The sequence below is a fragment of the Salinisphaera sp. T31B1 genome, from assembly GCF_040361275.1.
In the GTDB taxonomy this organism is placed as follows: Bacteria; Pseudomonadota; Gammaproteobacteria; order Nevskiales; family Salinisphaeraceae; genus Salinisphaera.
The window spans coordinates 165823-280429 of record NZ_APNH01000003.1; the positions used below are offsets into that span (position 1 = coordinate 165823).

Here is a 114607-nt window from a genome sequence, read left to right on the forward strand (position 1 = left end):
GCTCAAGAACGCTGCCCTGCCGGTGATCACGGTCTTCGGCATCGAGATGAGCCGGCTGCTGGGCAGTACGGTCGTCATCGAGCAGCTGTTCTCGTTGCCGGGGATCGGCAAGCTCGCCTACGACGCCGTGTTCAACCGCGACTTCCCGGTCGTCCAGGGCGTGGTGCTGGTCGCGGCGGGCATGGTGATCTTCATCAATATTCTCGTCGATGTCTCGTATGCTTATTTCAATCCGAGGGTCCGCTAGCCATGAACAACGGACAGACGGAATCGATCGCCGATACCGGCGCCTCGAGTGGCACGACGCCGGTGCCCAAATCGCGATCGCGTGAGACGACCCTGCGGCGATTCGTTCGCCGCTTTTGTGCCAACCGGATCGCGCTGGCCGCCCTGGTGGTGCTCGTGGCCCTGATCGGTGCCGCGATCGCAGCCCCCTGGCTGTCGCCCTACAGCCCGGATGCAATCGACGTGGTCAACCGGCTCTCGGGGCCCTCGGCAGCCCATTGGCTGGGCACCGACTCACTGGGCCGCGACACGTTCAGCCGTATCATCTATGCCGGCCGGGCATCGCTGTTCGCCGCGGGCTTCGCGGTCACGGTGGCGGTGATACTGGGCGTGCCGTCCGGGCTTATCGCCGGCTATTTCGGCGGCTGGGTCGACTGGCTGCTCGGACGTACAGCCGATGTGCTGATGACGTTTCCGGCGCTGATCCTGGCGGTGGCCATCATCGCCTCTACCGGTCCGGGCCTGGTCAAGGCCATGAGTGCGATCGGGCTGGTCTATGCCCCAAGGCTGTTCCGCGTCGTACGCAGTGCGGCGCTGTCGGTGCGCGCCGAGACCTATATCGAAGCGTCGGTGAGCATCGGCACGCCCGCCGCCACGATCATCTTCCGCCGCGTGCTGCCCAATATCCTGTCGCCGCTGCTGGTCCAGGTCTCGTTGCTGCTGGCGTCGGCCTTGCTGGCCGAAGCGGCGCTGAGCCTGCTCGGTCTGGGGGTGATTCCGCCGACGCCAAGCTGGGGGAACATGCTGGGCCGCGGCTTTCCCGAGATCCGCTCCACCCCCGGGCTGGTGTTCTGGCCGGGGCTGGCGATCGCCATCGCCACGCTGTCTTTCAATCTGCTCGGCGACGGTCTTCGCGACGCGTTGGGCCGTGAAATACGCAAGGGGGACTGATCATGTCGATTAAGACCGCAACCTGCCCGCGCGCTGGGCACGACAACGCGTCAGAGTCCGCCGATCCGCTGCTGAAGATCGATGGGCTGTCGGTCGACTTCGCCACCGGTCACGGCTGGGCGAACGTGGTCAACGACGTCAGCTTCGATATCGGGCAGCACGAGATCCTGGGTCTGGTAGGCGAGTCCGGCTCAGGCAAGACCGTCACCGGGCTGTCGATCCTGGGCCTGGTGCCGATGCCGCCCGGACGGCTCGCCGGCGGCCATGTCTGGTTCGAGGATCGCGATCTGCTGACCCTGTCGGAGCGCCAGCGGCGGGATATTCGTGGCAACGATATCTCCATGATCTTTCAGGAGCCGATGACCAGCCTCAATCCGGCGTTCACGATCGGCGACCAGATCAGCGAGACGGTACTGCGTCATCGCGGCGGCAGCCGGCGCGCGGCTCGACGGCGGGCGATCGAGGTGCTGGACCTGGTCGGCATTCCCAAAGCCGACAAGCGCATCGCCGATTATCCGCACGAATTTTCCGGGGGCATGCGTCAACGCGCGATGATCGCCATGGCATTGAGCTGCGAGCCCAAGCTGCTGCTGGCCGATGAGCCGACCACCGCGCTCGACGTCACGATCCAGGCACAGATTCTGGAGCTACTGGCCTCGATGCGCGACGAAATCGGCATGTCGATCCTCATGATCACCCACGATCTGGGCGTGGTCGCCGAAATCTGCGATCGGGTAGTGGTGATGTATGCCGGGCAGGTGGTCGAGCGCGCGCCGGCCATTCCGCTGTTCGAAACGCCTGGGATGCCCTACACCGAAGGGTTGCTGCGCTCGATGCCCCAGCTCGGGCCGGCCTCGGGACGACTGGCATCGATCCCGGGCAATACGCCCGAACCCTGGAATATGCCCGCGGGCTGTCGGTTCCACCCGCGCTGCCCCTATGGCCAGCCCGAATGCACCGATCGGCCCATCGAACTGCGCTCGACCGGGCCTGAGCAGGTCAGCCGCTGCATCCGCACCGCCGAACTTCAACTGCGGGGTATCACGTGAAACACGTCGAGCATGATTCGAACGAGGAACCGCAGGCGCCGCTGCTTTCGGTCGAGCGCCTGACAGTCACCTTCCGCAAACACTCGCTGTTTGGCGGCCCTCGCGTGGTGCGGGCCGTGAACGACGTCAGCCTGCAAATCGCGCCCGGCGAGACCCTGGGGCTGGTCGGCGAGTCCGGCTCCGGCAAATCCACGACCGGGCGCGCGATTCTCAAGCTGGTGCCGATCGATTCCGGAACCGTGCGTATGGAAGGCCACGATATCGCGCCGATCCGCGGTCGTGCCCTGCGTCGCGTGCGTGCACAGATGCAGATGGTCTTTCAGGATCCGTATTCGTCGCTCGACCCGTCCTCAACCATTGGCGCAAGCATCGCCGAGCCGTTGCGGGTGCACCGTTCGATGAGCCGGGCAGCGATACGCGAGCGCGTGGAGGAACTGCTGGATCTGGTCGGTCTGCGCGCAAGCCATGCCGATCGTTACCCTTACGAGTTCTCCGGTGGCCAGCGTCAACGTGTAGTGATCGCACGGGCGCTGGCGCTCGACCCACGGCTGATCGTCTGCGACGAGGCGGTGTCCGCGCTGGATGTCTCGACCCAGAACCAGGTGATCAACCTGTTGGCCGACATTCGCGAGAAGCGATCGCTGTCGTATCTGTTCATCGCCCACGATCTGGCGGTCGTGCGCCATATCTCGCATCGCGTGGCGGTGATGTATCTCGGCCATATCGTCGAGTCGGGGCCAACCCAGCGTCTGTATCGCGCGCCGGCCCATCCGTATACCCAGGCGCTGCTCTCGGCCATCCCGGTGCCCGACCCGCGCAAGCGCAATCAACCGCATCGCGTGATTCTCAAGGGGGGCATACCCGACCCGTCCAATCCGCCGCCGGGGTGCCCGTTCCATACCCGATGCCCGTATGTGATGGACGTCTGCCGTGAACGCATGCCGGAAATGACGCCGCTCGACGGTGGCGGCGAGGTGGCCTGTCACCTGCAGACCAGCGGGCCGATGCTGGCCGGGCGTGGGCTGGAGACGCTCGCCGGCGGCGATAAGCCGACGGCGTGCGAATCGACCCCTGCCGCGGTCGGCGACGCGCGCGCCCTGGCTTATTGATCGAATATCCGTTCACCGAGGCGAGCCATGTCCGGACCTTTTGCCGATATTACCGTGGTCGAATTCGGCCAGTTCGTGGTCGCACCGTTCTGTGCCCAGATGCTGGCCGATGCCGGTGCCCGCGTGATCAAGGTCGAGCCGCCGACCGGCGATTCCTATCGATCCCGCGAAGATCCGCTCGCCCCGGGTGAAACGCGTCAATTCATGATCAAGAACCGGGGCAAGCAGAGCATTGCGATCGATCTGGCACATCCCGATGCCCGACCGGTGATCCGAGGCCTGGTCGAGGCCGCAGACGTGGTGCTGGTCAACCTGAGTCCGTCGGCGGTGCAGCGGCGCGGGCTGGATTATGCGTCGCTGGCCGCGCTCAACCCGCGCCTGATCTACGGCGCGGTGACCGCCTACGGCCAGGTCGGCCCCGAAGCCGGCCTGCCGGGCATGGACGTGGTGGTTCAGGCCCGATCGGGGCTGATGAATTCGCTGGCGGCCGAAAAGGAAGGCCTGGCGTTCCATAGCGAGGTGCAGGCCGCCGACTACAGCGCTGCGCTGCTGCTGTTCGGCGGTATCTCGGCGGCGCTGTATGCCCGCGAACGCACCGGCGAAGGTCAGCGGGTCGACACCTCTCTGCTCGGGGGCGCGCTGGCGCTGCAGAACAACGCCCTGGCGCATGCCTACGGCGCCGACGACTGGCGCCGCGAGTTCGTCGAGCAGAGATTGCCGGCGCTGCGTCGCGATCGCGCGTCGCATACGCAGATCGAAGCCGTTCGTCACGGCATGCGCCCGGACCCGCCCACGCATACCGCGCACTATGGCGTGTTCCGAACGGCCGACGGCAGTGTCGCCCTCGGGGCCGGCAGTGCGCCGGCGCGTAAACGACTCGCCGAGGCCACCGGGCTGGACCCGGCGATCGCGGCCACCGATGCCACGCGCTTCGGCGCGGATCTCAAGACACTGATGCCGTCGCGTACCAGCGCAGAATGGGTCGATCTGCTGCGCGCCTGTGACGTACCCGTGGCCGAAGTCCGTCATGTCGACGAAATGTTCTTCGATCCGCATGTCGCCGCCGAAGGGCTGCTCGTGGATTACGAACATGAAACCGCGGGGCGGTATCGGGCACTGGGTGCACCGATCCGTATGAGTGGCACCCCCTTCGATGCCACACGCGCCTCGCCCGGGTTCGGCCAGCACACGGCCGCGATTCTCACCGAACTCGGCTTCGATGCCGACGCGGTGGCCGGTCTGTGCCGGAGCGGCGCCGTGGTGGCGGCCGAGCCGCCGTCGGACCGTCAATGACACCGGCCAGGCCATGTCTGGCGATACCCGCGCGCGGACACAGCCGCGCGGCGGCCCGGAATTTTCACAACGCACATCGGAGCATGTCATGGCCAGTACGCCCAATGGTTTGGCGGTCGAGATCGTCGATCGAATCGCCCACGTCACCCTGGATCGTCCCGAGCGACTCAATGCGCTGAGTACCGGGCTGATCGCCGAGCTGATCGAGGCGTTCGATCGCTTCAGCGCCGATGACGATGTCTGGGCAGTATTGCTGACCGGTCGCGGCGAACGGGCGTTCTCGGCCGGTATCGATCTCAAGGAGATGAACGAGGCCGACCAGTCGCAGCGGGCGCCGACGCTGCCGATGCGCGGCGTCCAGCGAAACGTCTTCGAAGTGATTCTGGAGTGCACCAAGCCGGTGGTGGCCGCGCTTAACGGTGTTGCGGTGGGCGGCGGATGCGAGGTCGCGCTGGCCTGCGATATCCGGTTCGCTGCCGATCATGTCCGTATCGGACTCCCGGAAGCCAAGCGCGGACTGGGCGCGAACTTCGGCTGCCAGCTGCTGCCACGGCTGATTCCGCGCGGAATCGCGTATGAGCTGCTCTATAGCGGCGAACTGATCAGCGCCGAGCAAGCTCAGCGTTGGGGGCTGGTCAACCGGGTGATGCCGGCCGACGTGCTGATGGAACAGGCGACGGATTTCTGTCGCCAGCTGGTCGCCAACGCGCCGCTGACGCTGCGCCGCTACAAGGCCATGATCGGCAAGGGCGCCGAGCTGCCGCTGGCCGCCGCGCTGCGCCTGCACGTGGGGCCCAACCCTTATCACAGCGAAGACCGGGCCGAAGGCGTGGCCGCCTTTCTGGAAAAACGGCCCCCCGTCTGGCAAGCCAGATGAACACCGCCTGCGACACGGCGATGGCCTCCGCGCTGCTGCGCCCCAGTGCGGGCGCGGTGGCGGTGGCCACACTGACCGTGTTGCCCCTGTTCATGGTCGGCGCGCTCGGGCTGCAGCTCAGCGAAGATATCGGCGTGTCGGTCAGTGCGTTGGGCATCGCCTCGGCGGCGTTCTTCGGCGCCGGCGCGCTGGCCTCGTCGCTGGCCGGCCGCGTGGCCGCGACCTGCGGCGTACGCACCACGATGCGCGCGGCCCTGGTGGCGGTGATCGTGGTGCTGCTCTATCTCGCGTTCGGCGTGCAGTCGCTGTTCGGCCTGGTGGTGATACTGGCGATCGGCGGCATCGCCAACGCCCTGGCGCAGCCGTCGGTGAATCTGTACCTGGCCGAACGCATATCGCGCAGCCGCCAGGGCACCGCCTACGGCATCAAGCAGTCGGCGATTCCGGTGGCCGGCATGCTGGCCGGTCTGACCGTGCCGGCGATCGGATTGACCATCGGCTGGCGCTGGGCCTTTGCTCTGTTCATCATTCCGCCGGCCGTGCTGTCGATCTATATGCCCAATGCGCGCGTGATCGTGGACACGGCACATAGTCGGGAAACCGCCACTCAGGCGTCCCGTTCCATGCTGGGCCTGATTGCTCTGGCCGCCGGACTGGGCATGGCTGCGGGCAGTTCGCTGGGGATCTTCATCGTGCCCGGGGCGGTGGCAGCCGGGTGGAGCCCCGGCCAGGCCGGTCTGGTATTCGCCGCGACCAGCGTGATCGGCGTGCTCGGACGGCTCGTGTGCGGTATTCAGGCCGATCGCCGCTGTGGCGGCCACCTGCGTGCTGTCGCCCTCATGGTGCTGGTCGGGTCGTTCGGTTTCGTCGCGCTGGTCTTGTCGAACCCGGTGTCGTTCGTGATCGGCGCATCGATCGCCTTCGGCTTCGGCTGGGGCTGGACCGGCCTGCTGATTCATGCGGTAGTGCGGCTGAGTCCGGCCGCACCCGCGGCATCCACCGGCCTGGTACAGATCGGCTCGTCGTCTGGGGCGGTCGTCGGCCCGCTGTTATTCGGCTACCTCGTCGAACATGGGTCGTATTCCGTGGCGTGGGCGACGGCAGGCGTCGAACTGTTGCTATCGAGCGGCCTGTTCATCGTTGCCGCGGCTCTGACCCGTCAATTACGCCCCATAACGCCCACGATCAACGGCCGGAGGCCCTAATGAGCAGCCACTACGACCAGGTGACCCGTTATTTTCATGCCTGTTCGCACGAGTCGGCCGAGGCGATCGCAGCCTGTTTCTGCCCGGAGGCGGTGGTCTACGACAACAACCATCGGCCGGTTCGCGGCGCCCAGGCAATCGGCGCGTTCTATGTGACGGTCCGTGACCGGTGGCAGGGCGCGAGCTGGCATGTGGACACATTCCTGGATGGGCCCGCCGCCGCGGCCAGCGAATGGACGATGCGCGCGCAGGTCAACGGCACGACAGCGATGGTGCGTGGCTCCGAGCACTATGAATTCGAAGGCGATCTCATTCGCCAGATCCGCCAGTACTGGCGTTTCGATCCCGATACCGTGGCCACCGGGCTGATCGATTACCCCTACGACGCCGACTCTCGGTTCACACGGGAGTAACCGGTATGGACGACCCAGGGGTGAGGGCGTCACGACAAGCCGAATGACGAACGCCGCGAGCGCGGCGCACAGAAAGCGAGCTGGAACGGTTCAGCAAGTGTTTTCGATCACAACAGGAGGAGTCAGCGATGTGGACCAAAAAGAAATCGCGTCTGGGGATATGGGCCGGTGTGTGCTTGTGTGTGGCGAGTGCGACAGCCGGCGCGGCGAGCTGGAACGCCTACAGCTATATCAATACCCCGGTCATGACCGCGGGCACGATGATGCAGCAGATCAGCCAACAGATCACCGAGGGCAGCGACGGCGCGCTGACTGTGCGCATGCATTTCGGCGGCTCGCTGCCGATTCAGGCTACGAACATCACGCAGTCGGTCAGCCAGGGCGGCACCATCAAACTGGCCGACGATGGTTTTCCCTACGGCAACGTCCCGATCGCCGGCATTCTGAACCTGCCGATGCTCCTCACCGATGAAAAGGAGTTCGAAACCGCTGTCGATGTCATGCGCGCTGCGCTGGACGCCGCGTTCGACCAGCGGGGGATCAAGATCCTGGCCATCTACCATTACCCCCAACAGGTGGCCTGGTCGAGCAAGAAGTTGACGTCGTTCGCCGATCTCAAGGGCGCCAAGATGCGGGTGACATCACCCCAGCAGGCGGCTTTCGTTCAGGCTTTCGGCGGCACGCCGGTGACCATCGGTACGCCGGAAGTCGCCCCGGCGCTCCAGCGCGGCGTGGTTGACGGTGTATTCACGGCCAGTTCCGGTGGTGCGCGTACTTGGCAAGACCTGCTCGACTATACCTATCGGCTCGGCCCCAACTATTTCGCCTCCTTCATTCTGGTCAATAAGAGAGCCTTCGCCGGGCTCGATCCGAAGGTGCAGCAGACCGTGACCGACATCGCGCAGAAGAATGCAGTTTGGGCAACCCGGCAAATGAAGGACGAAGAGCAGACGCTCACCGACCAGATGAAAGCCGACGGTATGACGGTGACCACCGCCGACGCGGCGGCGGTCGAGGAGGGCGTGGCGAAGTTGTCCCCCTATTGGGAACAGTGGGCAAGCGAACAAGGCCCGGAAACACAGGCGCTGCTGGCCAAAGTGCGCTCGGCGATCGGCAAGTGAGGTGAACCGTGACTGATACCCAAGGCAGCGACTCCGGTGCAGGCTCGGCCATGGCACGGGCGTGCCGGGCCGGTGAGACGGTCATCGCCGCGGTGTGCGGCGTGGGATGCGCCGCAGCACTGAGTGCGATGGCTCTCGGCATCGTTGCAGAGATTGTTGCCCGTAATCTGTTCGATTACTCGTTCATGAGCGTCGACGAGATCTCGGGTTATCTGCTCGTGGCCGTGATGTTTCTTGGCCTGGTGGTGGCCATCCACGACAACGCGCTGTTCCGGGTCGAACTGGTCACCGACCGGTTATCGGTACGTCATCGATACGTATTCGATCTGGCTCTGTCACTCGTGTTCATTGGTTTTCTGCTGGTGTTGGCCTATCAGTGCTTTTTGCTGGCGAAAGACTCGTTCGATGGCGGATATACCGCGCCCACACTGCTGGCGACCCCGCTGTACCTCCCGCAGATGCTCATTCCGCTCGGTCTGACGGCGTCCGCGGTGCTGCTTGGCCTGCGCGTGCTGCGGTTGTTCGTCGAGCCTGGCGCAGCCAGCGATAAGAAGACACGGCCGTGACGATCGTCGTCGAAGTCTGTTTTCTGTTCGGGGTGTTTCTGTGCCTGTTGTTGCTGGGGGTCTGGGTGCCGCTGGCGATCGGCCTGGCCGGCCTGGCCAATCTGTGGATGACCAGCGGCCTGGACAGCTTCCAGGGGGTGGCGCTCGCCCTTTGGGGTGGGACCAACAGCTTCACCCTGACCGCCATACCGCTGTTCATACTGATGGCGGAGTTCCTGTTGCAGGCGGGGCTGAGTCTGCGGGTCTATCGAGGTCTGGCCCATCTGGTCAAGCGTCTGCCGGGCGGGCTGCTGCAGACCAACATCGCCGGCTGCGCGGTATTTGCCGCGATCACCGGTTCGAGCGTGGCGACCGCGGCCAGTATCGGCACTGTCGGCATTCCGGAACTGCTCAAGCGAGACTACGACCGGCCCCTGTCGGTGGGTACGATCGCCGCCGGGGGCACTCTGGGCATACTGATTCCGCCCAGTATCGCGATGATCATCTACGGCTCGTTCACCAATCTGTCGGTTGCGAAACTGTTCATGGCCGGCCTGATACCGGGGATCGGCCTGGCGATGCTGTTCATGCTCTATGTCGGGGTCCGGGCGGTGCTCAATCCGGCGTTGGCACCGGAGACAAGCGATGCCATCGAGCCTGGCGAGCAAGGCTACGGTGCGCTGGCGCTGGTCAACGATCTGCTGCCTTTTTTCGTGCTCATCAGCGTGGTGCTGGGGTCTTTGTATTTGGGGTATGCCACGCCCACGGAGTCGGCCGCACTGGGTGCTGTGCTGAGTGCGATCATCGCTGTGATCTGGGGACAGATGAGCGGCGCCCGTTTCTATACCGTGTTCCGTCGTACGATCAGCGTCAGCGCCTCGATCCTGGCGATCGTGTTCGCGGCCTATATCTTTTCCTACAGCGTCAGCCTGTCCGGCCTGGGCAGCGATCTCGCGAGCTGGCTCGGTGCACTCGAACTCACGCGCATCGAATTCATTCTGCTGCTGTTCGTGTTCTTCACCATCCTGGGCTGCCTGGTCGACAGCATCAGCATGATCGTGATGACGATCCCTGTCCTCTATCCGGTGCTGGGTGTCTACGGCTTCGACGGCATCTGGTTCGGGGTAATCCTGGTGCTGCTTATCGAACTCGGACAGATCACCCCGCCGATGGGCTTGAACCTGTTCGTCATCCAGGGCGTCTGGGACGGCCGCCTGCAAGAAGTCGTACGTGGTGTCATCCCGTTTTACGGGTTGATCATTCTCATGATTTTTCTCGTCACGCTCGTGCCGTCGCTGGCGCTGTGGTTGCCGTCACAGATGTGACAGGCTCGATCTGCCGTAAGGAGTTGACGATGTTCGCACCGCCGAAAAGAATCGAGACCGACGTGTTCGCCCGCCTGCCGGATCGCTATCGTCGTGGCCAGACGGCCACCGCCTGGGGCACGGCCCAGCGTCCCGGCCATGTGTTCGACAGTTTCCTCGAAGGGCCGTCGTTCGATCGCGCCGGCAATCTGTATGTGGTCGATATTCCGTTCGGACGCGTTTTCCGGATATCCCCCGAGGGCACGTTCGAGCTGGTCACCGAGTATGACGGTGAGCCGAACGGTCTCAAGATTCATTCGGACGGCCGTATCTTCATTGCCGACTATCGCCACGGCATCATGCAGCTGGAGCCCGAGACCGGCACGGTAACCACGCTCATCGATCGTCGTTATGCCGAGCGGTTCAAGGGCGTGAACGATCTCGTACTGGCGGCCAACGGCGATCTGTATTTCACCGATCAGGGCCAGACCGGCCTGCACGACCCGAGCGGCCGTGTCTATCGCCTGACTGCGGCAGGGCGTCTGGAACGCCTGCTGGATAACGTGCCCAGCCCCAACGGTATCGCCCTGTCGCTCGACGAAAAGGTCCTCTACGTGGCCGTGACCCGTGGCAATTGCGTCTGGCGAGTACCGCTGCAACCCGATGGCGGGACGTCGAAGGTGGGTCTGTTCATTCAGCTATCGGGCGGCTGGGGGGGGCCAGACGGCCTGGCACTGGATGCCGACGGCGGCCTGGTCGTCGCGCATGCGGGTCTGGGCTCGGCCTGGCATTTCAGCCCGCTGGGCGAGCCGTTGCATCGAATTGTCAGCTGCGAGGGACTGGCGACGACCAATATCGCGTTCGGCGGGCCCGGCAACCGTCAGTTGTTCATTACCGAGTCCGAAAGCGGGTGCGTGCTCAGGGCGCAACTGCCGGTCGCGGGTCATCCAATGCTTTCACATCGCGGCGCCGAGCGTGACTGACGCCACGTCGGCCGGCCCGGCTCGCTTGAGAAACCGCGATTCCGCATGTATGGGACAAGACGTCGGCGCCCGCCGGCGGCTCTTACGACCGTCGGTACAGTCGTTTCGCGCGCAGTCGCAACAATGCCAGCGCTAGGTAATGACCGCGCCACAACGGATCGCGTAATCGCGCTTGTCATCGGCCCGAGGGGTGCTTGTAATATGCAATCGTAGCTTGGGGCCATGCATATCAGGGAGCATCATGAAATTGGACAAATATTGGCGTGCAAGCGTCATGACGGCGGTGGTGGCCAGCGCCAGCGTGTATGTGCCGTCAGCCTGGGCTCAGCAGCCCAGCAATGCGGAACTGGCCGATCTGGTACGCCAGCAAGCGGCACAGATCCAGCGTCTCGAGCAGCGTATTCAGGCGCTGGAAAGCGACAAGCGGCCGGCCGCCCAAGCCTCGGCCGCCGCAGCGCCGGACCAGCCGAGCCGACCGGCGACCCGCGCGGGCAAATCGGCTCCATCCGAGCCGTCGGTGGCGGCACTGCGAAAGGATGTCGACCAACTCAAGAACAACAGCGTTCAGGTCAACTGGAAGAGCGGTTCGCCGGAGTTTTCCAGCCGCGACGGCGAGTTCACCTTCGCCCCGCTCGGGCGTATCCAGTACGACTATTCGACCACCAGCGGCTCGCGGTTTCCCCAACGCGAGATCGACGGCAGCGAATTTCGCCGTCTGCGCCTGGGTGTCCAGGGGCAGCTCATGGAGCCGATCCTCTACAAGCTGGAGTTCGACTTTGCCGGCAGCGATGTCGCCATCCGGGATGCCTATATCGCAGGCAAGAGGGATTTCGAACTGGGCCAGGGCGTGGTCTATCTGGGTAACAAGTTCAACGATCGCAGTCTCAGTGGCGCGACCTCGTCGAAATACATCTGGTTTCTAGAGCGCAACACGGTCGCGGATGCAGTCATTCCCGAGACTGGTTCCTACTATCTCGGTGGCACCACGGCGTTCTACGGCGAGCAGAACTACCATCTGTCGCTGGCCGTGGCCAAGGGCTCGCTCGACGGCGGCAATACCGATTCAGACAATCTGACCGTGCTTTCGCGCGGTCATTTCAATCCGTGGCTCTCCGACCGCGGCATGCTTCATATCGGTGCCTGGGGTTTCTACGAGGACTTCAGCCGCGGTCGGATCGACTCGCTGACCGACAACTACCGCGTGGCTTCGCATTTCAACGACAACACGCGGATCTATGCCGATACCGTAACGCTGCCCGAGACCAGCACCGGCTACGGCTTCGAGCTGGCAGGGCTGGCCGGACGTTTCGCCGCCGCGGCCGAATACGGTCGGCGCGATATCGACAGTCGCGTAGATGACGATACGCACTACGATGCCTATTCCGGCCAGGTCGGGTTCTCGCTGACCGGCGAGCCGTTCGGTTATTCCGCCAAGAGCGGTGTCTGGAACGCCCCGAAGGTGGATCGTCCCGTCGGCCACGGCGGCTGGGGCGCCTGGCAGGTAATGGCGCGTTACGATGCCCTGGATTACGACAACAGCGGCGCCTATGCCGGCGGTACCGGTTATGCAACGACGCTGGGCATGAGCTGGTGGTTGAACGACTACACGCGCTTCATGCTCAACTATATCGACTGGAACACGAACAACCGGATTCCGATCGCCGGTGCCGCCGATGGTCGTGACTTCACCGGCGCCGATGACGGGCAGACGATCAGTGCCCGTGCCCAGGTGATTTTCTAGACCGGCGTGTCGCGCGGCCTAGAAAAAGCCACCGGCCCGGGCGGGTCGGTGGCTTCAAAAGCGGACGGTCGGCCTGAAGTGCTCGTGCCGACACGCCGTGCTGATCAGCCCTTGTTGTAGGCCTCGATCGATTTGGTGATTTCGGCCTTGGCCTTTTCGGCCCCTTCCCAGCCGGTGATCTTCACCCACTTGCCTTTTTCGTGATCCTTGTAGTGCTCGAAGAAGTGCTGGATCTTGTTCTTCAGGCGCTCGTCGACGTCGTCGAGATCCTTGATGTCCTTATAGTAATCGGTGGCGATCTTGTCGGTCGGTACACACAGGATCTTGGCGTCGAGGCCGGATTCGTCCTCAGTGCCGAGCACGGCCACGGGGCGCGCCTTGATTACACAGCCCGGCACGATCGGCTCGGGGGTGAGCACGAGCACGTCCACGGGATCGCCGTCGTCGTACAGTGTCTGGGGCACGAAGCCATAATTGGCCGGATAGTGCATCGCCACGTTCATGAAGCGATCGACCATCAGACAGTTGGTGTCCTTATCGACTTCATACTTGACCGCGCTCGAGCCTTCTACGATCTCGATGACGACGTTGACTTCCTCGGGCGCCTTCTTGCCCGGTGTGATGGCTTCAAAGCCCATTGCGAAACCCCTTCCAAAGGTGAATGTTCGATATCGCGCGCCAGTGTAACCGATGCGCCGACGCGCTCGCCGCCGGTGGCGGCTAGATCTTGAACGGCGTATCGAGTTTCTTGGCTACCGCCACTTTCTTCAGTCGGGCGTACTGCGGCAGACCGTCGGCGTAGGGCGGGTAGGCCTCACCGGCGATCAGCGGCTTGAGATAACGACGCGCGGCGTCGGTGATATGAAAACCGTCCTCGGTGATGAACTCACGCGGCATCATCTTCTCGACGTTGGCGACCTCGTCCAGAGGCGCTTCGCCGATCGACCATTCATAGGGCTCGTCGGACTCGCGCACGATCGAGACCATGATGCCGGACTTGCCGGCGACCGCGTATTCCACCGCCGCGCGGCCGACCGCATAGGCCTGGTCGACGTCGGTCTGGGAGGCGATATGACGTGCCGCGCGCATCAGATAGTCGGCGATCGCATAGTGGTACTTGTAGCCGAGCTTGCTCTGAATCAGTTCGGCCAGCGTCGGCGCCATGCCGCCGAGCTGCTTGTGTCCGAAGGCGTCTGTATTGCCGGCGTCCGACAGGAATTCGCCGTCGGCGTTGCGTACGCCTTCGGAGGCGACGATCGTGCAGTAGCCATGGCGTTTGACGGTCTCGTCGACTCGGGCCAGGAATTTCTCCTCGTCGAACGTGATCTCGGGGAACAGCAGCACGTGCGGATCCTGGCCCTCGGCTTCGCTGGCCAGCCCGCCCGCGGCCGCGGTCCAGCCGGCATGTCGACCCATGACTTCGAGTATGAAGACCTTGGTCGAGGTCTTGCACATGCTGGCCAGGTCGAAACCGGCCTCGCGGATGGAAACGGCCGTGTACTTGGCCACGCTGCCGAAACCGGGCGAACAGTCGGTATGCGGCAGGTCGTTGTCCATGGTCTTGGGCACGTGGATCGCCTGGATCGGATAGCCCATCTTTTCGGAGAGCTGGCTGATCTTCAGGCAGGTGTCGGCGGAATCGCCGCCGCCGTTGTAGAAGAAATAGCCGATATCGTGGGCCTTGAAGACCTCGATCAGGCGTTCGTACTGTTCGCGGTTGTCTTCGAGGCCTTTGAGCTTGTAGCGCGCGGAGCCGAATGCACCGGCCGGCGTGTGCTTGAGCGCTGCGATTGCCCCTGCGGACTCGGCGGAGGTATCGATGAGGTCCTCGGTCAGCGCGCCGACGATGCCGTCTCGGCCTGCGTAGACGGTGCCGATCTTGTCGGGATGTTCGCGCGCGGCTTCGATCACGCCGGCAGCGGAGGCATTGATGACGGCGGTCACTCCACCGCTCTGGGCATAAAAGGCGTTTTTCTTGCTCATCGAATCACCTGGCGAGACGGGATGACGGCAGAGCATACGTCACACGGCCCGTATTGATAAAATTGACTTGCCTTATGCGAATCATTAACGTCGAGCGTCTGTTTGTGCGCGCCCCGGTGCGGGGTCTGGCGCGCCCTTCCTTTCTATACCAATGCCTTTCGCGGGGAAATCATGCTGAAAATCGTGCTGCTGGGTGCGCCCGGCTCGGGCAAGGGAACGCAGAGTGAAAAGCTGGTGGCCGAATACGGGGTGCCGCAGATATCCACGGGCGACCTGTTGCGTAGCGCGGTGTCAAAACAGACCGAACTGGGTCAGAAGGCCAAGGCGGCGATGGACGCCGGTGAGCTGGTCTCCGATGACATCGTCGTCGGCATGATCCGTGAGCGACTGAATGAGCCGGATGCCGAAAACGGGTTCATCCTGGACGGCTTTCCGCGCAGTCTGTCGCAGGCCGAGGCGCTCGATGGGCTGCTGAACGAACTCGACCGGCCGCTGCAGGGCGTGATTCATATCAAGGTCGATAACGAAGAGATCGTGCAGCGGCTCATGGCCCGCGGCCGAGCCGATGACAACGAGGAAACCATCCGCAACCGGCTCAAGGTGTTCCAGGAACAGACCCAGCCGCTGGTGTCCTATTACGAGGACAAGGGCCTGCTGTCGGCAGTCGCCGGCGTCGGCGATATCGACGAGATCTACGCTCGTATCAAGGCAGCGCTCCCGGCCGGCTGACAGCGCGCCGCAATCGCGCGATTCCGGTCTACGGGTTCGATACGTCGGAGCAGCTTGCTGCTTCGGCGTTTTTTATGGCGTCGAGAACAGCCTCGCCGGCGGCCTGGCGTCGCCAGCCGGTCAGCAAGCGAAGATCGCGTTCGCCGTCGACCATGGCCGCGACCTCCTTGCGGCTGGCGATGGCGGCAGCGGGAATATTCAACGTTTCGGCGCGCTCGGTCAGCCGATCCATCCCTGCCCGAATCCGTTTTTTCTGGGATGCGGTGGGCGGCTGCGGTGTCGCTGCGAGCGGCGTCGTGCCGCGGGCCAGACCGGCCTGCACCCGAACGAGAAGATCGTCGCCGTGACGCGCCGCGGTCTTGGCCGGTAGCGCGTCGATCGTCTCCAGCGCCGCCCGATCGGCCGGGCATGCCCGTGCGATGGCATAGACGGCGTCGTCCGGCAGCACCCACTTTCGCGGGCGGTCCGAGGCCATGGCCTGACGTTCACGCCAGTCCGCCAGTTCCGCCAGTACCTGTTGTCCGGCCGGTGGCAGGCGATGCCACTGCTTGAGCCGCCGCCAGACGCTGCGGGTGTCGACCTCGAAACGCGCGGGATCGGCCAGTGCGGCCAGATCATCGTCCAGCCAGTCGCCTCGGTCGAGTTCGTCCAGCCGCTGGCGGATCACCGTATAGGCCACGACCAGGTAGCGCACATCGTCGGCAGCGTAGTCGAGCGCACCCTCGGGTAGCGGCCGGCGGCTCCAGTCGGTGCGGGTATGTCCCTTGGCCAGGTCGATATCCAGCAGTGCGGAGATCAGTCGGGCATAGCCCATCTGATCGTCCTGGCCAATGAGCGCGGCGGCCAACTGGGTATCGAACAACGGTGCCGGCATTCTGCCGAAGCGCTGGGACAGGACCTCGAGATCCTGTTCGGCCGAATGAAACACCTTGCAGACGCGGTCATCGACGAGCAGTCCGGCCAGCGCCGACAGGTCGTCGATGGCAAGCACGTCGATCAGGCCGATCTCATGGCTGTCGGCGATCTGTACCAGGCAGAGCTTGGGGTAGTACGTCGATTCGCGCAGAAATTCGGTATCCACGGCGATCCAGTCGCAACCGGCCATGCGCGTACAGAACTCGACGAGAGCCGCGCGGTCTGTGATCGTCGCGACGGGCTGGGGCGGCTTCGGTATCATGCCGGCTGTTGTCATGGGCTTGGCCTTCAAGAGGATGCGCTGCTGATGGACTTTGCGCGCCGGGTAATCGAACTGATGCTGTTACGTCGTGGGCCGCAGGATATGCCCGGCGACCAGACGGCGCTTGTCGGCAGCGCCGCGGCCTATTGTATCCTGCTGTTTCTTCAGGTCGGGCTGATCGCGCCGGCGGGGCGCGCTTTGTTCCAGGCGGTCGTGGCGACAGTGCTGCTCGTTTTGTACGTGCACAGTGTGCTGCGCATCCGCAAACTGTCCAATCGGTTTGCCCAGACCGCCACGGCGCTGTTCGCATCCGGCGCGGTGCTAACCCTGGTCATGCTGGCGCCGACCCACGTCATGGCCCCCTATTTGCAGGCGATCAGTCAGGCGAGCGACCCTCAGAGCGTCACGATGCCGCCTGCGCTGGTGACGTTCGCCTACGTGGCAATGGGCTTCTGGGGGCTGGCGATCTATACCCATATCTATCGACATGCATTGAACGCCGGTCTCTGGTTGGGCTTCGGCGCGGCCATGGCCTTCGAAATCCTCCTGTTGTTCGTCTTTTCGATCCTCGGCTGAGGTCGCCGGCGAGACCCGATGCTCGCGCTTTCGCGAGCGCGCGCGGGTCGTGATCCTGCTAGACCGCTGCGGCGGACGAAGCCGACAAACGCATGAGAGTGAATTGATGCACGTACATATTCTCGGTATCGGCGGTACGTTCATGGCCGGCGTTGCCTTGCTGGCGCGTGCCGCTGGCCATCGCGTCACCGGCTCGGATGCGGGCGTCTATCCGCCGATGAGCACCCAGCTCGCCGAGGCCGGTATCGAGGTGATGGAAGGCTATTCCCCCGAGCATCTGGTTCCGGCGCCCGACCAGGTGATCGTCGGCAACGCGATGACACGGGGCAACCCGGCCGTCGAGCATGTCCTGGACACCGGGTTGCACTATGTTTCCGGGCCGCAGTGGCTGGCCGAGCAGGTGCTGGCCGATCGGTGGGTTCTGGCCGTGGCCGGCACGCACGGCAAGACCACCACCTCGAGCATGCTTGCGCATATTCTCAGCCACGCCGGTATGGCGCCGGGTTATCTCATCGGCGGTATCGCCGCGGATCTGGGCCAGTCGGCGTCGCTCGGTGGCAGCGATTTTTTCGTTGTCGAGGCCGACGAATACGACACCGCCTTTTTCGACAAGCGCTCCAAGTTCGTCCATTACCGTCCGCGTACGCTGATTCTCAATAACCTGGAGTTCGATCACGCGGATATCTTCGACGACCTCGAGGCCATCAAGCGTCAGTTTCATCATCTGGTGCGGACGGTTCCGGCAAGCGGCCAGATCGTCTGTCATGCCGACGATGCGGCCCTGAACGATGTGTTGAGACGTGGCTGCTGGACGCCGACGGTATTCTTCGACGGCCCGGCGGCCGCCTGGCAGGCGCGGCCGATCGCCGCCGATTGCAGCCGATTCGACGTACTTCGGGACGGCCAGGTCGTCGGCGAGCTCGCCTGGCGCATGACCGGCCGACACAACCTGGCCAACGCGCTGGCCGCGCTGGCCGCTGCACGTCATGTCGGTATCACCGCCGAGGTCGCGCTGGAAGCGCTGGCCGGTTTCACGGGCGTCAAACGCCGGATGGAGCTGCGCGGCACGCCCGGCGGCGTGTCTGTTTACGACGATTTCGCCCACCACCCAACCGCGATCCACAGTACCCTGGCAGGTCTGAAAGCCGGTGAAGCCGACGCCTCGGGCCGCATTCTGGCGGTATTCGAGCCGCGCTCGAATACCATGCGGCGGGGCGTGCACGCCGACACGCTTGCGGCCAGCTTTGCCGATGCCGACCGGGTTTTTGTCTATGACGCCGAGCTCGACTGGGACGCCGGCGTGGTGTTCTCGGCCTTGGGCGAGCGATGCAGTCGGCATGACGAGCTGGGCGATCTCGTGGCTGCGGTCGCGGCCTTTGCGCGATCCGGCGATCGAATCGTGGTGATGAGCAATGGCGGCTTCGGTGGCGTGCACGAGCGATTGCTCGCAGCACTGTCCGACTAGCCGCGCAGGCTGGCGGGAATTCGCCGTGGGCGAAACGGATCGCCGGCGCCGTCGGCATGTACGGTAAGTCTGGCCTTGCTGGCCCAGGCTCGACCCGGGCATGTCGCCGTGAAACGACAAAAAAAAGACCGCCGTAGCGGTCTTTGAAGGTTCGCACTGACCGGTCCGTACCACGTCGAGGCACGAGGGGGGACCGGGAGACGCCGGGCCGGTCAGGCGAAAACCACGAGTGAATCAACTCGCCGTGAAAATTTCGCTGGAGCCGAGTCGTACCACGCCGAGGCACGAGGGGGGACCGGGGAGACGACGACCCGACCCAGCGAAAGAGTGGACAGCCATGACTGCCGCTTGGAAATTTCGCTCGAATCGAGCCGCACCACGCCGAGGCACGAGGGGGGGACCGGGAGACAACGGCCCGATCGAGCGAAACAGGGTGGCGGGCGGACCCGCCGAATTCGTATCAGATTGTTAGGTGTCCGAATCGCCGGACTGTTCGATCTCCTGTGTCTTCTTCATTGCCTTCATGTAGGCGCCGAACTCCTGCTTTGTCACCTTGCCGTCGCCGTTCGCGTCCATAGCATCGAACTTGTCTTCCCATGGCGTGGCGGCGACCTCTTCCGGTGTGAGTGCACCATCGGCGTTCGCATCCATCGTGGCCCACGACGCCGAGGCCTGGTTGGCGACATCGGTATCGCTGGCGGCGAACGCGCCGCTCATCGGAAGGCTCAGCGCCATGCCTGCGATCACTGCATACCGTCTTCTCATGCGTCGAACGAACCGGCTAAAGCGTATCTTGCGTCGAACTAGAGCAACCCGCGTGCCAGGTTGATAAAAATTATGTAAATCAGCAGGTTAAGAAGATACTAGCAGCGGGTTTGGCATCGCTTGAGACGTTCGGCCCTGAGCAGCCGACGGAAGCGTTGCCTGTAGACGACACATACCGACGACAGCTGCCAAGTGGTTAACGCAACGACAAAAAATATGTCGCCTATCAGCGACACCCGGAGGGTTTGGACGGTCTTCGCACGTCGCCGATGAGCAACACCGACGAATCAGCCCTTGTAGAGCGCGGGGTCGATCTCGTGTCGATTGAGCAGCTTGTAGAACTCGGTGCGATTGCGCTTGGCCAGGCGTGCGCTACGTGCCACGTTGCCATCGGCGATACGCAGCAGCTGGATCAGATAATCGCGCACGAACGCATCCCTGGCTTCGGCCAGCGGCTTGAGGCTCTGGGCACGTTCACGGCGGCCGGCCTGCCCAGCCAAGGCTTTTTCGACTGCCTGCCGGGAAATGATGTGGCCGCGGGTCAGTGCCACGTTCTGTTCGACCACGTTGGATAGCTGGCGAATATTGCCCGGCCAGTCGTGGGCGCACAGCATCTCCATCGCCTCCGGCGCATAGACCTTGGTACGCCGGCCGTTGCGGCGGGCGATGGTCTCCAGGAAGTGGCGCGCCAGCGGTGCGATGTCCTCCGGGCGCTCGCGCAGGCAGGGCAGCCCCAGCGTGACGACAGCCAGCCGGTAGTAGAGATCTTCACGGAACTGTTCGTTCTCGATCGCGGTGCCCAGGTTGCGATGGGTCGCCGAGATGACACGGACATCCACTGGCAACGCCCGGGCCGACCCCACGGGACGAACTTCGCGCTCCTGGAGAACCCGCAGCAGCTTGACCTGGAGTGCCAGCGGCATGTCGCCAATTTCGTCGAGAAAGATCGTGCCGCCTTCGGCGCTGCGGAACAGCCCTTGCTGGGCGTGCTTGGCATCGGTGAATGCGCCTTTCTCGTGGCCGAACAGTTCGGATTCGAGCAGCTGCTCGGGCATGGCACCACAGTTGATGGCCACGAACGGCGCAGCGCGCCGCGGACTGGCGTCATGGAGCGCGCGCGCGAGCACTTCCTTGCCGGTACCGGACTCGCCGGTCACCAGTACGCTGGTATCGCTGTCGGCCACCAGGCGCGCTTCCTCGAGCAGCCGCTGCATGACCGGAGACCGCGTGACGATGCGGTCGTGCCAGACCTCGCGCCAGTGGTTGCCGGCCATGCCGGTCTGGCCTAGCGCCTGGTCGATCCGCTCCAGCAGAACATCCTTGTCGACCGGTTTCGACAGGAAATCCAGCGCACCGCGCTGGGTGGCGGTCACGGCCTCGGGAATCGTGCCGTGGGCGGTCAAAAGGATGACTGGCAGCGTCGGATACTTGTCGGTCAGCCGTTCCAGCAGGGCGATACCGTCCATCCCGTCCATGCGCAGATCGGTAATCACGCAGTCCGCGCTGAATTCGTCGAGCCGGTGCAGGGCGGCCTGACCGCTGTCGGCGGTTTCCACCCGATGGCCGGCGCCCTCGATACGAAGCGCGAGCAGACGGCGCAGACTCGGGTCGTCGTCGACCAGCAGGATATGGCCTATTCGTTTGCTCATGGTCTGACGTCGCCCAGCCGTTCTTCGAGGTTGGCCAGTTCACGCAGCTTGCGGTGCGCTTCGTCGAGTTCGGCCTGCAGCCGTGCGATATGTGCCTGCTGCGCCTCAAGAGACGCCGTGTCGCCCGCGCTGGGCTCGGGCGATGGGTCCATGCCCGGCACGTCGTCCCGGGCCTCGCGTGGTGCGGTGTCGGAAGAAGTATCGGGCTTGGTCAGCTGGGTGTAGAGCCGCGCGTAGTCGGTTAGATACTGGCGTGCGGCCGGGCTCCACCTCGCGTCGTCGGCCTCGAGCGCGCGCTGGGCGTAGCGGGCCGCCTCGTCGGGCGTGTAGCGCCGCTGACCGGGCGTACCGTAGGCCAGCGCGAGATTGGCGTAGCTGTAGGCACCGGGCGTGTCCTGCGCAGCCTTGCGGGCCGCCACGACCGCGTCCGCCCGTTGTTGCGGGGTGGCCGCGTGCAGTTCGTGGGCGAAGTTCAGCAGGGCGACGGCCGGGTCGCTCGGCGCGATGATCTGCGCGGCGACGCCACTCTGGCGCGACGGTGTCTGACGCGGCGTTTCATGCACACAGCCGGCGAGCAGGCACAGACCCAGCCCCAGCAGCCCGATCTGCGACAAAGAGTGTACCGGGACCCTACAGCGCATGACGGTCCGGAATCTGCACGGTGAACAGCGCGCCGCCGCCGGGCGACTCATCGACACGGATGCTGCCGCCGTGGGCTTCCACGCACTCACGCACCACCGACAGCCCGATGCCCGTGCCACGCACGCCGCCGCTGGCCACGCGCTGACTGTCGCGGCTCTGGTAGAAGGCATCGAAGATGGCGGCGCGTTCGTCGGCTGCCACGCCCGGGCCCTGGTCGGCCACGCGCACGCTCGTTGCCTGGTCGAGCCGACTGGCGTCCAGCGTGATGATGCCGCCCGCTGGCGAGAACTTCACCGCGTTGGCAAGCAGATTGTCGATGATCAGATGCATACGGTCCCGATCAGCGGTGATCGCGAATGCCTTGCCGGGCGTCACGATGTTCAGCTGTTTCCCCTCGATCGTCAGGCGCTGGCGTGCCGCGATCGCCTCGAAGAGCGCGGTCAGATCGAAGCGCTCGTACTCCAGTTTAGCGTGATGTTGCTGCCAGGCGGCAAAGTCGAGCAGGTTGTCGATCAGCTCGGCCAGTTCCACGCTGTTCTTCTGCAGGATATCGGCAACCTCCGCCTGGGATTGCGTCAAGGCGCCGACTGTCCCGTCGCGTAACAGCTCGGAGCCCTCCCGAATGCTGGCCAGCGGGGTCTTGAGCTCGTGCGACATGTGGCGAATGAACTGCTGCTTTTCGTTTTCGAGCGTGGCCAGACGGCGCCTCATCCAGTCCAGACGCGCGCCCAGCGTGTCCAGTTCGGCGGCCGGCGCAACGACCCGGATTCGGCGCTCGAAGTCGCCGTCACCCAGGCGGGTCACCGCATCCGCAATCTGGCGCAGCGGGCGTGAAATGACGGTCACGAAGAATGCCGTGAGGATGAGCGCCCCGGGAATGAGGGCGAACACGCACAGCAGCAGGAACGTGCGCGCGTTGGCGGCGGTGGATTGGAGCCGGGCCAGCTCGCGGTCGACGAACAGGTTGCCCTGGTCGGCGATGAGATCGGTTTCTCGTTGCATGGCGCCGAGTTGTTCGATCGCACCGCCGATCTGCTCCGGTTGACGCGCCAGGCGCGACGACAGCGCATCGGTCTGGCGACGCAACGCATCGAGATTCCAGTTGGGCAGGGTATCCAGTTCCAGTGCCGCGAGGGCGTCGAGCATCTGATTGAAATCGCCGGCCTGGCGTTCGAAGCGGGTGATCAGCTCGCCGCTTTCCAGAATCTCGTACTGGCGTGCGCTGCGTTCCATGCCGATCAGCAGGCTGCTCAAGCGCTTGCTGTAGCGCGTGACCTCCACGCCCTGGAGAACAAGGCGTTCGCTCTGATCGGTCAGACGGTCGACATAAATGACGCTGAACACGATCGCCACGATCAACGGCAGAGCGACCACCGCGAAACTGGCAAGCATCAGGCCGGTGATCGAGCGGGGGCGTACGAAAATACGTCGGCGTCGCCGCTCGGCCGGCGCCCGCCCGGGTCGTTCGGTCGTCGAGGATAGAGCGCCGGTGGCCTGTTTCACATTGCTCCAGGCGTCGATATCAGCCGTTAGTGTCCGGTAACCTTTGCTCGGCCGCAATTCGGGCGGGCCGGACGCCGTGCGGTTCGGCGATCTCCGTCGATCGTCGTCGTCGACGCGGCGCGTTGCGCGCTTGGGTCCGGCGGCGCTACCGTTGGCCGGCCATTTGTATCGCCGATTTCTCCATGACCGACCAGCAGCCTGCCAATGCGGGCACCGAACGAACCCTGCCCGACGCCGATCGACTGACCGAGCAGTTGCGCGAGCTGCTGGAGCGCGCGCGCGAGCTGGGGGCGGATCAGGCCGAGGCGGCCCTGTCGGCCTCGCGCGCGCTGTCGGTCACCGCGCGCAGCCGGGCGCGTGAATCGGTGGAGTACGAGGGCGATCGGAGCGCGAGCCTGACCGTCTATCGCAGCCAGCGCAGCGCAAGCGTGAGCACGACCGACCTCAGCCCCGGCGGACTCAACAGCGCGCTCGAGCAGGCGATCACCATGGCAGGGTTCACCGAGGCCGATGTCTATGCCGGTCTGGCCGATGCGGAACTCATGGCCACCGAATGGCCGGACCTGTCGCTCTATCATCCGTGGTCGCTGGATGCCGAACAGGCCCTCGAGGCCGCGCTGGCGCTGGAAGCGGCGGCCCTGGACCACGACCCCCGTATCGTACAGACCGAAGGCGCGACGGTCGCCAGCCAGGAAGCGCTGTCGGTGTATGGCAACAGCCACGGCTTCGTCGCCGCCGAGCGTGCCACCCGTCATGCGCTGTCCTGTCAGCCCATCGCCCGAGGCGAGGCCGGCATGCAGCGCGAGGTGGCTTTTTCCCAGGCGCGTCATCCGCTGGACCTGGAGCGTATCGAAGACATCGGGCGTCTCGGTGCCGAGCGTGCGCTGTCGCGGCTCGGTGCGCGCACGCCGCCGACCACGACCGTGCCGGTCCTGTTCACTCCACGCGTCGCGCGCAGCCTGTGGGGCCACCTGATCGGCGCGATCAGCGGCGGCGCGCTGTATCGAAACAGCAGTTTTCTCAAAGATCGGATCGATACGCGTATCGGCGTGCCTGGGCTGCATCTGACCCAGCATCCGCACCGGCCGCGTGGCTTGTCGAGCACCGGATTCGACAGTGACGGCGTGGCCACGCGAGACCGCGTGCTCGTCGACGATGGCATTCTGACCGGCTATCTGCTCAGCGCGTACAGCGCCCGCCGGTTGGGTCTGACGAGCACTGGCAACGCCGGAGGCGTGTTCAACCTGGACGTCGCGCCGGGCGAGACCGACTACACCGGGTTGGTGGCCGGCCTGTCGCGCGGACTTGTGGTCACCGAGCTGATGGGTCAGGGCGTGAACCCCGTCAACGGCGACTATTCGCGCGGGGCCGCCGGTTTCTGGGTCGAGAACGGCGCCATTGCGTATCCGGTCGAAAACGCCACCATCGCCTCGAATCTGCTCGACATGTACGGCGCGATCGAGGCACTGGGCAGCGATGTTGAATGCGGCAGCCCGCTGCGTACGCCGTCGGTTCTGATCGGCGCGATGACGGTGGCCGGCGGCTGACCGCCAACGGCTGACGCGCCGCTGGATTGCTCAGCGCAACAGAAACAGGGTGCCGAGTCCGAGAAAGGCGCCAAAGCCGATCACGTCGGTGATGGTAGTCAGTACCACCGATCCGGCCAGTGCCGGGTCGATGCCCATCTTCTTCATCGCCAGCGGAATCGCCACGCCGGCGATGGCTGCGCCGATCTGATTGATCACCAGGGCTACCGCGATGATTACACCCAGTGCCGGGTTGCCGAACCAGACCTGGGCGATCACGCCGACGACTGCCCCCCAGAGCAGACCGTTGATCACCGCCACGGCCAACTCCTTGACGAGCAGGGTTCTGGCATTGGCGAAACCGATCTGGCCAAGCGATAGACCGCGAATCATGAGCGTCAGCGTTTGCGAGCCGCCGATGCCGCCCATGCTCGCCACGATCGGCATGAGTACGGCCAGCGCGACCACCTGCGACAACGTCGCCTCGAACAGGCCCACGACCTGGGATGCAAGAAAGGCCGTGAACAGGTTGGCGCCCAGCCAGATCGCGCGACGCCGCGCGCTGCGCGCGATGGGGGCGAATACGTCTTCCTCCTCGTCCAGGCCGGCCATGGTCATGATGCTGTGCTCGGCCTCGTCCCGGATCACATCGACCACGTCGTCGATGGTGATCCGCCCGACCAGGCGTCCCTCGGCTTCGACCACGGGCGCGGAGATCAGGTCGAGATCCTGGAAGCGTTTGGCGACCTGGGCAGCGGACATATCCACGGGCAAGGCTTCCAGATCGGTGTTCATGACCTCGGATACGTCGCGCTCTGGATCAAGCGTGACCAGCTTGGCGAGCGTGAGCATGCCCAGATAGCGGCCGTAGCGCGACACCACGAACAACGACTCGGTGTCCTCCGGCAGGGTGCCACGTTGCTGCAGGTAGCGGCTGACCACGTCCAGCGATACATCCGGCCGGACGGTGATGGTGTCGTTGTTCATCAGGCCGCCGGCCGAATCGGACGGATACGACAGCACGGCCTTGAGCCGTTCGCGGTTGTCGCCGTCCATCGAGCGCAGAACTTCGCGCGTGACCTGTTCGGGCAGGTCCTCGATCAGATCGGCCAGATCGTCGATCGGCATGCCTTCGGTGGCTGCCAGAAGCACGTCGTCGCCGAGCGCGTCGATCAGTTCGGCGCGGACCTCGTCGTTGACATGAAGCAGGGTCTCGCCGTGATCCTCTTCCGGGACCAGCCGCCATACCAGCTCACGCTTGGCACGTGGTATCGACTCCAGCAGCAGGCCGATTTCAGCCGGGTGCAGCGACGACAGCATCGGCTTGAGCCGACGCATGCGCCCGGATTCCAGCGCCTCGTTCAGATCGGCGATGCGGGATTCCATCTGGGCTTCGGTCGTCTTGGCGTCGCTCATCAGGGAATATCCGGCCGGCTGAACCTGGGGCCTATGAAAATAGCAGAAAAATCCGTATTTTCCGGCGCTGTCTTACAACGGGCGAGCCCGTGTATCAGCCGATCAGTTGCTGGCTCAGGCTATCCAGCGCGTCCCGGTAGGCATGGGCATCGGTCAGCGCCATGATCTCGGCCGCGCGGGTCTTCAATGCGCCGACATCCGCGCCCATGATCGCGCGCTTGACCTCGAGAACGCTGGCTGGATGCATCGAGAACTCGGTCAGTCCGAGGCCGAGCAGCAGGGCGGTGTAGCGCTTGTCCGACGCCATCTCACCGCACATCGATACGCTGATGCCGGCCGCCGCTCCGGCCTCGATGGTCATGCGGATCAGCTGCAGCACGGCCGGATGCAGCGGATCGTAGAGGTAATTGATCTCGTCGTCGACGCGGTCCATGGCCAGGGTGTACTGGATGAGATCGTTGGTGCCCAACGAGAAGAAATCGCAGTAGCGGGCCAGCTGTGGAGCCGCGAGTGCCGCGGCGGGCACCTCGATCATCGCGCCTACCGGCAGACGGGCGTCGAAGTCCAGGCCCTCACGGCGCAGGTCGTCCATGAGCTCGCCGATCAGATGCCGTGCCTGACGCATTTCCTGGATATTGGTCACCATCGGCAGCATCACCCGGAGGTCGCCTTCGGCCGAGGCACGCAGCAACGCACGCAGCTGGGTACGGAACAGATCGGTCTCCTTCAGACAGAGCCGAATCGCACGCAGACCCAGGGCGGGGTTGGACGACGTCTTGCCGGTGCCTGCACGGCCGAGGGTCTTGTCGGCGCCCAGATCCAGCGTGCGGATGGTCACCGGGCCGTCCACCGAGCGCAGCACGCGCCGATAGGCGGCCAACTGCTCTTCCTCGCCCGGCATTTCCTCGCGATTCATGTAGAGGAACTCGGTGCGGTAGAGACCGATGCCTTCCGCGCCGACGTCGGCTGCATCCTTGCTGTCGTCCGGCAGCTCGACGTTGGCGAGCATGGCTACCCGCACGCCATCGGTCGAGACCGCCGTTTCATTCTTGAGCATGCCGAGCATGCGGCGATAGCGTTCGTCGCGCTTCTGGCGATGCCGATAGAACTCGAGCGCCGCGCCGTCCGGGCCGGCCAACAGATGGCCGGCTTCGCCGTCCACGATGACGGTCTCGTCGTCGAGCAGCAGGCGCCGTGCCCCGTGCATGCCCACGATCGCCGGAATGCGCAGGCTGCGTGCCAGAATCGCGCTATGCGACAGCGGCCCGCCGTGTTCGGTGACGAACGCGGCTACACCCTGCTGGTGAAGCAGGATGATATCCGCCGGGGTGAGTTCGTCGGCCACGATCACCGGCGGCGGAGCGTCCTCGCCGGCATGGGCCTCGATACTGCGTTCCTGGTTGAGCAGGGTCCGTTGGATACGCGCGGTGACATGCATGACGTCGTCGCGGCGCGTGCGCAGATAGCTGTCGTCCATTTCGTCGAACACCGCGGTCAGATGCTCGGCCTGGCGCTTGAGCGCCCATTCGGCATTGCACCGGTGTTCACGGATGAGTGCGGCCACGGTATCGGTGAGCGCACTGTCCTGCATCATCAGCAGGTGGGTTTCGATGAACGCGCTGATCTCGGGGGGCGCGTTGGCGGGAATCTGCTCACGGACGGCGGCCAGTTGCCCGCGCGCATCGGATAGCGCGCTCTCGAAGCGCTCGATTTCGGCGGGCAGGGAGGCGGCCTCGACGTGGTACTCCGGAATATCCAGATCCGTGGCGTGTACGCGGTGCACGGCGCCGATGGCCACGCCGCGCGATACGCCGATCGCGGACAGCCAGAGGCTCATGCACTCCGCCCGTGATGGTGCCGTGCCTGCGACACGGCTACTGGCCTTCCCCGAAACGGTCGGCCACCAGCGCTTCGAGTGCGTCGAGGGCGGCCTCGGCGTCCTCGCCCTGAGCATGCACGACGATCGTCGAGCCGCGGGCCGCAGCCAGCATCATCACGCCCATGATCGATTTGCCGGAGACTTCGCGGCCGCCTTTTTCGACCTTGATCTCGGCCTGATGCTGGGAGGCCACGGTCACGAACTTGCTGGCGGCGCGCGCGTGCAGGCCGAGCTTGTTGATGATGGGAAATTCACGGGTGGGCATAGTGGATCTTGGTTGTTGTAGGAACGGCGAACCCATTCTCAGGTGGGCTAGGGTCCGGCTGGCGGACAGCGCATCACCCCTGCACGGCCGGCCTCGATGGCCGAATCGGCCAGTTCGTCGAGCCCGAGCTGAGGATAATTGTAGACCCGCACGAGCATCGGCAGGTTGATGCCGGCGACCAGGCGCGTGCGTGCCGGATCGGCGACACGCATGGCGATATTGCTCGGCGTGGATCCGAAGGCGTCGGTGATCACCAGCACGCCATCGCCGGCATCCACACGCGCCAGGGCGCGCGTGGCCATGGCATGGCGTTCGTCCGGATCGTCATGGCGGTGGACTTCGAGGACTTCGGTCGGCCGTGACAGCTCGCCCAGCATGCCGGTGATGGTTTCCACGAAATGTGCACCGAGCCGGCCATGGGTGATCAGCAGCACGCCGATCACGTCGCAGGCCTCGGCCAGCGTAAGTTCATGTCAATGCAGTTCATTGTGTCGCACCAGGGTCTGTGCATATTGTTCGCGCAGCCGGGCAGCCAGCCGTTCAACCAGATAGACCGAGCGATGCTTGCCGCCGGTGCAGCCGATCGCAATCGTGACATAAGCCCGGTTTTCGCGCGCGAATTCGGGCAGCCAACGGCTCAGAAAACCGTGAATATCGTCGAGCATGGCCAAGGTGGCCGGCTGTGCGGCCAGATGTTCGGCCACCGGCGCATCGAGCCCGGTGAACGCCCGCAGTTCGGCGATCCAGTGTGGATTGGGCAGACAGCGGACGTCGAATACGAAATCCACGGCCTGCGGCAGGCCGTACTTGAAACCGAACGACTGAAGCAGGATCGACAGCTCGCCCGAGCGGCTGGCCTCGACCCGGTTGCGGATGATGTCGCGCAGCTGGTGGATATTGGTATGGCTGGTGTCGATGTTCACATCGGCCTTGGCTGCGATCGGGGCCAGCAGGGCCCGGTCGGCACCCACCGCATCGATCAGCGAGGTATCGGCGTCGGTCAACGGATGCTTGCGACGGGTCTCGGAGTAGCGCCGGAGAATGGTTTCGTCGTCGGCATGCAGATAGATGACCTCGATATCGATGCCGCCGGCGCGCAGTTGCTCGACCCGATCGGGAAAGCCGGCGATATCGGCATGGCGCGCGCGTGCGTCGATGCCCACGGCCAGACGATCGAAGTCCAGGCCCTGGCGAGTCAGCGTTTCTGCGGACACCTCGCGCAGCAGGCCCATGGGCAGGTTGTCGATACAGTAATAGCCCAGATCCTCGAGCATGTGCAGCGCGACCGACTTGCCCGCCCCCGCCAGGCCGCTTACCACGATCAGTCGCATGATGCGCTCTCCTGCATGGCTCGCTCCTGGCGGGCGGCGAACTGCTCGTCGCTGTGCTGGCCCTGCATGCGCAGCAGGTGATCGCGACAGGCGGCCTCCACGAGCACGCCCAGGTTGTGGCCGGCGGCCACGGGCAGGGTGATTTCGGGAATGGTCACGCCCAGCAGCTGGCGGGTGGTGCGGGACCCGGTCAACCGGTCGGGCGCGTCGAGCACCCCGTTTTCCGGGCGTACCAGGCGGATGATCAGCCCCAGCTGCTTGCGACGCTTGATCGCGGCTTCGCCGAACATCGCGCGGATATTGAGAATGCCCAGCCCGCGGACCTCCAGGAAGTCCTGCAGGACCGGAGGGCAGCCGCCGTTGAGATCGTCTGGTCCGAGCAGGGCAAACTCGGGCGCATCGTCTGCAACCAGCCGATGGCCGCGGTTGATCAGCTCCAACGCCAGCTCGCTCTTGCCGACGCCGGAATCGCCGGTCAGCAGAAGCCCGATCGACAGGACCTCGAGAAAGACGCCGTGCACGGTCAGCTGGCGGGCCAGCGCACCGCCCAGGAAATGGCGGAGCCGATAGGCCGCCCGGTGACCGCTTGCTGCGGTTTCGAATACGGCGATCCCGCTGCTGTCGAAGGCCCGGCGGATCTCTTCGCGCAGCGACTGGCCGTCGGCCACGACCACGAGTTTCGTGGCCCCGGCAGTCAGGCGCTCGATGATGTGCGCCAGCTGGCCGTCGTCGACGCCGTCGAGATAGGCGATCTCGGGCTCGCCAATGACCTGCACCTGAGGCGGATGAATAAAATTGAGATAGCCCACCATGGGCACCCGCCGTCCCGCCAGCCGGGTCGCCCCAAGGGTGGCTGCGCCGCCGGCGGCCGGCGACCATTGCAGGCCCAGCGACGCCTTGAGCCGCGTATAGACCGATTCCACCGACACGCGTCGGGTAGCCACGGATTCGTCGAACAGATCGTCGCCGGTCGCCGGCATGGTCAGAGGCCTTCTGGTCAGTCGGAGCGATCGCGGGCGATCAGGGCCCGATGCAGTGCTGCGTCGTCGGTGGCGTCGCGTAGCTCGGCCAGCGCCTGGCCCTCCGAAAAGGTCTCGGCCAGCTTGCGTAGCATGTTCAGGTGCGCCTCGGTGGATTTGTCGGGCACGATCAGGCCGAACACTAGGTCCACCGGCTGTTCGTCGTTGGATTCGAAATCAACCGGCTGGGGCAGGCGCATGAAGGCGCCGATGCATTCATCGGCGCCCTTCATGCGTGCATGCGGAATCGCCACGCCGTCGCCGATCCCGGTGCTGCCGAGTTTCTCGCGAGCGATCAGCCCGTTGAAGATCTCACCGGCAGTGAGATAGGGCGTGCCCTGAGTGAGAATTTCGGCGAGTTGCTCGAGCGCACGTTTCTTGCTCTGGACATCCTCGGCCAGCCGTACGCGCTCGGGCGCAACGATATCGGCGATATTCATGACGTTCCTTGATTGACGAGGCGTTGGGCTCAGATCTCCGTATCGATCGGTCGCGGATCGATATGACGGGCCTGACGGTTATGGTGATCCTTCGCCTTCTCCTTATGCTTGAGCGTCTGACGGTCGAGCTTGTCGACCATCGAGTCGATGGCGGCATACATATCTTCCTGGGTCGACTCGGCGTGCAGGGTGGCACCACGGACCTGCATGGTCGCCTCGGCCTTGTGACGGAGCTTTTCGACTTCCAGTACGACCTCCGCGTCGATGACGTGATCGAAATGGCGCTCGATGCGATCCATTTTCGTGGCCACGTACTCGCGCAGCGCTTCGGTCATGTCGACGTGATGCCCGGAGATGTTCAGATTCATCATGTGCTCCTAGTCGGCTCTTGGGAAAACACTCGGATGGCGGGTCGCCTTCAGCTGGCCTGGCGTCGTCGTTCGTGCGAGGGCGCGATCGAAAGCGCTTCGCGGTACTTGGCAACGGTCCGGCGGGCGACCTTGATGCCGTTGTCCAGCAGCAGCTCGGCGAGCTTGCTGTCGGACAGCGGTTTGGCGGCGGACTCCGCGGCGACCATTCGCTTGATCATTGCCTGGATGGCAGTGGCCGAAGCGGCGCCGCCGTCGGTGGTCGATACGTGGCTCGAGAAGAAATACTTGAGCTCGAAGATGCCACGCGGGGTCTGCATATACTTGTTCGCGGTGGCGCGCGAGACCGTGGACTCGTGAATCTCCAGCGCCTCGGCGACATCGCGCAACACCAATGGCTTCATCGCCTCTTCGCCGTATTCGAGAAACGCACGCTGCGCCTCGACGATCGTCTGGGCGACCTGTAGCAACGTGTCGTTACGCGATTTCAAGCTGTTCAGGAAGAATCGTGCCTCCTGCAGATGCGACTTGAGCGTGGTCTGGTCGGCCGATTTGTCGGCGCGCTTGATCAGGGCCAGGTACTGGCTGTTGATCCGCAGCCTCGGTGCGATCTCGGCGTTGAGAGAGACCTGCCAGCGCGAGGCCTGCCGGGTCACAAAGACCTCTGGCACCACATAGTTCGATTCGTGGTCGGAGAAGGCTTCGCCCGGATGGGGCTGAAGCGTCTGGATCAGCGCGATTGCGTTGTCCAGCGTTTCGGGGGTGACGTCCAGCCGGCGCGCCAGTGCCGTGCGGTCGCGCGAGGTCAGGCATTCGAGCGCTTCCTTGTCGACGATCCGCAAGGCCAGTGTCCGGCCCGGCGTGTCGCTGGGCATCTGACGCAGCTGGATACCCAGGCATTCGGCCAGCCCGCGAGCGGCCACCCCGGGGGGGTCGAACTGCTGGATGGCACCGAGTACGGTCTGAATATGCGCCGCGTCGGTGTCGTACTCGGCGGCCAGACGTGTTTCCAGATCCGGCCAGTCATCGAGCAGGCCGTGTTCGTTGATGGCATCGATCAGGTGCGCGGCGATCTCGCGCTCGGCGCTGTTGAACGGATGCATGTCCGCCTGCCAGCTCAGGTGCGCGTGCAGGTCGGGCGTGCTGGTGAGATTGGCCTGGCGATAGTCCCAGTAGTCGTCGTCTTCGCTTGAAGGCGCCGGCGCCGGGGCGGCACTGCCCGAATAGATGTCGTTCCAGTCGGCGTCGACCGGCAGGTTTTCGGGGATCTCGCTGTCGGTACCGGCGGCCGTCTCGGCGGTGCTGCGTTCCAGCGAGGCTTCGCGTTTGTCGGCGGTCTCGACTTCTCCGTGGCCATCGTCGGCTTCGAGCATGACGTTGGACTCGAGCGCCTCCTGAATCTCGGTTTTCAGGTCCAGCGTCGACAGCTGCAGCATGCGGATCGCCTGCTGCAGCGCAGGCGTCATGGTCAGACTCTGCGACAGATTGAGATTCAGCGATTGCTTCATAAGCGGAAATCCTCGCCGAGATAGACTTCGCGCACCTTGCGATCGGCGAGGATCGTCTCGCCGGTGCCTTCGGCAATCACCCGGCCTTCGCTGAGAATATAGGCCCGCTCGCAGATGCCGAGCGTTTCGCGCACGTTGTGATCGGTGATCAGTACGCCGATGCCGCGGTTCTGCAGGTGCCGGATGATGCCGCGGATGTCGCCGATCGAGATTGGATCGATGCCCGCAAAGGGTTCGTCCAGCAGCATGAAGCGCGGCTCGGCGGCCAGCGCGCGGGCAATCTCGACACGACGGCGTTCGCCGCCCGACAGATTCAGGCCCTTGGAATCGGCGATATGGCCGATCGATAGTTCGTCGAGCAGGTTGGTCAGTTCGCGCGCCACGCCGGCCCGGTCGAGATCGCGACGTAGTTGCAGGATCGCGCGAATGTTATCGGCCACCGACAGCTTTCGAAAGACCGAGGCCTCCTGTGGCAGATAGCCGATTCCCAGGCGGGCACGCCGGTGCATGGGCAGGCCGACGAGATTGGACTCGCCCAGCGTGATCCGCCCGTGATCGGGCGTGACCAGTCCGACGATCATGTAGAACGAGGTCGTCTTGCCGGCGCCGTTCGGCCCCAGCAGGCCCACGACTTCGCCCTGGCCGACCGAGACGCTGACATCGGCGACGACATCGCGCCCGCGATAGCGTTTGCTCAGATTCTCGGCGACCAGGCGCTGGCCCGGCGCCGGGCCGGATTGCGGCCGCGCGGTCGCAGTCGCGCTCATGACGGGTTGTCCGACTTCGGCTGGATGGTGATGCGTACCCGGCCGCCATCGCCGCTGCCGCCGCCTTCGGCCTGGGTCCGTTCGGTATCGAGATTGTGACGGATCACCTGACCGTTGACCTCGTCGCCACCGCGTTTGACCACCGCATCGCCGCGCAGAACGACCGTCGACTGGTTGTTGACGTACTCGATCTGGTTGGAATGGCCGGTCACGACATCATTGCCGTCGCGATCGGGCTGCTTGTCCAGATGTGCAGGCGAGCCGGTCAACACCGCCTTGACGTTCCCGCGGTCGTTGATCCGGGTGATGACCAGCCGATCGCCGGTGAGCGTCAGGCCGCCGCGCTTGAGCACGACATTGCCGGTGTAGGTGCTCGTACCGCTCTGCTGTGAGAGATCGGCGTTGTTGGATTCGATCCGAATCGGCAAGGCCTGCTGCTGGGCGAATGCGCCCGTGCAGGCTATCAACAGCGCCAGTCCGCAGCCGAGCGCGCTCAGGCGGCGGGTACGGGCGGCCGGAGACTTAAGGCGTGTAGGTGACTTGTACATTCTCGAGCAATCTCAGCTTGTCGGTTTTCAGATCGACTTCCATGCCGTCGCCCTCGACCCGGCGGCCCGGCTGGACCGCGGTCACGTGTGCCTTGGTATCGATCCGGTCCGCGTCGGGGCGAACCCAGGCGTTATCCGTGTTGATCCTGACGACCGGGCCGTCTGGCCGCGGGTGTCGGCCTTCGACCCCTCCGTACAGGTAGATATCGCGTTTGCCCGGCGGCACTCGGCCCTTGGCTGCGGTCACGTCCCAGTATGTCTGTGTGCCTGCAAGATAGTGTACGTCAATATCCGTCAGCCGAGCCGAGTCGTCCGGGAAGTGCAGGGTCTCGCCGAGGGTCATGCGATAGGCAAGCCCGCCCTGGTCGTCCATCTGGCGAACCACCGCATCGGTCATGTAGTAGTCGCTGTTGTCGGGCGTGACCAGGCGCGGCTGGGCAGGGCTGCCGATCTCGGGCCGGTCGAGGGTCCGAAGGCCCAGCACGAGCCCGGCGATTACCAGAAGGCCAGCGATGACGCGAAGCACGGCCGACCCTAGTGTACGTCGCGTGCGGCGATGATCAGCTCGCAGGCCTCGCGCACGGCCCCTTCGCCACCCTTGTGGCGGCTGACCCAGTGCGCGGCGTCGATCACGTCGTCGACCGCATCGGCCACGCACAGGGCCAGCCCGGCCTGGCGCATGAGGGCCAGGTCGGGCAGATCGTCGCCCATGACGGCGGCCTGTTCTGCGGTGATCTCGAGCTCGGCAAGCAGCGCGTCGAAATCAAGCTGCTTGTCGTGACTGTCGAGATAGACATAGTCCACGCCGAGCTCGTTGAGCCGGGCGGCCACTGCGGGCGACGGACGGCCGCTGATGGCCGCCACGGCCACGCCAGCGGCCTGAAGGCGCTTGATCCCCAGCCCGTCGCGTACGTGCATGGTCTTGATCTCGTCGCCGTGGTTGTAGAGGTAGAGCTTGCCGTCGGTCATCACGCCGTCGACGTCGAACACGGCTACCCGGATCGTGGCGGCTCGGCGGTTGAGCTCAGCGGCAGACAGGGTATGGCTGGGGGAGTCGGTTGGGGTCATATCACACCTGCGCGCAGCAGATCCTGCATGTTGAGAGCGCCCACCGGGCGGCCATCGTGGTCGACCACCATCAGCGCGCCGCCACCGATCCGGTGGGTCTGTAACAGCCGGACCGCCTCGGCGGCGAGCATGTCGGCGGTCACGGTCTTGGGGCCTCGGGTCATGTAATCGGCGATGCCGGCCTGTTTGATATCGATATCGTAATCCAGTGTGCGGCGCAGGTCGCCGTCGGTAAACAGCCCCGCCAGTCGGCCACGCGCGTCGACCACGCCGGTCATGCCCAGCCCCTTGGCGGTCATCTCCAGCAGTGCGTCGCGCAGACCGGCATCGACTGAAACCAGCGGTAGCTGGTCGCCGGTATGCATGACGTCGGCCACGGTCAGCAACAGCCGGCGGCCCAGGCTGCCGCCCGGGTGCGATCGAGCGAAATCCTCGGCGGTGAAGTGGCGAGCTTCCAGCAAGGCAACCGCGAGCGCATCGCCCATGGCCAGCGCGGTGGTGGTTGAGGCAGTGGGCGCCAGTTCCAGCGGGCAGGCCTCGATTTCGACCGAGACATCCAGATGCACGTCGGCGCGGCGTGCCAGCGTCGAAGCCGGGTTGCCGGTCATTGCGACCAGAGGCACACCCATGCGCTTGATCAAAGGCAGGATGGTCAGCACCTCCGCGGTCTCGCCGGAGTAGGACAGGGCGAGCACCACGTCGTCGGCAGTGATCATGCCCAGGTCGCCGTGGCTGGCTTCGCCTGGGTGCACGAAGAAAGCGGGTGTGCCGGTCGAGGCGAGGGTCGCCGCGATCTTGCCGGCGATATGGCCGGATTTGCCCATGCCGGTGACCACCACGCGGGCACGGCAATCCAGTATGCATTCGGCGGCCGCCGAGAATTGACCGTCGATACGATTTTCCAGCGCGGCCACGGCCGCGGCTTCTATAGCGATCACTCGGCGCGCGGCGCCGACCAGTTCTGCGGTATCCATGGGGCCAGTCTAGCGCACGCAGCCACGCCAAGCGGCTGGCGCGACAGCATTTCGCCGCCGTGCATCGCCGTCGAAGTCACTGCCAAATGCATATATTGCGCCAGGTCGTATAATGCGCGCCCTTTCTTCGAGCGGCGGATCTTCCAATGAGCGATATCGCGATCTCGATCGATCATGTCGACAAGCGCTATGCCAGCACGCACGCGCTCAAGGATGTCAGTTTCGATATCCGACGCGGCGAATATTTCGGACTACTCGGGCCCAACGGCGCGGGCAAATCGACGCTGATCTCGATCATCGCCGGGCTGACACATGCCAGCTCCGGTTCGGTGGCCGTACTCGGGCACGACGTACGCGCGGATTTCCGGGCCGCGCGGCGGGCGCTGGGCGTCGTGCCGCAGGAGCTGGTCTATGACCCGTTCTTCCCGGTCCGCGAGATGCTGCGTATTCAGGCCGGCTACTTCGGCTGTGGGCGCGAGGTCTGGCCCTGGATCGACGAACTGCTGGAACGGCTCGATCTGACCGACAAGGCCAATCAATCGATGCGTGCGCTCTCGGGCGGCATGAAACGGCGTGTGCTTATCGCTCAGGCGCTGGTGCACAAGCCCGACGTGGTGATACTCGACGAGCCCACCGCGGGCGTGGATGTCGAACTGCGGCGCACCCTCTGGCATTTCACCCGTGATCTCAACGACGCCGGACATACGATTGTGCTGACGACGCACTATCTGGAAGAAGCTGAAGAGCTGTGCGATCGCATCGCGATTCTCAATCACGGCTCACTGGACGTGCTCGAGGAAAAGCGGGCGTTGCTGGGGCGCCATCCGTATCGCTTTCTGTCGCTGCAGTTGTCCGGCGACGGCGGGCCGCTGCCCGCCGAGATCGAGGCGCTGGTCGAGGATCGCCACGAAGATACGCTCGAACTCAAGCTCGAACAGGGCCGCCACTTCATCGCCGACGTCATGGAGGGCATCCGCGATGCCGGCTATCGCATTCAGGACGTGAAGACCCGCGAACCACATCTGGAGGATATCTTCATGGAGCTGACTTCCGACAAGGGAGCCGCGGCATGAACTGGCAGGGCTGCTTCACGCTGTTCGTCAAGGAAGTCCGGCGCTTCTACAGTGTCATTCTGCAAACGGTGGGGGCGCCGGTGGTCACCGCCTTGCTCTACATGGTGGTGTTCGGCCAGGTGCTGCAGGGCCAGACCATCCAGGGTGTCCCGTCGTCGGCGTTTTTGGTGCCGGGGCTGATGATGATGAGCATCATCCAGAATTCGTTTGCCAACACCTCGTCGTCGATCACCCAATCCAAGGTGATGGGTAATCTGGTGTTCTTACTGATGACGCCGCTGTCCGCGTTCGAGATCTATCTGGCCTATATCGGGGCATCGTTGTTGCGGGCCACGCTCGTGGCCAGCGTGCTCTACGGCGTGACCGCGCTGTTCGTGCACGTGCCGATCCATCATCCGTTGCTGGTGATCGTGATGCTGCTGCTGTCCGGCGGCACGCTCGCCGTACTGGGCATGATCGCCGGCATCGTTGCCAGCAAGTTCGATCATCTGGCGGCGTTCCAGAATTTCTTCATCATGCCGTTGTCGTTTCTCTCCGGCGTGTTCTACTCGATTCATTCACTGCCGGAGTTCTGGCAGAAAGCCTCGCACTTCAACCCCGTGTTCTACATGATCGACGGGTTCCGTCAGGGCTTTTTCGGGGTGGGTGATTCCAATCCGACCATCAGCGTACTGGTCGCTGCGCTCGTATTCGCGCTGGTATCGGCGCTGTGCATCGGCATGTTGTCGCGCGGCTACAAGATACGCGGGTAGCCGGGTGCGCCGGTCGCCGCCCGGCTCGTGCTAGCATTTCGCGCCAGTTTCGAACGAACCGACATCATGTACAGCGCCGACGCCATACGCGAACTCATACAGGACGGACTGCCCGACGCTCGTGTCGAGGTCATGGGCGACGATGGCCAGCACTTTGCTGCCCGCGTGATCAGCGCAAGCTTCGTGGGCAAGGGGATCGTGGAGCAGCACCGCATGGTCTATGCGACGCTGGGCGAACGCATGGGGGGCGAGATCCATGCACTGTCGCTCAAGACAATGACCCCCGAACAGGCCGGCCTGGTCTGATTCTGCCGCCCGAGCGGGCGAGACGACTCGGATTCTCGCCCTCGCGGCGACGCTTTCAAGGATAGACGCGCAATGGATCTGTTACGTATCGAGGGCGGGCCGCCGCTCAACGGCGATGTCCGGGCGTCCGGCGCCAAGAACGCCACGCTGCCGATCATGGCGGCCGCCCTGCTGATCGACGAGACACTGTATGTCGAGAACGTGCCGCATCTGGAGGATGTGACCACTACCAATGTGCTGCTGGCACATATGGGCGTGTCGGTGACCATCGGCGATTACATGGTCGTGGAGGCCGATGCATCGACCCTGACCCAGTGTGTGGCGCCCTATGATCTGGTCAAGACCATGCGCGCCTCCATCCTGGTGCTGGGTCCTTTGCTGGCACGCCACGGCGAGGCCGAGGTCTCGCTGCCCGGCGGTTGCGCGATCGGTGCGCGGCCGGTGGATATCCACCTGCGCGGGCTCGAGGCGATGGGCGCGGAAATCCGTGTCGAGGCCGGCTATGTCAAAGCCCGGGCCTCGCGGCTCAAGGGCGCGCGTATTCCCATGGATACGGTCACGGTGACGGGCACCGAGAATCTCATGATGGCGGCCACGCTGGCCGATGGCGTGACTATTCTGGAAAACGCCGCGCGTGAGCCCGAGGTCGTCGATCTGGCGCGGTGTCTGGCCGCGATGGGTGCCGAGATCGAAGGCGCGGGCACGTCCACGATCACGATCCGCGGCAAGAAATCCCTGCACGGGGCGCGGCATCGCGTGTTGCCCGACCGTATCGAGACCGGCACTTTTCTGGTTGCCGGCGCCGCCAGCCGGGGCCGGGTCAAGGTGACCCAGACCGACCCGTCGCTCGTGGACACGGTTACGGCCAAACTGGCTGAGGCCGGCGGTCGGATCAGCCAGGGCAACGACTGGGTCGAGGTCGACATGCGCGGCCAGCGACCGACTTCGGTAGATCTGCGGACCGCGCCATATCCGGGATTCCCGACCGACATGCAGGCCCAGTTCTGCGTGCTCGACGCGCTGGCCGCCGGCGTGGGCACGGTCACGGAAACGGTGTTCGAGAACCGCTTCATGCATGTCTCCGAGCTCCAGCGCATGGGCGCGAAGATCCGTCAGGAAGGCAACACCGTGATCGTTACCGGCGTCGATCGGCTGACCGGCGCGCCGGTGATGGCGACCGATCTGCGGGCTTCGGCCTCGCTGGTGATCGCCGGGCTGGTGGCCGACGGCACGACCGACGTGCGTCGGATCTACCATATCGATCGCGGCTATGAGTGTATCGAGGAGAAGATGGCCCAGCTGGGCGGTCGGATCCAGCGTCTGCCCGATCGCGCGCCGGTGACCGCCCGCGGCGCGAGCGCGGAGGGCGCGGCATGAGCCGACAGGTTACGCTCGCACTGTCCAAGGGGCGCATTCTCGAAGCCACGCTGCCGTTGCTGGCCGCCGCGGGCATCGAACCGGAGGTCGATCCGGACCGTTCACGCAAGCTCGTGTTCGAAACCAACCATCCCGGTCTGCGGTTGTTGGTCATCCGCGCATCGGACGTGCCGACCTTCGTAGCCTACGGTGCGGCCGATATCGGCGTGGCCGGCAAGGACGTGCTCATCGAGCATGGCGGGGCGGATCTGTACGAGCCGCTGGATCTGGGCATCGCCCGCTGCAAGCTGATGACCGCCGGGCTGCCCGGCGCCATGGATGCGGCCAGCCACCGACCGCTGCGGGTGGCCACGAAATATGTCGAAACCGCCCGTGCGTATTTCGCCCGGCTTGGTCGACAGGTCGAGATCATCAAGCTCTACGGCTCCATGGAGCTGGCGCCCATTGTCGGTCTGGCCGATGTCATCGTTGATCTGGTGGATACCGGCAACACCCTGCGTGCCAACGGTCTGGAAGCCTTCGACGTGATCGAGGACATCAGCGCCCGGCTGGTGGTCAACAAGGCCGCGCAGAAGATGAAGCACGCCGAGCTGTCCGAACTGCTCGGCCTGTTCGCACCTGCGGAGGCCGGGGCATGATCCAGCGTCTGGACAGCCGTGCGGATACGTTCGCCGCGGCCTTCGCCAGGCTGATCGACCGAGACAGCCCGGCCCAGGGCGCTGTCGACGCACGCGTGGCCGAGATCATCGCCGATGTACGCGACCGCGGCGATACCGCGGTACTGGAATATACCCGGACGCTCGACCGGCATCCGGCTACAGATATGGCTTCGCTGGAGATCGGCGCCGACCGGCTTCAGGCCGCCCTCGATGCCATGCCGACCGGCCCGCGGGGCGCGCTGGAAGCCGCGGCCGAGCGGATCATCCGGTTCGCCGAATCGCAGAAGCTCGAATCTCACAGTTTCATCGACGAACACGGTAATCGTCTGGGTCAAGTCGTCAGGCCGATCGAGCGGGCCGGCATCTATGCGCCGGGCGGCAAGGCCGCCTATCCGTCCAGCGTACTAATGAACGCGCTGCCCGCCCGCGTAGCCGGCGTGTCGGAAATCGTCATGGTGTCACCGGCACCCGGTGGCGAACTCAACGATTGGGTGCTGGCGGCGGCGGCGCTGGCCGGGGTACACCGGTTTTTCACCGTCGGCGGCGCCCAGGCCGTGGCCGCGCTGGCCTATGGCACCGAGTGTGTGCCCGAGGTCGACAAGATCGTCGGGCCCGGCAATGCCTATGTGGCTTCGGCCAAGCGCCAGGTGTTCGGTCGCGTCGGAATCGAGTCGGTGGCCGGCCCGTCGGAGGTGCTGATCATTGCCGACGGCCGGGGCAATCCCGACTGGGCCGCCTACGATCTGTTCGCCCAGGCCGAGCACGACGAAATGGCCCGCGCGATCCTCATCTGCCCCGATGCCGACTACCTCGCGGCGGTAGCGGCCGCGGTCGATCGGTTGATCGTCGATCAGCCACGGCGAGCCATCATCGAGGCCGCGCTGCGGGATCATGGCGCGCTGATCGAAGTCGCGAATCTGGCCGAGGCTGTGGCCCTGTCGAATCGTATCGCGCCGGAGCATCTCGAACTGGCGGTCGACGACCCCGACGCACTGCTGGACGACATCCGCCATGCCGGAGCGATCTTTATGGGTCATCGCACACCCGAAGCGTTCGGCGACTATTGTGCGGGGCCCAATCACGTGCTGCCGACCGGGCGCACGGCTCGATTCTCGTCGGCGCTCGGCGTCTACGATTTCCAGAAGCGCCTGTCGATCGTGCAGGCGAGCGCCGAAGGCGCGGCCGTGCTGGCGCCTGTCGCAGCCGAGCTCGCGCGCGGTGAAGGCCTGCATGCGCATGCAGCTTCTGCCGAGGCGCGAGCGCCGGCCACCGACCGTGCCAACGCGTCCAAGCCTTGATAGGGGCTGAACAAAGCTGGCGCTGTGCTATACTTTTTCGATCCTGGCAGCGTCGTCCAACGCCGCCGATCAAGCAGTCCAACGACTAATCGAACCGGCATTTCTGCCCTGCTCGAAGAGGTTTAACGCATGAGCAAAGAGGGGGTCGACGTCGGCAAGCGCCGATTTTTGACCACCGCCACCGCAGCCGTCGGTGGCGTGGGCGCGGCTTTCGTAGCCACTCCGTTCATCAAATCCTGGATGCCCAGTGCGCGTGCGCGCGCCGCCGGTGCCCCGGTCGAGGTGAACATCGCAGCGCTGGAAGAGGGGGCGCTGGTCAGCGTGACCTGGCGCGGCAAGCCGGTCTGGGTCGTCCGGCGGACGCCGGAGATGCTGGAAACCCTGGACGAGGTCGCCGGAGAGCTGGCCGATCCGGATTCCAAGGCCGAGCAGCAGCCGGAGTACTGCCAGAACAAGTACCGCTCGATCAAGGAGCCGGTGCTGGTGATGGTGGGTATCTGTACGCACCTGGGCTGTTCGCCCAAGTATCGTCCCGAGGCTTCGGGCGGACAGCTGGACTATCCCGGTTTCTTCTGCCCGTGCCACGGTTCGCATTATGATATTTCCGGGCGGGTATATGCCTCTCAGCCGGCGCCGCTGAACATGGTCGTGCCGCCGCATCGCTATGAAAGCGACGATCTCATCGTCGTGGGCGAGGATCCGGGTCAGGGCGAGGAGGCCGCGTAATGGCAAACAGATTCATGGGGTGGGTCGACGAGCGCTTCCCGGCGACGCAGCTGTGGAACGAGCACATCGGCCAGTACTATGCGCCGAAGAACTTCAATGTCTGGTACTACTTCGGCTCGCTGGCCATGCTGGTGCTGGCCAATCAGCTGATCACCGGCATCTGGCTGGCGATGTTCTACAAGCCCTCGGCCGCGGCCGCGTTCGGGTCGGTCGCCTATATCATGCGCGACGTCGAATGGGGCTGGCTGATCCGCTACATGCATTCGACCGGCGCGTCGTTCTTCTTCATTGTCGTGTATCTGCACATGTTCCGCGCACTTCTGTACGGCTCGTATCGCAAGCCGCGCGAACTGCTGTGGATTTTCGGCTGCCTGATCTTCCTGGCGCTCATGGCCGAGGCCTTCATGGGCTACGTGCTGCCATGGGGCAACATGTCGTACTGGGGTGCGCAGGTGATTATCTCGCTGTTCTCGGCGATCCCGGTTGTCGGCGAGCATCTGACGACCTGGATTCGCGGCGACTTCGTCATCGGGGACGCGACCCTCAACCGCTTCTTCGCCCTGCACGTCGTGGCGTTGCCGTTCGTGCTGGTCGGTTTGGTCATCGCCCACATCATGGCGCTCCATCATGTGGGCTCGAACAACCCCGACGGCATCGAGATCAAGGCCAACAAGAACGCCGACGGGCACCCGGCCGACGGCATTCCGTTCCACCCGTATTACACGGTCAAGGATCTGTTCGGGGTGGGCGTGTTCCTGATCCTGTTCGCCGGCGTGATCTTCTTCGCGCCGGAGTTCGGCGGGTTCTTCCTCGAGCCGCCGAATTTCACCGAGGCCAACCCGTCGGTCACGCCCGAACATATCGCGCCGGTGTGGTACTTCACGCCCTTCTACGCCATGTTGCGGGCCGTGCCCGACAAGCTCGGGGGCGTGATCACCATGTTCGCTGCGGTGCTGATCCTGTTCGTTCTGCCCTGGCTGGATCGAAGCAAGGTCAAGTCGATCCGATACAAGGGCATCATCTTCAAGGTCATGCTTGCCGCCCTGGCGATCTCGTTTTTGATTCTCGGCTATATCGGCACCCAGCCGCCGAGCCCGATGCTCACGCTGGTGGCCCGTATCGCCACGATCGTCTACTTCGCGTTCTTCCTGCTGATGCCGCTGTACAGCATCATTGACAGGACCAAGCCGGTTCCGGAAAGGGTGACGGGATGATGCGTCAGCTGTTGTTCGCACTTGTTTTGTTGATGCCGGCCTCGGCCTTTGCGGCCGGCGGCGAGTCGGTCCCGTTCCATTTCGACGCCAACCTGGGCAATCAGGCTTCGCTACAACGCGGCGCCAAGTTGTTCATGAACTACTGCTCGGGATGTCATTCGCTGGAGTACATGCGCTACCAGCGAATCGCCGAGGATCTGGATATTCCCGAAGACGTCATGGAGAACAATCTCATGCTGACGCAGGGCAAGATCCACGACACGATCCAGGGCACGATGCCGTCGGAAGAGGCGGCCGAATGGTTCGGCAAGGCGCCTCCGGATCTTTCGCTGACCGCGCGCGAGCGGGGTGCCGACTGGATCTACAGTTTCCTGCTGAGCTTCTACCTGGACGACTCGCGGCCGACGGGCGTGAACAATGTCGTGATGAGCAATACCGCGATGCCGGCTGTGTTGGCCCCGTTGCAGGGCTATCAGGTGCTCGAGCATGGCGAGGATGGCCACGGCGACGCCGAAGGTGGCGGGGAAGGCCATGGCGGCGGTGAGCCTCAGTTCAAGTTGGTGCAGGACGGCGAGCTCAACCCGGCGCAGTATCGTTCGGCGGTGGGCGATCTGACCAATTTCCTGGTCTATGTCGGCGAGCCGGCGAAGATGGTTCGCTACTCGTTGGGCTTCAAGGTCATCGTGTTCCTGCTGCTGTTCACGGGTCTTGCCTACATGCTCAAGCGTGAATTCTGGCGTGACGTGCACTAACCACCGATAGAGGCGCCACGATGGCCAGCCGCAGTTCGACGATTACGCTGTATTCGCGTGAGGCCTGTGCTCATAGCCATCGTGTGCGTCTGGTCATGGCCGAAAAGGGTGTGGCCAGCTATGACGTGGTCGAGTTGCGGGAGGACCAGGAGAGTGAGGATCTGCTCGAGCTCAACCCGTACAACACGGTGCCCACACTGGTTGATCGGGAGCTGGTCGTATACGACCCGCGCATCATCCTCGAATATATCGACGAGCGTTATCCGCATCCGCCGCTAATGCCGGTGGATCCGGTTCTGCGTGCCCAGTACCGTCTGGCGATCTTCCGCATGGAGTCCGATCTGTACACGCTGTGCGACGATCTGGAGTCCACGCCCGCCGTGGCACGCAAGGCCCGTGAGCGCATGACCGAGTTGCTGGCCACGCTCGCCGCGGACTTCTCCTCCCGGCCCTATATCGGCGAGGAGTTCTCGCTCGTCGACTGCACACTCGCGCCCATCCTGTGGCGTCTGCGACACTACGGCGTAGAGTTGCCGGAGCGTCGCGGCAAACAATTGAAGAAATACGCACGCCGGCTGTTCGAGCGTCCCGCGTTCGCACAGAGCCTGTCGGCCTTCGAGGCCGATATGGAGCAGCCGGACGTCGGCTAGAGCGGGCCCGTTCGGGTCTGCCCAACGGAGTACCCCATGGCCGAATTGTCTTCGCGCCGTCCCTATCTGATCCGTGCCCTGTACGACTGGGTACTGGACAACGATCTGACCCCGCATCTGCTCGTGGCGGCCGACGCTGACGGCGTCGATGTGCCGCGCCAATTCGTGACTGAAGACGGTAAGATCACCGTCAACATCAGCCCCGGCGCGGTCCGCGGCTTGAGCCTGGACAACGCCCTGATCAGCTTCTCGGCGCGGTTTTCGGGGCAGAACTACAACGTCAGTCTGCCGCCGGGGGCGGTACTGGCGCTGTATGCGCGGGAAAACGGCGAGGGTATGCTTTTCGGCGAAGTCGAAGCGCCTCCCACGGCCGAGCCCGAAGACGACTCGAACGGCGATGGCGATGGTCCGGATGGCGGCCCGTCCAAAAAGCGGGCGCATCTGAAGGTCGTCAAGTAGCTCGACCTCGCAACATGCCCGCGGCGGCGGGACCTGCTCAGTCCGCCGTGCCGAGTAGATCGTCCTCGATCAGCCGGCACAGACAGTGGATCAACAGCAGGTGCATCTCCTGGATACGCGCGGTGCTGTCGGCGGCGGCTCGCAACTCGATATCGGTCGATGCCAATTGGCCGCCGATGACGCCGCCATCGCGTCCGGTGAGAGCGATCACGCGCATGTCCAGACGATGGGCTGTTTCAACCGCGGCCGCGACGTTGGCTGAGTTTCCACTCGTGCTGATCGCCAACAGCACATCGCCGGTCCGTCCCAGCGCTTCGACCTGGCGTGAGAACAGCCGATCGTAGTCGTAATCGTTGGCGATCGCGGTGAGCGTGGAGCTTTCGGTGGTCAGCGCGACTGCGGCCAGCGCACGGCGTTCGCGTTCGAACCGGTTGATCAGCTCCGATGAGAAGTGTTGGGCATCGCCGGCCGAGCCGCCATTGCCGCAGGACAGAATCTTGCCGCCGTCGGCGAGGCAGGCGAGCATCAGGTCTGCGGCGGCTACGGTCTTGGCGTCGAGCGCCTTGCGTGTTCGTCGATTGGCCTGTCGGCTGTCGTCGAACAGCCGGCCAATCAGGGCAATGCGGGCATCGCTGCCGGAATCATTCGGCATAGAAGGCGTTCTCTATCCAGTCCAGTTCATCGGAGTCATCGACGCCGACGACATCGAAACGTATCGGCCGGCGTGCATGGCCGGGATTGTCGGCCAGGAAATGTCGTGTCGCGTGGATGATACGACGCTGCTTGGTCGTGGTGACACTGGCGGCTGCGCCGCCGTAGTCGCTGCGCGCACGGTAACGCACCTCCACGATAATCAGCAGTTCATCGGCCCGGTAGACCAGATCGAGCTCGCCGCCACGCACATTGTAGTTGCGGGCGACACGCCGCCAGCCGCGGCGGCGCGCCGCGCGATCGACCCGGGCCTCGGCGGCGCGTCCGGTCTCTAGCGTCGTGCCCACGGCGCGGAGTCGGCGCGGTCGGTCTGGGCGTCGCTGCGGCTGGGCATCTCCACGAGCTGCGGGGCCCCGCCACGGAACACGCCCCAGGCGAGGTAGCGTTGTACGCTGCCGTCCGGCTGCATCGCGAGCACGCCGGTCATTCCCTCGAATACGTCGCCGGGCGACAAGCCGGTGTCGACGACCTGCTCGGCCAGCGTCCAGGCGTCCATGCCCATGGCGAACAGCCGCGAGTAGCGCGTGGCGACATCGCCGTAGCGCTGGGCGGCTTCGCTGCGACGCGAATCGAGGAAATTTCCCGATCCGATCACCCACGGCATGTCGGCAAAGCCCACCCCGTTGAGATCGATATCGTTATCGGTGTCGACCGTGCCGGTATAGATATGGGATGTGGACAGCATCGGCAGATCGGAGGCGCGATAGAAGCGCAGCTGGCTGCGAATCAGGCGTGCCTGGGTCGGCTGGGCGGCCACGAAGATGAAATCGGCGCCCTGGCGGCTGGACAGTACCGATTGGATGGGTCCGCGATGATCGTGCTGATCCGGAGAATAGGTGGCGTAGTTGACGACCTGGCCGCCGCGTTCGTTGAAGGTATTGCGGAAGGCATCGAAGACCCGGTTGCCCCAGTCGCCCTTGGGCACCAGTGCCAGGGCGCTCGAGTAGCCTTGCTCGCTTGCATGCCGTGCCACCGCGCTCGCCTCGTCTTCCGGGGCGAGGGCGAACTGATAGAAGCCCGGGCGCGTGTTGGGATTGTCGGTGTAGTTCAGCGCGACCTCGAGCACATCGCTGTTCAGGCGCGCGATCTCGGTGACCTTCTCTTTGTCGAGCGGTCCCACCAGAACGCCGACGTTATCGCTGCGTGCCCGATCGAGCAGCTGGCTGGCCCCCATGGTCTCGGTATCGTAGACCAGCGGCTGGGGCAGGCTCGCGCCGGCGTGGCTGTAGGCGAACATGAAACCGTCGTGAATGGCCTGGGCGGCATTGGCGAACTTGCCGGACATGGGTAGCGCCAGGGCCACGGTATCGCTGGTCGGTCGCGGGGCAGCGCCCATCGACGGCGCGCCAGGCTCGCGCGACACCGGCGTGGTGGACGGCGAGTAGTTGAAGCGATCGGCCAGCAGCGTGCGGGTTGCCGGATGGCCGGCGTACTGTTGTTCCCACTGCGCGAGTGCCTGATCGCGGGCGTCCCGACTGGCCCACTGACGCTGACCGATATCGGCCAGGGCGAGCCAGCCGCGGGTGGTGTCGTCGGCGTCGCGAGCCGCCATGCTCTGCGGGCCCTGACCGAAGGCGATGGCGTCGAGTGCGCGGTCGTAGATGCGCTCATCGTTAGCGCGCAGCATCGTGTCGTCGACCAACCAGACGCCGCGCTGCACCAGATCGCCGATACCGGCGATCAGATCGTTCTGGGCGAAATGCAGCTGCGCGCGCTTTTCCCAGACGCGCTCGGCTATCACGCCGGGCACGCCACTGGTCGGCGGCGGCAGTTTGGCCAGTGCCTGATCGGGACGAAGGTCGGCGACTTCGACCTCGCGCTGGGCGAGGCTGTAACGACGCCGGTCGAGTTCGCTGAGGGTCGAGGGCTCGATGCTGGCCAGAATCTGGCGCGCCATCGAGACGTTGCCGGCCTGTGCCGCAGCCAGGCCGGCCTCCAGGCGCAGTGCGCGTGCACGATCCGGGTCGGACGTACGGGTGGATGCCTGCATGTAGAGCGTGGCGGCACGCTCGTAGTCGCCCTGGGCTTCGGCCTGGCGTGGGTCATTGGTGGCCGTTGGTTGCGAGGTATCGGACGGGCGCTGCATCTGGCCGGCGCAACCGGCCAGAACGAAGGCGACGAGCAGCAGGCTCAGCGCGCGGAAAGCGGGCGAAATCGAAGACGTCATCGGCAAGGGCTCCCAATATGAGCGCGCCAGTTCCCCCGGGCGCGCCAAGCTTGTACTGCATATTAGCAGCGCAGCGCCGACAGGGCGTTGTCGAAGACGCATCTCGATCGTCGCCCGGCGTCGATCGGGCTCGGCTACACTGGGCGGCCGTCTGTCAGCGACCGTTTATCTGTGAGTGTTTTCACCGCCGCCCGCCCGAGCGCCACGCTCTGGATTGTGGCCACGCCGATCGGCAATCTCGAAGATATCGCGCCCCGAGCGGTGCGTGTGCTCCGGCAGGCGGCCGTCATCGCGGCCGAGGACACTCGCCACAGCGCACGCCTGACTCGCCCTCTGGGTATCGACACGCCGATGCTGTCCCTGCACGAACACAATGAACAGGCGCGCACCGAGCAGCTGCTTGCGCGCCTGGCCGACGGGGACGACGTCGCGCTGATCAGCGATGCAGGCACACCGCTGATCAGCGACCCGGGCTTCGTGTTGGTGCGCGCGGTGCGTCGTGCGGGTTTTCCCATTCAGAGCGTGCCCGGGCCCTGTGCGGCCATCGCTGCGCTATCGATCGCCGGGTTGCCCAGCGACCGGTTTGTGTTCGAGGGTTTTCTGCCGGCCAAGGCAACACCGCGGGCGGCCCGTCTGGCGGAGCTGGCTGCGGAGACGCGCACGTTGGTGTTCTACGAGTCCAGCCATCGTATCGGCAAGTGTGTGGCGGATATGGCGCGCGTATTCGGTGCCGAGCGACAGATCACGCTATGCCGGGAGCTCACCAAGCTGCATGAACAGAGCGTGAGTCTCAGCGCCGAGGCGATTGGCGAGTGGCTGCTCGCCGACGATAACCATCGCCGTGGCGAGTTCGTTTTGGTCGTGGCCGGCGCGCCGGTACGTCAGGAGACGACGCCGAGCCTGGATGTCGACGCGCTGCTGGCCGAACTGCTGGCGATCACCGGTACGCGGCCGGCGGCCAAGATCGTCGCCCGCCTCACCGGCATGCCACGCAACGAAGCTTATGCGCGCGCGCTCGAAATGGCATCGCATTAGGCCGGCGGCCACCGGTCGCGAGTGGTAGACTCCCGCGCTCGGAGTCGGCCACGCAGCCGCGGCGCCCGCTTGCGGGCGCGGAGGAAAGTCCGGGCTCCACAGGGCAGGATGCCAGGTAACCCCTGGGAGGCGTGAGCCTACGGAAAGTGCAACAGAGAGTAGACCGCCTACGGCCTGTTCGCAGGCCCGGCAAGGGTGAAACGGTGCGGTAAGAGCGCACCGCGCGACCGGCAACGGTTCGCGGCACGGTAAACCCCATCCGGAGCAAGACCAAATAGGAGGACGACGTGCGGCCCGCACAGTCCTCGGGTAGGTCGCATGAGGCACGCGGCGACGCGTGTCCCAGATGAATGGCTGCGCACGACAGAACCCGGCTTATCGGCCGACTCCGAATCTTCTACGGGCCCGCCGCCATGCTCCCATGGGCGGGCGCCCCACCGGCGCGATATGCGCGCCACTTTGCCCCACCGATTTGCTTCAGCCTGCCGTGGCGCTTTGCCGCGCAAGGCCTGGACGCGGCTCGGTCGCTCAGAATCTCGTCGAGCTGCGGCGGTTAAAACACTGGAATACAAAACAAAAGTCCAGACCCTCAAACCAGTCCGGAACGCTTCTAAAACACGCCAGAAATCACTGTTTCGCTGGCGTTTTTTGTATCGGCTCTCGTGCTTGACACCCCGAAGGCGGGCTGCCTATAGTGGCGCCACGGGGAAAGAAGTGGGGCAAAGTGGTTTAACAGCGACGAGAGGCCGCTGCGTTGTTCAAGGGGTCACATCCGGTCACCATCGATGCCAAGGGTCGTATCGCGATCCCGGCGTCGTATCGTCAGTCGTTGATCGACGACTGTGCGGGCCGGCTCGTCATTACACGGCACTGGGACGGCTGTCTGTTGATCTATCCCGCTACCGAATTTCAGAGCTTCGAGTCCCAGCTGCTGGCCAAGGGCAGTCTCAACCCCAAGGTGCGTGATATTCAGCGCTTTTTCATCGGCAACGCGCGCGATGTCGATATGGATCGACAGGGCCGCATGCTGCTGCCGTCGAATCTGCGGGCAGCCGCCCACCTCGAATCCAAGGCCGTGCTGTCCGGCATCGGCAACCTCTTCGAACTCTGGGATGAAAGCCAGTTCAACGATCGGGCCGCCGATACCGCCGCCGCGCTCGCAGACGATGCGGCCAACGGCGACCTGCCCGACGTGCTCATGGACATCAGTCTGTGATGCCCGCTTCGACCGCCGTTCGCCTATAACGCCATGAGGGAAGCCGTTCACATGCCGCAGGCCGAACATCAACCGGTACTGCTCGACGCCGCGTTGGCCGCGCTTGCGCCCCGCCCGGATGGTCTGTACGTGGACGCCACGTTCGGACGCGGGGGGCATACGCGGGCGTTGCTCGGGGCGGTGGGGGCCCGGGCCCGCGTGATTGCCTTCGATCAGGATCCGGACGCCGCGGCGCATGGCGAGGCGCTGGCCGCCGCCGATTCACGGTTCACCTTCGTGCGCGCTTCGTTCGCCGAGCTCGGCGAACGTCTCGGGGCGCTGGGCCTGGCCGGTCATGTTGACGGTCTGCTGTTCGACCTGGGCGTGTCCTCGCCGCAGTTCGACGTGGCCGGCCGCGGCTTTTCTTTCCGGCATGCCGGTCCGCTGGACATGCGCATGAATCCCGATGCCGGCGAGCCGCTCGCGAACTGGCTAAACCGGGCCAGCCACGGCGAGATCGCCTCGGTGATTAAGCGCTACGGCGAGGAGCCGTTTGCCGGGCGTATCGCCGGGGCGATCGTGGATGCGCGCGACACCGCGCCGATCACCGATACCGTGACCCTCGCCGAACTGGTTCGTGGCGCGATTCCGGCCCGGGTGGCTGCCGGCAAACGGGTACATCCGGCCACGCGCACCTTCCAGGCGCTGCGTATGCATATCAATGACGAGCTGGGCGCGCTTGACGCGGCGCTCGAGGCCAGCCTGGACGCACTTGCGCCGGGCGGCCGGCTGGCGGTGATCAGCTTTCACTCGCTCGAGGATCGACGCGTCAAGCGGTTCATGCGTCATCAGGCGCGGCCGCCGGCGCCGCCGGTACCCATGGCCGCCGCGCCCGCGCCAGCGTTGACGCTCGTCGGGCGGGCGCTGCGCGCCGACGCCGCCGAGACCCGGACCAATCCGCGTGCGCGTAGTGCGATCATGCGCGTGGCCGAACGTACATCCGCCGAGCGGGTGGGCTCGTGACCCGTCAGGTCGTCGTCATGCTGGGGCTGCTCATGGCGATCCTGGTGAGCGCCGTGGCGGTGGTGCAGGCCAAGCACAAGACGCGTGAACTTGCACATCAGCTGCAGGTCGAGCGCGTAGAGCGCGACAAGCTGGCCACCGAATGGGCCCAGCTTCAGCTCGAAGAAAGCGCGTGGGCCAACCCCGATCGGGTCGCGCAGGTCGCACGCCGCAAGTACGACATGATCCAGCCCAAGAGCTACGTGGTGCTGGAATCCGACAGCGCGGAGCCTGCCCGATGAGCCGGCGCGAGACCAAGCCACGTATCGCCCCGCCGGCGCGCTGGCGCGGGCATGCCGTACTGCTGGTATTCGCGGTGTTCGCCGTCGTGCTGGCCGGTCGTGCCTTCGATCTCCAGGTGCTCGATCAGGCGTTTCTGACGCATGAGGGCGACAAACGCCATCTGCGTACGGTTTCGGTGCCCGCCGGCCGCGGCGCGATCAAGGATCGTAACGGCGAGCCGCTGGCGCTTTCGGCTCCCACCGAATCGGTCTGGGCCGTGCCCGGGGCGGTACTGGAAGCGCCGGGCAAGCTCGCGCCGCTGGCCGCGTCTCTGAACATGTCGACGGCAGACCTGCGCGCACGTCTGCAGGAATACAAGAGCCGCCAGTTCCTGTACCTGCGTCGCCAGCTGTCGCCGGCCGACGCCCGGCGGGTGACGGCGGTGGATGCGCCCGGCATTTTCCTGCAGCGGGAATACAAGCGCTATTACCCGGCCGGGGAGGCTGCCGCTCAGATCGTCGGTCTGACCAATATCGACGGGCGCGGCCAGGAAGGGCTCGAGCTGGACCGCGACGCCTATCTGCACGGCGAGCCGGGCAGCCGCCGGGTGGTCAAGGATCGTGTCGGGCGCGTGGTCGAGGATCTGGCGGAATTCACGCCGCCGCAGGCCGGGCACGACCTCAAGCTGACCATCGACTCGCGTATGCAGTACCTGGCCTACCGGCATATCAAGTCGGCGGTCATCAAGAACGACGCCAAAGGCGGTCTGGTGGTCATGCTCGACCCCAAGACCGGCGAACTAAGGGCGGTTGCCTCCTACCCGAGCTTCAACCCCAACGATCGCGATTCGATCGATCCGGCGGGTGTGCGCGCCCGGGCGGCCACCGATGTCATGGAGCCGGGCTCCACGGTCAAGCCGATCCTGCTCTCGCAGGCCCTAGACAGCGGTCTGTACAACACCCACGACGTGATTCATACCAAGGGCTGGTTCATGGTCGGGCGCCTGACCGTGCGCGATTTCCGCAACTACGGCGACGTAGACTTTGCCAAGATCCTGCAGAAGTCAAGCAACGTGGGTGCCGCGCACGTGGGTCTGAAAATGGGCGCACAGGGCGTCTGGTCGACCTATAACAAGTTCGGCTTCGGCGAGACCAGCGGCACCGGTTTTCCCGGTGAGCGCTACGGCGTGCTCAAGGATTTCTACCAGTGGAATGACGTGGAGACGGCTACCGCCTCCTACGGCTATGGCCTGGCGGTGACCGCCTTTCAGCTGATCCGCGCGTATGGCGCGATTGCCGACGACGGCGTCTTGCGCAGCCTGCGCTTGATCGAAGGCGAAGGCGCGAGCATGCATACGCCGCCCCAGCAGGTCATCAAGCCCGAGACAGCCCGTACCATGCGGCATCTGCTCGAGGGCGTGGTCACCCCGGCCGGAACGGCCACGCGCGCGGCGATTCCGGGCTATCGCGTCGCCGGCAAGACCGGTACCGCTCGCAAGGCTGGCGGTGGCGGCTACAAGAACGATCGCCACCAGGCGCTGTTCGTCGGCATGGCGCCCGCCGAGGACCCGGCCCTGGTCACGCTGGTCATGCTCGACGAGCCCAAGAAAGACGCCTATTACGGCGGGGCCGTCGCAGCCCCCGTATTCGCTGCGGTCATGCGCGATGCGCTGCGCTTGTTGCGCGTGCCGCCGGACAACCCGGCGGTACTGGCGGCAGCCGCCAACGCCTCGGACAGCGGCACATGAGCGCGCGCGAAATGACGTCACTGCTGCACGGGCTGAGCGCCGACGATATCCCGGCGCTGGATGTCACGGGCCTGGCCATGGATAGCCGTCGGGTTGTGCCCGGTGATCTTTTTCTTGCCTGTCAGGGCACGCGTGTGCACGGGCTGAATTTCGTCGATCAGGCGGTGGCCGCCGGTGCCCGGGCGATTGCCTGGGACGGGCCTGCTGCGCCGTGCGTCGATGTGCCGTGTATACATGTGCCGGATCTGGCCATCCTTGTCAGCACGATCGCCGGCCGTTTTTTCGAACAGCCTTCGGTCGGCTTGTTCGTTGCCGGCATTACCGGCACGGACGGCAAGACGTCGTGCGCGTGGCTGCTGGCCCGCGCGCTCGAGGGCTTGGGTTGTCGCTGCGGCTATATCGGTACCCTCGGGGTGGGAGCGCTCGACGCACTGACCGACGCCGGCCATACCACGCCGGACCCGATCAGCGTTCAGCGGTCACTGGCAAATTTCCGCGCCGATGGCTGCGAGGCGGTCGCGTTCGAGGTGTCGTCGCACGCGCTTGACCAGCACCGTGTTGACGGCGTCGTTTTCGATGCGGCCGTGCTGACGCAAGTCGGGCGGGATCATCTGGACTATCACGCCAGCGTCGAGGCCTATGCTCAGGCCAAGCGACGCCTGTTCTGCCTGCCGGAGCTGGCCTGTGCCGTGCTCAACGTCGACGACGAGCACGGGCGCCGCTGGTTGGCCGAATTGGACACATCGGTGGAGCCCGTCGTCTATGGACACGGCGATCTGGCCGCCATGGCCGATCGTTACGTGCGCCTGGTCGCCGTCGAGCCGCGCGCCGATGGCTTGCGAGTGGAGGTGGACACCCACGTGGGGGCCGCCCGGATCGACAGCACGCTGATCGGCGCCTTCAACGCCCACAATCTGGCCGCCGTGCTGGCGGTGCTGCTATCCCGCGGCGAGTCGCTCGCGCGCTGTGCGACGGTGCTGGCCGGTCTCGAGACCGTGCCCGGACGGATGCAGCGTATTCCCGCGCGCGAGGATCAGCCGCTGGTCGTGGTCGACTATGCCCATACGCCCGGCGCACTGGCACAGGCACTGTCCGCGGTGCGGGCACATGCCGCGGAACGCGTGCTGTGCGTGTTCGGCTGCGGTGGCGATCGCGACCGCGGCAAGCGTGCGCTCATGGGCGAAGCGGCCGTGGCCGGTGCCGAACAGGTGTGGCTGACCGACGACAACCCGCGCAGCGAATCCCCGCAGGCGATCGTGGCCGATATTCTCGCCGGTATCGAAGACCGCACCCACGTTTGTGTGAAACACGACCGGCGTGCGGCCATTCGTCAGGCGATCGACGCCGGCCGCGTCGGCGACGTGGTCCTGATTGCCGGCAAAGGTCATGAAACGACTCAGCAGATCGGCGATCGCCGGCTGCCGTTCGACGACCGTGTCGTCGCCCGCCAGGCGCTGGAGGCGGCATGAACGGTCGTCTGAGCGAACTCGCCCACCTGATCGATGCCGAACTGCACGGCCGTGACGGCGATTTTGCCGGCGCGAGTATCGATACGCGGCGGCTGCCGCGTGGTGCGTTGTTCTTTGCCCTGGCCGGAGAGCACGTCGACGGTCATGATTTCGTGGCTCGTGCTGCGAGCCTTGGGGCGGCTGCCGCGGTGGTCGATCGCCAGGTCGACTCGCCGCTGCCACAGCTGCAGGTCGTCGACGTACAGGCGGCCCTGCAGCAGGCCGGGGCAGCGGCGCGCCGTGCCTTCGCCGGCCCGGTAGTGGCCGTGACCGGTTCCAACGGCAAGACTACGGTCAAGCAGATGCTGGCCGCGATCCTCGCCGAAGCGGGGCCAGTGCTGGCCACCGAAGGCAATCTCAACAATCACCTGGGCGTGCCATTGACGTTGCTGCGCCTGAACGCGGGTGTGGCCCGCGCGGTCGTCGAAATGGGCGCATCCCATGCCGGCGAAATCGCCATGTTGTGCGAACTGGCCCAGCCGGACGTCGCGGTCGTTACCAATGCCGGATCGGCTCATCTGGAAGGCTTCGGCAGTTACGAAGGCGTGGCCCGCGCCAAGGGCGAGATCTTCGCCGGGCTGAGCGCCGAGGGCACCGCGGTGATCAACGCCGACGATGACTATGCCGGGCTGTGGCACGAACTGGCTGGCCATCGGTCGCAGCTATGTTTTTCGCGCAGTGGCGGCGCCGGCGTCGATGTCTACGCCAGCCACGAATCGCTGACCGGCCAGGGCAGCCGCTTTACTCTGCATACGCCCACCGGCGCGGCCGATGTCGATCTGGCGCTGGCCGGTGCGCATAACATCAACAACGCACTCGCGGCCGCGGCGGCGGCGAGCGCGCTCAATCTGGACGCCGATCTGATCGCGCGCGGGCTGGCCGGGATGCAGGCCGTGGGCGGCCGTCTGGCGATCACTGCGGCGTGCCACGGCGCACGGCTGGTCGATGACAGCTACAACGCCAACCCGGGTTCTCTAAAAGCTGCCTTCGAGTGGTTGTCGTACCAGCCGGCGCCGCGCTGGGCGGTGTTGGGCGATATGGGTGAGCTGGGCGACTACGCCGAGTCGGCCCATGACCAGGCCGGTCGCGCCGCGCGTGCCGCGGGCGTCGAGCGGCTGTGGGCTGTCGGCCCAATGAGTCAGCGTACGGTCGAAGCGTTCGGCAACGGCGCCCAGTGGTTCGCCGATCATGCCTCGCTGATCGATGCGTTACTCGAGGCTCTGGCGGCGGCCGATCGGGCGGTGACAGTGCTTGTGAAAGGCTCGCGCTCGGCACGCATGGATCGCGTGGCCGACGCACTGCGCGTGGTCGACAGCGCGAAGGCGGGTGTGTCGTGCTGATGTATCTGGCGGACTGGCTCGAACCGCTGCACAGCGGTTTTCGCGTGTTTCAGTTCATCACGCTGCGCGCCATTCTGGGCGTGCTGACGGCGATGATCTTCTCGTTCGTGTTCGGTCCGTGGATGATTCGCAAACTGACGTTCCATCAGATCGGCCAGCACGTTCGCGACGATGGTCCGCAGAGTCATTTGGTCAAGGCCGGCACGCCGACCATGGGCGGCGCGCTCATTCTGGCTTCGGTGATCGTGTCGACGCTGCTGTGGGCGGACATCGCCAATCGCTGGGTATGGCTGGCCGTGCTGGTGACCGCGGCGTTCGGCACGATCGGTTTCATCGACGATTACCGAAAGCTCAAGTTCGGCAACAGCAAGGGGCTGTCGGCCCGGGCCAAATACAGCGCCCAGACGTTCGTCGGCCTGGCTGCGGGGCTGTGGCTATACCTGGGCGCACACAGCGCGGCCGAAACCAGCGTGCTCATTCCCATGCTCAAGGATGTCGCGGTGCCGCTGGGCGCGGGCTACATGGTCTGGAGCTATCTGGTGATCGTGGGCACCAGCAATGCGGTCAATCTGACCGACGGGCTGGACGGACTGGCGATCATGCCTTGCGTGCTCGTGGCCTCGGCGCTGGCGATATTCGCCTACGTGACCGGTAACGTCGAGTTCGCCGATTACCTGGGCTTTTCGTATATCAAGGGGGTCGGTGAGCTGTCGATCTTCTGTACCGCGATCGGCGGGGCGGGGCTGGGTTTTCTCTGGTTCAACGCCTACCCGGCCCAGGTCTTCATGGGCGATGTTGGCGCGTTGGCACTGGGTGCCGCACTTGGCGTCGTGGCCGTGGCCGTGCGACAGGAGCTGGTGCTGGTGGTCATGGGCGGGATATTCGTGGCCGAGACGGTATCGGTGATCCTGCAGGTGGCCACTTTCAAGATGACCGGCAAGCGGATGTTCCGCATGGCCCCGCTGCATCATCATTTCGAACTCAAAGGCTGGGCCGAACCGAAGATCATCGTGCGATTCTGGATCGTCACGCTGGTGCTGGTGCTCATTGGCCTGTCGACGTTGAAGATCCGATGAGCGCGGCCAAACCCACATTCCGCGAACAGCTGGCCGGCGCCAGTGTGCTGGTGGTCGGTTGCGGCGTATCCGGCGTTTCGGCGGCGCGTTTTGCCTGCGAGTGCGGCGCCCGTGTCCGCGTGATCGATACCCGGGACGAGCCGCCCGGCGCGGCCGCCCTCACTGCCGTGTGTCCCCAGGCCAGTCTGATCGTGGGCGAGTTCCAGGCTGCGGTGCTCGACGGCATCGACCACATCGTGGTGTCGCCCGGCGTGGATCTGCGCGAGCCGTTGATCGCCGACGCGCGAGGCCGCGGGCTGTCGATCGTGGGCGATGTGGAATGGTTTGCCCGCGTGGTGGATGCACCGGTCATCGCGATCACCGGGTCCAACGGCAAGTCCACGGTGACGGCTTGGGTGGGCGAGCTGCTCGGCGCGGCCGGACTCAATACCGCCGTCGGCGGCAATTTCGGCACACCCGCGCTGGATCTGCTGGCCGAGGGCATCGATTGCTATGTTCTGGAACTGTCGAGTTTCCAGTTGGAACTCGTCGAGCGACTGGATCTGCAGGCGGCCGTTGTGCTGAACCTGAGCCCGGATCATATCGATCGGCACGGTGATATGGACCGCTATGCCAAGCTCAAGGCGCGTATCTACGCTCACGCCCGAATCGCGCTGGTCAACGCCGACGACGCCCGGGTCGTCGCGATGCCCACACATGACGCCGAGGTGCGCCGTTTCGGCACCGCGGCCGATGTGGACTACCGTCTGCTCGACAGCGCGCGCGGGACCGCACTGGCCCGCGGCGAACAGCCATGGCTGAGCTGTGATGCGTTGCGCCTGGCCGGCCGTCACAACTATTTCAATGCGCTGGCGGTCTGGGGTCTGGCCGATGCGCTGGGCGTGGACGAGGCGGCCATAGGTCACGGCCTGCGGGCCTTCGGCGGCCTGCCGCATCGCTGCCAGACCGTGGCCGACTGGCATGGGGTACGCTGGATCAACGACTCCAAGGGCACCAATCTCGGCGCGTTGCTGGCCTCTCTGGCGGGCATGACTGCGCCGGTGATTCTGCTCGCAGGCGGTCAGGCCAAGGGCGCGGACTTCACACCGCTCGGCCCGGTCGCCGCCGACAAGGCGCGCGCGGTGATCGTGTTCGGCGTTGATGCCGAGCTGATCGCGAGTGCCGTGGCCGATCATGTCGAGGTACATCGCGTGACCACGCTGCGCGAGGCCGTGGCCGCGGCTGCGGCCATGGCCCAGCCCGGCGATACGGTGCTGCTGTCTCCCGGCTGCGCCAGCCTGGATCAATTCGACAACTATGCCGCGCGTGGCGATGCCTTCGTCGCCGCGGTACAGGAGCTGGCCGCATGAGCCGCGTCACGGACATGCTCGCACTGCCTCGGGTGCGGCCCGACGTGGCCCTGCTGGGTGCGCTGGTCGTGATCACCTGTATCGGGCTGGTCATGGTGGGTTCGGCCTCGGTGGCCGTAGCCGACCGGCTGACCGGCGAACCGATGTATTTCTTCTATCGGCAGGCGATCTATGCGCTGATCGGGCTGGTCACCGCGTTCGTGGTTCTGCATGTGCCGCTGCGGTTCTGGCAGGCGAACACGTTCACGTTGTTGGGCGGCGGACTGATTCTGCTCGTGGTGGTGCTGATTCCTGGCATCGGCAGCGCGGTCAACGGCGCCCAGCGCTGGATCGATTTCGGTCCGGTGTCCATGCAGGTTTCCGAGCCCGCGCGGCTGTGCCTGATCCTTTATGTGGCCGGCTATGCATCGCGTCGGCAGGTCGAGCTGGCCACGTCCTGGGGCGGTCTGTTCCGGCCCATGTTCTTCATGGTGCTGGCCAGTTTCCTGTTGCTGCTCGAACCGGATTTCGGCGCCGCCGCGATTCTGGTCACCGTGGCCGGCATGATCCTGTTTCTGGCCGGCGCACGGCTGTCCTACCTGCTGGTACTCGGCGCGGCCGCCGGCGGCGCGGTGGTGCTGCTGGTGCTGTCCTCGCCTTATCGCTTGGCGCGGCTGGTGAGTTTTGCCGATCCATGGGCCCATCCCTATGCCAGCGGTTTTCAGCTCACGCAGTCGCTGATCGCCATCGGACGCGGCCAGATCGGCGGGGTGGGACTGGGCAATTCGGTCCAGAAGCTGCTCTATCTGCCGGAAACCCATACCGATTTCCTGTTCGCGATCTATGCCGAAGAGTTCGGTCTGATCGGATCATTGCTACTGATCGTCCTGTTCTCGATCGTCGTGTGGCGTGGTTTTGTGATCGGTCGGCGCGCGATCGAGGCCGAACAGCTGTTCGCCGGCTTCGTGGCCTACGGCATGTCGGCCTGGTTGGCGCTGCAGGCGTTCGTGAATATCGCGGTCAACATGGGCATGTTGCCCACCAAGGGTCTGACCTTGCCGCTGATGAGCTACGGCGGCTCATCGCTGGTGATCATGTGCCTGCTGTGCGCGCTTTTGCTGCGGGTGGATCTCGAGACCCGCGAGCCGATCCGGAGGCAGCCGTCATGAGTGCGCCCCATGTGTTGATCATGGCTGGAGGCACGGGTGGCCACGTGTTTCCGGCGCTGGCCGTGGCCGAGGCACTGATCGAGCGCGGCGTGCGGGTGTCGTGGCTGGGCACGGCACATGGCATCGAGGCGAGGCTCGTCCCTGCCCGCGCGCTGGAACTGCATACCATCGACGTCGCCGGGCTGCGCGGCATGGGCGCGCGGGCATGGCTCGCGGCGCCGCTCAAGCTGTTTCGTGCCTGTCTACAGGCACTCGGCGTGGTGCGTCGTGTCGCGCCGCAGCTGGTGATCGGCATGGGTGGCTTCGCCGCAGGCCCGGGCGGTCTGGCGGCCCGCTTGACCGGGCGGCCGCTGCTGATTCACGAACAGAACGCCTCGGCCGGCCTGACCAACCGAGTGCTCGCACGCCTGGCCAATCGTCTGTTGCAGGCGTTTCCGCATACCTTTGTCAACGACCATGCGCGCACGGTCGGCAACCCGGTACGTCGCGAGATCCTGGCGCTCGCGCCGCCGGCCGAGCGCTGGCGCGAGCGCCACGATGCAATACGTCTGCTCGTGCTCGGCGGCAGCGGCGGTGCATTGGCGATCAACGAAACGGTGCCGGCCGCGCTGGCACGGATCGACCCGGCGATGCGTCCACAGGTGCGTCATCAGGCCGGTCGTACGCTGGCCCAGGCTGAAGCGGCCTACCGCCAGCATGCCGTGAACGCAGACGTGCATGAATTCATCGACGACATGGCCGAGGCCTATGGCTGGGCCGATCTGGTCGTATGCCGCAGCGGCGCACTGACCGTGGCAGAGCTGGCCGCGGCCGGCGTGGGCGCGGTGCTCGTACCGTATCCGTTTGCCGCCGACGACCATCAGCGGGCCAACGGCCAGTATCTGGTCGATGCGGGTGCCGCCGAGCTGATCGACCAGTCCGAGTTGAGCGCCGATCGGCTGGCCACGGAAATCGGCGCGCTGTGTGCCGACCGCGCGGGTCTGCTGGTGCGTGCCGAGGCAGCCCGCAGCGTCGCCTGGCCGAATGCGACCGACGATATCGTCGACGCCTGTTTCGAATTGTTGGAGGCCGCATGATGGACCCCCAGTCCAACGCGTCCGCCAACGGCCATCATCAGCCGTTGACCCACCGGCCGATGCGTCGTGTCAACGTCGTTCACATGGTGGGGATCGGCGGCGTCGGCATGGCCGGCATCGCACGCGTATTGCTCAACCTGGGCTATACGGTGACCGGCAGTGACATCAAGGACGGCGTGGCCACCCAGGCACTGGCCGCCCAGGGTGCGCAGATATTCGTCGGCCACGCCGCCGAAAATATCGAAAACGCCGACGTGGTAGTGGTGTCGACCGCTGTTTCCGGCGACAACCCGGAAGTAATCGCTGCCCACGAACGTCTGGTGCCCGTGGTTCGGCGCGCCGAAATGCTCGCCGAGCTGATGCGTTTCCGCTACGGCATTGCGGTGGCCGGTACCCATGGCAAGACCACCACGACCAGCCTCGTGGCCTCGCTGCTGGCCGATGGCGGCTTGGACCCGACCTTCATCGTCGGCGGCAAGGTCCTGGGCGCCGGCTCGAACGCCCGCCTGGGCGAAGGCCCGTACCTGGTCGCCGAAGCCGATGAATCCGATGCGTCCTTTTTGTTCCTGACGCCGATGATGGCGATCGTCACGAATATCGATGCCGATCATCTGGAAACCTATGGCGGCGAATTCTCGAAGCTCACCGAGACCTTCGTGGAATTCCTCCATCATCTGCCGTTCTATGGCCTGGCGGTGCTGTGCGTGGACGACCCGGTGGTGCGTTCGATCCTGGCCGACGTGGGCCGGCCGATCGTGACCTACGGCATCGAACACGACGCCGACTTCATGGCCGAGAACCTGTCGTTCGATGGCACCGGCACACGGTTCACCCTGCGTCGGGCCGGACACGACGGTTTCGATGTACACCTGAATCTGCCGGGTCGTCATAACGTGCTCAACGCGCTGGCCGCTGCGGCGGTGGCCCATGAGCTGGGCGTGGACATGCCGGCGATCGGACGCGGGCTGTCGCAGTTCGCCGGCATCGGCCGACGCTGTGAAGTGCATGGCGAGATCGCACTTGGTGACCGGCGGGTTTTGCTGGTCGACGATTACGGCCACCACCCACGCGAGTTGAGCAGCATCATCGATGCCGCCCGCGGCGCCTGGCCGGATCGCCGCCTGGTCGTGGTGTTCCAGCCGCATCGGTTCACGCGCACACGCGACCTGTTCGACGACTTCTGCAAGGTGCTGGCCAATCTGGACGTGCTCGTGCTTTGTGAAGTCTATGGCGCCGGTGAAGCGCCGATCGCGGGGGCCGATGGCCGAGCGCTGGCTCGCGGCGTACGCGCCCGAGGCCGTGTCGACCCGGTGTTCGTCGACGATGTGCACGCGCTGGCCGATGTGCTGCCTGGCGTGGTCAGCGACGGCGACGTGCTGTTGACGCTGGGCGCCGGCGATATTGGCGCCGTGGCTGGCCAGCTGGCCGTCGGAGGTCGCTCATGAGCGATACGCGCATCACCGATCCCGGCGTGTTCGGCAAGGTCGCCGTACTGATGGGCGGCTGGTCGGCCGAACGCGCGGTGTCGCTGGATTCCGGTGCCGCCGTGGCCGCGGGCCTGGCACGTCGCGGCGTCGATGTCACGGCCATCGACGTCGACCGGGCGCGCGTGCTGAACCTGGCGGCTGAAGGTTTCGATCGTGTCTGGCTTGCCCTGCACGGGCGCGGCGGCGAGGACGGCGTGGTGCAGGGGGCGCTCGAGCTCCAGGGATTGCCTTATACCGGCAGCGGCGTGCTGGCATGTGCGCTGTCGATGGACAAGGTCCGTACGAAGGCGATCTGGGCCGCCCAGGGTATTCCCACGCCGGCCCATCGGGTACTCGGCGAACGGACCGATCTGGACGAAGTGGTCGAGGCGCTCGGCATGCCGTTGATCGTCAAGCCGGTGCACGAAGGCTCGACCATCGGTATCAGCCGGGTCGATCGCATTTCGCAACTCGAACAGGCACGCCGCGAAGCGGCCCGGTTCGATCGCGACGTGATGGCCGAGCAGCTGATCGCCGGGCCGGAATACACCGCCGGCATCGTCGACGATCAGGCCTTGCCGCTGATTCATATCGAACCGTCCAGCGGCTTCTACGATTACCAGGCCAAGTATGTGGCCAACGACACGCGCTACCACTGCCCCTGCGATCTGCCGCCCGAACGCGAGGCCGAGTTGCGGCGTCTGGCGTTGCGTGCGTTCGAGATCACCGGCGCGCACAGCTGGGGGCGAGTGGATCTCATGCTCGATGCAGCCGGCCAGCCGTGGTTTCTGGAGCTCAACGCCGCGCCCGGCATGACCTCGCACTCGCTGGTGCCGATGGCCGCCCGGGCGGCCGGCATGGATTTCGACGAACTGGTGTGGCGCATTCTCGCTGCCACCGTTACCGACGAGGGGGACGCGTCATGAACGCGATCAGGCGCATCCGGGCCAACAAGCGCTGGCGCGACGGCCTGCTAGGCGCGCTGCTGCTGTTCGGCGTGGCGGCCTGTACCTGGCAGGGCATCAAGCCCGACGACCAGCGTACCGGCCATCTGTATATCAGCGGTACATCCAGCCATGTGAGTGACGAACAGATCGCGCATGTGGCCGCGCCCTACATGAACTCGCCGTTCTTCGACGTCGATCTCAAGGGCCTGCAGGCCGAGCTGGCCCGTCAGCCGTGGTTGGCGGAGGTCGAGGTCTCGCGTCACTGGCCCGACGGTGTGGCGGTTCATATCACTGAGCAGCGGCCGGTCGCCCTGTGGGGCGACGAGGCCGTACTGGGTGCCAACGGCCGGGTTTTCGTGCCCGATGCGGCCAGCCGGCCGACTGGGCTGGTCGCGCTCGATGGTCCGCCCACGGCCGGACTGAAGGTTTATGAGCAATATCGGCATCTGTCGGAGCTGCTGGCCGGCCATGACACACGTATCGCACGACTGACGCTCGATGCGCGCGGTTCGTGGACAGCCACGCTGGACGACGGCCTGCAGCTGCGGCTCGGGCGCGACGATCTGGATGAGCGTATGCACCGGTTCGTCGACTATGCGCTGGCACGCACCCAGGCGCGCGACGCGCTGGCCGGCGCCGGCTATGTGGATTTGCGTTACAGCGACGGTTTCGCGGTCGGCGGCACGCGCGCCGCCACCCCCAAGGATCAGGAGAAGGTCAATGAGCAAGCGGCCTGAGAAGAATCTCGTCGTCGGTCTGGATATCGGCACCTCGAAGGTCGCGTGCATCGTGGCCGAGGTACACAACGGTGAGCTCGAGATCATAGGCCTCGGCAGTGCGCCCTCCCGTGGAATGAAGAAAGGCATGGTGGTCAATATCGAGTCGACCACCGATTCCATCCGCCGTGCGGTCGAAGAGGCCGAGCTGATGGCCGGCTGCCGGATCCAGTCGGTGCACTGCGGGATCTCGGGGGCGCATGTGCGGTCACTGAATTCGCACGGCATCGTCGCGGTCCGCAACAAGGAAGTCACCGAATCCGATATCGAGCGGGTGATCGACGCCGCCTGTGCGGTGGCCATCCCGGCCGATCAGAAAATCCTCCACGTGCTGCCGCAGGAATTCGCGGTCGACGACAACGAGGGCATTCAGGAGCCGGTCGGCATGTCCGGCGTGCGCCTGGAAGCCAAGGTGCATATCGTCACCGGGGCCGTGACCTCGGCGCAGAATATCCAGAAGTGTGTGGCCCGCTGCGGTCTGGAAGTCTCCAAGCTGTCTCTCGAACAGCTGGCCTCCAGTTATGCGGTGCTCACCGAGGACGAAAAAGACCTTGGTGTAGCACTCGTGGATATCGGCGGCGGCACGTCGGACATCGCGGTGTTCATCAATGGTTCGATCCGGCATACAGCGGTCATTCCGATCGCCGGCGACCAGGTCACCAACGATATCGCCGTAGCGTTGCGTACGCCGACCCAGCATGCCGAAGGCATCAAGATTCGCTACGGCTGTGCCTTGCCGGAGCTGATCGAGGACGACGACGCCATCGAGGTGCCGAGCGTGGGCGAGCGCCCGCCGCGGCGGCTGTCGCGCTACACCCTCGCCGAGGTGATCAAGCCCCGCTACGAGGAGCTGTTCATGCTCATCCATAAAGAGCTGGTGCGTTCCGGCTTCGAGGATCTGCTGGCCGGTGGCGTGGTGATCACCGGTGGATCTTCCAAGATGGAAGGGCTGACCGATCTCGCCGAAGAAGTCTTCCACATGTCCGTTCGTCTGGGCGTGCCCCAGCGGGTGCACGGGCTGTCGGACGTGGTCAAGAACCCGATCCACGCCACCGGCGTGGGCTTGCTGGAGTTCGGCAACCGCTCCATGCCCAAGCCGGGCATGGACCTGTCTCACAACGACAACAGCTTTACCCAGGTCTGGGAACGGATGAAGGCCTGGTTCCAGGGCAATTTCTAGAACAACAAGCGATCAGGGGAACGGCCGGCGGCGACCGGTCAACGTCTCAACACAGTTTTCCGAAAGGAAAAGCACGGCAACCAAGATAGAGGTGCATCATGCCTGAAGTATTCGAGTTCGCAGATCAGAAGACCGATAAAGCGGTCATCAAGGTCATCGGCGTCGGCGGTGGCGGCGGCAACACCATCAACCAGATGGTCAATGGCGGCATCCAGGGCGTCGATTTCATTTGTGCCAACACCGACGCGCAGCATCTGGAGCGCTGCGACGCGGACGTGCTCGTACAGCTGGGCATGAACGTCACCCGCGGCCTGGGCGCCGGTGCCGATCCGGCCATCGGCCGCCAGGCCGCCGAAGAGGATCGCGATCGTATTCGCGAATCCATCGAAGGCGCGGACATGCTGTTCATCACCTGCGGCATGGGCGGTGGCACCGGCACTGGTGCAGCGCCGGTCGTGGCCGAGATCGCCCGTGAGATGGGTATTCTGACCCTGGCGGTGGTCACCAAGCCGTTCCCGTTCGAACGTGGCAAGCGCATGGAGATCGCCAAGCAGGGTATCGACGAGCTGGGTCGCTTTGTCGACTCGCTGATCGTCATACCCAATGAGAAGCTGCTGACCGCGCTGGGCAAGAACACCACGCTGAAGAACGCTTTCCAGGCGGCTAACAACGTGCTGCACAACGCGGTGCAGGGCATCTCCGATCTGATCACCCGCCCGGGCGTCATCAACGTCGACTTTGCCGACGTGCGTCGCGTGATGTCGGTGCAGGGCATGGCCATGATGGGCCGCGCCACGGCCGTCGGCGACGATCGTGCCCGCGAGGCCGCCGAGGCTGCGTTGGCGAGCCCGCTGTTGGACGATCTGTCCCTGCATGGCGCCCAGGGCCTGCTGGTCAACGTCTCCGGCGACGAGAATCTGGGGATTCACGAATTCCAGATCGTCAACGAAGTCATTGCCGATATGGGGGCCGAGCACGCCGAGGTCATCGTCGGCATGGCCGAGGATCCGGAAATGGGCGACGAGATCTGCGTGACCGTAGTGGCCACGGGTCTGGGTCATCAGGCCGTCGAGCGTGAAGCGGTGCGTCCGCTCAAGCGTGATGCCGGCGGCCAGATGCGCTACGAAGATCTGGATCGCCCGACCGTGATCCGCAACCGTCCGCAGCAGTCCTCGCGTGATAACGCGGCCGTCGATATGGACTATTTCGACGTGCCGGCATTCCTGCGCAATCAGGCCGACTGAAGACGATAGAGATCAGGGAGATGCGCCGCGTGCCTGCAAGGGCACGCATCGCCCGACGGCAGCCGTGCGCCGTCGGGCGATTCCGGCGTGTTATTCTTCGCGGCTTTTGACGGGCGGCAGCATTCGCGGCGCTGCAACATTAAGGCAAAGTTAAGGCGCCGTGGATAAAGTATCGCCCAACCAGATGACACCGTAATGACACGGTGTGCGCGGCGCTCAGAATCGCCACAAGGGACACATACGATGCTCAGACAACGTACGCTAAAGAATCCGATTCGCGCCACGGGGGTCGGCCTGCATACGGGGCAGAAGGTCTACATGACATTGCGCCCGGCTGCAGCCAATCAGGGCATCGTGTTTCGTCGTACAGACCATACGCCCATGGTCGAGTTCCGCGGCGACGCGTTCAAGGTCGGCGATACGACGCTGGCCACCACGCTGATCAACGGCGACGGCGTGCGTGTGCAGACCGTCGAACACCTGTTGTCGGCGATGGCTGGCCTGGGCATCGACAATGCGATCGTCGAATTGTCCTCGGACGAGCTGCCGATCATGGACGGCAGCGCCGGACCGTTTGTGTTCCTCATTCAGTCGGCAGGCATCCAGGAGCTGGATGCGCCGAAGAAATTCATTCGTATCAAGCAGCCGGTGGAAGTGACCGACGGCGATAAGTGGGCGCGGTTCGATCCGTTCGACGGGTTCAAGGTCAGCTTCTGTATCGACTTCGATCACCCGGCGTTCGATTCGGACACGCAGTCGGCCACGGTCGATTTCTCCACGACCTCGTTCGTCAAGGAAGTCAGCCGTGCGCGCACGTTCGGGTTCATGCGCGATATCGAATTCCTGCGCTCGAACAATCTGGCGCGTGGCGGATCGATGGACAACGCGGTGGTGCTCGACGACTATCGCGTTCTCAACGCCGACGGCCTTCGTTACGACAACGAATTCGTGCGCCACAAGATTCTCGACGCCATCGGCGATCTGTACTTGCTCGGCCATGGGCTCATCGGAAGCTATTCCGGCTACAAGTCCGGCCATGCGCTCAACAACAAATTGCTGCGTGCGTTGTTGTCGGAACAAAAAGCCTGGGAAGAGGTGACCTACGAGGATATCTCGGAGTCGCCGGTGACCTATATCAATGCACGTCCCGTGATTGCGGCCTGAGCCGATCGCGGTGGCCGTGTGCAGGCGCCGGTCGCGAATGCGGCCGGCGTTTTTTTTGGCCGAGCGAAACCTGGCCTAGCGAAGCAGGCGCTGGCGATAGACGCGCCATAGCGCCAGCCAGCCGAATATCAGCGGATGCCGTCGTAGACGGTCGTCGACAGGGATGACGACACCGGTATGACGCTCGATCTTGTAGGCGGCATAGTCCACCGCGTCGGTGAAGGTGAAACAGGCCTTGGCCAGACGTAGGATCGACAGGCTTTTGCCGCAGGCCCGACGCAGACGCCAGCGCAGCCGCGCCCACGGTGAATCGGCTCCGCACCAATACAGGCGGCCGGCGGAATCCGTGGTCACCGGCCGTGCGAGCAGCGGCCGCGCGGCTTCCAGCCGGCGCGCATACTCGTGGCTGTCGCGTTCGACGAGCGACCGGCTGCGGCTTGTCTTTTCGACCCGCAATTCGCTGGCATAGCTCAGTGACAGGGCAGCGCTGAGCGTGGCCGCGGGGCCGCGACCATCCGCGAGTGCGGGCAGCGCACGATCGAGCAGGGTCACCACCGCCTGTCCGCAGGCCGCCCGGGTGCGTTGGCGATCGTCGTCGCTGGCCGCGGCCACGATAGCCACGGGCTGGGCAAAACGGCCCCAGACCGAGGACTGGAACCAGTCGCGACAGCCGGCCTCGAGCTGATCGCGGCTAAGCACGGCATATTTGCACCGCAACAAACGTCCGTCAGCGCCCGTTCGTTCGGCGTAATAGACGTTGGGCGGTACCAGTCGATTGCACCAGCCGCCCAGACGGGACTGGCCGGGCGGGCCGTACTCGTCGACCACGACATAGAAATCGAGCAATCCCGCATACGGATCGCCGTCGCGCAGGCAGGCGCCGTAGTAGATCAAAGCCACAAAGCGCCGGCCGAACCGGGCGCGCAACGGCTCGATGATCGGTTCGAGTTGCGCGCTCTGGGACGTCGTACAGGGGCCGGCGATTGCAGCCAGCCGGATCCGATCGGACGCCCGGTCGACGCCGGTCACAGGTTGACGAACCGTGCCGTGCCGGCCGAACTGAGCACGACGGGCCCATCGGCCGAACGTGCAGTGAAAAACTCGCCGTCGACGATATAGCCGCCGTCGAAGGAAAGCGCCAGGCGATCGCTGTTGTGGCTGCGATAGCCCTTGTCCGGCGTCATCCAACGGCGCCGTCGCCCGCGGCAGACGGCGGGTATGCGGCGCAGCAATCCCTCGGCGCCTTCGGCCACGCTGGTCCATGCGACCGGGCCGTTTTCTTCTCCCCAGAAGGGATGCATGCGCAGCACCAGGGTGTCCAGCGTGCTGGCCATCAGCAGAATACTGGGCTGATCGATCGTATGGCCGCGGTCATCGTTCAGCCGGACATCGACCGGTACGAAATACCGGCGATCGCCGGTCGCCACGGCCTTGACGAAGCGAGTGAATGCCACGCCGGGACCGACATCACCGCGCATGCCGTATTGATGCAGCCGCTTCTGGGTGTGCTCGACCGCGTTGTAGATCGCACCCGCGCCGAAGAACATGCCGCACAGCGGCGGCGCGGATCCGCCCGGATCTATGCGCAGCACGTCGCGGGCGATCACGTGCCGGTCCATGTCACGCGGGCTAGACGCCCAGGCGTGCAGACGTTGCCAGCCGTCCCGCTTGACCGAAACCGTGCCGACATCGTTGCCGGTCATGTTTGTGCTGCCGGTGGGCACCAGCGCCAACAGAGGCGGTCGTTCGAAGATATCGCCGAGCATGATGTGGCCCAGCACCGACTGGACCGTGCCATCGCCGCCGGCCACGGCGAGCAGATCGACGCCGGCATCGGCGAGTTGGCGTACCGCGGCTTCAATCTCGGCCGGGCTCTTGGCCCGTATCGCCGGTACGCCCGCGCCCAGGTCCGGCTGGGCCCAGCGCTTGCGGTGGCGGCCGCTGTGCGCGTTGTAGATGATGCCCAGACGTCGAGGGCGCGCATCGTACGACGTTGTTTCCACGCCGGCCGGTTTCAGCATGTTGCGCGCGGTCCGGGGCGGGCAGATGGCCGCGCCGGTGCATGTCCGCGTGGTCGGGCGGTGGTCCTGAACGGGCATCGGCGCCGGGTGGAATGGGCGGTCATGGCCGGTGGCTCGCGGCAACAAACGTGGCGCGAATGGTACCGCAGCTGATCCGCGCGGTCGGGTTCATACGCATCGTCGCAGCCACAACAACGCGGCCAGCGACAGGGCAAGCCCCGGTGCGAGCATGCAAAGCGGTGCTGACAGGCCGTACAGGAAAGCCAGGTTGCCGATCATCTGAATCAGCCCGTAGCCGCTCAGACCGATGGCCGCGGCAATGGCGATGCGCAGGCCGACATTGGCTCCGCGGGGGTTGACGAATACCAGCGGCAGACCGAGCAACAGCATGGCCAGCGTGGTGACCGGCAGCGCCAATTTCTGCCATAGCGCGATCCGGAACGGTTGAGCGTCCTGGTCGTGTGCTTCGAGATAGTCGATATATCGATACAGCGCGCGCGGCGACAAGCTGTCCGGTCGTCGGTCGAGCACCGCGAGCTGGCGTTCGTAGAGCGTCGGCCGCCAGAGCAGCTGGTCGCGATGTTCGCTGATCTCGCCGCTGCCATCGAAACGCTTGACGGTGACGTCTTGCAGCCGCCAGTCGCCGTCTGCCTGAATATCGGCGCGTTCGGCCTGCAGCGAGCGCTCGATGCTGGCATCGGGGCCGAATCGCAGAATCTCGATATCCAGCGGTACCCGGGCGTTCTCGAGCGCACCGATATGCACCACGCCGTCCTGGGATCGCATCCAGAACGTGGCATCGTCGGCGATGCTGCCGCCCGAGATTCGTGTGGCACGCAGCTGCTGGGCCTGCTGTGACAGCGGCGGAGCAACCAGCGATTGCACGACGAGGGCGGCTGCGAGCACGATCAGCCCGAAGCCGGCCACGCGGCGGGCGATATGCAGCGGCGACAGACCGGCCGCGCGCAGCACGACCAGCTCGGAGCGGCCGGTCATCAGCCCGAGCGCGCCGACCACCGTCAACAGCAGGGTGAACGGCGTGAGTTCGACCGCTCGCTGAGCGAGCTGTCCAAGCGTGACCTTGATCGCATCCAGAGTGGCGTAATTGCCCTGGCCGACGTCGTCCAGCTCGGCCGACAGGTCAAAGAATCCGAACAGGCCGAGCAGCAGCAGCGTTACCACGCCATAGGCGCGCAACAGCTCAAGGCCCAGATATCGGTTGATTACACGCATCAGTAGCTTGTCCGATGCCGCCAGAGCAGTATCAGCGCGCCCACGCCGACCAGGGCGTCTACCCAGTAGATGCCCGGCAATACCGGCATTCGCCCCTGTTCGACCCAGCTGCGAGCGATACTGGCCATGCCATAGTAAACCGCGAAGCTCACCGCGGCGGCGACGATGTTCAGCGCCCGAGCGCTGCGCGGCGAGGAGCGGGCCAGTGTGATGGCGAGCACGGCCAGGAACAGGGCCGCGAACGGCCGCGAGATACGCCACTGGCGCTCGGCGATATCCTCCGGCGCGGTCGCGCTCAGTAGACTTTCGCTGGATGCTGCCTTGCGCTTGTAGCCGACCACGCGGTTCGACGGCTGGAGATGCCATTCCATGTGGCCGAAACCGACCATGCGATCGTTACGGCCCGCGGAATCGAGCTGATATAGATGTCCCTGTTCGAACTCCAGCGTCGGTGCGCCGTCCGCGTCGAGATTCCGCCTCAGGTGGGCCGCGCGTACAATTACCGGTCGACCGCCGTCGATGAACCGGGCGAACACATCGTCCAGACGCTGGCCGTCATCGGATTTGCCGCCGGCATAGATCACCGCGTCGTCGCTGCTGTAGAACCGTCGCGGTGTGACCGCGCTCAAATCCAGCCGGGTTTCGGCCTGAACCTCGAGCGAATACAGCGCGGCGTACGCCCATGGCCGGCCGAACAGCGACAACGCGCCGACCAAGACCGCGACGAGCACGGCAAAACCCACGATCGGCCGTAGCATGGCCCGACGCGACAGGCCGCCGGCCTGCCATGCGATCATCTCGTTGTCGGCATAAAGCCGGCCCAGCCCGATCATGATGCCCAGGAACAGCGCCAGGGGTAGCAGCACCTCGAGCGCAATCAGTACGCGTAGGCCGATCAGCGTGCCGACCAGGCGCATGGCCTGTTCGCCCTGTGCCGCTTCATCCAGGTAACGGGTCACGCTGTAGCTGGCGAATATCGCCAGCAGGACCAGCAGTACGGTCAGGGTTGGGCCCGCGACCGCACGCAACAGGCTGCGATCGGCAATCATCCTTGGGTCGGAGCGATCGTCATCCACACATACCGCATGTTCTTGTTCCGAGGCAGCGACAGGCCGCTTAGGGTGTCGGGCCGGCCGGCACCGCGTATCGGCCGCGGGCAACGTGCTCGCCGTTCGTGCTCGATCGGCGCACGGGTCGACCCCGTCGCAGGCACATGCTCATCAGGCGATGTCCCGGGCCGTCGGTTCGTCGGACTCGCGCTCGCGCAGAATGGCTTCGACCAGGGCCAGATCGGCCGGGGTATCCACGTCGACTGCCGCTTGTGGATACGACAGGATGACCGGCCGAATGTTCAATCCGGTGCGGCGCGACAGGCGCGCGAACGCCTGTTCGAGCGTCAGACGACGCAGCAGATACGCCGCGATCGCCCGCCAGCCGAGCATGCCGGCGATCACGCGGGCCGGATGCTTGCGCTCGCGTTCGACGCGCTGCCAGTCCTCGATCACTGCGCGTGCGGCGGCGGTATGGACCGCAAAGAGATTGCAGCCGCAGTAACCCGGCCCGGGAGCCAGGCGGATGGCGGTGCGACGGCTGTCTGGAAAGGCGGCACGCACGCCGGCATAGCTGGCCAGGCCCACCGCGAGATCGCAGGCAGGCCCGGCCAGCAGTTCGTCGATCATGGCAGGTGTGAGCAGCGCGTGATCGGCCGTGGTGAGCAGCGCCGGGCGGTCGCCGAGTGCCGCAAGTCCGCGCGCGGCGCTGGCGGCCGGCGAGGCCGAGGGCGCGATCCATCGTACATCGTCGCCGGCCAGCAACGCCGCCAGCGCCGGCTGATCGGCGATGGTCGCCTGATCCGGGCCGACCACGATGATCGTCTCGATGGCCGGGGCGGCTCGCAGGGTGGTGAGCACGCGCGAAAGCAGCGGCTTGCCGGCCACCGGGCTCAGCGCCTTGCAGGCAGCCCCCGTCGTGCGGGCGATCGGATCGTCCGCGCCGCGATCGCCGGCCAGCACCACGGCGGCATGTGTGCCTCGACTCATATCGGCTTGTCGTAGATACGGTAGGTCTTGTAGACCCGGCCGCCGATGGATTCGATGATGTTCTTCATGCCTTTGTTGGTTTCCAGAATCCAGGACAGCTCACAGCCGCTGGCGCCGCAGGCCAGCAGTTCGGTCTGCAGCGCGCCGATCACCGAATAGGCCAGCGCTGCGCCGAGCGGTCCGCTCTGGTACTGCTGGCGCACCCCCATGAGCGGCACCCGTGAGGTCTCGGGAAAACGCACCTTGAGTCGCCATAACAGCTTGGCCAGCCCCACCGGCGACAGCCGGCCGCGCAGATCGCGCGCCGCTTCGTTGATATTCGGCAGGCCCACGATGAACGCTGCCGGCTCGCCGTCGACCTCGGCGATCTGTACGAGTTCGTCGGGCAACAGCACCTTCAGTGTCTTGCCCATATCGCGAAACTCTTCACGGGTCAACGGCACGAAACCCCAGTTGTTGGCCCAGGCGTCGTTGAACAGATCGCGAATCGTATCGAGCTCTTCCATGAAGCGCTTGCCGTCGATCGGCCGGACCCGCACCCGCGGCGCGTAGCGCTCCAGCAGACGCGACATGACCGGCGGGTGGGCGAAATCCAGCGAAATCCAGTACGCATGCAGATCGATCGCCTTGCCATAGCCAAGTTCGGTCAGCCGCTCGGCGTAATAGGGGCGCGCATGGCCCATCATCACCATGGGGGGCGTATCGAAGCCGTCGACGAGCAGTCCGCATTCCTCGTTAATGGTCAGATTGAACGGGCCATGCACCTGAGTGACCCCGCGCTCGCCCAGCCAGGCTTCGGCCGCGTCGAGCAGCGCCGCGAAGACCGCCGCATCGTCTTCGGCGTCGAGCATCCCGAAATAGCCCACATCGTCGCCGTGAATGGGCTTTCGCAGCGTATCGATCTGTGCGCTGATCCGCCCCACGCAGTCTGTGCCCCGCCAGGCAAGCCATGACGCGAATTCCAGATGTTCGAAGGCCGGATTCTGTTTGGGTGACAGATGCATGCGACGTTCGATACGTAACGGTGCCCGCCAGGCCGGATCGGTGCCAAGAATGCGCTCCGGTACGGCGAGGAAGTGTTGCCGATCCCGCTTCGAGGTAACGGCGGTGGTACGAATTACGGTATCGTGGGCAGCTTGAGGCATGGCAGGCGCTCGGTGGTCATCGGTGGGCTGCGAATCGCGTCCCGTGTTTAAACAAAAAACGACGTATTCGTTATTTTTTCTTAACGGAAAATCTCGTGAAAAACGCTAAACTTGCGCTTTGACGAAGACGCGAGACGGTATTTGTTTTTTAGAATGCGCTCAAGCGTGATCGGACGACTGCGGTTTGCGGACCGACTCGGTCGCCCAGTGTCGTCTTTCCCTTACATGGCGCCGAATGCGCTAAGCTCGGCATAATAACTGCCAGATGCATGCAACAGGGGACGAAATCGACGCCGAGCGGTTCGATTGAACTGCGTCGGGTTGATCCGCCGATCATGCCGGTTCGGCTGGTCTTGACCGATACGGGCGATACATTAGCGTTCAGCCGCCGTCAGGGCGCGTGCGGCGCATTGTACGGCCCGGTACGAGCCGGATGCCCGCCGGTGCGGCACGAGTGTTTTTAAAGCAGGAAACTGGATCATGATGCCAACCCCAACCCAGCATCGGTTGCCGATGCGACACGCCGACTTTTCCACGCTCGCCGAGGCGCTGGATTATGCGGCGCAAGGGGATACCGGCTTCAATTTCTACAGTGGTCGGGGCGAGCTGTCGGCCAGCCTCGGGTATGCCGAATTGCGCGAGCGTGCCTTGGAAACCGCGGCTCGACTGATCGGGCTCGGGGCGCGCCCGGGCGATCGGGTGGCATTGGTGGCCGATACCGTGCCCGGCTTCATGAACTGCTTTTTCGCCTGCCAATATGTCGGCCTGGTGCCTGTGCCGTTGCCGGTCACGGTGGGGCTGGGCAGCCGTGATGCCTATATCCGCCAGCTGCGTGGCCTGCTCGAAGGCTGTGATGCTTCGGTGGCGCTGGCGCCCGAAGATTTCATGAGCTTCCTGGACGCCGCGACCCGGGACCTGTCTCTGCGTCATGTCGGCAGCTTCGAGGCACTGGGCTCGGTCGACCCGGCCGACGATCTGCCCGAGCGCCCCGGCCGCGATGCCACCGCCTATCTCCAGTACACCTCCGGCAGCACCCAGTTTCCGCGCGGGGTGGTGATCAGCCAGGCCCAGGTCATGCAGAACCTGACCAGCATCCTGCGCCTGGGCGTGCAGATGCGCGACGACGACCGCCTCGTGTCCTGGCTGCCGCTTTATCACGACATGGGGCTGGTCGGCTTCATGCTGGCTGCACTGACCTCGCAACGTTCGGTCGATTACCTGGCCACGCGCGATTTCGCCATGCGTCCGCGCCAGTGGCTGAGCCTGATCAGCCGCAACCGCGGCACGATCGCCTTCAGCCCGTCCTTCGGTTACGAACTGTGTGCCCGCCGGATTCGTCACGGCGCCGCGGATTTCGATCTGTCGAGCTGGCGTATCGCCGGTGCCGGGGCGGAAACGATCCGCCCCGATTCGCTCAACCGTTTTGCCGAGACTCTGGCCCCGGCCGGTTTCGACCCCAAGGCATTTCTGGCCTGTTATGGCATGGCGGAGTGCTCGCTGGCGATCAGCTTCGCGCCGCTGGACACCGGCCTGCAGATCGACCGCGTCGATGCCGAGCAGCTGGCGACTCGCCAGGTTGCCGCTCCGATCGAGACCGACGACGATCGCCGCGAGAACACATTCGTCGATTGCGGCGAGGTGTTGCCGGAATACGAATTCGAAGTTCTCGACGAGCAGGGGCAGCCGCTTGGTGACCGCCGGGTCGGATCCATCCGGGTTCGTGGGCCGAGCGTGATGTCCGGCTACTTCGCAGACGAGCACAAGACCCGTGAGACGCTGTCCGAGGACGGCTGGCTCGACACCGGAGATCTGGGCTACCGGATCGGACGACGGATCGTGATCACGGGCCGGGCCAAGGATCTGATCATCGTCAACGGCCGCAACATCTGGCCGCAGGATCTGGAGTGGCTGGCCGAGCAGCAGCCGGAGCTGCGTCCCGGCGATGCGCTGGCGTTCGCCGCGCCCTCAGCCGTCGGCGCGGACGCGGCGGTGGTGGTGGTCCAGTGCCGTGCACGCGAAGCCGAGGCCCGGGCGGCGTTGATCAAACGCCTGGAAGGGTTGATTCGCCGCGAGTTCGGCGTCGAATGCCTGGTCGAGGCGGTGGCGCCGCATACGCTGCCACGCACGTCCTCGGGCAAGCTCTCGCGGGCCGGCGCGCGTCGTGACTATATCGAGCGCCTGGCCGAACGCGTCCATCAGCGTGCGCGCCCGGGTCATGAATCCGACGCGCACGGACAGGGTCGCCAGGCCGGCTGATCCGGTGATTCCCCGTGTGTCGGTGACCGGCGCGTCGGGCTTTATCGGCAGCGCGCTTTGCCTGGGCCTTCGGCAACAGGGTTGGCGGGTCCGTGGCTTGACGCGCAGTGATGCCGCCGCCGAGCGCCTGAGCGGTCTGGGTGTCGAGGTCGTTCGGGGCGGGCTGGCCGACGGTGTGGCCCTCGCCGACTGGGTCGCTGGAGCCGACGCGGTCGTCCACTGCGCCGGTGCGGTGCGCGGGGCGGACTACGACGATTTCGCCCGTACGAACGTGAACGGGACCCGGCGCCTGCTCGAGGCCATGGCCGGCCTTCACCTGCCGCTGGTGGCCTTGTCGTCGCTGGCAGCACGGGAGCCGGCGTTGTCGGACTATGCGCGCAGCAAATATGACATGGAACGTCTGCTGGAGGCCTCGGGCGTGCCTAACGGCTGCCTGATGCTGCGGCCGCCCGCCGTCTACGGCCCGGGAGATCGCGAACTCAGGCCGTTGTTCGATGCCTTCGCACGCGGCATCGCGCCGTTGCCGGGCGCGCCCGAGGCACGTGTGTCGTTGCTTCATGTCGACGATCTCGTCGCGGCCATCGTGGCCTGGCTGGACGCTTCCGACCGGCCCGATGGGGTCTACGAGATCGGCGACCAGCAGGCCGGCGGATACAGTTGGGAAGAGGTCGTGGCCACCGCGGAAACGCTTTTACAACGACGAATCCGTAGAATACGATTGCCGCGGACCGCGCTGGCCGGCGCTGCGCGTGCCAACAGGCGTCTGGCACGCTGGTTCGGCTATGCGCCCATGCTCACGCCGGGCAAGCTGGCTGAACTGCGCCACGACGACTGGGTCTGCGACAACACGCCGCTCCAGGACAGGCTGGACTGGCAACCGCAGGTCACGCTGGCCGAGGGGTTGGCCCGGACCTGCGGCTGGGGCGCCTGAGACCGGCCCGCCCACCACGAGGCACGAGAATGGCAAGCTACGAAACCGTCTATCGCGAGTTGCACGCCCTGCTGCAGAGCTATACGGCCGATCGCCACGAGATCAGTCCCAGCAGCCTGCTGGTCGACGATCTGGGCCTGGATTCGATGCAGACCATGGAAATGGTCATGGACATGGAAGATCGGCTGGATATGGCCATCCCCCTGAACGTGTTGCCCGAGGTGCAGACCGTGGATGACCTGACCCGTGCGCTGGTTCAGGTCGCCGCATGAGCGTATTCGATAAATTCGCTCCGATCGCCGAGGTGCGTTCGCGGATCGCGGCCACCGGCGTGGACCCGCTGGGCGTACCGATCGACGAGATTCAGTCGGCCACCCGGGCGATCGTGCGCGGCCGACCGATCATCCTCGCCGGAAGCAACAACTACCTGGGCCTGACCTTCGACGACGACTGCATAGCCGCAGGGGTCCAGGCATTGCGCGATCAGGGCACCGGTACCACCGGCTCGCGCATGGCCAACGGCTCATATGCCGGGCACCTGGCGCTCGAAGCCGAGTTGGCCGCATTTTACGGCGTCGAACACGCCATCGTGTTCTCGACCGGCTACCAGGCCAATCTCGGCATGCTCTCGGCGCTGGCCGGGCCGCGCGATGTGGTCATGCTCGATGGTGACTGCCATGCCAGCATCTACGACGGGGTCAAACTCGGCGGTGCTCAGGCGCTGCGTTTTCGCCACAACGATCCGGCCGATCTGGACAAGCGGCTTGGCCGTCTCGGCGACCGGGCAGCCGACACGCTGGTGGTGGTCGAGGGTATCTACAGCATGCTCGGCGATCGCGCGCCGTTGGCCGAGTTGTGCGACGTCGCACATCGCCATGGCGCACTCATCTATGTCGACGAAGCCCATTCGCTAGGGATCTGCGGCGCCACCGGTAGCGGCGTGGCCGAAGCCGAAGGCGTGCTCGACCGGGTGGATTTCATCGTCGGTACCTTCAGCAAGAGCCTGGGCGCGGCCGGCGGCTACTGCGTGAGCCGGCACGCCGAGCTGGACATGGTTCGCTATGCAAGCCGGCCGTATATATTCACGGCGTCGCCGGTGCCGTCGGTGATCGCCTCGACCCGCGCGGCGCTTGCACGCCTGCGCACTTCCCCCGGTCTGCGAGCCCAGCTCTGGCGCAACGCCGAACGTCTGCACGAAGCGTTGTCCGCGGCCGGTTTCAGACTCGGCGCGCCGCCCGGCCCGGTGGTGGCCACCATGTTCGACAGTCCCGAACAGGCGTTGACCTTCTGGCAGGGCCTGCTGGACCGCGGTGTCTATGTGAATCTGATGTTGCCGCCGGCCACACCCAATGGCTGGTGTCTGGTGCGAGCCAGTCTGAGCGCAGCACATAGCGATACGCAGATCGATCACATCATCGAGGCCTTCATCGGGCTGGCCACGCGGGAAGACGATGTCGCCGCGGGTTGAGAGCTTCAGCGGGCGGCCGCGCCGTACACCGGCATGGGCATAACCCTGGTTACGGGCGCGTCGTCTGGGATCGGCCGCAGTCTGGCGCGGCGGCTGGCCGCCCACGGCGATCTGGTGGTGCTTGTCGCGCGCCGCGCGGAGCTGCTCGATACGCTGGTCATGGAGATCCGGCGCCACGGTGGGCAGGCGCTGGCCGCCCCGGGTGACGTCACCGATCGCCGCGCGGTCGCCGATATCGTTATGCAGGTCGAGGCCGAGCACGGCCCGATCACCCGGTTGGTGGCCAACGCGGGCGGCGGGTCTCGCTGCGACGGCAGTCAGTTCGACGCCGAGCATTTCCAGACGACGGTGGCGCTGAACCTGGTTGGCGTAGCCAACGCGGTGGCCGCAGTCCTGCCGGGCATGGTGGCGCGACGCGGAGGGCATCTCGTGGCCATGGGCAGTCTGGCCGGGGTGCGCGGGCTGCCGGGCGCGGCTGCCTATTCGGCAGCCAAGGGCGGGGTGGCCAATCTCATGGACAGCCTGAGGATCGATCTGCGCGATCATGACATCGACGTGACCCTGCTCCTGCCCGGCTTTGTCCGGACCCAACCGCCCAAGGCCGGCCGCCGACGTTTCAGGCCGTTCCGGATGGAGCTCGAGCAGGCAACCGCTCGCATGGAAAACGCGATCATCGCACGCAAACGCCGGCTCGCCTTTCCGTGGCCGCTGGTCGTCGCGATCGGCATGACGCGGCTGCTACCATTCGGTGTGGATGGTTGGCTGCTGGGCCGGTTCCGCGCCCGCAAGGCGCCCGCGACGTGATCGCACGTCGCCCTGCTAGGCTTTTTTTAGCATCTATCGAAGGCTGACTTATGGCAACCCAGGCAGATACCACGGCCAACAAGCGCCGCAAGATGGTCAAGCGTTTCGGCAAGAAGCTGTTTCGCGGCACCCTGATGGACTTTCTGTCCAAGCAGTCGCGCGTGCCGGATGAGCCGGTGCTGGCCAACAGCCATTTTCCCTGGGCCGAACAACTGCGTGCCCAGTGGCCGGTGATCCGCGACGAATTGGAGGCTCTGCTGGAACGCCGTAACGCGCTGCCGAGTTTCCAGGACATCAGCCCCGATCAGAAACGCATTTCCACCGACGATCAGTGGAAAACGTTCATGCTCTACGCCTTCGGCACGCGTATGGACTTCGGCTGCGAGATGTGTCCGCAAACCGCGGCCGCGCTCGAACAGGTGCCGTCGCTGTCGAACGCGTTCTTCTCCATTCTCGGCCCGGGCAAGCATATTCCTCGACACCGGGGTGTTACCAAGGGCCTGGTCCGGTGCCATATCGGTTTGCGCGTGCCCAGCGGGCCCGGCCGCTGCCTGATCCAGGTCGACGACGTCGACTGTGTATGGGAGGAGGGCGGCATGTTCTTCTTCGACGACACCTATCCGCACGAGGTGTGGAACGAGACCGACGGCGAGCGTGCGGTGCTGTTGTTCGATATCGAACGCCCGATGGGCATGCCCGGCCGTATGGTGTCGCGCGCGATGATCGCGGCGTTGCGACGCACCGCGTATTTCCGCGATGCACTGGCCAACCAGCGGGCCTGGGAAGCCCGCTATCGCCAGGCGATGGGCTAAGCGCGTAGCGACCATCGCGAACGCGCGTATTGCGTTCGATCAGGCCGCCCGTCCGATTCATGCCGCGATTCTATTTCTCGTCCAACCGCAGCCACGAGGTGCCGAGCTGGCAGCGCCAGCCCATCTGGCTGGCCGAAGGTGCGGCCGTCGGAACGCTGCTGGGCGTCTTCCGCTGGCTGCCGATGGGCAGCGCCATGCGCCTGGGCGCGCGTCTGGGTGGGCTGCTGGCCCGTTTTTCGCCGCGCCTCGACAAGGTGCGCAGTAATTTGCGGGTGGTGTTTCCGCGTGCGACATCCGATGAACTCGAGCGGATCACGCACGCGTCGTTCCGCAACGTAGGCGTGGCGATGGCCGAGCTGGCCAATCTCGACCGTATTTGGCGCCAGCGCCGCCGGCGTATCGAATTCTGTGAATTGCCCGGCGCGGTCACGCCGTCTTCGGCCCGCCGAACTGTTTTCGTGACGGCCCATCTGGGCGCCTGGCAGCTCACCCCGCTGCTCGGTCGCGAGTACGGGTTCACCGTGCCGGTGATCTATGCGCCGGAACAGAATCCGTATGTGGATCGCCAGCTCATGCGCCTGCGTCGGGCCTTCGGCAGCCCGCTGGTCTCGCGCGATGGCGGTATCCGGGCGCTGATGCGCTCTCTCGACCGCGGCGACTCCATCGGGCTGACCGTGGACACGCGTCTGGACAGTGGTGAACCGGTGATGTTCTTCGGCGAGCAGGCGATGACCAATACCGCCCCGGCGCGTCTGGCGCTGCGCTATGACTGCGACCTGGTGCCGGTGATCGCCGAGCGTGTGGCCGATGCACGGTTTAGAATCAATATTCATCCGCCGATCCGGGCCCGGGCCGATGCGGTCAATCGTAACGACAAGGCCCTGGACATGAGCGCCCAGATCAACGCGCTGTTCGAGCAATGGATCGCCCGGCATCCGGATCAGTGGCTGTGTCTCAAGCGCCGCTGGCCCAAGGCCGTGCATCGCCGGCATGCCTAGACGGGCCCGAGGGGTGTCGAGCGTTTCCCGCCGTGTGTCCGCGGCGCGTCCGAGGAGAACCAGAACGTGGCCATTCGTTCCCGACGTGTCCTGACGACGTTCGTCCAGGGTGATCTGCGCCATGCATGCGCCGATCAGACCGGCACCTACTGTATTCGTCTGACCCCGCGCGAGGGTGTCGTGCCCAGCGCCAAACCGCCGGTCCGCATCTTCATGGGGACCGAGGCGGTACAGTTTCGTGCCGAGCGAGCCTTTGTCTGGTCGATCGAGCGGGTACGCGATCCGGCGCGTACCTACGAGATCCATCTCATGCGTGACCTGGCCGGTTTCGAGCGCCGACTCTGGCTGACCGGCTTCACGAACTATCGTTTCGTGATTCCCGAGCTCGCCGGCGGCCGGGGACGGGCGATCTACAACGACGCCGACCAGATTTATCTGAGCGATCCGGCCCGGCTGTTCGATCTGGAGATGGGCGAGGCCGGCGTGCTGTCGATCAACGATCGCGACACCTCGGTGATGCTGATCGACTGCGAGAAGATGCGGCCGCTGTGGAATGGCGCCGCGGCCCGGCGTACGGGTAACCGCGAACTGGAAAAGCGCATGCGCGAGGCCGGTCTGTGGGCCGATCTGGACGACGCCTGGAACGCGCGCGACGCAGAATATGTACCGGACGTGTCGCATGTCGTGCATTACACGACGATCCATAGCCAGCCCTGGCGGCCGACGCCGCAGGATTATGTCTACCGTGCAAACCCGGCCGAAGCGGTCTGGACACGGATCGACCGGGAGGCCGACGAGGCGGGCTTTCAGCTGTTCGGCCCCGAGCAACCGAGCCCGGCCTTCCGACAGCGGGCAGGCGGTATTCACGCCGAGCCGGAGGCCGCCGCACGTCGGGCCGAAATCCAGCGTCTGGCTCGCGATGCCGCGCCCGAGTCGTTGTTGTATTGCGGCGGCGACGAGGCCGGAACACGGGCCTCGGTCGAGGCGATCGTGCCGCGGGCAGCGCGCCGGATTGCGAGTATCGATTTCACCGCCTTGACCGATCCTGTCTCGAGCGAGACGGTCGATATGGTGGCCGTCGACGGGCTGGCCCAGCTGCCGGATCTGGATATCGCCTGGGTGCTTGATGCACTGTTTGCCCGGGCGCGTCGCGCGATTTCGGTCCATGTGAGCCTCGACAGCAGCCGCCACCGCAGCACGCCTGCCGATCAGATCTGGTGGTATCAGCAGATGGCCGCGGCCGGCGCACGCTATCCCGATCGGCACTGGCGCCTCGCGGTTCGCTGGCCGCGACGTCTGGGCAAGACCCGCGTGTGGCGGTGGTCGGGCGGGGCGCTGCTGAGCAGGCGTCCGCGGGTCTGGGCCCTGCTGCATTACAAGACCGGCCATCGCAGCCAGGCCCTGGGCGTGGCAGACGCGCTCGGCTGGCCGTTCGAGACCCGAGACCTGGTACGTGAACCGTTGCGCTACGCCAGCGCACTGGCGCGCGAGCGACTCGGTCTCGGCGGGCCGAGTCTGCCGGGCGGTCTGCGTCCGCCCTGGCCCGAGGTGGTGATTGCCTCCGGCTGGCTGCCTGCGGTCATGGCGCGCACCATCAATGCGCGCAATCGCGGTGCCAGCCGGCTGATTTTGCTCGGTCGGCGTGGGGGCCGGGTCGGTGAGAGCCAGGACATCGGCCTGGTCTGCCGACATTTCGATCTGCCGCCCAATCCGCGCGAGTTGATCACCACCTTGCCTCCGAACAAGGTCGACGACACACGGCTGGCTGCGGCTCGGGCGCGCTGGCCCAACCTGTATGCGCCCGGCGTGTCGCCACGTATAGCCTGGTTGGTCGGCGGCAATAGCGCTCAGCACGAACTCACGCCGGCCATGGCACGGCGTCTCGCGGAACAGATTCGCGCCGCCACAACGGCCGAATCGGGGCAGCTGGCAGTGCTGACCAGTCGCCGTACCGGCGCTGATGGCGTGGAGGCCATCCGCGAAGCGGTCGGCCGCGACACGATCTTCGAGCCCTGGAATGCCCATGCCGGCGATGCCAATCCCTATCTTGGCTATCTCGCCAACGCCGATGTCCTGATCGTGACCGGTGAGAGCGAATCGATGCTGGCCGAAGCGGTGGCGACCGGCAAACCGGTGTATATCGTCGCCCTGCCCGAAAGGGCGCCCGGCGTTCGCCGGCGTCTGGCCGATTGGGTGGTCGGCCAGGCCAATACGGATCGTTTCAACGCGCGCGGTTCGCGCCGGCCTCAGGAAGGGCTGCAATATCTGTGCGCGCGTCTGGTCGAGCGTCGGGTGTTCGTGCCCCGACGCAACATGCCCCAGCTACACCAGGCGTTGGTGAACCAGGGTGTGGCCCGGTTGTTCGATGGCCATCTGAGCCCCTGGACGCCGCCGGTCTGGCACGAAACCGAGTGGGTCGCCCAGCGTATCCGTGCGCTGCTGCCGGCGGCCGGGCGGAGCGGGTCTGGCGCCGAGGGCGCGCGTCCGGTGAGCCGTGCGCTTCATGGCTGATGCCGCGAGCCGGCCCAGGGTATGGGTGTTGCTGGGTGAGGGCGCGGGCGGGAACGCCCAGATGATCGCGCTGGCCGAGGCGCTTGGCTGGGCCTACGAGACACGCCAGCTGGCCTGGAATCGGCTCAATCATCTGCCCAACCCGCTGATCGGCGCCCGCGCCTTCACGCTCGATCGTCGCCGCTCGGATCGTCTGACGCCGCCCTGGCCGGATCTGGTCATCGCGGCGTCGCGTCGGTCGGCACCGATCGCGCGGTGGATCAAGCGTCAGTCCGGCGGACAGACGCGACTGGTCCACCTGCTGCATACCCAGATGTCGTTACATGCGTTCGATCTGGTGGTCACTCAGGCCCAGTTTCGGGTGCCCGCTGCGCCCAACGTGCTCCGTACCACGCTGCCGCTCAATCGTATCTCCACGGCGCGGCGCGCCGAGGCCGGGCGACGTTGGGCCGCGCGTCTGGCCGGTCTGCCCCGGCCCTGGATCGCGGTGCTCGTGGGAGGCAACAGTTCCAGCTACCGGCTGGATGCACGCACTGCCGCGGAACTGGGCGAAGCCGCGAACCGACAGGCCGCCGGGCTCGCGGGCAGCCTGTTGATCACCACCAGCCGGCGTACGCCGGCGGCCTCGACGGATGCGCTGATGGCACGGATCGACGTACCCCACCATCTCTATCGATGGCGTGCCGAGGATGCGGACAACCCTTACGCTGGCTATCTTGCGCTGGCCGATCGCTTCATCGTCACCGGGGACAGCGCATCGCTACCGGCCGAGGCCTGTGCCACCGGCCGGCCGGTGCAGCTGTTCGAGTGGGCGCCGAGAAAACGACCGCGTCGGCTGCCGGCGTTGGCCAGCCGTATTCACGATCGCTTAGTCTATGCCGGCTGGATCAAACCGCGTCGCGATTTTGCTGCCTTTCATGCGACGCTGCGGGCACAGGGACTGGTCGACCGCGAGCCCTCGGCCCGGCCGGCCGACGATCTGGCCGTCGTGGTGGAGGCCGTGCAAGCCCTGATGACCGGCCAGGACAGCCGGACTGCGAATCTTTCAACCCGTCAACCGAGTGACGCTAGGTCATGACATATCTGGATTTCGCCCGTCTCGATGCCATGGACGGCAAAGCGTTCCGTAATACCGCGCCCTATCCGTGGGCCAATCCGGCAGGGCTGCTGACCGACGACGGATATCGGCGGCTGCTCGAGACCATGCCCACGACCGACAAGATGACCCCACAGTTCGGCCACGCCCGCTCACATGGGCAGAAGCCGCACGACCGGTATTCACTGGAGTACCGCGAGGGCGTGGACATCTCGCCGGAATGGCAGGCCTTCATCGACGAACTGCAGGGGGATCGCTACCACGCGTTCATCAAGCGCATGTTCGGGCGCGGTCTGTTCAAGCTCAATTTTCACTGGCACTACGCGCCCCGTGGCGCGTCGGTCTCGCCGCACTGCGATGCCCAGCGCAAACTCGGCTCGCATATCTTCTATTTCAGCTCGCCCGACAACTGGCAGGCCGACTGGGGCGGCGATACGGTCATTCTGGACGACCATGGCAAGTTCGATCGTAAATCGGCGCCCGAGTTCGAGGACTTTCCCGACGCCTACGAAGGCGAGAGCATGGGCAACTACAGCCTGCTGTTCCAGCGCCAGTCCAAGTCCTGGCATGGGGTACGCGAGATCACCTGTCCCGAAGGCATGTATCGCAAGGTCTTCATCGTCGTGATCAACGATCGGGTACGCGCCGCCGTGCGTCGGATCAAGGGCCGGCTCAAGGGCGAGGAAATCCGGGATGTCTGAGGCGGTTGCCGCGACCGCACCGCCGGGCGTGGTAGCGCCGCTGAATCCGGATCGCCCGACCGTGATCCCCGTGCTCGGCGCCGGGCGTAGCGGCACCAGTGCTATCACGCGCGGGCTGGCAGCGCTCGGGGTGGATCTCGGCGACCGGCTGCGTCGGCCCGGTGGCAAGAACCCGACCGGCTTTTTCGAAGATCGTGACGTCTTGTCGATCAGCAAGCAGCTCAAGCGTGCGCTGGGTATTCGCGGGCACAGCGTTCGCCTGCTCGACGACACGGTGTTCGAGACTCCTCGCCTCAGGCATATACAAACGCGCGCGATCGAGACGCTCGGCCGGCGTTTCGGAGATACGCCGCTGTGGGGCTACAAGTATTCCCGCACGCTGCGCACCATGCCGTTCTGGCAGGGCATTCACGAGGCCCTGGACCTGGACGTGCGCTATGTCATTGCGTTGCGCAATCCGCTGTCAGTCGCGCGTTCGCGAGGACAGATCAACCCGCAGCGCGGCCGTCAGGTCTGGTCGGACATGGAATGGCTGGTCAACGTGGTGCCCTATTTTCATCGCACCGCGGGCTGCCCGCGGGTGGTGGTCGACTTCGATCGTCTGATGCGCGACCCGCAGGGCCAGCTGGCGCGAGTGGCCCGTGATCTGGGGCTGCCCCTGGGCAAGGCCGAACAGTCGGGCATCCATGAATACGCCACCCGTTTCCTGAAGCAGGACAAGCCCAGAACACGGTTCACCCGTGCTGACCTGCTGGCCGATCCGCTGGCCAATCGCTGGACGGCCGAGGGCTACGGTCTGCTCGACGAAGTGGCGGCCGACGAGCTCGCGCTCGACTCCCCCGAGTTCGTCGAACGCTGGGGGGCGATCGAGCAGGCGGTGACCGATCTCGCGCCTTTTCTGGCCGAGTTCGATCATCTGCGCGGCCAATTGGTGCAGGCGCGCTGGAACCCGACCAGCCCGCTGCAGGAAGCACGGCAGGTCTGGCGCGATCTCAAGGCCAAATGAGATGGTCGCGCGCACACCTCATGTCGGTTCTGTGCCGGTCATCAGCTCGGCGTACCGTCGCGCCGAGCGCTCGGCGGAGTAGTCCTCGGCACGCGCCTTGAGCCGCGCCCGATCGGGCGGGTCATCCAGTGTCGCGGTGATGGCCTCTGCCATTGCGTCTACGTCGGCGACCGGGACCAGACGTCCGTATGCGCCGTGATCGAGTATTTCTGCGCTGCCGCCGGGGCAGTCCGTTGCCACCACCGGACAGCCGCAGGCCAGCGCCTGGATCAACACGCCGGGCAACCCCTCCCATTTCGAGGGCAGCACGAATACGGCCGCCCCTGCCATGGCCGGAAAAGGATGGTCATCCCAGCCGGGCAGCATCACGTCGTCGGCCAGACCCAGTGTGTCGGCCAGTCGCATCATCGCCGTGCGTAGCGGGCCGTCGCCGATCAGCATGAGCCGCAGGGGCCGTGTTGAACGCACCCGGGCGAATGCGTGCATGAGCGTGGCCGGGTCTTTCTGGTCCAGCAGGCGTCCGACGCCCAGAACCACCGGCGGCTCGTCCGCGGCGAACCAGGGGTGATCACTGCGTCGAGTCGCTGCGTCTCGCAGGGCGTCGTCGACCACGGGGTTGGGCGCGGTCGTGATGGATGCGCGCGCCAGGCCGGTGCATTCGGACAGATCGTCGGCTACGGCCTGCGACACACCGACGATGGCATCGGCGGCCGGGTAGGAATGCGCCACCAGCGCCGGCAGGTGCCGCCAGCGGGATTTCGCCGCGTGACGCGCCACGAAATTCGAAAGCATGTTGCGCTCGCTGACCACGACCCGGCCGTCTATGCCCGCCAGCCGGTGCGCCCAGAGGGCGACCAGATTGCACTGGGTCATGGCCGATAACAGCCCGATCGGACGCGTGGCCGCCAAGTGGTCGCGAAGGGCGGCCAGATAGGCGATCTTCGACCAGGTTTTGAGCGGCCAGAGCACGGTCGGACCGAGCGGGCGCAGCGCCGTCGGGTCGGCGCGCAGCGCCAGCGCCCGGCCGATCAGCGGCGCCGATCGTGCCAGCTCCACCACGTTGACCCCGGCCCGACGAAGCTCGGCGGCAAGCACATCGTGGCCGTGGCAGACCACCAGATCCACGGCGAAGCCATCACGCGTCAACGCGGTGGCCAGGTTGCGCATGGAGCGCTGTACGCCGCCGCCGTTGAGCGAGGAAGTGAAGACCGTCAGACGTTCGGGCATGGATGGCATGGTCATGTGCCCGCACGCAGCCGGGGCTGTGTTGCGGCGCTCAGGACGGCCCATAGAGTCGCATGCAGCGCCCGGTGCAGCCATCGGGCAAGTGCGCCGAGGGCCATCGCCCGCCGCTGCGGCTGGGCGCAGTCTTCGCTGTGCGGACACGCCGGAAATTCGCTGCGCGCGGCCTCGATGCAGCGGTTGCATGGTGCGGCAACGGGCCGGCTTTCCGGGGTTCCGATCAGCGGCAGGGGTACATCGCGCTGACTGCCGATCAGCGCCGGGCGGTTGTCGATCGAACCGTCGTCGACCCGCAGCCATTCGAACTCCGTATGGAGCCGGCCCAGTCGGCTATCGATCGCCTCGCCCATGGAACGGGCACGATTGTTGACTGGAATGAAAGGCGTGACTCGAGGCATAGAGGACCGAACGGACGGCAAGCGCCGCCTTTATAAAACCGATAGGATACCCGGTCGCGCGGGATGTCGTGCGACGCCGCTCCGGGACGGCACGGGTCGGACGGTATAATGCATTTCCGAGCCACGGTGAGCCGATCGCGTGCAACTGATCAAAGCCTTTTTCAAGCGGTACCCGCTGCAGTGCCTGATCGTCTGGAGTTGTCTGGTCGTGGCCAGCATCGCCGAGGGGCTGAGTCTGTCTACGCTTTTGCCGCTATTGTCGATCGCCACCGGCAACGACAACGGGCTGGTCGACCAGCGGACGTCGGATTTTCTCAGCGCGGCGCTCCACGATCTGTCGATCACCCCCACGATCGGTACGATGATCGTACTGGTGCTGGTCGGGTTGATGGTCAAGGCCGGCCTGACGCTGATCGCCTACCGGCAGGTCGGCTTCACCGTCGCCAATATCGCCACCGATGTGCGGCTGTCGTTTCTGCGCGCGCTGTCCGCCTCACGCTGGGAGTATTTCCTGCGTCAGCGCACCGGCCGGCTGGCCAACTCGATCTCCACCGAAGCCTCGAGCAGTGCCAGCGCATTTCAAAGCGTCGCGGCGCTGTCGGCGCTGGTGTCGCAGTCGCTGGTGTTCCTCGTTGTGGCCTTGCTGATCAACTGGCATATCGCATTACTGGCATTGGCAGTGGGCGCGGTCATATTCGGCGTGCTCAAGGTCATGGTATCGATCTCGCGCGATGCCGGCGGCCGCCAGAAAGGCTTGTTCCAGCAGCTCATGGCCCTGCTGACCGACTCGTTGTCGTCGCTCAAGCCGCTCAAATCGATGGCGCGCGAAGGCGAGATGGATTCGCTGCTCGAGCGGCAGACGCGCGAGCTCAACGGCACCATGCGGACGCAGGTACTGGCCAGCGAAGTGCTCAAGGCCATGCAGGAGCTGCTGATCGGCCTGGTGCTGGTTGCCGGTGTGGCCGTATCGCTGCTGGTATGGCAGCTCGAACTCGCCGAGATCATGGTGCTCACGATCGTGCTCGCACGTATGCTCACGCGGCTGAGCAAGGTCCAGCAGGAATATCAGAAGCTGGCGTCCAAGGAGGCGTTCTACTGGGCCATGGACGATGCGGTCAACGAAGCGCGGGAAGCGCGCGAGGCCCCGTTCGGCACACGCCAGCCGACGTTAGCACAGGGCATCCGTCTGACCGGTCTCGGGTTTGGCTACGGCGAGTCGCGCGTACTCGACAACTTCGAGCTTGAGATTCCTGCCGGCCAGGTCACGGCACTGATCGGCCCGTCCGGTGCCGGCAAGACCACGGCGGTGGATCTGATTATCGGTCTGCTGCGTGCCGATTCAGGAGAGGTGCTGATCGACGGCGTACCGCTGACCGATATCGATATCCGCCAGTGGCGCCGCATGATCGGGTATGTACCGCAGGACACCACACTGCTGCACGACACGATTCTCAACAATGTTCGCATCGGCCATGAGGGCATCACCGAGGCAGATGCGCTATGGGCGCTCGACAAGGCGGGCGCGCTGGGCTTCATCGAGTCGCTGCCCGAAGGCGTGCATACGCCGGTCGGCGAACACGGCGCCCGTTTCTCCGGCGGTCAGCGCCAACGCATCGTGATCGCACGTGCGCTGGCTCACCGGCCCAGCCTGCTGATTCTCGATGAAGCGACCAGCGCGCTGGACCCGGAAACAGAACGCGCGGTCAGCCAGACGCTGCGTGCATTGGGCGATCGTTTCACGGTGCTGGCGATCTCGCATCGGCCGACGCTCATGGAGCTGGCCGATCATGTCTACCGTATCGAGGCCGGCAAGGCCTGGCCGTTGAGCGCCGATCAGGCGAATGCCGCGGCCGGCTGAACCGCGTTCACTACGGCGTACGTCCGGCACGGGCCAGACGGGCCAGAGCCTCGGCCAAGCCGGGATCGCCCACATGGCCGGCCACGCGCTGGATATGCGAACGGCTGGCATGGCTGATCACGCGCGGCACCGGCGCGGCCCGCGGTCGATCGCGACGCGGGCGCACGCGTACCTCGACTGATTCGATATGCAGCTGCATGCGCTGGGCCAGCGCGCGCACGATCGCTGGCTGCATGTAGCGCAATCGCGTCGCCCAGCCGGCGTGTTCGACATGCAGCGTCAGACGGTAATGATCGTAGGCGGCAACCTGGAACTGGCGATCCGCGGCCTCGGGCAGGATCTCGGCAATCGCGGCGCGCATGCGATCGAGAAACCGGGCGCGGCCGATCAGGTCCGCGACGTCCGGAGTGGCTGTATGCAGCAAGGACTGGATTGAACGCGGCGTCGTCCCCATAGTATCGGCTACACGTGTCCTGGACAGGCGCGACGAGCGTATCAGGTCCTTCGGCCGCCGGTTACTGAAAGCCGCGCCGGGCCTGCGGTATCATGCCCGTTTTGGGCCGACCGGCCGGGTTTTCCCGCCGGTCGGCGCGATCGGGCGAGACGACGAGGGTTCATGAGCAATTTCCTGACCAAACTGATCGGCAGCCGCAATCAGCGTGTCGTCAAGCGCCTGCACCGCATCGTCGGTTCCGTGAATGCCCTCGAGGCCGATTACGAGGCGCTCAGCGACGACGCGCTGGCCGCCAAGACTGCCGAACTGCGTGAGCGCCTCGACGGCGGGGCGAGCCTGGACGACGTGATGGCGGATGCGTTCGCGACCGTACGCGAAGCCGGCAAGCGCGTGCTCGGGATGCGCCATTTCGATGTGCAGCTGGTCGGCGGCATGGTCCTGCATCAGGGCAAGATCGCCGAAATGAAGACCGGCGAGGGCAAGACCCTGGTGGCGACGCTCGCGACCTATCTGAACGCGCTGTCGGGCAAGGGTGTTCATATCGTTACGGTCAACGACTATCTGGCCGCGCGCGACGCCGAATGGATGGGCCGGCTCTATCGTTTTCTCGGTCTGACCGTCGGCGTGATCTTCTCCGGCCAGGATCCGCAGGCCAAGCGCGCAGCGTACGCCTGCGATATCACCTACGGCACGAACAACGAATACGGCTTCGATTATCTGCGCGACAACATGGCCTTCTCCCCGGGCGACCGGGTCCAGCGGCCGCTGAATTACGCCATCATCGACGAGGTCGACTCGATTCTCATCGACGAAGCGCGCACGCCGCTGATCATCTCCGGACCCACGGACGACGACCCCGAAACCTCGCTGCGCGTGGACAAGCTCGTTGGCCATCTTGAACGCCAGGAAGAGGAGGAAGGTCCGGGCGACTATTACGCCGAAGAGAAGAACAAGCAGGTCTTTCTGACCGAAGACGGGCATCAGAAAGTCGAAGGCCTGATGCGCGACGCCGGCCTGCTCGATGCCGACGAGAGCCTGTACGACGCCAACAACGTGGTGCTGATGCACCACATGAACGCCGCGCTGCGTGCACACGTGCTCTACCAAAAGGATATCGAGTACATCGTCGCCGACAACCAGATCGTGATCGTCGACGAATTCACCGGCCGTACCATGCCGGGCCGGCGCTGGTCGGACGGGCTTCATCAGGCCATCGAGGCCAAGGAAGGCGTCAAGATCCAGAAGGAGAACCAGACGCTGGCCTCCATCACCTTCCAGAATTTCTTCCGGCTCTACGACAAGCTCTCCGGCATGACCGGCACCGCCGACACCGAGGCCTTCGAGTTCCAGTCGATCTACGGCCTGGAAGTGGTCGTGATCCCGACCAACCGCCCGCTGTTGCGTCGTGACCTGCCCGACCAGATCTACATGACGGGTACGGAGAAATTCGAGGCGATCGCCGACGAGGCCAAGACAGCCAGCGATCGCGGCCAGCCGGTACTCATCGGTACGGCTTCGATCGAAGCCTCGGAGCTGCTGTCACGGCTGCTGCGCCAGCGTGGATTGCGCCACGAGGTGCTCAACGCCAAGCAGCACGAGCGCGAGGCCGACATCATCGCTCAGGCGGGCCGCCCCGGGGCGGTGACCATCGCCACCAACATGGCCGGCCGCGGTACCGATATCGTGCTCGGTGGCAACGTCGAGGAAGCCATCGAGGCGCTGGAAGAAGGTGACGAGGTCGGACGCCAACGTATTCGCGACGAGTGGCAGAAGACCCACGAAGCCGTGCTCGAGGCCGGCGGGCTGTATGTCATCGGCTCCGAACGCCACGAGTCGCGCCGTGTCGACAACCAGCTGCGCGGCCGGTCCGGCCGCCAGGGCGATCCGGGTGCGTCCCGCTTCTATCTGTCGCTCGAAGACAGCCTGATGCGCATCTTCACACCGCCGCGGCTACGGTCGATGTTGCAGAACCTGGGGCTGGAAAAAGGCGAAGCGATCGAGCACAAGTGGGTATCGCGTGCGATCGAGAACGCCCAGCGCAAGGTCGAATCGCACCATTTCGATATCCGCAAGCAGCTGCTTGAATACGACAACGTGGCCAATGACCAGCGTCAGGTCGTCTACGAGCAGCGCAACGAACTCATGGATTCGGAAGACGTCGGCGATGTGGTGGAAAACATCTGGGACGATGTCGTCAACGATGCGATCAGCGAGCATATCCCACCGCAGAGTCTCGAAGAGCAGTGGGATGTGCCCGGCCTGACCGAGGCGATCCAGCGCGACTTCGGCCAGGAGCTGCCGATCCAGCAATGGCTCGACGAAGAAAAGAATCTGGACGAGGAAGGGCTGCGCGAGCGGATCAGCGTGCAGCTCAAGGCGGCCTACGAGGCCAAGCGCGAGGAGGCTGGTGCCGACGTGCTGGCCCAGATCGAGAAAGCCGTGTTGTTGCAGGTGCTCGACTCGCTCTGGCGCGAACACCTCGCCTCGATGGATTATCTGCGCAAGGGCATCCATCTGCGCGGGTATGCCCAAAAGGATCCGAAGAACGAGTACAAGCGTGAGGCGTTCAACATGTTCCAGGACATGCTGGCTCGCCTCAAGCACGAAACCGTGACCGTACTTGCACGCGGACGTGTGCGGGCCGACATCACCGACGAAGCGCGGGAAGAACGCCGGCGGCAGATGGAGCACCTCGACTATCAGCACGCCGAGGCGGCCTCGGCGGCCGATCAGGCGGTTGCAGCCGCAGCGGCGCAGCCGGCCGAGGACGGCCACCCGGTGGCGCCCGAACAGGCCGCGCAGGCCAGCCTGCCGGGGTCGGGCGACCCGGCGCCGGTGACCGAGGACGACGCGCAGCGCCCGGAGACGTTCGTCCGCGGCGAGCGCAAGATCGGTCGCAACGAGCCCTGTCCCTGTGGCTCGGGCAAGAAATTCAAGCACTGCCACGGTCGCGATTGAACAGCAATCGGACCATCGCAGCGGCAGCGAACAACGGGCGGGCCTTGTCCGAAGCCCGTCCGCGTGTCGCCCGGACTCTCTCGGACCAAGGATGACGCCATGGCGGTGAATCTGCACGCGCCCGAACGGATATTGCCGGTCTCCGGCCTATGCTGGGCCGTGGCCGAAGCGGCGATCAAGAAACCCGGCCGGCTCGATATGGCGCTGATGGTATTGCCGCCTAGCGCGCGGGTGGCCGGAGTGTTCACACAGAACGCTTTTGCGGCCGCGCCCGTTCGCGTGGCCCAGCAGCATCTGGGGGCCGGGACGATCCGTGCGTTGCTGATCAACAGCGGCAATGCCAATGCCGGGACTGGCCGTGCCGGGCTGGCTGACGCACAGGCCTGCTGTGCAAGGGTCGCCGACGGGCTTGGCATCGAGCCGCAGCAGGTACTGCCATTTTCCACCGGCGTGATTGGCCAGGCGTTGCCCATGGAGCGCATCGTCGGTGCGGTGGATCGTATGGCCACGGGCCTGTCCGAACACGCCTGGCTGGATGCCGCAACGGCCATCATGACCACCGATACGGTGCCCAAAGGCGGCTCGCGGATCGTCGAGGTCGATGGCGGCGAGCAAATCGTGCTCAGCGGCATCGCCAAGGGGTCGGGCATGATCCGGCCCGACATGGCGACGATGCTGTCGTTCATCGCCACGGATGCGGCGATTGACTCCACCGATCTGGATGCCGCCCTGCGCCAGGCGATGGCGGGCTCGTTCAATGCGATTTCCGTGGACGGTGACACCTCGACCAACGATGCCTGCATGCTGTGTGCGACCGGCGCCGGCGTGGCGCTGGGGCCGTCGGATCCCGTCTGGCCGCGGTTCGTATCCGCGCTGACCGATCTGGCCCGCGAGCTGGCCCAAGCGATCGTACGGGACGGCGAGGGCGCGACGCGGTTCATCACGCTCGCTGTGACCGGTGCGCGTGATGACGCCGAAGCCCGTGAGGTGGCGTTCACCGTGGCGCACTCGCCGCTGGTCAAGACCGCCTGCTTTGCCGGCGACCCGAACTGGGGCCGTATCCTGGCGGCCGTCGGGCGGGCCCCGGTTGCGGATTTATCGATCGATCGCGTGGCGATCGCCCTGGACGACGTCGCTATCGTCGCCGACGGCGAACCCCGTGCAGACTATGCCGAGGCGGATGCCGCGGCCGTGATGGCCCGGCCGGAGTACACGGTGGCGATCGACCTGGGCCGCGGCGAGGGCCGTGCCACGATATGGACATCGGACCTGTCGTACGAGTACGTGCGTATCAACGCGGAGTACCGCAGCTGATGACGGCTGCCGACGGTATGGTCGATGATCGCACCGCAGGCCAGCAGCCGCTGGATATCGCGGTCGGCGTGCTTATCGGACGTGACGGGCGTCTGCTCATCGCACAGCGCCGCGAGGGTACGCCCGGCGCAGGCTGCTGGGAATTTCCCGGCGGCAAGCACGAGCCGCCGGAGGCGATGCACGACTGCCTGGCGCGCGAGCTGGCCGAAGAGATCGGCGTGGAAAATCTGCAGGCGCGGCCGGTGATCCGCTTTTCGCACGCCCATGGGGAGCGTCCGGTGCGCCTGCACGTCTGGCGTATCGACCACTGGTCGGGCGAGCCGACCGGCCGCGAAGGCCAGACGCTGCGCTGGGTCGAGCGCAAAGCACTTGCCGACTATGAACTGCTGCCGGCCACCGATGCGATCATCAAGGCGTTGTTCCTGCCTGCTCGCTACGCGATCACGCCTTCTCGGGCCGCCGCCGACCCTGGTCAATGGTTCGCCGCGCTGGAACGCTGTCTTGCCGGGGGGATCCGTCTTCTACGCCTGCGCGATCAGGGATTGGACGATACGGCCTACGCCGCGCTTGCCACGGACGTGATCGTCGCAGCCCGTGCCTACGGCGCGGTGGTACTGCTCGATCGCGATGCAGAGATGTGCCGTGCGGTGGGCGCCGACGGCCTGCACTGGCCGGTTGGCCGTCTGCTCGAGGCCGGCGCCCGGCCGCTGGGGCGTGAGCACCTGGTTGCAGTCTCGGCTCATACGAGCTTCGATCTGGCCGCGGCGGTACGTCTGGAGGCGGATTTCGCAGTGCTTTCGCCGGTGGCTGCCACGCCAACACATCCGGGCGCCCCGGGCATGGGCTGGGAGGCCTGGCGCGTGGCACGCGGCGACCACGCATTGCCGGTGTACGCGCTCGGTGGGCTCGACGAGGCCGATCTGGATACGGCAATCGAACAGGGCGCACAGGGCGTGGCGGCGATCCGCGCGTTCTGGCGCTGATCGGACAGGACACGTCTCAAGGCTAGTGGGGCTGGCCCGATTCGTCGGGGCGGCTACCGTCCCACGGCGCGGTGCCTGCCGAGCCGCTCGGGTCGGCGATGCGGTTGCTCTCGTCCAGCCAGTCGCCCAGATCGATCAGCTTGCACCGGCGCGAACAGAATGGCCGGTACGGATTATCGGCGCCGATCCGGGCCGGTTCGCCGCAGTAAGGACAGTCGATGGTCTTGGCTTGAGTCATGATATCGGCGCGTTGGCGCGGCAAGGCCGGGGCCCGGCGAATGCCGCTGCGGGTCGGATCGCCGGCAGTTTAGCCCAGCCGACCTACGGGTCAACCGTCGGCGATGGCGACGATCCGGCCCGTGCGCCCCGTCTGCGCGGGCCTAGAACCGGCAGCAGGCCATACGGAAATGCACCGGCGATTGGGTCTGGCGCACATGCAGCTGATCGTCGGCGTGCTGCATGAACCGGATGGTCGCCCGGTGGCGGCCGGCGCTGATCTCCGGATAGACCGTCGCGTCCTCTAGCAGGACTCGGATCATCTGGGTGCCGCTTTCGGTGTTGTGAACCAGTACGCCTGTCTCGGCAACGGTTTCACGAGCGGGGCTGGTCTCGCGCAGTAGCCGCAGGATCGTCGCGATGGCCTGTTCGAAGGGAGCGATACGCCGGCACCAGTCCTCGATATGCTGTTCGATACGCGGTGCTTTCTGAGCAAGCCAGTGCTGATAGGCCGGCAGGTCGAAACTGCAGCTGCCTCCCGGGATGGGCATGCGGTTGTTCAGGCTGTTGAGCAGTTCGTTGTCGCGCAATTGATACGAGGCGAATTGCGGCGGCATGCGCTGCATGTCCCGACCGAGGGTGTCCAGGGTCTCGAGCATGCTCGCGAGCGCAGCCGAATCCACGTCGTCGCGGTCGGCCAGGCGTTCCAGCCACGCGTAGCGCAGCCCGAGTTCCTTACTCACTTCGCCGCGCGTGTCGTAGCGCGACATCACGTTGAGGATGTCCAGCAGCGCGTCCATGGTCGCGCGCCGGCCCCAGTGGCTCGGGTCGGCCTGGTGGTATCGAAGGCGCGCGATCAGGTGCTCGAGACGCAGAAACGTCCGAATCCTCTCGTTCAGCGGCTGCTCGAAACAGATCGCGCCTTCGTCGGCCACTCACAGCCTCTTGGCAAAGAAATTCCAGCGCACAGTCTATGCCGCCTGAGACGGGGCGCAAAATCAATTCGTTGCGGCGACTCGTCCGGGGCGTTCCCGGTGCGTGAGCGTGGCCCGGCTCAACCGGGCAACAGCAGAGGCGGCAAGTCGTCGACCTCGCCCTGGGCCAGGCGCAGATAACCGGCATGCAGGGCAGCGGCCAGATCGGCGATATCCTTGCGCGGTCCGGTGTTGATCAGTACGTCGTCGGCCATGGCCAGGCGATCGGCGCGCGAATCCTGGGCAGCGATCATGCGCCGCGCCAGCGGTTCGTCGATATCGTCCCGCGACATCAGCCGTTCGAGCTGGGTCGCCTCCGGGGCGTCGATCACCAGTACGCGATCGACCAGATCGATCATGCTGGACTTGACCAGCAACGGCACCACGAGCAGACAGTAGTCGGACTGGGCGCTGTCCCGCTCGGCAGCCAGACCCTGGCGAATACGCGGATGGGTGATGGTCTCCAGATCGGCGCGCGCCGCGTCGTCGGCGAACACGATCTCGCGCAGGGCGCGTCGCCTGAGCTGTCCATCGCTGTCGACGATATCCTCGCCGAAACGCGCCATGATCTCGGCCAGCGCCGGCTGGCCGGGTTCGACGATCTGTCGTGCCACCACGTCCGCATCGATGATCTTCACGCCCATGCGTTGGAAGGCACTGGCCACGGCCGATTTGCCGCTGGCGATGCCGCCGGTCAGGCCGACGGTGAGTTTGCTGGTCATGGGCAGGTGCTCCGCAGGCGATCGAATCGGCGGCCGAGAGGATGGCCGAGGCAGGAATGGCGATCGCCGAGCACGTCGGCGCAGAGAGGCAGGGGCACTAGCGCAGTCCCGAAATCGACAAGTAAGCGGACAGGATTGTATCGCCTGCGATCAGCGTCAGCCAGCCGGCCAGCGCCAGCCACGGGCCGAACGGCATGGGTTTGCCACGCTCGAGTAGGCCCAGCGCCATTAGCACGCCGCCGAACAGCGCGCCGCCGAGTGAGGCCATGAGCAGTATCATCGGCAATGCCTGCCAGCCTAGCCATGCGCCGAGTGCGGCGAGCAGCTTGAAATCGCCGTAACCCATCCCTTCCTTGCCGGTGAGCAGCAGGAAAAGCTGGAAGACGCCCCATAGCACCAGATAGCCGGCCGTCGCGCCGACGATGGCCGTCGCCGGGTCAATACGTGCCAGACCCATGCCATGGCCGAGGCTGAGCAGCAGGCCCAGCCAGATCAGTGGCAGGGTCAGCGCGTCCGGTAGAAACTGGGTACGCCAATCGATCATCGCCAGGGCCAGCAGCATCCAGGACAACACGAGCGCGGCCGGCATGAACGGGCTGGCGCCGAAGCGCCAGGCCACCAGCACAGCCATCATGCAGCTGGCCATTTCCACGGCCGGGTATTGCGGGGAGATCCGTCCGCGACAGTGGGCGCATCGACCGCCGAGCAGCAGGTAGCTGAACAGCGGGATGTTATCGCGGATACGAATCGGCGTATGACAGTGGACGCAGCGCGAGCGCGGCTGCGACAGATTCACCCGGACCGTATCGGCCTGGGTGGCCGGCTGGCCCAGAATCTCCGCGGCGCTGGCGCGCCACTGGGCTTCCATCATGACCGGGAGGCGCAGAATCACGACGTTCAGGAAGCTGCCCACGATCAGGCCGAACAGACCGACGGCGCCGTAGGCCAGCCACGGCTGCTGGATGAACAGTTCGGTCACTAGACGACCGATCCGAGTTTGAAGATCGGCAGGTACATCGCGATGACCAGGCCGCCGACCAGCACGCCGATGATCGCCATGATCATCGGCTCGAGCAGGCTCGACAGCGAATCGACCTGGTTGTCGACCTCGGCTTCGTAGAAATCGGCGACGCGCGAGCACATGCCGTCCAGCGAGCCGGATTCCTCGCCGATCGCCACCATCTGCTGGGCCATGCTCGGGAACTGGCCGGTGTTGTTCATGGCCAGTTGAAGCTGCACGCCCGAGGACACCTGATCTCGCATCTGCAGGATCGCTTCCTCGAACACGATGTTGCCGGAGGCACGGGCGACAGAATCCATCGCCTCGACCAGTGGAACGCCGGCCGCGAACATGGTCGACAGTGTGCGAGCGAAACGCGCGACCGCGGCTTTGTACAGGATATCGCCGATCACCGGCAGTCTCAGCGCGATGCGGTCGTTGGCACGGCGGAAGGCACGCGATCGCAGACGCGCCTGGAAGAATGCGTAGAACGCCAGGCCGATGCTGCCCAGAATCGCCCACCACCAGCTCTGCACGAACTCCGACAGGCCGATGACCAGCAGCGTGAAAGCCGGCAGATCGGCGCCGAAGCCCTGGAACAGCGACTGAAACTGCGGCACCACGAAATACAGAAGGATGCCCATGACGATGATCGCGACGATGATCACCGCGCTCGGGTAGAACAATGCCTTGCGTACCTTGGCCTTGATCTCCTCGGTTTTCTCCTTGTAGGTCGCGATCTTGTCCAGCAGGGCTTCGAGCGCACCGGATTTTTCACCGGCATCGACCAGATTAACGAACAGGTCGTCGAAATGCTTCGGGTGCCGGGCGAGCGCCTCGGCCAGGGTGATGCCGTCCTCGATATCGTCTCGGATGGTCGCGACCAGTTCGGCCAGCGACGGGTTGTCGGCACCCTTGGTGATGATATCCAGCGACTGGACCAGGGGTACGCCGGCGGTGAGCATGGTTGCCAGCTGGCGCGCGAACAGAGCGATATCGCCGGCCTTGATCTTTTTCTTGCGCTTGCCGCCGAGACCGAAGATCGTCGTCTGCTTGCGCACCCGGATAGGGTTGATGCCCTGCTTGCGCAAGGCAACCTTGACCATTGCCTCGTTGGGGCCGTCGGTCTGGCCCTTGACTCGACTGCCGCTGCGGTCCGTGCCGATCCAGAAAAACGTCTGCTGTTCGGCTACTGTCTTGGCCATCGGTGGCCCCCTTTGGCCGTAAATCCCTGTTGCAGGAGCACTAACCTGCCTCGTCGCACCGTTGTGGGCAAGCAGGCGCCGGTCAGTTCATGCCGAGTTTTGCCAGCCGGTAGCGCAAGGCGCGGAATGTGATGCCGAGCCGTTTGGCCGCCTTGGTCTTGTTGTACTGACAGGCTTCCAGAGCCGCACGGATACGCTCGCGTTCCAGCGCTTCGAGCTGGCTTTCCAGGTCGGCACTGGTGTCCATGCCATTATCGGCAGCGCTCGAGGAAAATTCATTGGTGCTCCGAGCGACGCCCATCCCGGACTCCTGCTGAGCCGAGGGTTCGCTCAGCGGCGAACTCAGGCGCAGATACTGACGATCGATCACCGCATCCTCACTGAGCGTGACCGCGCGTTCGAGAATGTTTTCGAGCTCACGAATGTTGCCCGGAAAGGAGTAATCCTCGAGGGCCTCCAGTGCGCCCGTCGATAGATGCGGTACCCGCCGCAGGCGCATTTTGCGCGCCAGCGCCTCGAGAATGCGCGAGGCCAAAGCCGCGATATCGGCACGGCGCTCGCGCAGCGGCGGCACATGGACCTCGATCACGTTGAGGCGGTAGTACAGGTCTTCGCGAAACCGGCCCTGGGTGACTTCGGTCGCCAGATTGCGATGGGTGGCACAGATCACGCGCACATCCACGGCGGTTTCGGCGTTGGCGCCCACCGGCCGGATCGCGCGCTCCTGAATGGCCCGTAGCAGTTTGACCTGCATCGTCAGCGGCAGGTCGGCGACCTCGTCGAGAAACAGCGTGCCGCCGTCGGCACGTGCGAACAGACCGGGCGTGTCGCGCATCGCTCCCGTGAACGCGCCGCGCTGGTAGCCGAAGAACTCCGACTCCATCAGTTCGGAGGGGATGGCGCCGCAGTTGACCGGCACGAACGCGCTGCCCATGCGCGGGCCCTCGGCGTGGATCATGCGCGCGACGAGCTCCTTGCCCGTGCCGGATTCGCCGGTGATATAGACCGGCGCCTGGCTGCGGGCGAGCTTGGCGATGGTCTCGCGCAGGCGCTTCATCGACGGCGTATTACCGATCAGCCGCGGCGAGGCGTCGAGTGACGGATGCGGCGGGGCGTCGTGGTCCAGGCCGGCGAGCTTGAGCGCCTGGCCGACCAGCGCGCGCAGACCCGCGACATCGATAGGCTTGGAGACGAAATCGAATGCCCCGGCCTTGAGGCTGGCCACGGCACTGGCTGCACTGCCGTAGGCGGTGATCACCGCCACCGGGCAATGCGGGTGGCGTTCGCTGATGTGCTCGACCAGTTCGACGCCTTCGCCGTCGGGTAGCCGCATGTCGGTCAGGCATAGATCGAAATGCCCGCCGGCCAGCGCCTTGCGGGCCTCGGACAGGGTGGCGACGGCGAGTGTCTCGATCGCCATGCGCGAAAGCGTGATCTCCACGAGTTCCCGAATGTCGGCCTCGTCGTCGACGATCAGGGCCTTGGCGGTGGTGTCGTTGGCGCTCATGAAACCTGCTTGATCTGCGATGCTGACGGCGAATCCATGGCATCCGAAGATGCCTGTGCAAATATGATACGAAAGCAGGCGCCGCCGGTTTGTGCAACTGGCAGCAATTGCGCGCCGTTGGCCTCGCACAGTTCTGCGGCGATATGCAGACCCAGTCCGGTACCGTCGCGCGCGGTCGTGAAGAACGGTTCCATGATCTCGTCGAGGATGGCGGCATCGATGCCGGGGCCGTTGTCGATCACATCCAGACAGGCGTGCAGCGCGCGATTGCGGTGGCCGATCAGCCACAGCGTCAGCGGCTCGTCGTCACGCCGCGCATACCGCCGCGCATTGTCCCAGAGGTTGAACAGTGTCTGGCGCAGATGGTCCGGGTCGAACGTCACACGCAGCGAAGGGTCGATATCGATGCGCTCGAAATCGGGCGCCTGATCGCTGGTCTCCCGGTAGATCTCGATCGTCTCGTCAAGCCAGGCGGCCAGCGGCAGATTGCGCCGCGCGCGCTGGGAGCGACGCGACAGGCCGAGCACGCTGTTGACGATGGCATCGATGCGACGCGTGTGCCGGTGGATGATGTCGAGCATGCGTACGTCTTCGGCATCGACTCGGGGCGATTCGGCCAGTAGCTGGCCGGCATGGCTGATTGCGCCCAGCGGATTTCGAATTTCGTGAGCTATGTTGGCCGTCAGCCGGCCGATGGACACGAGCTTGAGTTGCTGCGCCTGCTCGCGTTGACGCATGGCGTCTTCCACGAAGATCAGGCTCGGCGCATCGTCGCCCTCACCCAGCGCGGAAAAACTCGGCAACAACGACCGGTGGCCGACACGCACGGGTTCGACTACCGAATGCCGCCCTTCGCGCCAGCGGGCCAGCGCCGTGGCCAGTGCCGGCGCGATGTCGGCGAGCGGCTGGCCGGGCGGGACGGTCGGCTCCAGCTCCAGCAGGCCCTGCGCCGCATCGTTGATCAACTCGATTCGACCGTCGGGTTCGACCACGATCGCGCCCATGCCCATTTGCTGGATGATACGGCGATTGAGTGCGGCCAGATCCCGGACCTCGGTGGCGCGTTCGGCGGCCAGGGCCTCGCTGAGCCGCGCGCGGCGTGCCAGCCAGTGCGCCAGGCCGGCGGTGATGAAAAACAACATGCCCAATATGCCGGCCTGGACGAACTCGTCCGGTGCGCTCGTCTCGCTCAGGCTTCGCCAGACCTCCTGACCCAGCATGCCGATGGCGGCACAGGCAGCGATCAGGGCCGCCAGCCGGGCTGGCAGCAGCATGCCGCCCGCAGCAACCGGGGCAAGCAGCAACATGCCAAGCCCGCCGGCCACACCGGTGCTGGACAGGGTAAGACAGGTGAAAAACGCGATATCCACCGCACAGGCCGCCACCACCTGCGCCCGCAGCGACGGGCGTCGCATGAGCGCGGCCCCCACCGCCATCACGCACTGAACCAGATAGATGAGCGACGCACCACGAAACAGATCCGGCAGGGTCAGATCGAGCAGCCGGCTGGTCGAGCCGAACAGCAGCAGGGCGACGAGTCCGAAACCGATCAGGCTTCGATAGGCGTTGAACGACAGGATTGCCCGCCAGTCATCGACATGGCGGATGAGCGGCGTACTCGCCGGAGCGGTCATGGACGCCGCTCTGGCCCCGCTGCGGTATTGCGGCGCGTGTCGGTACGTGCCTGGCATTCGTCATCGGCGCATACCGGCCCGACCTCGGAGCTGCGGGTCAGCGCCGGCGGCAGATGTACGCCGCAACGGGCGCAGCGCACCGTCTTTTCGAAGCGCGGCTGGGGCGGATCCCGTCTTACCGGGGCGGGGCCGAGTAACCGTTTGACCACCAGCCAGCCGAGGCCGAGCAGAACGAGCAATCCGAGGAGTTTAGCCATGGGGTTGGGGCGCGTGGCCAGACAAGCCATGATCCCGGATCATACGTCAGCCGTGGGTCGAGCACGATGTCTGGCACTGCCAGACAAGTTGTCGTGCCGTGCCCAAGGGGCCACAATGCGCGGCAATCATCAGGTTTGGTTCCCAAATAGGCATTGCGATGAACGTTCACGAATATCAGGCCAAGGAAATCTTTGCGCGCTTCGGCGTGCCTGCCGGTGAGGGCAAGGTCGCCCGGAGCGCCGACGAGGCGGTGGACGTCGCCAAGGCACTGGGCGGCGAGCGCTGGGTGGTCAAGGCGCAGGTTCATGCCGGTGGTCGTGGCAAGGCCGGTGGCGTGAAGATCTGCGACAGCGTGGATGAGGTCAAGCAAGCGGCCGGCGACATGATCGGCGGTGAACTCAAGACCAAGCAGACCGGCGACGTTGGCCTGCCCATCAACGCGGTCTATGTCGAGAAGCCGGCCGATATCGAATCCGAGCTGTATCTGTCCGTGCTGGTCGACCGCGCCACCCGACGCGTGACCTTCATCGCCTCACCCGAAGGCGGCATGGATATCGAGGAAGTCGCCGAGTCCACGCCCGAAAAGATCACCCAGGTCGCGATCCATCCGGCCGCCGGTTTTCAGGCCTACCAGGGTCGCCAGCTCGGCTTCTTCCTGGGTCTGGACAAGAAGCAGGTCGGCGAATTCGTGAAAGTCATGAAGGGTCTCTACGAGATGTTCGTGACCTGCGACGCCTCACTGGTCGAGATCAACCCGCTGGTGACGACCAAGCAGGGTGGTCTCGTCGCGCTCGACGGCAAGCTTAACTTCGATGACAACGCGCTGTTCCGGCAGAAAGAGTTCGCCGACATGCGTGATCTCACCCAGGAAAACGAGCGCGAAGCCCAGGCGGCCGAGTTCGATCTGAATTACATCCAGCTCGACGGCAACATCGGCTGCATGGTCAACGGCGCGGGCCTGGCCATGGGCACGATGGATCTGGTCAAGCTGCACGGTGGCGAGCCGGCCAACTTCCTGGACGTGGGCGGCGGCGCCACCACCGAGCGCGTGACCGAGGCGTTCAAGCTGATTACCGCCGGTGAAGGCGTCAAGGCCATTCTGGTCAACATCTTCGGCGGCATCGTGCGGTGCGATCTGATCGCCGAAGGGATCATCACCGCCGCCAAGGACGTCGGTATCGAGGTGCCGGTGGTCGTGCGCCTGGAGGGCACCAATGCCGAGGAAGGCCGCAAGCTGCTGGACGAGTCCGACTTCGATCTCATCGCCGCACAGGATCTGACCGATGCGGCCAAGAAGGTCGTCGCCGAAGCCAAGGGCTGATCCGCCCGCACGCGACGCCTCTTCTATCGAACAGCTTCCAGATCAGGATTATTCATGAGCATTCTCGTCAACAAAGACACCAAACTCATCGTCCAGGGCTTCACAGGCTCGCAGGGCACCTTCCATTCCGAGCAGTGCATTGCCTACGGCACCAACATCGTCGGCGGTGTGACCCCGGGCCGCGGCGGCGAGACCCATCTCGACCTGCCGGTGTTCAACACCTGTGCCGATGCCGTTGCCGAGACTGGCGCCAACGCCACGATGATCTACGTGCCGGCACCGTTCGCTGCCGATGCGATACTCGAGGCCGAGGCGGCCGGCATCAAGACCATCATCTGCATCACCGAGCATATCCCGGTCATGGACATGCTCAAGGTCCGCGCCGTACTGGATGAGTCCGACAGCGTGCTGATCGGTCCGAACTGCCCCGGCGTGATCACCCCGGGCGAGTGCAAGATCGGCATCATGCCGGCGCATATTCACAAGAAGGGCAAGATCGGCATCGTCTCGCGCTCGGGCACGCTCACCTACGAGGCGGTCTTCCAGACCACCAACATCGGTCTTGGCCAGTCGACCTGCGTGGGCATCGGCGGTGATCCGATCCACGGCCTGGACTTCATCGACGTGCTCGAAATGTTCGAGAACGACGACCAGACCGAAGGCGTGGTGATGGTCGGTGAAATCGGCGGCACCGCCGAGGAAGAAGCCGCCGAGTTCATCAAGAACCACATGAAGAAGCCGGTCGTGGCCTATATCGCGGGTGTGACCGCGCCCCCCGGCAAGCGCATGGGCCATGCCGGTGCCATCATCTCGGGCGGCAAGGGCACTGCCGACGACAAATTCGAAGCGCTGGAAGCCGCTGGTGTGGCTACCGTGCGTTCGACCGCCGAGATCGGCAGCAAGATGGAAGAAATCCTGGGCTGATCGATGCATTGATTGCATCGTCATCCGCTGGATGATCGAAGCCGGCGTCCGTTTTGGCGGACCCCGGCTTTTTTGTGGGTGAAGGTTCGAGACCCTTGTCTCGTTTCGCTTTTATTCAGAGCGAAGCTTGGTTCGGTTTCGGTGACTAGTGTCGAATCAACTGTTTGGATTGATTCTGGCTTGGTGTTTCGCACGGCTGTACGAGTCACCTTCATTTGCTTGTCCAGGTAAGTCACCAAAGCAAACGACACCCTGTCTTGCGTCGGCGCTACGCGCCGATGCCCTGCGCTGCTCACGCGGCCGGGGCGCAGCCGGAACTCGCCGTGCTGCGCCCAGGGAGGTGAATACAGCCTTGTAGGTCGGATTAGCGCAGCGTAATCCGACACGAACGCCACTCGAGACAAGCCGGAGCCCGAACAGTGACCCAGGTCGGATCCTGGCGGAGCGCCTGTATTGGCCCCGTGTGGAGCGACGAGACGCACAGCGCCCAAGGGTGTCCGGCGCACTGCGCCGGTGCGGCCAGCCTGTCCGAGCGTCGCCCAAGCGACGTGAGTTCTGGCCGCGACCCTTGGGGGCGAGCATCGCAGTGCACCGGCGTCAGCCGGCGCGCAATCCGGGTGTCTTTTCTCTTGGTTACTTCTCTTTGGACAAGCAAAGAGAAGTAGCTTGCGCGGCAGCGCGAAACAAGCGTGCCGTCGAACTCGTGAGTGCCGGAAGACGGATGGCTTAATCCAGCGGCTTGAATCGACCACGCAGGCGAATTCTCGCTTGGGGTTTCGCACGGCTGTGCGAGTGACTTTCATTCGCTTGTCCATGTAAGTCACCTAAGCAAACGACACCCTGTCTTGCGTCGATGCTGCGCATCGATGCCCTGCGCTGCTCGCCCGCCCGGGGCGCAGCCGGAACTCGCCGCGCTACGCGCGACTCAGACACCCGGCTGCTTCATCCCCGGCCGGCCTCCGCTGCTCGGCGCTACGCCCAAGGGGTCCAATACAGGCACGCCCGCTGCTGCTCGCTCAATGCCGTTATCGTTCGTAGGTCGGCTTAGCCGAAGGCGTAAGCCGACAGGAACGAAGACGCGGACCGTAGAGACAATGCGGTATCCGATGACGACTGGATGCCCGGCATTTCGGCGCCTGTATTCGGCGTCCATGTGTGCAGCGACGCAGAGGAGGGCGACCGCTGTCCGGCGCACGGCGCCGGTGCGGCGAGCTGTTTGAGCATCGCTAGTGCGAGGCGAGCGATATCAAGGACTAGGGTCGCATCCTGTCGCCGCTGCGCATCGGCGTATCGTCCCGAGCGGCGGAGCGGGGCGTTCCCGCAGGTAAGCGGTGGGATGCGATGCTCGGCGGGGCGAACCGTACGAGTCGTCGCCTCGGGGCGCGTGCCGACCGCCGGCGGTCGCATGCCAGCCCCGCTGGGAAGGCCCTGCTCCTCGCCTAGTACGGCATGGCGTAGCCGACGCTGTGTCGGGTGTCTCATTCTCTGTTTGCTTTCATTTGGACAAGCAAATCTAAGTGAGTCGCACAGCGGTGCGAAACAAAAGGAACAGTAAGCTCGTGGGGCCGAAAGCCCCATGGCGTGAATCGTTCGACCCTTGAATGAACGTTTCGCCTGAGTTCCGACCCGCTGATCCAGGCTTTCGACGTTATAGCGTTACGCCAACGCCGCGTGATCGAATGATCCCACGGTTTGATTGAGCACAATCGATATGAGTGATACTTACGAACTCAGCTGTGATTGCGGTCACGTGAAGATGACCGCGCGAGGGACTCCGAAGCTGTCGCTGTACTGTCATTGCGGCAGCTGTCGCGATCTGTACAGCGTGGATGTGCTGTCGGCTACGGGATGGGCGGATGAGGATGTCGAATTGCCCGCCGAAAACGATCTGGTGGTACACAAGGTCGACGGCAAGCAGATGACTCGCTACAGCTGCCCCGAGTGCGGTCTGACCATGTACGGTCGTCACAAGCCCGGTATCCCGGTGATCCCGCACGGGCTGTTCCGCAAGGCCAACGGCGGACGGTTGCCCGCCGAGCTCGCGCCGACGCTGCATCTGTTCTATCGCGATCGGGTGCTGGAGATCGATGACGGGCTGGACAAATCCCAGGGCGGCGAAGCGATCGGCCTGGAAGACTAGGGCGACCTAGGCGGTCCGGGCTCGGCGGCATGCGGTCGTCGGGCCCGTCGACGCTCGCACTGGCGTATCCTGTGCGCCACGAACGGACCAGATGCCGATCCGGCATACCGCACAGCCGCTCGTGTGCACCGCGAGCCCGAGTCGAGGAGACAGTTACGCCATGGGCGATTCGTCACTGCGCATCGCGCTGGCCCAGATCAATGTCTGGGTCGGCGATATCGAAGGCAATGCCCGCCAGATGCTGGAAGCCGCCGCCACCGCGCGCGATCGCGACGGGGCGACGATCGTGGCCTTTCCCGAAATGGCGTTGCTGGGATACCCGCCGGACGATCTGCTGCTTCGACGCGGCTTGCCCGCGGCGATCGAATCCGCGCTGGAACGGCTGGCGCATGAACTCAGCGGCATCACCGCGATCATCGGTTATCCGGAGTACGACGGGCAGACGATATACAACGCCGCAGTCGTATTGCGTGACGGTGAGCGTATCGGCCATTACCGCAAGCAGTGTTTGCCCAACTATGGCGTGTTCGACGAGCGTCGCCATTACCGACCGGGTGAAGCGCCCTGCGTGTTCGAACAGGGTGGACGCCGGATCGGAGTGACCATCTGCGAAGACATCTGGGAGACCGGCCCGGCAGCGCAGGCCGTCGAAGCCGGGGCCGAATGTCTGATCAATCTCAATGCCTCGCCGTTTCATGCGCACAAGCAGGCCGAGCGCGAGGATCTGCTGGTACGTCGTGCACGCGCGAACGGTATTCCCATCTGCTATGTCAATTGCGTCGGCGGGCAGGACGAACTGGTCTTCGACGGGCGCTCCTGTGCGGTCGACGAAGCCGGCCGGCTCATGCTGCGTGCACCGGCGTTCGAGGCCGGTGTGTACTGTATCGACTGGCCGGCTGGGCCGGGCGACAGCGAGTCCATTGCGCCGATGCCCGGGGCTGAGGCGCTCATTTACGATGCCCTGGTCCGAGCGACCCGCGACTATGTCGACCGCAACGGCTTTCCGGGCGCGCTGATCGGCGCCTCGGGCGGTATCGATTCGGCGCTGGTCATGGCCATCGCCGCCGACGCACTGGGCGGCGAACGGGTCTGGGCGGTTTCGATGCCATCGCGTTACACCGCGGCGATCAGCAACGCCGATGCGGCCGAACAGGCTCAGCGAATGGGCGTTCGTTACGACGAACTGCCGATCGAGGCCGGCTTTACCGCCTTGCTGGATACGCTCGCACCGCTGTTCGGTGATCGGGAAGCCGATACGGCCGAGGAAAACCTGCAGTCTCGTATTCGTGGCGCGCTGCTCATGTCGTTGTCGAACAAGTTCGGGCACGTCGTGCTGGCCACCGGTAACAAATCCGAGATGGCGGTGGGCTATGCAACGCTCTACGGCGACATGTGCGGCGGCTTCGCGCCGCTCAAGGATGTCTACAAGACGTGGGTGTATCGGCTGGCCCGTTTCCGCAATACACGCGGCGCGGTGATTCCCGAGCGGGTGATCACCCGGCCGCCGTCCGCCGAGCTCAGGGACGACCAGGCCGATACCGACACCTTGCCGGAATACGATGTGCTGGACCCGATCATCGAGGCGTACGTCGAGGACGGGGAGTCGATCGAGGGTATCTGCGAACGCGGGTTCGGCGAAGCCGACGTCCGTCAGGTCGCCGGATTGATCCGTCGCAACGAGTACAAGCGTCGTCAGGCCGCGCCCGGACCCAAGGTCACGCTACGCGCGTTCGGGCGCGACCGTCGCTATCCGATTACCGCCGTCTACGGTGATTTGTAGCGCGCGGCAGGCGACGACGTAGCGTCCCGTGCCGGGCGGCGATGGCCTCAGACCGAGTCGACGTCTACTGCGGCCATCGCCGGTCGCGATGATCGACCGCCGCGAAACGAGCGTCAGCCGGCGCTTTGGCTCGCCGTCGAGTCTTCGCTCAGATTCGGCAGCTCGTAGCGCGGCGTCTCGCCCGCGCGCTGGCGATAGAACTCGTCGCGGTTGAGAATGTAGTTCGGATACGAGGCCTGCAGAATCGCCCGTGTGTCCTTGGCCAGATCCGGCAGCCCCAGCCGCGCATAGGACTCTTCCATGATCTCGAGCGCCCGCGGGACCGAATCCGAGCCCTGATAGCGAGCCACGACCAGCTCGGCACGACGGCTGGCCGCAACATAGGCATGCCGGCGCAGATAGTACTCGGCGACGTAGATATCGAACTGGGCCAGGCGGTTGCGGATCTCCACCATATGCAGCTGCGCGTCCTTGCGGTAGACGCTGTTCGGGAAGTTCTTTACCAACAGGCCGAAGTCGGTGAAGGCCTGTTCCAGATACCCGGTATCACGCTTGTCGGCATCGCCGCCAAGGATGCCGGTCTGGTTGCGGTGGTAGTTGGACAGGCCGCGCAGATAGTAGATGTAGTCGATATGCGGGTTGCGCGGCCGCTGTTTGATGAAACGGTCCGCGCTGGATACGGCTGCATCGTATTCGCCGGCCTGGTAGTGGGCGGCCACGGACTCCATCTCGGACTGGGCCGCATAGGGCGAGAACGGGAAGCGGGCCTGTACTTCGGCGTATAATCTCAGCGCCTTGGCGGGCTGCTCGTCGACCATGAAATCGCGTCCGGCGCGATACATGCGTTCGGCGTCGGCGGAGTCGAGCTTGTTGCCTTCGCGATCGATGAGCGGCTCGTTGCTGTAGCCGGTCTCGTTGATGCCCTTGTCGCCGCCACAGCCGGCGATGCCGAGTACCGTGAAGATACACAGTGCGAGAACGATTTTCCGCATGCCAGCCCCGGGCGCGCGTCGGCGCGCGTCATTGAAGTAACAGAAACAGGGGCGGAGTATACCTAGGAAACTCCAGCCCAGTCATACGTTGCAGCGTCGTGCAGCACTCGCCGCCGGCGCTTTACGGAGAATCTCGTGTTTGTTGTCGACTCACCATTCCAGACCATGGCCCGGCGTATGCCGGGCGAGGCTCGATAGATGACGGCCGAACGTCCGCCGTGTGATTTCGATGCGCCCATTCCGCCCGAGTTCATCGGCCAACGACTAGACCGTGCGCTCGCGGCCATGCTGCCGGACTATTCCCGTTCGCGTTTGCAGCGCTGGCTGGCCGACGGCGACCTCACGGTGGATGATGCCACGCCGCCGGCGAAGACGCCGGTGGTCGGTGGCGAACAGGTCAGATTGCGTGTCCCGCAGACTGCTGATGACGACACGGTGCAGCCGGAACCGATGCGGCTGAACGTCATTCACGAAGACGAGGCGCTGATCGTGCTCGACAAGCCGGCGGGCCTGGTCATGCATCCGGGCGCGGGCAATCCGGACGGCACACTTCAGAACGCGCTCGTGGCATTCGATCCGGCCCTGGCCGCGCTGCCGCGGGCAGGCATCGTGCATCGTCTGGATAAGGACACCTCCGGCATTCTGGTGGTTGCACGAACCTTTGCAGCACACCGGCAGCTCGTGGCCGATCTGGCCGAGCGCACCGTCAAGCGCGAATACGAGGCGGTGGCCGTGGGCGTTATGACCGCGGGCGGACATGTGGATGCGCCGATCGACCGGCATCCGGTCGACCGGAAGCGCATGGCCGTACGTGAATTCGGCCGCGAGGCCGTCACGCATTATCGGGTGATCCAGCGTTACCGCGCCCACACCCACGTACGCTGTTCCCTGGAAACCGGCCGTACTCATCAGATCCGTGTGCATATGGCCCATATCCGTTACCCGCTGCTGGGCGATGCAACCTATGGACGGCGTCTGGCGTTGCCGCGCGATGCCAGCGAGGAATTCGTACAGGCCCTGCGCGGCTTCCGACGTCAGGCCCTGCACGCCCGCACGCTCGGCCTGATCCATCCGGTGACGGGCGAAGCGATGCGTTGGCAGGCCGCGCGGCCCGCCGACTTTCAGGGCTTGCTGGATGCGCTGGCCGCCGACGCGAGCGCGCACACCCGATGAGCGACACCATCGGCTTTCTGGCGGCCGATTGGCCGGCACCGGCCGGTATAGGTGCCGGTACGACGCTGCGTCGCGGTGGGGTCAGCGCGCCGCCGTTCGATACGTTCAATCTGGGTGACCGGGCCGGCGACGACCCCGCAGCGGTCGCGGTCAATCGACAGCGTCTCCGCCAGGCGCTCGGTTTGCCGGGCGAGCCGAGCTGGTTGCAACAGGTCCATGGTGCGGGCGTCGTTGAAGCCGGGCAGCAGGCCGTGCCCGAAGCCGATGCCAGCGTGGCTTCGCACGGCGAGGCGGTGTGTGTCGTGTTGACCGCCGATTGCCTGCCGGTGTTGTTGTGCGATCGCGACGGGCGCTGTTTCGGGGCCGCCCACGCCGGCTGGCGCGGGCTGGCCGCCGGAGTGCTCGAGGCCACGGTGGCCCGGCTGCCGTCGCCGCCGGACCAGATCATGGCCTGGCTGGGCCCCGCCATTGGAGCGCACAACTTCGAAGTGGGCGAGGACGTTCGGCAGGCGTTTTGCCGCACCTGCGTGGACGATGCATCGGCGTTCGTGCCGGCCGCTCAAGTCGGCAAGTATCGGGCCGATATCTATGCGTTGGCGCGTAACCGTCTCGCCCGCGCCGGATTGGCTGGCGATTCGGTCTACGGCGGCGGGTTGTGCACGATCGACGATCAGGCACGCTTCTATTCCTATCGCCGTTCGTCGACCACCGGCCGCATGGCCAGCCTCGTCTGGCGTTCGCGCTGATTGGAGCGGGCACGGCGATGGCGACGACCGCGGGCGCTGTCGCACCAATGGGTCGTGCACAATAGATTGTCATCGCCTGTGGGTTTGTCGTTTACTAGCCCGATACACCGGGTTTTCAAAGTTGGGGCCGTTATACGTCATGCGTAATCATCGAGTTTTATGGGCAGCGGTGCTGCTGCTGTCGCTGTGTTTGAGCGCGTGTGGCGGTGGTGGCGGTGGCGGTAGCGACGACGATCGCAACGACGGTGGCGGTGACCCGGATCCGGGCGTACCGAGCGCGACTCTGAACGCTGACGCCGGCAACGACCGTGATGTGGTCACCGGCAGCTCGGTCACGCTGGATGGTTCGAACACTCGCGTAGCCGAGGGTGTCACCATCGAGTTCGCATGGCGGTTGACCTCCAAACCGTCGAATAGTCAGGCACAGCTGGACGAAGCCAACACAGCAACGCCGCGCTTCTCGGCCGATGCCGATGGCCGCTATGTGGCCGAGCTCGTTGTTACCGACGGCGACGGCAACCGGTCCACCGACCGCGTGGTAATCACCGCGACATCGGCCAACACGCGCCCCCTGGCCCGGGCCGGGGCAGATCAGTCGGTCAAGACCGGTGTCACGGTCACGCTGGATGGCCGCAACAGCAATGACGCCGATGGCGACACGCTGACCTACCGATGGACATTCGTTTCGCGGGCTGCCGGCAGCAACGCGCGCCTGAACAACGCCGCGACGGCGACCCCTTCGTTCGTCGCCGATGAAAGCGGTGAGTACGTGCTGTCGTTGGTGGTCAGCGACGGCCGTCTCACCAGCTTGGCGGATCGCGTGACGATCACCGCAGCTAGGGCCAACAGTGCGCCCATGGCCGTCGCCGGCGATGACCAGAGCGTTGCGGTCAATGACCAGGTGCAACTCGATGGCAGTGCCAGCAGTGATGCCGACGGGGACCGGCTCAGCTATGCATGGCGCATCGTTTCCAGACCCCAGGGAAGCTCGGCCAGCCTGGCCAGTCCCAACAGCGTGCGGCCGTCGTTGACCACGGATACGGTCGGCGATTACGTGCTCGAGCTCCGCGTTTCCGACGGGCAGGCGAGTGCCACCGACCGTGTCACTGTCAGTGCCGGCCCGGTGCTGGTGTTCTCCGTCGACGCAGGGGATCCGACCGATGGTTCGCCAGACTACGAGGTGGTCGAGCCGAACATCTTCGCCTCGCAGCTGACTGTCCAGAACATACCGGCCGGTTCCAACGAGCTCGAATCGCTGCGCGCCGGTCGCTTTCGGCTGACGGCTATTGGCCAAGATTTCACCGTCGTCGATCTGACGTCGACGATCGTACGTGCGAGCAATACGACCGCGTCCCCGCAGTTGTCCTTCAACGGGCTGGCACAGGGCGACACGATCGCTGCCGGCGACTCGCTGGATTTCGCGACCATGGCGGAAAACATCCCGGTGCCCGGCGAGTATCGGTTCGACTTCGGCTTCAAGATACGGGAAACCGGAGAGACCTTCAGCCTGCGCTTTCGTGTCGATTTGACTGATATCGACTGAGGCCAGCGTTCATGCCGGGCCTGTGATCCCACCGATCTGGGCCCGGCTGTGCCGCTCGGGTGGATGTCCGGTCGGGGGTTGGAGCGGTCGCTCGGCGATAGCCGCGCCGGCCAACGATATCGCCGGTTACTCATAATGCGGGTAACCGACG

At 65.2% G+C, this 114607-nt stretch carries 109 protein-coding genes and 1 other RNA gene (1 of these 110 cut by a window edge); 68 read left to right on the forward strand and 42 right to left on the reverse strand.

The window, feature by feature from the left end; genetic code table 11:
- The 13 genes from T31B1_RS12210 to T31B1_RS12270 all read left to right on the forward strand — a co-directional run.
- Positions 1 to 247, forward strand: the end of a protein-coding gene (locus T31B1_RS12210) for an ABC transporter permease (RefSeq protein ID WP_353249786.1). The gene continues 692 nt to the left of window position 1, outside the view; only the last 247 of its 939 coding nucleotides appear in the window; its start codon lies beyond the left edge, outside the window; the stop codon is at positions 245 to 247.
- A 2-nt stretch (positions 248 to 249) separates the two neighbouring features.
- Complete coding sequence (locus T31B1_RS12215; RefSeq protein WP_353249787.1) at positions 250 to 1176, forward strand: ABC transporter permease; 927 nt, start codon at positions 250 to 252, stop codon at positions 1174 to 1176.
- Positions 1177 to 1178: 2 nt separating this feature from the next.
- Positions 1179 to 2225: an ABC transporter ATP-binding protein gene (locus T31B1_RS12220; RefSeq protein ID WP_353249788.1), complete on the forward strand. Its 1047-nt coding sequence runs from the start codon at positions 1179 to 1181 to the stop codon at positions 2223 to 2225.
- A complete protein-coding gene (locus T31B1_RS12225) occupies positions 2222 to 3334 on the forward strand; it encodes an ABC transporter ATP-binding protein (protein ID WP_353249789.1) in 1113 nt (370 codons plus the stop codon). The genes T31B1_RS12220 and T31B1_RS12225 overlap by 4 nt, the downstream gene beginning before the upstream one ends.
- 27 nt (positions 3335 to 3361) lie before the next feature.
- A complete protein-coding gene (locus tag T31B1_RS12230; RefSeq protein ID WP_353249790.1) occupies positions 3362 to 4627 on the forward strand; it encodes a CaiB/BaiF CoA transferase family protein in 1266 nt (421 codons plus the stop codon).
- An 88-nt stretch (positions 4628 to 4715) separates the two neighbouring features.
- A complete protein-coding gene (locus tag T31B1_RS12235) occupies positions 4716 to 5504 on the forward strand; it encodes an enoyl-CoA hydratase/isomerase family protein (protein ID WP_353249791.1) in 789 nt (262 codons plus the stop codon).
- Complete coding sequence (locus T31B1_RS12240; RefSeq protein WP_353249792.1) at positions 5501 to 6709, forward strand: MFS transporter; 1209 nt, start codon at positions 5501 to 5503, stop codon at positions 6707 to 6709. Before T31B1_RS12235 ends, T31B1_RS12240 begins: the two co-directional genes overlap by 4 nt.
- A complete protein-coding gene (locus T31B1_RS12245; protein ID WP_353249793.1) occupies positions 6709 to 7122 on the forward strand; it encodes a nuclear transport factor 2 family protein in 414 nt (137 codons plus the stop codon). Before T31B1_RS12240 ends, T31B1_RS12245 begins: the two co-directional genes overlap by 1 nt.
- Positions 7123 to 7250: 128 nt before the next feature.
- Positions 7251 to 8243 (forward strand): TRAP transporter substrate-binding protein DctP, encoded by a 993-nt coding sequence (gene dctP / locus T31B1_RS12250; protein WP_353249794.1) that lies wholly within the window; start codon positions 7251 to 7253, stop codon positions 8241 to 8243.
- A gap of 8 nt (positions 8244 to 8251) precedes the next feature.
- Entirely contained in the window at positions 8252 to 8809 is a 558-nt protein-coding gene (locus T31B1_RS12255) for a TRAP transporter small permease (protein WP_353249795.1), read from the forward strand.
- The gene (locus T31B1_RS12260) at positions 8806 to 10113 is read left to right on the forward strand and encodes a TRAP transporter large permease (RefSeq protein WP_353249796.1); all 1308 of its coding nucleotides are present in this window, start codon (positions 8806 to 8808) and stop codon (positions 10111 to 10113) included. The genes T31B1_RS12255 and T31B1_RS12260 overlap by 4 nt, the downstream gene beginning before the upstream one ends.
- Before the next feature lie 29 nt (positions 10114 to 10142).
- Complete coding sequence (locus T31B1_RS12265) at positions 10143 to 11075, forward strand: SMP-30/gluconolactonase/LRE family protein (RefSeq protein WP_353249797.1); 933 nt, start codon at positions 10143 to 10145, stop codon at positions 11073 to 11075.
- 241 nt (positions 11076 to 11316) lie between these two features.
- The gene (locus T31B1_RS12270) at positions 11317 to 12816 is read left to right on the forward strand and encodes an OprO/OprP family phosphate-selective porin (RefSeq protein ID WP_353249798.1); all 1500 of its coding nucleotides are present in this window, start codon (positions 11317 to 11319) and stop codon (positions 12814 to 12816) included.
- Positions 12817 to 12920: 104 nt separating this feature from the next.
- Here the strand turns inward: T31B1_RS12270 and ppa are convergent, their stop codons facing one another.
- Positions 12921 to 13454: an inorganic diphosphatase gene (gene ppa / locus T31B1_RS12275; protein ID WP_353249799.1), complete on the reverse strand. Its 534-nt coding sequence runs from the start codon at positions 13452 to 13454 to the stop codon at positions 12921 to 12923.
- Positions 13455 to 13536: 82 nt separating this feature from the next.
- On the reverse strand, positions 13537 to 14799 hold the full coding sequence (locus tag T31B1_RS12280; protein ID WP_353249800.1) for a 6-phosphofructokinase: 1263 nt from the start codon (positions 14797 to 14799) through the stop codon (positions 13537 to 13539).
- A gap of 171 nt (positions 14800 to 14970) precedes the next feature.
- On the opposite strand from T31B1_RS12280, the gene T31B1_RS12285 reads away from it, so the two are divergent.
- On the forward strand, positions 14971 to 15528 hold the full coding sequence (locus tag T31B1_RS12285; protein WP_353249801.1) for an adenylate kinase: 558 nt from the start codon (positions 14971 to 14973) through the stop codon (positions 15526 to 15528).
- 28 nt (positions 15529 to 15556) lie between these two features.
- Here T31B1_RS12285 and rnd read toward each other — a convergent pair whose 3' ends face one another.
- Positions 15557 to 16720, reverse strand: a complete 1164-nt coding sequence (gene rnd / locus T31B1_RS12290) for a ribonuclease D (RefSeq protein WP_353249802.1) — start codon at positions 16718 to 16720, stop codon at positions 15557 to 15559.
- 30 nt (positions 16721 to 16750) lie between these two features.
- Between rnd and T31B1_RS12295 the strand changes: the two genes are divergently transcribed.
- Together T31B1_RS12295 and mpl are read left to right on the forward strand one after the other, a co-directional pair.
- The gene (locus T31B1_RS12295; protein ID WP_353249803.1) at positions 16751 to 17281 is read left to right on the forward strand and encodes a hypothetical protein; all 531 of its coding nucleotides are present in this window, start codon (positions 16751 to 16753) and stop codon (positions 17279 to 17281) included.
- 106 nt (positions 17282 to 17387) lie between these two features.
- Positions 17388 to 18746: a UDP-N-acetylmuramate:L-alanyl-gamma-D-glutamyl-meso-diaminopimelate ligase gene (gene mpl, locus T31B1_RS12300; RefSeq protein WP_353249804.1), complete on the forward strand. Its 1359-nt coding sequence runs from the start codon at positions 17388 to 17390 to the stop codon at positions 18744 to 18746.
- A gap of 468 nt (positions 18747 to 19214) precedes the next feature.
- On the opposite strand, the gene T31B1_RS12305 is transcribed toward mpl, so the two are convergent.
- The 4 genes from T31B1_RS12305 to T31B1_RS12320 all read right to left on the reverse strand — a co-directional run bounded on the left by T31B1_RS12305 (position 19215) and on the right by T31B1_RS12320 (position 23305).
- On the reverse strand, positions 19215 to 19511 hold the full coding sequence (locus T31B1_RS12305; protein WP_353249805.1) for an EF-hand domain-containing protein: 297 nt from the start codon (positions 19509 to 19511) through the stop codon (positions 19215 to 19217).
- 287 nt (positions 19512 to 19798) lie between these two features.
- Complete coding sequence (locus tag T31B1_RS12310; RefSeq protein WP_353249806.1) at positions 19799 to 21160, reverse strand: sigma 54-interacting transcriptional regulator; 1362 nt, start codon at positions 21158 to 21160, stop codon at positions 19799 to 19801.
- A complete protein-coding gene (locus T31B1_RS12315; protein ID WP_353249807.1) occupies positions 21157 to 21801 on the reverse strand; it encodes a hypothetical protein in 645 nt (214 codons plus the stop codon). The genes T31B1_RS12310 and T31B1_RS12315 overlap by 4 nt, the downstream gene beginning before the upstream one ends.
- Complete coding sequence (locus tag T31B1_RS12320; RefSeq protein ID WP_353249808.1) at positions 21791 to 23305, reverse strand: sensor histidine kinase; 1515 nt, start codon at positions 23303 to 23305, stop codon at positions 21791 to 21793. The genes T31B1_RS12315 and T31B1_RS12320 overlap by 11 nt, the downstream gene beginning before the upstream one ends.
- Before the next feature lie 182 nt (positions 23306 to 23487).
- Between T31B1_RS12320 and pmbA the strand changes: the two genes are divergently transcribed.
- Positions 23488 to 24852, forward strand: coding sequence for a metalloprotease PmbA (gene pmbA, locus T31B1_RS12325; RefSeq protein WP_353249809.1), 1365 nt, complete (start codon positions 23488 to 23490; stop codon positions 24850 to 24852).
- Between the two features lie 30 nt (positions 24853 to 24882).
- Here the strand turns inward: pmbA and mgtE are convergent, their stop codons facing one another.
- The 14 genes from mgtE to T31B1_RS12395 all read right to left on the reverse strand — a co-directional run bounded on the left by mgtE (position 24883) and on the right by T31B1_RS12395 (position 36414).
- Positions 24883 to 26247 (reverse strand): magnesium transporter, encoded by a 1365-nt coding sequence (gene mgtE / locus T31B1_RS12330; RefSeq protein WP_353249810.1) that lies wholly within the window; start codon positions 26245 to 26247, stop codon positions 24883 to 24885.
- 94 nt (positions 26248 to 26341) lie between these two features.
- Positions 26342 to 28084 (reverse strand): phosphoenolpyruvate--protein phosphotransferase, encoded by a 1743-nt coding sequence (gene ptsP, locus T31B1_RS12335; protein ID WP_353249811.1) that lies wholly within the window; start codon positions 28082 to 28084, stop codon positions 26342 to 26344.
- Positions 28085 to 28121: 37 nt separating this feature from the next.
- The gene (locus T31B1_RS12340) at positions 28122 to 28391 is read right to left on the reverse strand and encodes an HPr family phosphocarrier protein (protein ID WP_353249812.1); all 270 of its coding nucleotides are present in this window, start codon (positions 28389 to 28391) and stop codon (positions 28122 to 28124) included.
- A gap of 47 nt (positions 28392 to 28438) precedes the next feature.
- On the reverse strand, positions 28439 to 28834 hold the full coding sequence (locus T31B1_RS12345; RefSeq protein ID WP_353249813.1) for a PTS sugar transporter subunit IIA: 396 nt from the start codon (positions 28832 to 28834) through the stop codon (positions 28439 to 28441).
- A gap of 30 nt (positions 28835 to 28864) precedes the next feature.
- Positions 28865 to 29722 (reverse strand): RNase adapter RapZ, encoded by an 858-nt coding sequence (gene rapZ, locus T31B1_RS12350; RefSeq protein ID WP_353249814.1) that lies wholly within the window; start codon positions 29720 to 29722, stop codon positions 28865 to 28867.
- Positions 29713 to 30702 carry an HPr(Ser) kinase/phosphatase gene (gene hprK, locus T31B1_RS12355; protein WP_353249815.1) on the reverse strand — a complete coding sequence of 330 codons (990 nt, stop codon included), beginning with the start codon at positions 30700 to 30702 and terminating at the stop codon, positions 29713 to 29715. Before hprK ends, rapZ begins: the two co-directional genes overlap by 10 nt.
- A 17-nt stretch (positions 30703 to 30719) precedes the next feature.
- Complete coding sequence (locus T31B1_RS12360) at positions 30720 to 31181, reverse strand: PTS sugar transporter subunit IIA (protein WP_353249816.1); 462 nt, start codon at positions 31179 to 31181, stop codon at positions 30720 to 30722.
- Between the two features lie 29 nt (positions 31182 to 31210).
- Entirely contained in the window at positions 31211 to 31549 is a 339-nt protein-coding gene (gene hpf, locus T31B1_RS12365) for a ribosome hibernation-promoting factor, HPF/YfiA family (protein ID WP_353250276.1), read from the reverse strand.
- Positions 31550 to 31599: 50 nt separating this feature from the next.
- Positions 31600 to 33057 (reverse strand): RNA polymerase factor sigma-54, encoded by a 1458-nt coding sequence (locus T31B1_RS12370; RefSeq protein ID WP_353249817.1) that lies wholly within the window; start codon positions 33055 to 33057, stop codon positions 31600 to 31602.
- The gene (lptB, locus tag T31B1_RS12375; protein WP_353249818.1) at positions 33054 to 33824 is read right to left on the reverse strand and encodes an LPS export ABC transporter ATP-binding protein; all 771 of its coding nucleotides are present in this window, start codon (positions 33822 to 33824) and stop codon (positions 33054 to 33056) included. Before lptB ends, T31B1_RS12370 begins: the two co-directional genes overlap by 4 nt.
- Entirely contained in the window at positions 33821 to 34372 is a 552-nt protein-coding gene (gene lptA / locus T31B1_RS12380) for a lipopolysaccharide transport periplasmic protein LptA (protein ID WP_353249819.1), read from the reverse strand. Before lptA ends, lptB begins: the two co-directional genes overlap by 4 nt.
- Positions 34347 to 34898 carry an LPS export ABC transporter periplasmic protein LptC gene (lptC, locus tag T31B1_RS12385; RefSeq protein ID WP_353249820.1) on the reverse strand — a complete coding sequence of 184 codons (552 nt, stop codon included), beginning with the start codon at positions 34896 to 34898 and terminating at the stop codon, positions 34347 to 34349. Before lptC ends, lptA begins: the two co-directional genes overlap by 26 nt.
- Before the next feature lie 8 nt (positions 34899 to 34906).
- On the reverse strand, positions 34907 to 35440 hold the full coding sequence (locus tag T31B1_RS12390; RefSeq protein ID WP_353249821.1) for a KdsC family phosphatase: 534 nt from the start codon (positions 35438 to 35440) through the stop codon (positions 34907 to 34909).
- Positions 35437 to 36414: a KpsF/GutQ family sugar-phosphate isomerase gene (locus tag T31B1_RS12395; protein WP_353249822.1), complete on the reverse strand. Its 978-nt coding sequence runs from the start codon at positions 36412 to 36414 to the stop codon at positions 35437 to 35439. Before T31B1_RS12395 ends, T31B1_RS12390 begins: the two co-directional genes overlap by 4 nt.
- Positions 36415 to 36560: 146 nt before the next feature.
- Between T31B1_RS12395 and T31B1_RS12400 the strand changes: the two genes are divergently transcribed.
- From T31B1_RS12400 to T31B1_RS12450, 11 genes are all read left to right on the forward strand, one after another.
- Positions 36561 to 37487, forward strand: coding sequence for an ABC transporter ATP-binding protein (locus tag T31B1_RS12400; protein ID WP_353249823.1), 927 nt, complete (start codon positions 36561 to 36563; stop codon positions 37485 to 37487).
- Entirely contained in the window at positions 37484 to 38239 is a 756-nt protein-coding gene (locus tag T31B1_RS12405) for an ABC transporter permease (RefSeq protein ID WP_353249824.1), read from the forward strand. The genes T31B1_RS12400 and T31B1_RS12405 overlap by 4 nt, the downstream gene beginning before the upstream one ends.
- A gap of 66 nt (positions 38240 to 38305) precedes the next feature.
- The gene (locus tag T31B1_RS12410; RefSeq protein ID WP_353249825.1) at positions 38306 to 38545 is read left to right on the forward strand and encodes a BolA family protein; all 240 of its coding nucleotides are present in this window, start codon (positions 38306 to 38308) and stop codon (positions 38543 to 38545) included.
- 72 nt (positions 38546 to 38617) lie between these two features.
- Positions 38618 to 39922, forward strand: a complete 1305-nt coding sequence (gene murA, locus T31B1_RS12415; RefSeq protein ID WP_353249826.1) for a UDP-N-acetylglucosamine 1-carboxyvinyltransferase — start codon at positions 38618 to 38620, stop codon at positions 39920 to 39922.
- Positions 39919 to 40560: an ATP phosphoribosyltransferase gene (gene hisG / locus T31B1_RS12420; protein WP_353249827.1), complete on the forward strand. Its 642-nt coding sequence runs from the start codon at positions 39919 to 39921 to the stop codon at positions 40558 to 40560. The genes murA and hisG overlap by 4 nt, the downstream gene beginning before the upstream one ends.
- Entirely contained in the window at positions 40557 to 41879 is a 1323-nt protein-coding gene (gene hisD, locus T31B1_RS12425; RefSeq protein ID WP_353249828.1) for a histidinol dehydrogenase, read from the forward strand. Before hisG ends, hisD begins: the two co-directional genes overlap by 4 nt.
- 129 nt (positions 41880 to 42008) lie before the next feature.
- Entirely contained in the window at positions 42009 to 42605 is a 597-nt protein-coding gene (gene petA / locus T31B1_RS12430; RefSeq protein ID WP_353249829.1) for a ubiquinol-cytochrome c reductase iron-sulfur subunit, read from the forward strand.
- The gene (locus T31B1_RS12435) at positions 42605 to 43819 is read left to right on the forward strand and encodes a cytochrome b (RefSeq protein WP_353249830.1); all 1215 of its coding nucleotides are present in this window, start codon (positions 42605 to 42607) and stop codon (positions 43817 to 43819) included. Before petA ends, T31B1_RS12435 begins: the two co-directional genes overlap by 1 nt.
- Complete coding sequence (locus T31B1_RS12440) at positions 43819 to 44571, forward strand: cytochrome c1 (protein ID WP_502950990.1); 753 nt, start codon at positions 43819 to 43821, stop codon at positions 44569 to 44571. Before T31B1_RS12435 ends, T31B1_RS12440 begins: the two co-directional genes overlap by 1 nt.
- A 20-nt stretch (positions 44572 to 44591) precedes the next feature.
- Positions 44592 to 45221: a glutathione S-transferase N-terminal domain-containing protein gene (locus T31B1_RS12445; RefSeq protein WP_353249832.1), complete on the forward strand. Its 630-nt coding sequence runs from the start codon at positions 44592 to 44594 to the stop codon at positions 45219 to 45221.
- Positions 45222 to 45257: 36 nt separating this feature from the next.
- Positions 45258 to 45680 (forward strand): ClpXP protease specificity-enhancing factor, encoded by a 423-nt coding sequence (locus tag T31B1_RS12450; protein WP_502950972.1) that lies wholly within the window; start codon positions 45258 to 45260, stop codon positions 45678 to 45680.
- 37 nt (positions 45681 to 45717) lie between these two features.
- On the opposite strand, the gene T31B1_RS12455 is transcribed toward T31B1_RS12450, so the two are convergent.
- Genes T31B1_RS12455 through T31B1_RS12465 form a run of 3 tightly spaced genes read right to left on the reverse strand, consistent with a single transcriptional unit; the run spans position 45718 to position 48558 of the window.
- A complete protein-coding gene (locus T31B1_RS12455) occupies positions 45718 to 46332 on the reverse strand; it encodes a phosphoheptose isomerase (protein WP_353249833.1) in 615 nt (204 codons plus the stop codon).
- Positions 46322 to 46678 carry a YraN family protein gene (locus T31B1_RS12460; RefSeq protein WP_353249834.1) on the reverse strand — a complete coding sequence of 119 codons (357 nt, stop codon included), beginning with the start codon at positions 46676 to 46678 and terminating at the stop codon, positions 46322 to 46324. Before T31B1_RS12460 ends, T31B1_RS12455 begins: the two co-directional genes overlap by 11 nt.
- Entirely contained in the window at positions 46663 to 48558 is a 1896-nt protein-coding gene (locus T31B1_RS12465) for a penicillin-binding protein activator (RefSeq protein ID WP_353249835.1), read from the reverse strand. The genes T31B1_RS12460 and T31B1_RS12465 overlap by 16 nt, the downstream gene beginning before the upstream one ends.
- 171 nt (positions 48559 to 48729) lie before the next feature.
- Between T31B1_RS12465 and rsmI the strand changes: the two genes are divergently transcribed.
- The 18 genes from rsmI to lpxC all read left to right on the forward strand — a co-directional run bounded on the left by rsmI (position 48730) and on the right by lpxC (position 68093).
- Positions 48730 to 49593, forward strand: a complete 864-nt coding sequence (rsmI, locus tag T31B1_RS12470) for a 16S rRNA (cytidine(1402)-2'-O)-methyltransferase (protein WP_353249836.1) — start codon at positions 48730 to 48732, stop codon at positions 49591 to 49593.
- Positions 49594 to 49633: 40 nt separating this feature from the next.
- An RNA gene (gene rnpB / locus T31B1_RS12475) (RNase P RNA component class A) lies at positions 49634 to 49987 on the forward strand.
- Positions 49988 to 50347: 360 nt separating this feature from the next.
- Positions 50348 to 50809, forward strand: a complete 462-nt coding sequence (gene mraZ / locus T31B1_RS12480; protein WP_353249837.1) for a division/cell wall cluster transcriptional repressor MraZ — start codon at positions 50348 to 50350, stop codon at positions 50807 to 50809.
- Positions 50810 to 50860: 51 nt separating this feature from the next.
- The gene (gene rsmH, locus T31B1_RS12485) at positions 50861 to 51811 is read left to right on the forward strand and encodes a 16S rRNA (cytosine(1402)-N(4))-methyltransferase RsmH (RefSeq protein WP_353249838.1); all 951 of its coding nucleotides are present in this window, start codon (positions 50861 to 50863) and stop codon (positions 51809 to 51811) included.
- Entirely contained in the window at positions 51808 to 52092 is a 285-nt protein-coding gene (gene ftsL / locus T31B1_RS12490; protein WP_353249839.1) for a cell division protein FtsL, read from the forward strand. The genes rsmH and ftsL overlap by 4 nt, the downstream gene beginning before the upstream one ends.
- Positions 52089 to 53819 (forward strand): peptidoglycan D,D-transpeptidase FtsI family protein, encoded by a 1731-nt coding sequence (locus T31B1_RS12495; protein ID WP_353249840.1) that lies wholly within the window; start codon positions 52089 to 52091, stop codon positions 53817 to 53819. Before ftsL ends, T31B1_RS12495 begins: the two co-directional genes overlap by 4 nt.
- Positions 53816 to 55288 carry a UDP-N-acetylmuramoyl-L-alanyl-D-glutamate--2,6-diaminopimelate ligase gene (locus T31B1_RS12500; RefSeq protein ID WP_353249841.1) on the forward strand — a complete coding sequence of 491 codons (1473 nt, stop codon included), beginning with the start codon at positions 53816 to 53818 and terminating at the stop codon, positions 55286 to 55288. Before T31B1_RS12495 ends, T31B1_RS12500 begins: the two co-directional genes overlap by 4 nt.
- Positions 55285 to 56667, forward strand: coding sequence for a UDP-N-acetylmuramoyl-tripeptide--D-alanyl-D-alanine ligase (locus tag T31B1_RS12505; RefSeq protein WP_353249842.1), 1383 nt, complete (start codon positions 55285 to 55287; stop codon positions 56665 to 56667). The genes T31B1_RS12500 and T31B1_RS12505 overlap by 4 nt, the downstream gene beginning before the upstream one ends.
- Positions 56661 to 57743: a phospho-N-acetylmuramoyl-pentapeptide-transferase gene (gene mraY, locus T31B1_RS12510; protein ID WP_353249843.1), complete on the forward strand. Its 1083-nt coding sequence runs from the start codon at positions 56661 to 56663 to the stop codon at positions 57741 to 57743. Before T31B1_RS12505 ends, mraY begins: the two co-directional genes overlap by 7 nt.
- Positions 57740 to 59092 carry a UDP-N-acetylmuramoyl-L-alanine--D-glutamate ligase gene (murD, locus tag T31B1_RS12515; RefSeq protein ID WP_353249844.1) on the forward strand — a complete coding sequence of 451 codons (1353 nt, stop codon included), beginning with the start codon at positions 57740 to 57742 and terminating at the stop codon, positions 59090 to 59092. The genes mraY and murD overlap by 4 nt, the downstream gene beginning before the upstream one ends.
- On the forward strand, positions 59089 to 60240 hold the full coding sequence (gene ftsW, locus T31B1_RS12520) for a putative lipid II flippase FtsW (RefSeq protein WP_353249845.1): 1152 nt from the start codon (positions 59089 to 59091) through the stop codon (positions 60238 to 60240). The genes murD and ftsW overlap by 4 nt, the downstream gene beginning before the upstream one ends.
- Entirely contained in the window at positions 60237 to 61316 is a 1080-nt protein-coding gene (murG, locus tag T31B1_RS12525) for an undecaprenyldiphospho-muramoylpentapeptide beta-N-acetylglucosaminyltransferase (RefSeq protein ID WP_353249846.1), read from the forward strand. The genes ftsW and murG overlap by 4 nt, the downstream gene beginning before the upstream one ends.
- On the forward strand, positions 61316 to 62761 hold the full coding sequence (murC, locus tag T31B1_RS12530; protein WP_353250278.1) for a UDP-N-acetylmuramate--L-alanine ligase: 1446 nt from the start codon (positions 61316 to 61318) through the stop codon (positions 62759 to 62761). The genes murG and murC overlap by 1 nt, the downstream gene beginning before the upstream one ends.
- Positions 62758 to 63708 carry a D-alanine--D-alanine ligase gene (locus T31B1_RS12535; protein ID WP_353249847.1) on the forward strand — a complete coding sequence of 317 codons (951 nt, stop codon included), beginning with the start codon at positions 62758 to 62760 and terminating at the stop codon, positions 63706 to 63708. Before murC ends, T31B1_RS12535 begins: the two co-directional genes overlap by 4 nt.
- Complete coding sequence (locus T31B1_RS12540; RefSeq protein WP_353249848.1) at positions 63705 to 64466, forward strand: cell division protein FtsQ/DivIB; 762 nt, start codon at positions 63705 to 63707, stop codon at positions 64464 to 64466. The genes T31B1_RS12535 and T31B1_RS12540 overlap by 4 nt, the downstream gene beginning before the upstream one ends.
- Positions 64450 to 65685, forward strand: a complete 1236-nt coding sequence (gene ftsA, locus T31B1_RS12545) for a cell division protein FtsA (RefSeq protein ID WP_353249849.1) — start codon at positions 64450 to 64452, stop codon at positions 65683 to 65685. Before T31B1_RS12540 ends, ftsA begins: the two co-directional genes overlap by 17 nt.
- Positions 65686 to 65783: 98 nt before the next feature.
- Positions 65784 to 66929: a cell division protein FtsZ gene (gene ftsZ, locus T31B1_RS12550; protein ID WP_353249850.1), complete on the forward strand. Its 1146-nt coding sequence runs from the start codon at positions 65784 to 65786 to the stop codon at positions 66927 to 66929.
- A 243-nt stretch (positions 66930 to 67172) separates the two neighbouring features.
- Entirely contained in the window at positions 67173 to 68093 is a 921-nt protein-coding gene (gene lpxC / locus T31B1_RS12555; protein ID WP_353249851.1) for a UDP-3-O-acyl-N-acetylglucosamine deacetylase, read from the forward strand.
- A gap of 75 nt (positions 68094 to 68168) precedes the next feature.
- On the opposite strand, the gene T31B1_RS12560 is transcribed toward lpxC, so the two are convergent.
- The 6 genes from T31B1_RS12560 to T31B1_RS12585 all read right to left on the reverse strand — a co-directional run bounded on the left by T31B1_RS12560 (position 68169) and on the right by T31B1_RS12585 (position 74531).
- Positions 68169 to 69122: a hypothetical protein gene (locus T31B1_RS12560; protein ID WP_353249852.1), complete on the reverse strand. Its 954-nt coding sequence runs from the start codon at positions 69120 to 69122 to the stop codon at positions 68169 to 68171.
- The gene (locus T31B1_RS12565; protein ID WP_353249853.1) at positions 69119 to 70114 is read right to left on the reverse strand and encodes a diacylglycerol/lipid kinase family protein; all 996 of its coding nucleotides are present in this window, start codon (positions 70112 to 70114) and stop codon (positions 69119 to 69121) included. The genes T31B1_RS12560 and T31B1_RS12565 overlap by 4 nt, the downstream gene beginning before the upstream one ends.
- 168 nt (positions 70115 to 70282) lie before the next feature.
- A complete protein-coding gene (gene lptG / locus T31B1_RS12570; RefSeq protein WP_353249854.1) occupies positions 70283 to 71347 on the reverse strand; it encodes an LPS export ABC transporter permease LptG in 1065 nt (354 codons plus the stop codon).
- Complete coding sequence (lptF, locus tag T31B1_RS12575) at positions 71347 to 72396, reverse strand: LPS export ABC transporter permease LptF (protein ID WP_353249855.1); 1050 nt, start codon at positions 72394 to 72396, stop codon at positions 71347 to 71349. Before lptF ends, lptG begins: the two co-directional genes overlap by 1 nt.
- 171 nt (positions 72397 to 72567) lie before the next feature.
- On the reverse strand, positions 72568 to 73386 hold the full coding sequence (locus tag T31B1_RS12580; protein ID WP_353249856.1) for an NTP transferase domain-containing protein: 819 nt from the start codon (positions 73384 to 73386) through the stop codon (positions 72568 to 72570).
- Positions 73383 to 74531: an N-acetyltransferase gene (locus T31B1_RS12585; RefSeq protein WP_353249857.1), complete on the reverse strand. Its 1149-nt coding sequence runs from the start codon at positions 74529 to 74531 to the stop codon at positions 73383 to 73385. The genes T31B1_RS12580 and T31B1_RS12585 overlap by 4 nt, the downstream gene beginning before the upstream one ends.
- A gap of 480 nt (positions 74532 to 75011) precedes the next feature.
- Between T31B1_RS12585 and T31B1_RS12590 the strand changes: the two genes are divergently transcribed.
- The 11 genes from T31B1_RS12590 to T31B1_RS12640 all read left to right on the forward strand — a co-directional run bounded on the left by T31B1_RS12590 (position 75012) and on the right by T31B1_RS12640 (position 87114).
- Positions 75012 to 76787 carry a fatty acyl-AMP ligase gene (locus T31B1_RS12590; protein ID WP_353249858.1) on the forward strand — a complete coding sequence of 592 codons (1776 nt, stop codon included), beginning with the start codon at positions 75012 to 75014 and terminating at the stop codon, positions 76785 to 76787.
- Positions 76747 to 77718 carry an NAD-dependent epimerase/dehydratase family protein gene (locus tag T31B1_RS12595; protein ID WP_353249859.1) on the forward strand — a complete coding sequence of 324 codons (972 nt, stop codon included), beginning with the start codon at positions 76747 to 76749 and terminating at the stop codon, positions 77716 to 77718. The genes T31B1_RS12590 and T31B1_RS12595 overlap by 41 nt, the downstream gene beginning before the upstream one ends.
- Before the next feature lie 29 nt (positions 77719 to 77747).
- A complete protein-coding gene (locus T31B1_RS12600; protein ID WP_353249860.1) occupies positions 77748 to 77990 on the forward strand; it encodes an acyl carrier protein in 243 nt (80 codons plus the stop codon).
- The gene (spt, locus tag T31B1_RS12605) at positions 77987 to 79186 is read left to right on the forward strand and encodes a serine palmitoyltransferase (RefSeq protein ID WP_353249861.1); all 1200 of its coding nucleotides are present in this window, start codon (positions 77987 to 77989) and stop codon (positions 79184 to 79186) included. Before T31B1_RS12600 ends, spt begins: the two co-directional genes overlap by 4 nt.
- Positions 79187 to 79219: 33 nt before the next feature.
- On the forward strand, positions 79220 to 79990 hold the full coding sequence (locus tag T31B1_RS12610) for an SDR family NAD(P)-dependent oxidoreductase (protein WP_353249862.1): 771 nt from the start codon (positions 79220 to 79222) through the stop codon (positions 79988 to 79990).
- 50 nt (positions 79991 to 80040) lie between these two features.
- Positions 80041 to 80802 carry an aspartyl/asparaginyl beta-hydroxylase domain-containing protein gene (locus tag T31B1_RS12615; RefSeq protein WP_353249863.1) on the forward strand — a complete coding sequence of 254 codons (762 nt, stop codon included), beginning with the start codon at positions 80041 to 80043 and terminating at the stop codon, positions 80800 to 80802.
- Between the two features lie 59 nt (positions 80803 to 80861).
- On the forward strand, positions 80862 to 81800 hold the full coding sequence (locus T31B1_RS12620; protein WP_353249864.1) for a lysophospholipid acyltransferase family protein: 939 nt from the start codon (positions 80862 to 80864) through the stop codon (positions 81798 to 81800).
- A gap of 66 nt (positions 81801 to 81866) precedes the next feature.
- Positions 81867 to 84311 (forward strand): ELM1/GtrOC1 family putative glycosyltransferase, encoded by a 2445-nt coding sequence (locus T31B1_RS12625; RefSeq protein ID WP_353249865.1) that lies wholly within the window; start codon positions 81867 to 81869, stop codon positions 84309 to 84311.
- Positions 84304 to 85389, forward strand: a complete 1086-nt coding sequence (locus T31B1_RS12630) for a mitochondrial fission ELM1 family protein (RefSeq protein ID WP_353249866.1) — start codon at positions 84304 to 84306, stop codon at positions 85387 to 85389. The genes T31B1_RS12625 and T31B1_RS12630 overlap by 8 nt, the downstream gene beginning before the upstream one ends.
- Positions 85386 to 86108, forward strand: a complete 723-nt coding sequence (locus tag T31B1_RS12635; RefSeq protein WP_353249867.1) for a 2OG-Fe(II) oxygenase — start codon at positions 85386 to 85388, stop codon at positions 86106 to 86108. Before T31B1_RS12630 ends, T31B1_RS12635 begins: the two co-directional genes overlap by 4 nt.
- Positions 86101 to 87114 (forward strand): sulfotransferase family protein, encoded by a 1014-nt coding sequence (locus T31B1_RS12640; RefSeq protein ID WP_353249868.1) that lies wholly within the window; start codon positions 86101 to 86103, stop codon positions 87112 to 87114. The genes T31B1_RS12635 and T31B1_RS12640 overlap by 8 nt, the downstream gene beginning before the upstream one ends.
- Positions 87115 to 87132: 18 nt before the next feature.
- Here the strand turns inward: T31B1_RS12640 and T31B1_RS12645 are convergent, their stop codons facing one another.
- Positions 87133 to 88356 carry a glycosyltransferase gene (locus tag T31B1_RS12645; RefSeq protein ID WP_353249869.1) on the reverse strand — a complete coding sequence of 408 codons (1224 nt, stop codon included), beginning with the start codon at positions 88354 to 88356 and terminating at the stop codon, positions 87133 to 87135.
- Positions 88353 to 88706, reverse strand: a complete 354-nt coding sequence (locus T31B1_RS12650) for a glycosyltransferase family protein (protein ID WP_353249870.1) — start codon at positions 88704 to 88706, stop codon at positions 88353 to 88355. Before T31B1_RS12650 ends, T31B1_RS12645 begins: the two co-directional genes overlap by 4 nt.
- 187 nt (positions 88707 to 88893) lie before the next feature.
- On the opposite strand from T31B1_RS12650, the gene T31B1_RS12655 reads away from it, so the two are divergent.
- The gene (locus tag T31B1_RS12655; RefSeq protein ID WP_353249871.1) at positions 88894 to 90612 is read left to right on the forward strand and encodes an ABC transporter ATP-binding protein; all 1719 of its coding nucleotides are present in this window, start codon (positions 88894 to 88896) and stop codon (positions 90610 to 90612) included.
- 10 nt (positions 90613 to 90622) lie between these two features.
- Here T31B1_RS12655 and T31B1_RS12660 read toward each other — a convergent pair whose 3' ends face one another.
- Positions 90623 to 91036: a DciA family protein gene (locus T31B1_RS12660; RefSeq protein WP_353249872.1), complete on the reverse strand. Its 414-nt coding sequence runs from the start codon at positions 91034 to 91036 to the stop codon at positions 90623 to 90625.
- Positions 91037 to 91228: 192 nt separating this feature from the next.
- Here T31B1_RS12660 and secA point away from each other — a divergent pair, with 192 nt between their 5' ends.
- The 3 genes from secA to T31B1_RS12675 all read left to right on the forward strand — a co-directional run bounded on the left by secA (position 91229) and on the right by T31B1_RS12675 (position 96321).
- Positions 91229 to 94024: a preprotein translocase subunit SecA gene (gene secA, locus T31B1_RS12665; RefSeq protein ID WP_353249873.1), complete on the forward strand. Its 2796-nt coding sequence runs from the start codon at positions 91229 to 91231 to the stop codon at positions 94022 to 94024.
- A gap of 99 nt (positions 94025 to 94123) precedes the next feature.
- On the forward strand, positions 94124 to 95338 hold the full coding sequence (argJ, locus tag T31B1_RS12670; RefSeq protein ID WP_353249874.1) for a bifunctional glutamate N-acetyltransferase/amino-acid acetyltransferase ArgJ: 1215 nt from the start codon (positions 94124 to 94126) through the stop codon (positions 95336 to 95338).
- Complete coding sequence (locus T31B1_RS12675) at positions 95338 to 96321, forward strand: Nudix family hydrolase (protein WP_353249875.1); 984 nt, start codon at positions 95338 to 95340, stop codon at positions 96319 to 96321. The genes argJ and T31B1_RS12675 overlap by 1 nt, the downstream gene beginning before the upstream one ends.
- A 22-nt stretch (positions 96322 to 96343) precedes the next feature.
- Here T31B1_RS12675 and T31B1_RS12680 read toward each other — a convergent pair whose 3' ends face one another.
- The 8 genes from T31B1_RS12680 to T31B1_RS12715 all read right to left on the reverse strand — a co-directional run bounded on the left by T31B1_RS12680 (position 96344) and on the right by T31B1_RS12715 (position 103836).
- Positions 96344 to 96559 (reverse strand): DNA gyrase inhibitor YacG, encoded by a 216-nt coding sequence (locus tag T31B1_RS12680; protein ID WP_353249876.1) that lies wholly within the window; start codon positions 96557 to 96559, stop codon positions 96344 to 96346.
- Between the two features lie 142 nt (positions 96560 to 96701).
- Positions 96702 to 97472, reverse strand: coding sequence for a cell division protein ZapD (zapD, locus tag T31B1_RS12685; RefSeq protein ID WP_353249877.1), 771 nt, complete (start codon positions 97470 to 97472; stop codon positions 96702 to 96704).
- 119 nt (positions 97473 to 97591) lie between these two features.
- Positions 97592 to 98233: a dephospho-CoA kinase gene (gene coaE, locus T31B1_RS12690; RefSeq protein ID WP_353249878.1), complete on the reverse strand. Its 642-nt coding sequence runs from the start codon at positions 98231 to 98233 to the stop codon at positions 97592 to 97594.
- 97 nt (positions 98234 to 98330) lie between these two features.
- Complete coding sequence (locus T31B1_RS12695; protein ID WP_353249879.1) at positions 98331 to 99212, reverse strand: prepilin peptidase; 882 nt, start codon at positions 99210 to 99212, stop codon at positions 98331 to 98333.
- Positions 99212 to 100438 carry a type II secretion system F family protein gene (locus T31B1_RS12700; RefSeq protein ID WP_353249880.1) on the reverse strand — a complete coding sequence of 409 codons (1227 nt, stop codon included), beginning with the start codon at positions 100436 to 100438 and terminating at the stop codon, positions 99212 to 99214. The genes T31B1_RS12695 and T31B1_RS12700 overlap by 1 nt, the downstream gene beginning before the upstream one ends.
- Positions 100439 to 100520: 82 nt before the next feature.
- A complete protein-coding gene (locus T31B1_RS12705; protein WP_353249881.1) occupies positions 100521 to 101945 on the reverse strand; it encodes a sigma-54-dependent transcriptional regulator in 1425 nt (474 codons plus the stop codon).
- On the reverse strand, positions 101942 to 103579 hold the full coding sequence (locus T31B1_RS12710; protein WP_353249882.1) for a two-component system sensor histidine kinase NtrB: 1638 nt from the start codon (positions 103577 to 103579) through the stop codon (positions 101942 to 101944). The genes T31B1_RS12705 and T31B1_RS12710 overlap by 4 nt, the downstream gene beginning before the upstream one ends.
- Positions 103576 to 103836, reverse strand: a complete 261-nt coding sequence (locus T31B1_RS12715) for a hypothetical protein (RefSeq protein WP_353249883.1) — start codon at positions 103834 to 103836, stop codon at positions 103576 to 103578. Before T31B1_RS12715 ends, T31B1_RS12710 begins: the two co-directional genes overlap by 4 nt.
- Before the next feature lie 158 nt (positions 103837 to 103994).
- On the opposite strand from T31B1_RS12715, the gene sucC reads away from it, so the two are divergent.
- From sucC to T31B1_RS12735, 4 genes are all read left to right on the forward strand, one after another.
- On the forward strand, positions 103995 to 105158 hold the full coding sequence (gene sucC, locus T31B1_RS12720; protein ID WP_353249884.1) for an ADP-forming succinate--CoA ligase subunit beta: 1164 nt from the start codon (positions 103995 to 103997) through the stop codon (positions 105156 to 105158).
- Between the two features lie 54 nt (positions 105159 to 105212).
- Positions 105213 to 106082, forward strand: a complete 870-nt coding sequence (sucD, locus tag T31B1_RS12725; protein WP_353249885.1) for a succinate--CoA ligase subunit alpha — start codon at positions 105213 to 105215, stop codon at positions 106080 to 106082.
- 1711 nt (positions 106083 to 107793) lie between these two features.
- Complete coding sequence (locus tag T31B1_RS12730) at positions 107794 to 108222, forward strand: GFA family protein (RefSeq protein ID WP_353249886.1); 429 nt, start codon at positions 107794 to 107796, stop codon at positions 108220 to 108222.
- A 160-nt stretch (positions 108223 to 108382) separates the two neighbouring features.
- A complete protein-coding gene (locus tag T31B1_RS12735) occupies positions 108383 to 110002 on the forward strand; it encodes an NAD+ synthase (protein WP_353249887.1) in 1620 nt (539 codons plus the stop codon).
- Positions 110003 to 110115: 113 nt separating this feature from the next.
- On the opposite strand, the gene T31B1_RS12740 is transcribed toward T31B1_RS12735, so the two are convergent.
- Positions 110116 to 110994, reverse strand: coding sequence for an outer membrane protein assembly factor BamD (locus T31B1_RS12740; protein WP_353249888.1), 879 nt, complete (start codon positions 110992 to 110994; stop codon positions 110116 to 110118).
- 198 nt (positions 110995 to 111192) lie between these two features.
- On the opposite strand from T31B1_RS12740, the gene rluD reads away from it, so the two are divergent.
- From rluD to T31B1_RS12755, 3 genes are all read left to right on the forward strand, one after another.
- Entirely contained in the window at positions 111193 to 112167 is a 975-nt protein-coding gene (gene rluD / locus T31B1_RS12745) for a 23S rRNA pseudouridine(1911/1915/1917) synthase RluD (protein WP_353249889.1), read from the forward strand.
- Positions 112164 to 112913, forward strand: coding sequence for a peptidoglycan editing factor PgeF (pgeF, locus tag T31B1_RS12750; protein ID WP_353249890.1), 750 nt, complete (start codon positions 112164 to 112166; stop codon positions 112911 to 112913). Before rluD ends, pgeF begins: the two co-directional genes overlap by 4 nt.
- A gap of 139 nt (positions 112914 to 113052) precedes the next feature.
- Complete coding sequence (locus T31B1_RS12755; RefSeq protein ID WP_353249891.1) at positions 113053 to 114456, forward strand: PKD domain-containing protein; 1404 nt, start codon at positions 113053 to 113055, stop codon at positions 114454 to 114456.
- Positions 114457 to 114607 lie beyond the last annotated feature (151 nt).

Coding starts and splice junctions, on each gene's coding strand:
- T31B1_RS12215 (WP_353249787.1), top strand. CDS start 250: ATGAACAACGGACAGACGGAATCGATCGCCGATACCGGCGCCTCGAGT.
- T31B1_RS12220 (WP_353249788.1), top strand. CDS start 1,179: ATGTCGATTAAGACCGCAACCTGCCCGCGCGCTGGGCACGACAACGCG.
- T31B1_RS12230 (WP_353249790.1), top strand. CDS start 3,362: ATGTCCGGACCTTTTGCCGATATTACCGTGGTCGAATTCGGCCAGTTC.
- T31B1_RS12235 (WP_353249791.1), top strand. CDS start 4,716: ATGGCCAGTACGCCCAATGGTTTGGCGGTCGAGATCGTCGATCGAATC.
- T31B1_RS12240 (WP_353249792.1), top strand. CDS start 5,501: ATGAACACCGCCTGCGACACGGCGATGGCCTCCGCGCTGCTGCGCCCC.
- T31B1_RS12245 (WP_353249793.1), top strand. CDS start 6,709: ATGAGCAGCCACTACGACCAGGTGACCCGTTATTTTCATGCCTGTTCG.
- dctP (WP_353249794.1), top strand. CDS start 7,251: ATGTGGACCAAAAAGAAATCGCGTCTGGGGATATGGGCCGGTGTGTGC.
- T31B1_RS12265 (WP_353249797.1), top strand. CDS start 10,143: ATGTTCGCACCGCCGAAAAGAATCGAGACCGACGTGTTCGCCCGCCTG.
- T31B1_RS12270 (WP_353249798.1), top strand. CDS start 11,317: ATGAAATTGGACAAATATTGGCGTGCAAGCGTCATGACGGCGGTGGTG.
- ppa (WP_353249799.1), bottom strand. CDS start 13,454: ATGGGCTTTGAAGCCATCACACCGGGCAAGAAGGCGCCCGAGGAAGTC.
- T31B1_RS12280 (WP_353249800.1), bottom strand. CDS start 14,799: ATGAGCAAGAAAAACGCCTTTTATGCCCAGAGCGGTGGAGTGACCGCC.
- T31B1_RS12285 (WP_353249801.1), top strand. CDS start 14,971: ATGCTGAAAATCGTGCTGCTGGGTGCGCCCGGCTCGGGCAAGGGAACG.
- rnd (WP_353249802.1), bottom strand. CDS start 16,720: ATGACAACAGCCGGCATGATACCGAAGCCGCCCCAGCCCGTCGCGACG.
- T31B1_RS12295 (WP_353249803.1), top strand. CDS start 16,751: ATGGACTTTGCGCGCCGGGTAATCGAACTGATGCTGTTACGTCGTGGG.
- mpl (WP_353249804.1), top strand. CDS start 17,388: ATGCACGTACATATTCTCGGTATCGGCGGTACGTTCATGGCCGGCGTT.
- T31B1_RS12305 (WP_353249805.1), bottom strand. CDS start 19,511: ATGAGAAGACGGTATGCAGTGATCGCAGGCATGGCGCTGAGCCTTCCG.
- T31B1_RS12310 (WP_353249806.1), bottom strand. CDS start 21,160: ATGAGCAAACGAATAGGCCATATCCTGCTGGTCGACGACGACCCGAGT.
- T31B1_RS12315 (WP_353249807.1), bottom strand. CDS start 21,801: ATGCGCTGTAGGGTCCCGGTACACTCTTTGTCGCAGATCGGGCTGCTG.
- pmbA (WP_353249809.1), top strand. CDS start 23,488: ATGACCGACCAGCAGCCTGCCAATGCGGGCACCGAACGAACCCTGCCC.
- mgtE (WP_353249810.1), bottom strand. CDS start 26,247: ATGAGCGACGCCAAGACGACCGAAGCCCAGATGGAATCCCGCATCGCC.
- ptsP (WP_353249811.1), bottom strand. CDS start 28,084: ATGAGCCTCTGGCTGTCCGCGATCGGCGTATCGCGCGGCGTGGCCATC.
- T31B1_RS12340 (WP_353249812.1), bottom strand. CDS start 28,391: ATGCCCACCCGTGAATTTCCCATCATCAACAAGCTCGGCCTGCACGCG.
- rapZ (WP_353249814.1), bottom strand. CDS start 29,722: ATGCGACTGATCGTGGTAAGCGGCCTGGCGGGGGCGGGCAAGTCGGTC.
- hprK (WP_353249815.1), bottom strand. CDS start 30,702: ATGCCGGCGACCGGCGACGATCTGTTCGACGAATCCGTGGCTACCCGA.
- T31B1_RS12360 (WP_353249816.1), bottom strand. CDS start 31,181: ATGAATATCGCCGATATCGTTGCGCCCGAGCGCGTACGGCTGGCCGAG.
- hpf (WP_353250276.1), bottom strand. CDS start 31,549: ATGAATCTGAACATCTCCGGGCATCACGTCGACATGACCGAAGCGCTG.
- T31B1_RS12370 (WP_353249817.1), bottom strand. CDS start 33,057: ATGAAGCAATCGCTGAATCTCAATCTGTCGCAGAGTCTGACCATGACG.
- lptB (WP_353249818.1), bottom strand. CDS start 33,824: ATGAGCGCGACTGCGACCGCGCGGCCGCAATCCGGCCCGGCGCCGGGC.
- lptA (WP_353249819.1), bottom strand. CDS start 34,372: ATGTACAAGTCACCTACACGCCTTAAGTCTCCGGCCGCCCGTACCCGC.
- T31B1_RS12390 (WP_353249821.1), bottom strand. CDS start 35,440: ATGACCCCAACCGACTCCCCCAGCCATACCCTGTCTGCCGCTGAGCTC.
- T31B1_RS12395 (WP_353249822.1), bottom strand. CDS start 36,414: ATGGATACCGCAGAACTGGTCGGCGCCGCGCGCCGAGTGATCGCTATA.
- T31B1_RS12400 (WP_353249823.1), top strand. CDS start 36,561: ATGAGCGATATCGCGATCTCGATCGATCATGTCGACAAGCGCTATGCC.
- T31B1_RS12405 (WP_353249824.1), top strand. CDS start 37,484: ATGAACTGGCAGGGCTGCTTCACGCTGTTCGTCAAGGAAGTCCGGCGC.
- T31B1_RS12410 (WP_353249825.1), top strand. CDS start 38,306: ATGTACAGCGCCGACGCCATACGCGAACTCATACAGGACGGACTGCCC.
- murA (WP_353249826.1), top strand. CDS start 38,618: ATGGATCTGTTACGTATCGAGGGCGGGCCGCCGCTCAACGGCGATGTC.
- hisG (WP_353249827.1), top strand. CDS start 39,919: ATGAGCCGACAGGTTACGCTCGCACTGTCCAAGGGGCGCATTCTCGAA.
- hisD (WP_353249828.1), top strand. CDS start 40,557: ATGATCCAGCGTCTGGACAGCCGTGCGGATACGTTCGCCGCGGCCTTC.
- petA (WP_353249829.1), top strand. CDS start 42,009: ATGAGCAAAGAGGGGGTCGACGTCGGCAAGCGCCGATTTTTGACCACC.
- T31B1_RS12435 (WP_353249830.1), top strand. CDS start 42,605: ATGGCAAACAGATTCATGGGGTGGGTCGACGAGCGCTTCCCGGCGACG.
- T31B1_RS12440 (WP_502950990.1), top strand. CDS start 43,819: ATGCGTCAGCTGTTGTTCGCACTTGTTTTGTTGATGCCGGCCTCGGCC.
- T31B1_RS12445 (WP_353249832.1), top strand. CDS start 44,592: ATGGCCAGCCGCAGTTCGACGATTACGCTGTATTCGCGTGAGGCCTGT.
- T31B1_RS12450 (WP_502950972.1), top strand. CDS start 45,258: ATGGCCGAATTGTCTTCGCGCCGTCCCTATCTGATCCGTGCCCTGTAC.
- T31B1_RS12455 (WP_353249833.1), bottom strand. CDS start 46,332: ATGCCGAATGATTCCGGCAGCGATGCCCGCATTGCCCTGATTGGCCGG.
- T31B1_RS12465 (WP_353249835.1), bottom strand. CDS start 48,558: ATGACGTCTTCGATTTCGCCCGCTTTCCGCGCGCTGAGCCTGCTGCTC.
- rsmH (WP_353249838.1), top strand. CDS start 50,861: ATGCCGCAGGCCGAACATCAACCGGTACTGCTCGACGCCGCGTTGGCC.
- T31B1_RS12495 (WP_353249840.1), top strand. CDS start 52,089: ATGAGCCGGCGCGAGACCAAGCCACGTATCGCCCCGCCGGCGCGCTGG.
- T31B1_RS12500 (WP_353249841.1), top strand. CDS start 53,816: ATGAGCGCGCGCGAAATGACGTCACTGCTGCACGGGCTGAGCGCCGAC.
- T31B1_RS12505 (WP_353249842.1), top strand. CDS start 55,285: ATGAACGGTCGTCTGAGCGAACTCGCCCACCTGATCGATGCCGAACTG.
- murD (WP_353249844.1), top strand. CDS start 57,740: ATGAGCGCGGCCAAACCCACATTCCGCGAACAGCTGGCCGGCGCCAGT.
- ftsW (WP_353249845.1), top strand. CDS start 59,089: ATGAGCCGCGTCACGGACATGCTCGCACTGCCTCGGGTGCGGCCCGAC.
- murG (WP_353249846.1), top strand. CDS start 60,237: ATGAGTGCGCCCCATGTGTTGATCATGGCTGGAGGCACGGGTGGCCAC.
- murC (WP_353250278.1), top strand. CDS start 61,316: ATGGACCCCCAGTCCAACGCGTCCGCCAACGGCCATCATCAGCCGTTG.
- T31B1_RS12535 (WP_353249847.1), top strand. CDS start 62,758: ATGAGCGATACGCGCATCACCGATCCCGGCGTGTTCGGCAAGGTCGCC.
- T31B1_RS12540 (WP_353249848.1), top strand. CDS start 63,705: ATGAACGCGATCAGGCGCATCCGGGCCAACAAGCGCTGGCGCGACGGC.
- ftsA (WP_353249849.1), top strand. CDS start 64,450: ATGAGCAAGCGGCCTGAGAAGAATCTCGTCGTCGGTCTGGATATCGGC.
- ftsZ (WP_353249850.1), top strand. CDS start 65,784: ATGCCTGAAGTATTCGAGTTCGCAGATCAGAAGACCGATAAAGCGGTC.
- lpxC (WP_353249851.1), top strand. CDS start 67,173: ATGCTCAGACAACGTACGCTAAAGAATCCGATTCGCGCCACGGGGGTC.
- T31B1_RS12565 (WP_353249853.1), bottom strand. CDS start 70,114: ATGCTGAAACCGGCCGGCGTGGAAACAACGTCGTACGATGCGCGCCCT.
- lptG (WP_353249854.1), bottom strand. CDS start 71,347: ATGCGTGTAATCAACCGATATCTGGGCCTTGAGCTGTTGCGCGCCTAT.
- lptF (WP_353249855.1), bottom strand. CDS start 72,396: ATGATTGCCGATCGCAGCCTGTTGCGTGCGGTCGCGGGCCCAACCCTG.
- T31B1_RS12580 (WP_353249856.1), bottom strand. CDS start 73,386: ATGAGTCGAGGCACACATGCCGCCGTGGTGCTGGCCGGCGATCGCGGC.
- T31B1_RS12585 (WP_353249857.1), bottom strand. CDS start 74,531: ATGCCTCAAGCTGCCCACGATACCGTAATTCGTACCACCGCCGTTACC.
- T31B1_RS12590 (WP_353249858.1), top strand. CDS start 75,012: ATGATGCCAACCCCAACCCAGCATCGGTTGCCGATGCGACACGCCGAC.
- T31B1_RS12595 (WP_353249859.1), top strand. CDS start 76,747: ATGAATCCGACGCGCACGGACAGGGTCGCCAGGCCGGCTGATCCGGTG.
- T31B1_RS12600 (WP_353249860.1), top strand. CDS start 77,748: ATGGCAAGCTACGAAACCGTCTATCGCGAGTTGCACGCCCTGCTGCAG.
- spt (WP_353249861.1), top strand. CDS start 77,987: ATGAGCGTATTCGATAAATTCGCTCCGATCGCCGAGGTGCGTTCGCGG.
- T31B1_RS12610 (WP_353249862.1), top strand. CDS start 79,220: ATGGGCATAACCCTGGTTACGGGCGCGTCGTCTGGGATCGGCCGCAGT.
- T31B1_RS12615 (WP_353249863.1), top strand. CDS start 80,041: ATGGCAACCCAGGCAGATACCACGGCCAACAAGCGCCGCAAGATGGTC.
- T31B1_RS12620 (WP_353249864.1), top strand. CDS start 80,862: ATGCCGCGATTCTATTTCTCGTCCAACCGCAGCCACGAGGTGCCGAGC.
- T31B1_RS12630 (WP_353249866.1), top strand. CDS start 84,304: ATGGCTGATGCCGCGAGCCGGCCCAGGGTATGGGTGTTGCTGGGTGAG.
- T31B1_RS12635 (WP_353249867.1), top strand. CDS start 85,386: ATGACATATCTGGATTTCGCCCGTCTCGATGCCATGGACGGCAAAGCG.
- T31B1_RS12640 (WP_353249868.1), top strand. CDS start 86,101: ATGTCTGAGGCGGTTGCCGCGACCGCACCGCCGGGCGTGGTAGCGCCG.
- T31B1_RS12645 (WP_353249869.1), bottom strand. CDS start 88,356: ATGACCATGCCATCCATGCCCGAACGTCTGACGGTCTTCACTTCCTCG.
- T31B1_RS12650 (WP_353249870.1), bottom strand. CDS start 88,706: ATGGGCGAGGCGATCGATAGCCGACTGGGCCGGCTCCATACGGAGTTC.
- secA (WP_353249873.1), top strand. CDS start 91,229: ATGAGCAATTTCCTGACCAAACTGATCGGCAGCCGCAATCAGCGTGTC.
- argJ (WP_353249874.1), top strand. CDS start 94,124: ATGGCGGTGAATCTGCACGCGCCCGAACGGATATTGCCGGTCTCCGGC.
- T31B1_RS12675 (WP_353249875.1), top strand. CDS start 95,338: ATGACGGCTGCCGACGGTATGGTCGATGATCGCACCGCAGGCCAGCAG.
- T31B1_RS12680 (WP_353249876.1), bottom strand. CDS start 96,559: ATGACTCAAGCCAAGACCATCGACTGTCCTTACTGCGGCGAACCGGCC.
- coaE (WP_353249878.1), bottom strand. CDS start 98,233: ATGACCAGCAAACTCACCGTCGGCCTGACCGGCGGCATCGCCAGCGGC.
- T31B1_RS12700 (WP_353249880.1), bottom strand. CDS start 100,438: ATGGCCAAGACAGTAGCCGAACAGCAGACGTTTTTCTGGATCGGCACG.
- T31B1_RS12705 (WP_353249881.1), bottom strand. CDS start 101,945: ATGAGCGCCAACGACACCACCGCCAAGGCCCTGATCGTCGACGACGAG.
- T31B1_RS12710 (WP_353249882.1), bottom strand. CDS start 103,579: ATGACCGCTCCGGCGAGTACGCCGCTCATCCGCCATGTCGATGACTGG.
- T31B1_RS12715 (WP_353249883.1), bottom strand. CDS start 103,836: ATGGCTAAACTCCTCGGATTGCTCGTTCTGCTCGGCCTCGGCTGGCTG.
- sucC (WP_353249884.1), top strand. CDS start 103,995: ATGAACGTTCACGAATATCAGGCCAAGGAAATCTTTGCGCGCTTCGGC.
- sucD (WP_353249885.1), top strand. CDS start 105,213: ATGAGCATTCTCGTCAACAAAGACACCAAACTCATCGTCCAGGGCTTC.
- T31B1_RS12730 (WP_353249886.1), top strand. CDS start 107,794: ATGAGTGATACTTACGAACTCAGCTGTGATTGCGGTCACGTGAAGATG.
- T31B1_RS12735 (WP_353249887.1), top strand. CDS start 108,383: ATGGGCGATTCGTCACTGCGCATCGCGCTGGCCCAGATCAATGTCTGG.
- T31B1_RS12740 (WP_353249888.1), bottom strand. CDS start 110,994: ATGCGGAAAATCGTTCTCGCACTGTGTATCTTCACGGTACTCGGCATC.
- rluD (WP_353249889.1), top strand. CDS start 111,193: ATGACGGCCGAACGTCCGCCGTGTGATTTCGATGCGCCCATTCCGCCC.
- pgeF (WP_353249890.1), top strand. CDS start 112,164: ATGAGCGACACCATCGGCTTTCTGGCGGCCGATTGGCCGGCACCGGCC.
- T31B1_RS12755 (WP_353249891.1), top strand. CDS start 113,053: ATGCGTAATCATCGAGTTTTATGGGCAGCGGTGCTGCTGCTGTCGCTG.